Raw genomic sequence first — 110339 nt, forward strand, 5'->3', positions numbered from 1 at the left:
CGTCGTCGATCACCATCATCTTGCGCGCGCGTTGCACGATGAAGGCGTCGATCAGGTTCTGATCTCGCCGGTCGCCGATTTACGCGCGCTCGACAAGGATGAGTTCTGGACCTTCATGGACAATCGGGGCTGGATCCATCCGTTTGACAGTGACGGGCGCCGGCAGCCGCGCTCGTCTTTGCCTAAAAGCATTGCTGATCTGGAAGACGATCCGTACCGCAGCTTAGCGGGCGAGCTGCGCTTCGCGGGCGGCTACGCCAAGGACACGATGCCGTTCGCTGAGTTCCTCTGGGCCGACGCATTGCGCCGCCGGGTCGACGCCAAGACAGCGAAAAACGATTTCGACACGGCGCTGAAGACAGCGCTCGATTTCGCCAAGAGCGCCGGTGCCGGTCATTTGCCCGGTTGGTGCGGCGCTCACGCCCGAAAGGGGGCCCCCGCATGAGAACGAATAAGGCTGAACATGTCATGCCTCGGACCGAAGACCATGTCGTCGAGAAATTGGGTTGGCTGCGTGCGGCCGTGCTCGGCGCCAACGACGGCATCGTCTCAACCGCGAGCTTGATTGCGGGTGTCGCATCTTCGCACGCGTCGCAGAAATCCATTCTCATTGCAGGCATCGCCGGCCTCGTCGCGGGGGCGCTCTCGATGGCCGCGGGAGAGTACGTGTCGGTCAGCTCGCAGGCGGACGCCGAAAAAGCCGACCTGGCACGCGAGCGCCGGGAACTCGCCGAGCAGCCGGAATTCGAACTGCAGGAGTTGACGGACGTCTACACCAAACGCGGCGTCGAGCCGGGCCTAGCCCGCGAAGTGGCCAAGCAGCTGACGGCCCACGATGCGCTCGGCACCCACGCGCGAGAGGAGCTTGGCATTACCGAAATGACGACTGCGCAGCCCATTGTTGCCGCGATCGCTTCTGCCATGTCATTTGCCGTGGGCGCGGCCGTGCCGCTGATAGCCGCCATTATCTCCCCAGAAAGCCGGGTGACGCTCGTCGTGACCGCCGCGTCTCTCGTCTGCTTGGCGGTGCTGGGCGCCATTGGCGCGCGCATTGGCAAGGCAGATGTTTGGTGGGCGACCCTGCGGGTCACGTTTTGGGGCGCGCTGGCGATGGCGTTGACCGCATTGATCGGCCATTTTTCCGACGCTGTCATCTAGTCCGTCGAGGATGCCGCTCTTCCTACCTGAAGCTAACGGGGCTATACGGACCCTTGTCTGCATTGGGATTCCGCATGAGATTACTGCTTATTGCTTCGGCGGGCGGTGCTATTGGCACCGGCTTCCGTTTTTTGATTAATCGGGTCTTCGCTCATGCGGGTCTGATCGAATTCCCATGGGCGACGCTGACAATTAACATTTTGGGCTCTTTCCTCATGGGCGTACTGATCGAAACGCTTGCGCTGCGTTTCAATGCCTCCAATGAACTGCGCACTTTCTTCGCCACCGGCATCCTGGGCGGCTTCACGACCTTTTCCGCGTTTTCGCTCGAGTTCGCTACGCTCTTTGAGCGAGGCAACACCGCAGCCGCCTTCAGCTATGTAGCGGCGTCTGTGGTCTTCAGCCTGTTCGCGATCTTCGCCGGCCTGACGCTGGCGCGCTGGGTGTTCGCATGACAACAGCATCAACAGCCAAGGTGGAAACGCTCCGCGTCTCCGACAGCGAAGACGATATGCGTCTCGATCGCTGGTTCCGCGTCCACTTCCCGGAAGTCGGCTACACGTATTTGCAGAAGCTTCTGCGCTCAGGGCAAATCCGCGTCGATTCCAAACGTGCCCAGGCCAATGACCGCTTGCGCGCCAAGTCCGAGATCCGCGTTCCCGCCATCGTCCGTCAGCCAAAGAAGACGAAGCCTGGACTGCAGGCGCCTCCCGGCGTTTCCAAGGGCGACCGCGACGCCATCGAGAAAATGATCCTGTTCGAGGACGAGCATGTGCTCGTGCTCAACAAGCCGTTCGGACTGGCGGTGCAAGGCGGCACAGGCACGAAGAAGCACATCGACGGCATGCTGGAAGGCATGGCGGACCGCTTCGGCGGCGAACGCCCGCGCCTCGTCCATCGCCTCGACCGCGACACGACGGGCGTGCTGCTCGTTGCCAAATCGCGCGACATGGCGGCCAAGCTCGGGCGCACGTTCCAGACGCGTTCGGCAGCCAAGACATATTGGGCGCTCGTAAAGGGCGTGCCGAAGCCCCCGCAGGGGAAGATCGAGGCGGCGCTGGTGAAGGCGTCAGGCCCCGATGGCGACAAGGTCCGTAAGGCCCGCCCGGGCGAGCAGGACGTCGCCATGCATGCAACGACGCACTATTCGGTCATCGACCGCGCCGCGCAGAAGGCCGCCTGGGTGTCATTGAAGCCCGTGACGGGCCGCCAGCATCAGCTGCGCGCGCATATGCATCTCATCGGTCATCCGATCGTCGGCGACAACAAGTACGAAGGCGACATCAATATGCCGGCCGAGAACATGGACAAGAAGCTGCATCTGCACGCGCGCCGGCTCGTCATTCCGCACCCCAAGGGCGGAACGATCGACGTCACGGCGCCCTTGCCGCAGCACATGCAGGCGACTTGGGACCTGCTGGGCTTCGATCCGCAGAAGTTCGAATAGGACAAGGGCGCGGAACACGCCTCAAAATCGATAAAATCCGCAGCGGTTCAATAACCCGCATGATCGCCAAATCCGGCATATCGAACCCTCCGTGGTGCCGGTTTTGCATCGCCCGGCCCGCATGCTAGATAGCCCGCATGAAGCTCGTTGTTTTCGATTGCGACGGCACGATCGTCGATAGTCAGGCAGGCATCGTCCTATCCATGGATCATGCCTTCTCAGCAATGAATCTGGTGCCTCCGGCGCGTGCGGCGACGCTCTCCGTCGTCGGCCTGTCGTTGCCCGAAGCGATTTCAGTGCTGGCACCGGATCTTGACCGGGCGTCGCGCGCTGAACTCGCCGAGATCTATAAATCCGCCTTTCGCGAGTTGAAACACGATCCTGCAGAGTCAGAGATACTGTTCCCGAACGCGAAAGAGACGATCGCCCAGCTCGCGCTCCGCGACGATCATCTTCTTGGTGTCGCGACCGGCAAATCGCGCCGCGGCGTAGACCGGCTGTTCCAGCGCGAAGGCTGGCACGAAAGCTTCGCAACCATCCAGACTGCGGACGATCATCCGTCAAAACCGCATCCGTCGATGCTCCTTCGCGCCATGCTCGAGACCGATACGACGCCGGATCTGGCCGTCATGATCGGTGATACGACCTATGACATGGAGATGGCACGCGCAGCTGGCGTCGCCGCGATAGGTGTGGCCTGGGGCTATCACGAAGTCGCAGCGCTGAAAGATGCCGGCGCGCATTTGATCATTGAACGGTTCGAAGATCTTCCAGACGCAATCGAGCGCGCGCTGGGCATGGAAAGATGTGAAGCATGACGGCAGGAAACGGCAATGGTGAAGCAGGTCCGGCTTCGGGAGCGGACCGCCCAACGGGCGGCCCCCGCAGCCAGATCAGTGATAGCCTCGCGAAGCCGCTCCCAAAACGTTTCTACAAGGAAGTGAGCGTAGGCGACGGCGCGCCGTTCCAGGTCCTGCTCGACGGACGCCAAATCAAAACACCGAAGAAGCGCCCGCTTGCGCTTCCAACCCATGCGCTGGCCGAGGCGATCGCCGAGGAGTGGCAGGCGCAGGTCGACGTGATCGATCCCTCCAAGATGCCGATCACGCGCTTTGCCAACACGGCGATCGACGCGGTAGCGGATACGATCGATGCCGTCGCCGCCGACATCACGGCCTTTGCGGGGAGCGATCTCGTTTGCTATCGCGCCGAGGCGCCGCAGCAACTCGTGGAAAGCCAAGCTGAGCATTGGGATCCCATTGTCGCCTGGGCGAATGAAACGCTCGATGCGCAATTTCGCGTCGTGCCGGGTGTCATGCATGTCGCCCAGCCCGAGGAAGCTCTCGCCCTGTTCGCGAATGCCTTGCCGCGCGACGCCTTCAGCCTCTCAGCGCTTCACGTCATCACGACGCTGACGGGATCCGCGCTCATCGCGCTGGCGCTCTTCCGCCAATGGCTGAGCCCCGATGCTGCGTGGAAAGCCGCGCATGTCGATGAGGATTACCAGATCTCGGTCTGGGGCGAGGACGCGGAAGCTAATGCCAGACGGCGCGGCCGCCGCACCGAATTCGACGCCGCCAACCGCTTTCTTACTCTGCTGGGTCCGGCAGCCTAAGCGACGACTCGCCGTAACGCCGTCGAGCGGGTTGCCAGCACCTTGTCGATCCGCCTGCGGTCGAGGTCGACCACCTCGAAGCGCCAGCCGCTGATATCGATGTGTTCGCCCGTCTTCGGTATGTGCTGCAACTGGGCAAGCACGAACCCGGCGACGGTCTCATAGGAGCGGTTCTCCGGCAGCGCGATGCCGATCTTGTCGGCCATTTCGTCGACAGGCATCGCGCCAGACAGCAACCAAGAACCATCGTCGCGTTCGACCGCGTAGGGCTCCAAGCCCCCGGCATCCGATTTGAAGACCCCCGCAATCGCCTCGAGAATATCGGCCGGCGTCACCAGCCCTTCGAAATCGCCGTATTCGCCGTGGATGAGGGCCATCGGAACTTCGGCATTGCGCAGGACCGACAGAACGTCGAGCGCGGCACTCGTCTCCGGGATCATCGGCGCCTTGCGCACGTAGGCGGCGACCTCAAAAGGCTTGCCGGCCAAAAGCCCCGCTAGAATTTCGCGAGTCTGGACGACGCCGATCATCTTGTCGGTCGATCCTTCGCCGGCGGGTAGGCGCGAGTGCGGAGTCGATATCAGCCGTTCCTTGATGGCCTCCTCCGACGCTGTGACGTCGATCCAGTCGACGTCGGTGCGCGGTGTCATGAGGCCGACGACGGCGCGGTCCGCAAGACGCATGACCCCGGAAATGAGTTCGCCTTCGCCGCTTTCGAGAACGCCTGCGGTTTCGGCTTCCGCGATGAGCGTCTTGATCTCTTCATCCGTGACCTTGTTTTCGCTCTCAGGCGAGAGACCGAGAAGGCGAAACGCGAACCGCGTCGAAGTATCGAGCAGCCAGACAACCGGCCCTGCCGCTTTGGCGAACCACGTCATGATCGGAGCGACGGCGCATGCGATGCCCTCGGCGTTACGCAGGGCCAACGTCTTCGGCACTAGCTCGCCGACGATGACGGACAAGTACGTGATAACGGCGATCACGGTGCCGAAGCCCAGTGGATTGGCTACCGTTTCGCTCAACCCGAGGCTCTGCAGGTGAGCCGCGGCGTAAACCCCAAAGGCTTCGCCCGAGTAGGCGCCGTTGATGATGCCGATAAGCGTGATGCCGATCTGAACGGCCGATAGGAAGCGCCCGGGATCGGCCGAGAGGGCCATGGCGCTGACGGCGCCTGGGCGGCCGGCCGTGGCCATCGATTTCAAACGGGGCCGGCGAGCGGAGACAATAGCGAGTTCGGAAAGCGCAAAAAGGCCGTTAAGAAGAATAAGGGCCAGGACGATGAGTAATTCGGTCACAATGTTGTCGGCCGACGGATCGCGTCCAAGCCACTCCAGATTAAGGAAAGCGGAACCTATGGCTTAGCGGTGGCTAAATCAAGAGAGGGCCGGTGAGGCCATTCGTGCGCCTTCTGCCCCCCTGAACGCCTGCCGAGGCTTGCTCTTAGTTCGCCTTTCGAGAAAACTTGGCGGGTGATTCGGTTGAGGGTCGACGCCCCATGCTCAATGCGCCTCGCATTCCAGAGCTCGCGCAACGCGACCGGTTCGTACGCCGGGCCGTCGCGGAAGGGCGCGTGCTGACGCTCGCCGACGAAGAAAACGCCTCCGTACCTTCACAGAAGGTCTCGGGGCGGACTGTGCAACTCTTCTGGTCAAGTCCCCTTGAGGCCGAGCGCTGGGCGGAAGCCTTAGCGGGCAACACCGATCTCCAGGATATTTCGCTCGAAGTCTTCGCCACCGACATTTTGCCGGGTATTGCCACCGCAAAGGGGCTCGTCGGAACAGATTGGGTGTCCGATCCCATCGAGGCTGAGATTGATCCGCGTGACCTGCTGATCCGCCTCAAAACCGAAGCCATCCCCGCGTACGCTGCTGCTATTCGCGCTAAAGGCGAGGTCTATCTCGTCGGTGGAAGCGGTGGCCCTATGTTGACCCCAGGCACGCAGAAGCCCCGCTCGGCTGACCGCCTTCACGTTTTTTCCAGCCGTTCCGATGCCGAAGCCCACATGAAGAAGCTTTCTGGCAAGCTCATCATCACAGATCCGATCGCTGCATTTGTGGGCTCGAGACTGCCCTGGGCCGCAGAACACGGCCATGCGGTCATGATCGAACCCATCCGCGGCGCCGGGTTTGTCGAGGTCAAGACGGCCAATCTCGCCGCGCACCTCAGCAAAGAGGTGGCGGACGCCCCCTGAAAGGCCCCAATCTGGGGTTAACGCAGCCCGCCGGCGCGCATCGCGCACGTCGCGACAACTCAGCGTTTGCGCTCCATGGGAGCCATGCTAGAGAGCCGTTCCGGCACATTTCTCCGAGCCAGGCAAGGGGTTCCATGAAAGACATCATCGACGAGCTTGAGAAGCGTCGCGACAACGCCCGTCTCGGCGGCGGGCGCGCCCGTATCGATGCTCAGCACGCCAAAGGTAAACTGACGGCACGCGAGCGTATCGAGCTTCTGATGGACGAAGGCTCGTTCGAAGAGTTCGACATGTACGTCGAGCACCGCTGCACCGATTTCGGCATGGAGAAGGTCAAGATCCCCGGCGATGGTGTGGTCACCGGCTGGGGCACGATCAACGGCCGCGTGGTCTATGTGTTCGCCAAGGACTTCACGGTCATGGGCGGCTCGCTGTCCGAGACGCACGCCAAGAAGATCATGAAGATCCAGGACATGGCGCTGCGCAACCGTGCGCCGATCATTGGCGTCTTCGACGCTGGCGGCGCCCGCATTCAGGAGGGCGTCGATGCTCTCGGCGGCTACGGCGAAGTCTTCCAGCGCAACGTGCTCGCATCGGGCGTCATCCCGCAGATCTCCGTGATCATGGGACCGTGCGCGGGCGGCGACGTCTATTCGCCGGCCATGACGGACTTCATCTTCATGGTGAAGGATACGAGCTACATGTTCGTCACCGGTCCGGACGTCGTGAAAACGGTCACGAACGAGACCGTTACGGCTGAGGAACTGGGCGGCGCCAAGGTGCATACCACCAAGTCGTCGATCGCAGATAAGGCGTACGAGAACGATCTCGAAGCCCTGCTTCAGATGCGCCGCCTGATGGATTTCCTGCCTTCGAGCAACCAGGCGGGCGTGCCCTCCATCCCGAGCCAGGATAGCCCCGACCGCATCGACCACTCGCTCGATACGCTCATTCCGGACAATCCGAACAAGCCCTACGACATCAAGGAACTGATCCTCAAGGTCGTCGACGAAGCCGACTTCTTCGAAATCCAGGAAGCGTTCGCCAAGAACATCGTCACCGGCTTTGCGCGCATGGAAGGCTCGACGGTGGGTATCGTCGCTAACCAGCCGATGGTTCTGGCCGGCGTCCTCGACAGCGACGCATCGCGCAAGGCGGCACGTTTCGTTCGCTTCTGCGATTGCTTCGATATTCCGATCGTCACGTTCGTGGACGTACCGGGCTTCCTTCCGGGAACAGCGCAGGAATACGGCGGCCTCATCAAGCACGGCGCCAAATTGCTGTTCGCCTACGCCGAAGCGACCGTGCCGAAAGTCACGGTCATCACCCGCAAGGCCTATGGCGGCGCCTACGACGTTATGAGTTCGAAGCACATTCGCGGCGACGTGAACTATGCGTGGCCGACCGCCGAGATCGCCGTTATGGGCGCGAAGGGCGCGGCCGAAATTCTCTATCGCTCCGAACTGTCGGATCCGGTGAAGATCCAAACGCGCATCGATGAGTATAAAAAGCGCTTCGCCAATCCGTTCGTGGCCGCTGAGCGTGGCTACATCGACGAGGTCATCACGCCGTCAGCAACGAGAAAGCGCCTCTGCCGCGCGCTCAACATGCTGCGCAACAAGACGCTCGAAAATCCCTGGAAGAAGCACGATAACATTCCGCTCTAGGCTGATTATCACAATGCCATCCTCGAAACCCGAGGATGGCATTTTCATATGAGCGCTTGGCGGTGTGTAAGCAGATATTCTTAGAAATCGATCCAAACGCCGCTACGCCAGTAGCCGCGGCCAGGGTGTTCGCGCCAACGGTAGTGCGTCTCAGACTCGCGCCATTTCCAGTCGTCGGGATAAACGCGAAGTTTCACGTCCGCCGGGTATTTGTGGCGCTCTTTGACGTGCCAGCAGTCGCCATCATCATTGCAAACGATTTCGGCAGATGCCGTCGTCGCAGTAAGTGCGAGCATGCCAGCGCCTAAAAGAGCGGCAGTCGTCATAAGCTTCATGGGTATCTCCTTTCCTGTCTGCTTCAACCTCAAGGCAAACCTGCTCGCCGCGCGTTGGTTTCAGCGCTTGAACTAAGTTTCGTGCGGTGTACGGAAGAACCTGAAAACATTGAAGGAAGCACCTCTCTCAAAGAGAGGTCACAAATTAGGTCCGTCGCGGCGCGTAACAAATCCAGCGGATTTCGCGGCTGCGATACCTGTGTTTAGCCGCTTTTCGAATGCGGAACTCAACGACTCCGGCGTGCGTTGCTTCTCCGAACAAATTCGAAATGGAGGACCACATGGGTGGTAATCTGATCTATTACGCGATCGTCTTTCTGATTGTCGCGATCGTGGCGGCCGCTCTCGGCTTCGGCGGCGTCGCAGGCACTGCGATCTCGGGTGCCCACCTTCTGCTGATGGTCGCCGTTGTCTTCATCGTCGTCGGACTGCTCGCAGGCGTTCTGCGCCGGGGCGGTCGCGGGATCTGATATCCTCGGCGATAAGCTGAGGATGCGTCTCCCTAGTGGAGCCGCCAAAGCCCTGGTGCTGCAAGCGCCGGGGCTTTCGTTTATGCAAGTATCAACGCAGTGGACGGCGATCACACGTAGATCATCTTCACCGTCATACCGCCATCGATCGTGATGTTTTGTCCGGTCATGAAGTCGGCGCTTTCCGCCAAAAACAGACACGCCTTCGCGATGTCGTCCGGCACGCCGACGCGCCCGACAGGGTGTTGCGCGTTGTCGGCCTTCGAATGATGCGGAGCCTTCGCCCGCCCTGAGAATTGCCAGTCGCTCGTCTCGATCCACCCGGGGCTGATCGAATTCACCCGAATGCCGTAAGAGCCGAGGCTGATCGCCATGCCGTGCGTCAGCGCTGAAATCGCGCCTTTGGAAGCGGTATAGGCTTCCGTATTGGCTTCAGACATGACGGCGCGGGTCGACGAGATATTGATGATCGCGCCGCCGATGTTTTGCTTCACCATCTCGCGCGCGACAGCCTGCGAGCACATAACCGTGCCGCGCACGTTGACGGCCTGCACGCGGTCAAAGTCGTCCATCGAGAGCTCAAGGAATGGCTTATTGGCCATGATGCCTGCGTTGTTGACGAGCACGTGCGGGCATCCGAGCTCTTTCGTTGTGCGCGCGATCCAGCGCGTTACGTCCTCTTCCCGCGAAGTGTCCGCGCGTTCGTAAAGGCACGACACGCCAAGTTCGCGAATGTGCGCGGCTGCTTCTTCGCCGGCGTCCTCGACGGGATCGGCCAGTGAGACGGCGTAGCCCGCTTCGGCGAACGCATAGCTGATGGCGCGGCCGATGCCCTGCGCACCACCCGTTATTGCAACGACCTTTGCACCCATGATGAACACCCGAATTGTTGAGAACGCGACACGCAGCCTATCGACGCTGCCTTAGCTGCAAAAGTTGCGTGACGCGATCAACGAAGTTCGAGAATGGCTGGCATGCCGTATTTCGGCGGGAGCGTGATTTGCGGCTTGATGTCGATCTCGGCATCAGGGGAGAGCGTGAACTTGTATTTCTGCCCGACAGTAGCGAGCGCAATGGCCGCCTCCATGGTCGCAAAATGGCTGCCGATGCAAAGCCGCTGTCCGCCGCCGAACGGGTAATAGGCGAACTTTGGCAGCCGCGCCGCCAATCCATCGAGCCAGCGCTCCGGCAGAAACCGCTCAGGCTCGGGAAAGTATTTCGGATCGCGGTGGCTGACCCATTGGCTCATCAGGATCGTGTACCCACGTTTGACGCGGTATCCGCCGAGTTCCAGATCGCGCGTCGCTTCCCGGCCGATGGCGTAGACTGGCGGATAAAGTCGCATCGCCTCGTTGATAACGGCCGCGGTGTAGGGCAGGGCCGTGAGTTCATCCGCATTTGGAGTTCTGCCGCCGAGGACGCGAGCCCACTCCTCAACGAGCTTTTGTTCGGCCTGCGGATGCTGCGAGAGCAAATACCAACTCCACGTCAGCGTCAGCGCCGTCGTCTCATAGCCGGCGAGATAAAGCGTCATGGCCTCATCGCGCAGCTGCTGATCGGTCATGCGCGTTCCGTCCTCGCGCTGAGCCATGATCAATGTCGAGAGCAGATCGTTCGCAAGCGGCCGCGATCGCTTTTGCGCGATGAAGCCATCGACGAGCTTTTTCACTTTTGCAATCGCACGGCTGATACGCAAATTCGCGGGTGTCGGCATCCACAGTGGCAGTTTGAAAATGGCGTCGAGCCGCTCTGTCAGAGAGTCGAAAACTTCCAGCAGGCTTTCATCGACCGCTTCGCGCTCGCCGTGGTCGTCAAGGCCGAAAAGCGTCTTGAGAGCGATGGCGCTCGTGAGGCCGCTGAATTCGAACTCGAGATCCACGGCCTTTCCGGGCGCCCATTTCGAAAGCATGGCGTTCGTGAGATCGCCCATGATCGGCGCGTAAGACAGCACCTGCGCTTTGAGGAACGATGGCTGCATCATGCGGCGCTGGCTGAGCCAGAAATCGCCCTCGCTCGTCACCAGCCCGTTCCCAAGGATGGGCTTGAAGGCGCGCGCTCCGAAATGTTTGATGTAGTGGCGCGCATCCGTGACAAGAACCTGCTGGATCAGCTCCGGGTCGCTGACAAGGAACACGCGCCAGCGGCCGGCGCGAAAGCTTGCGATCGGCCCATACGTCTGCGCGAGATCGAGAAAAAAGTCGACGCGCCGAGTTCCGATCTGAGAGGCATTACCGCCGATCAGCGTACCTTGGGGCCCTGGCGGCAGCCCAGCTTTCGCAATTGTGATCGTTCTGCTCATGGCAATCGCAACATAGAGAAATCAGAGCGTCGGAATATTATGCAGACGCCTTCCAATGCGCCGGAGGCAAAAGAACTAGGACAATCGTATGAGCCGGGGACCTCAAGCGGTCCCATCGGAACCTCCCGGCTGCAGGCATAGTCTCAAAAAATTACGTTTACGCTTCTCCGGCGTCTTTCGCAGCAAGTGATCCGACGGCTGACCAATCCTGGTTTTCGCCGCCGTTGGCGAGCAGCGTCAAGAAGCGGTCGCGCAGCAGGCTCGCGAGCGGCAGAGGCACGCGCAGATCATGCCCTGCCTCGAGCGCCAGGCCGATATCTTTCAAGCCAAGCGGAGCAGCAAAACCCGCAGGCTCGAACTTGCCGCCGGCGATCAGTGTTCCATAGGTCTTGTAGACGGGCGCGCCAAAAAGCGTCGATGTCACAACTTCGAGATACTGGTGCTTGTCGACGCCCGCTTTGCCCACAAGTGCCATCGCTTCGCCGAGCGATTCAATCACGGTCGCGATGAGGAAATTGCCGCTGAGCTTGACGACGTTTGCGGCTTCCGCCTGGTCGGAAATCTTGAATGTTCGCTGCCCGATCGCATCAAGCAGCGGGGAGATCTTGTTGACGGCTTCGCTTTGTCCTGCCGCAACGACGAAGAGCTTCTTGGCCGCAGCGGCATCCGGGCGGCCGAACACGGGGGCGGCAACGTAGCGTTGACCAGCTTTGCCGTGGTCCTGAGCGAGCCTCCTCGAAAGGTCGACGCTGATCGTGCTCGACGAGATATGGGCCGCTCCCTTTTTCAATGAGGCGAGTATTCCGCCATCGCCGTAAACCGTGTCTGAGACGGCGTTGTCGTCCGCCAGCATGGTGAAGACGGCATCGCCCCCACAGGCGTCGCCTGGCGTTTCGGCGATCTTTGCGCCCTGCGACGCGAGCGCTTCGGCCTTGGAACGGGTCCGATTATAAACGGTGACATCGTGTCCGGCCTTGATGAGGTTGGCTGCGATGCCCGAGCCCATATGCCCCAGCCCGATAAAACCGACTTGCATGCATCCTCACAGCTTGGCTGTTGTCTGTCTGAATCGTGCGAAAAGCGCCATTTGTCGGCCACTTCAGGGCCGGAACGGGTATCTGGAGAGGCGGCATTGGCCCAAAAACTCTCGTGCCCGCCTAAACGTTATAATGCGCTCGCAAGACGCTGGCACGGAACGCTTTTCGAGGTTCCAGGTAAAAAGTTGATCGGCGGTGAAAAACTAGCGGTATCTATCTGGCTCCATGCGTGCTATCGATCTTTTATCGAACTTTGGCCGGATATTGCGAGGCACTCCGCCTCTGGCGCAGCCAAGCGCACAGACGTCTTTCCAAAATCGAACTACTGAGGTCAGCCCGTGCGCTCGCATGGACGCTAGGGCTGCACTCATACATCAGAGCCTAAAAAGGAACATTCTATGATCACGGGTACCGTGAAATTCTATAACGATCAGAAGGGCTTCGGCTTCATCGCGCCTGACCAGGGCGGCAATGATGTCTTCGTGCACGCGACCGCGCTTGAGCGCGCCGGCATGCGCGGCCTTTCCCAGGGCCAGAAGGTCGCTTTCGAAACCGAAACCGATCGTCGCTCTGGCAAGATCGCCGTTAGCGTCATCCAGAACGCTTAAGTGATTATTGCGCCGTAGGGCCGATGGCCCGCCGCGGCGGCTTTTTCGCTTTTTTGAACTGAATAAGGCCGCGGTTACGCTTTGCGTGACCGCGGCTTTTTTGCGCTCAGGCCATACCGCGCCGCAGATCTGGCGCCGCGGTGAGTTTGGCAATGGTCTCGCGCAGCGCCTCGTTCTCGGCACGGGCGTACGAGTCGGCCGCATGCCGGCCAAGCTTCTCCAATGTCTCCCGCTCGTTAGCATCGATCGCAGTGCCGGCCTCATGGGGGCCGTAAAGCGTCACCGCATACGCATGCACCCGGTTCGCCGCAGGAATGGCAAGGAGGGGCAGATCGAGCCCCGCCGGGAGACCACCTTTGGCGACGGCCGCTTTATCGAGAGTGCACGCGTCGCCCTTGAGCAGACGGCTGATCGTCGCCTCATCAAGCGCAAGATTCCGCGCGGCATCCTCACCCCAGCCGGCGCTCACCCCGAAGCGATGAAATCCGCTCTCCGTCGCACGGAAGGTTGCAGCCGATGACAGCTTCAAAACTCGGGCTACTCCGTCGGACAGGAGGCGGTCGATCTCGTGCGTCGTGCTCGCGCGCGACATGTGCTCCGCAATTTCCTCTTCGGCCCGGTCGAGGCCGCGATTAAAGAATTTATCCGCCAGTTCGACCGACCATTCGTGCAGCCTGCCGATCGCGAATAGCACCAGCGCACCGATGATGAGCCACGACCATCCCGGAAGCTCGAGCAGTTCGTGCAGATGCTCTCCCTGCTGATGAAGAAGCAGGGCCGGCAGGCTGGTCAGCAGCGCGAGGATCGTGACGCGCCTCAGAGGGATAGCTACGCTGACCACGCGCTGGCGGCGTATGGCTTCGACGACGAACAGGCACAGGATGCCGTTCACCAGATAGAACAGCCCCGCAACATCCTCGGGCATCACGAACCCGCTCCATTCAGGGAACAGCGTCGTGTATTCGTTGAGGTCGGCGATAACGAACGCCGGCAAACCGATCAACGCGCCCCACATCACCCATCTGAGACGCTGATTGTCCTTGGGCCTCAGCGACCGGCGCCGCTTCAGCAGGATGGCGACTGCGGCGGCGCTCACGATAATTCCGAAGAGGATCGTCGCGCGCGTCAGCAATTCGGTGTGGAAGCCGAACGCGTTGCCGTAAGCCGCCATCAGAACAACGGCAACGACCGCCGTGAGCGGCGGCAAGGCGCGCTCCAAACGGTCCCAAGGCGGTTGTATCGCGCCGGTCGGAGCCCGCATGACGAAGACCAGGAGGCCAGCGTATCCCACCGCCTGGGCAATGCTGCCGAGAGCATTCTGAGCCAAAAGCAGCAGAGGCCAGCGCTGCAAGTGCGCATAGAACTCGTAGGCTTGGCCCGGATTGAACCAGATTACATAGAGGAAGAATCCCCATGTCATGCGGTTTGGCCGCGTCCACACCAGCCAGCCGGCCGCGAGTATGACGGCGACGCTCGCAATCTGATCTAGGATCAATACGATGCGGGCAAACCAATTCGTCGGACGCGGTTCAGCGACGATCGTTACGTCTCGCGCGTCCTGGGCTCCGCCCGGCAAAAGACTGATTGTCGTCTGCCGCCCCGGCAAAACATATTCATTCCCTCCGACAGCTGCGATCGTGCTCGCGCAGACATAGGCATCGTAAGGAATGCAGCGCATTCGCGAAAAATCGAGGCGATCACCCGCGCGCACGCCGGCCTTCCATGCAGGCGATTGCAACTCGCTTCCGAACGGTCCGGAGACGTCGTAAATCAAACCGTTGCTGTCGGCATAAAAACCAAATGAGCCGAGCGGACGAACCACGCGCACGAAATCGGGAACGACCATCGCGAGGGCCCAGATCAGCAATGCGAGGAGCACCAGGCGCTGGCGTGTCATGACGCTACCAAGCGAAAGGTCTGCCGTTGCATGGATACCCGCCCAACGATCCGATCGGCCCCGATGGTAGGATGCACTCCGCGAGCTAGGCAAGCGGGGCGGCGTTTGCCGTCCAGACGGAGTTAACGGTTTCTCATTGGCGCCATGGCGCATTCAGAGACGGAGAACCTCAGCGATGGACATGTATTTGCATCCAAGCGTGCTCGATTTGGCGCTGCGTCTCCTTCTGACGCTGCTGGCGTGCATCCTTGTCGGCGTGAACAGGGAGGCCGCGGGCCACGGAGCTGGGCTGCGCACGATCGTCCTCGTCGGCTTGGCAGCGTGTATCGCAACCAGTCAGGCGAACATCTTGCTCGCCGTCACCGGCAAAACCGAAGGCATGTTCGCGACCATGGACGTGATGCGCCTTCCACTCGGCATTCTCACCGGCATCGGCTTCATTGGCGGCGGCGTTATCCTCAAGCGTGGTCACATCGTTTCTGGCATCACGACGGCGGCCACGATCTGGGCGGTGACAGTCATCGGCATCTGCTTCGGCGGCGGCCAATTGCTTCTCGGCGGGGCGGGCACATCCCTGATCGTTCTGACGCTGTTGGTCCTCCGATGGATCGATGTCCGCGTTCCGCGCGATCATCGGGGCGAACTCGTCGTCGCGTCGTATTTGAGCCAGCCTCCCTTTCCGGATCTGGCAGCGCATCTAAGCGGTACGGGTTACATCGCGCAATTCAGGTCGCTGAGCCGGGATGAGGATCCTGGCAAGACGCTGCTGACATTCGAGCTGCGCTGGACGCAGACGGAAGTTGAGAATCCGCCGCTCGAACTCCTGAATAGGCTCCAGCCGGATTACGAGGTGCGGTCCTTCGAGGTAATCAAAGAGTCGGATCACTGAAGCTGACTGCACACCTAACTGATATTGGCGTTCCGCAGGCGGAGCGCGTTCGCAATCACGCTGACTGACGATAGCGCCATCGCAGCCGCAGCAATGATGGGCGAGAGAAGCAGTCCGAAAACCGGGTACAGAATGCCCGCCGCAATCGGCACGCCCGCCGCGTTATAGATAAACGCGAAGAACAGGTTCTGCCGGATATTCGACATTGTCGCTTCGGAAAGTTTCCGCGTCCGCGCGATACCTTCGAGATCGCCTTTGACGAGGGTGACGCCCGCGCTTTCGATCGCAACATCCGTTCCTGTACCCATTGCGATACCGACATCGGCGGCGGCAAGCGCTGGCGCATCGTTGACGCCGTCGCCAGCCATCGCCACGGCGCGCCCCTTGTTCCGCAGATCAGAGACAAAGCTGGCCTTGTCTTCAGGCAGAACATCGGCCTGGACGTCATCGATGCCGAGCTTGGCGGCAACGGCCTTGGCGGTCGTCGCGTTATCGCCCGTCAGCATGACAATATGGACGCCGTCCTTCTGAAGCGTGCGCACGGCATTCGCGGTCGTGGCCTTGATTGGATCGGCGACTGCGATAATCCCGGCGGCTTGGCCGTCGATGGCAACAAACACCGCCGTCGCGCCATCGCTGCGAAGCTTCTCGGCATCCTGAGCAAAAGCTGTCGTATCGATCCTCATCTCCTCGAAGATCGTTCGATTGCCGATAACGACGCTGCGGTTGTCGACGACGCCAGACACGCCTTTGCCCGACGGAGATGAGAAGTCGCGAACGCCGGACAGCGCGAGATTGCGTTCGCGCGCCGCCGCGACAATGGCCGCGCCGAGCGGATGCTCGCTGGCGACTTCGAGACTGGCCGCGAGCCTGAGAAGATCGGCTTCTGATATGGACGGCGCTGCCTGGATCGCCGTCACAGTCGGCTTTCCCTCCGTCAGCGTTCCGGTCTTGTCGACGACGAGCGTATCGATCTTCTCCATGCGTTCGAGCGCCTCGGCGTTCTTGATCAGCACGCCCGAATGCGCGCCACGGCCGACGCCCACCATGATTGACATCGGCGTCGCAAGGCCGAGCGCGCACGGGCAGGCGATGATGAGCACGGAAACGGCAGCGATGAGCGCGTACGAGAACCGCGGCTCCGGGCCGAACGTCATCCAGGCGATGAACGCGAGCACCGCGATTGCAATGACGAGCGGCACGAACCATCCGGCGACTTGATCTGCGAGCCGCTGAATGGGGGCGCGGCTGCGCTGGGCTTCGGCCACCATCTGCACGATGCGCGCGAGCATCGTGTCCCGGCCGACCTTATCGGCTCGCATGATGAGCGCGCCCGATCCGTTGATCGTGCCGCCGATCACTTTCGCGCCGTTAGACTTCGAAACGGGGAGGGGCTCGCCCATCACCATAGATTCATCGACGTTGCTTTTGCCGTCGGTCACCGTGCCGTCGACGGCGATGCGCTCGCCGGGGCGCACACGCAGTTTCTCGCCAACGGCAATCGTTTCGATCGCCACCTCTTCGTCCGAGCCGTCGGCGTTGAGACGCCGCGCCGTCTTGGGAGCGAGATTGAGAAGCGCGCGAATGGCGCCACTCGTCTGCTCGCGCGCCCGCAGCTCCAACACCTGTCCCACGAGAACGAGCACCGTGATTACCGCCGCAGCCTCGAAGTATACCGGCACCGATCCGTCGGCTCCGCGCAGCGATGCGGGAAAGGCGCCGGGAAACAGCGTCGCCACGACGCTGTAGAGCCACGCTACGCCCGTTCCGAGCGCGATCAGCGTGAACATGTTGAGATTGCGCGTCTCGAGCGACTTCCAGGCGCGCTCGAAGAATGGATAGCCCGCCCACAGCACGACGGGTGTCGCCAGCACGAGCTGTAGCCAGTTGGAGGCCGTGGGACTGATGATGTGATGCAACGAAAAGAGATGGCTTCCCATCTCGAGGATGAAGACGGGAAGGGTGAGCGCCGCGCCGATCCACAGCCGGCGCGTCATATCTTCGAGTTCGGGGTTGGGTTCGGCCTCGGCAGTGATGAGTTCCGGCTCGAGCGCCATGCCGCAGATCGGGCAGGAGCCGGGGCCCTCTTGCCGGATCTCCGGATGCATCGGGCACGTGTAAATGGTGCCTGCGGGGACGGGCTCAGCCTTGGCGGTTTCCGGCTTCAGATATTTGAGCGGATCGGCGATGAACCGCTTCCGGCAACCCGCGCTGCAGAAGTAATAGGTCTGGCTTTCGTAATCCGCTTGATACTTCGCCGTGGCGATCTTGACGGTCATCCCGCACACCGGATCCTTCGCCGTGCCTTCAAGGCCGGGCGCTCCGTGTTGATCGGCGGCATGATTGTGCGCGCAGCAACTGTTGGCAGGAGTGCCGGGCTCATGCCCTGATCTCGGCGCGTCGGCGGTCATGATGACGTTCCTTGCTGAACTCGCGTGCTTGACGATAATACCCCCATAGGGTATCTCGTCAAGGCATGGAAAAACAATCGAAAGCCGCCTGCCTGAAGCGCCTGAGTCGTATCGAGGGCCAAGTCCGCGGCCTGTCGAAGATGGTGGAGGAGGGGCGCTACTGCATTGACGTGGTGACCCAGATCTCAGCGGTTCGGGCAGCACTCCGGCGCGTTGAAGAAGAAGTGTTGCGGGATCACGTCGCCCACTGTGTCGAACATGCAATCGCGAGCGGTGACACGGCCGATCAGCGCCGCAAGCTAGCCGAGCTGATGGACGTATTCGCGCGAAGCTCTCGATGACGCTGCAAATATGGCGATCATGAATGCGCTTCCTTTTGCGCAGCAGCCTGCAGCCCAATCAATCAACCCGCTGTCAATCCAAAAAGTTCGTAACGCGAGTTGAATTCGCGCGCCTGCTGGGCTGCCTTTAGTTTGCCACGCCTTCGGCCATTTCCCGCGCGAAGCTCCACCATGGAACCGGACCGGCTTCGTTCGTGTTGGGCGGTGCAAGTAAGCGACGGGTATGCGGGGATCATGAAAGCCATTCTCTTTGTCATCATCGCAGCGTCGGCCACCGCGGGCGCGTCGAGCCATGTATTCGCGCAGCAATGGAGTCCATGGGACGGCCCGAGACGCGCGCCGGTAGAAGTCCTACCCGACGAGGAAGATGATCTCTACGCTGGGCCTCGGTTCGAACGTGAGGACGACAGCTTCGAGGGCCCGCGCGCCGGCAATCAGCGCCGCTACCGCGACGACGACCCGCGCAGATACGATCCGCGCTACAACGGCGGTCCTGCTTACGGCGAATATGAACGAGAAGACCCGCGCGATGGCCGGCCCGTCGCGCGTGGGTATGTCAGCACGCCTCGCGGGGACTATTATCAGCGCCCTGACGCCGGCGATGATTACGGTGCCTGGGACGCTGCGCCGTCTGCGGATGAGGAGGCTCGTCTCAGCAAGTCTCCCGCGTGGAACGGAGGGCCAAAGCCCTACATCAAACCCGTCGCGCCTCCGCAAGTCGCCTTCAGCGGCCCGTATGCACCGGGCTCGGTCGTCATCGATACCAGCGCCCGCAAGCTCTACTACGTGCTGAGCGCGACGTCGGCCTATGCCTATCCGATCGGTGTCGGCCGCCAGGGGTTCACGTGGACGGGCAAGGAGAAGGTCTCACGCATCGCCGACTGGCCCGATTGGTATCCGCCGGCCGAGATGCGCCGCAGACGGCCCGAGCTGCCGCAGCGCATGCTGGGAGGCATCAAAAACCCGTTGGGTGCGAAGGCCATTTACCTCGGCAATACGCTGTACCGGATCCACGGCACTGACGATCCGAAATCCATCGGCAAGGCTGAATCGTCAGGATGCTTCCGCATGCTGAACGAGAACGTTCTGCATCTGGCGTCTCTCGTGCGCGTCGGGACCGAGGTGACTGTCGTGCGCTCGCTCGGGAACAAGATTGCCTCCAGCGCCAAGACGCCAGGATCAGAGTCAGCGCAGCGAGCCAGGACGACGCAAAGGACGACGCCCGCGCCGCGGACAATTCCACGCGGCGCGGTTCGTCCGGACGTCGGGGATGATGATTTTTATGATCCCTACAACGGCTGGCATTAAGCGCTTTGCGCGGCGTGGAGGGCCTTGAACTCCTCCATGCCGAGCATCCCGACGGGATTGAGATTATCGTCGAGGATTTCGTAGATGACGTCGCCGACGTTGCGATTGCTGAAGAAGGCAATCACGTCCTCATCGCCACCGCCTTCACGGTGGGGCTCGCCGTCGGCCTTGCCAACAACGTAGGCGCCCGTCGGACGGATTTCCTTCAGTTCTCCGTTCGCATTGTAAATGCGCAACTCGCCGCTGAGCGTCAGCGTGATGTAATCCGCTTTGTGCCGATGCAGCACGATCTGCGAATTGGCGTCGAACTTGAACAGGATGTCGACGATCCGCGCGGCCTCATCGACGGCGCAGATGTGGTAGGCAATGTGCGGAAACCCGTCGAGCGTGTACCACTTGATGTGCTCGTGGAAGGGGACGGAGATCTTGGGCGTTGCGTGCAGGATGTTCATCGTCATCGTTACTCCCGGCTGCAATTTTATCTGCGGACGCACCGGTGCTGGGCGCCCGTATAACGCCAACGTGACTTGAAGGCCTTGCTCCCGCTTGCCATTTTGCGCCAGCTTTGCGTGAATCTCCACCCTGGCGGCAGCAGAAATGGCACCACGTCTTTCCGGAGTTACCCGGGCCAGCTCACTCGGCCCCATCGGCGCGTTCATGAAAGACCGGGGCGGCTCGATCGAGCGCGTTCTTCGAAATTGCGATCTCCCATATGCAATTCTGGAGCAGCCCGAATTGATCGTGCCGCTGCGTGAGCAATTTCGCCTGCTCGAAAGGGCGGCTCGCGATACGGGTGATCCTTATTTTGGGGCTCGCCTCGGCCAAGCCGTAAAAAGCAAAGAGCTGAGCGCGTTCGGCGCCTGGGTCTGCAAGGCAGAGACGCTGGGTGACGCAATGACCCGCGCGCACGCCGGATTGAACGCGATGCTTCAGACATCCACCGTGCTGACGGTATCCCTGCATGGATCGCGGGCACGCTGGTCGATCGAATTCATTGAACCGGAAACAGAAGGGCGCCATCACAACGAATTTCTGGCGCTCGGCTACGCGATGGATATCGTCCGCGTCTACGCCGGACCGCATTGGCGTCCCGATCTTGTCATGACGGCGCTTCCCTCGGGCTCGCCGCGCTCTCCCCTGGAAGATATCTTTCAGAGCGAGATCTCGCATGGGCACGCGGTCCCAGCCATCGAGTTCCAGGCTTCGCTACTCGCGCATACCGTGCACACAGCGCAACTGATGCCTGGCCATATCGACGAGACCCGCGAACCTCCAATTCCCCGTCAGTCGGATGTTTTGGCGACGACGGCGGCCGTAACGGAACTTGCCCTGCAGGAGGGATATCCGCGTATCGATTGGGTCGCCGCCAAGCTCGGCACGACGTCGCGATCGCTGCAGCGCCGGTTGAGCGAATGCGGAACGTCATTCGCCGATCTTGTCGATGGGGTACTGAGCCGGCACGCGAAATCGCTGCTCCGGGACAGCGGGGCGAGCATCACCGACATTGCGCTGAAGCTTGGATATTCCGACCCTGCGCATTTCACTCGCGCGTTCCGCAGGTGGACGGGAACTTCACCCAGTGCCTACCGGCAGGCCGCGTCGGCTATTTGATTTACCCGCCAGAAGGCGGCTTCGGCCATGTCGTGAACGGCGCGCGGGCAAGGCTCGAATTCTCATAGCGCGGATCGTTTGTCACTTCGTCGCCAACCCAGTCCGGAAGCGTAATCGCCTGATCGGAGCTTTCCAATTCGATCTCGGCCATGACCAATCCGGCGTTCGCCCCTTCGAAAACATCCACCGTCCAGATGTCGCCCGCGAAGGGGACATCGTAGCGAACTTTTCGGATCGGTGCCTCGATACTGAACTGCCGGATCATCTCCGCGGCGTCAGCGGCCGGGATTTTGTATTCGTATTCATGGCGCGACAGGGTATCCTTTCCGCCCGCGCTCTTTAACGTGATGTAGCCGTTCTCGCCGTAAATGCGGACGCGCGCGTTGACGTGGGGCGTGCGGGCGAAATAACCCTGCTCGATAGGCGCGGAACCGATTTCTAATTGCCGCCATTCGTCATTGCGTACGATAAACTTTCTTTCGATTTCGAGTGGCATTGCGTGCCTCTAAGAGTTTGGTCGCTGCAATGCTCCGGCGCTTGAGGATAGGCGCTTAAGCACTCGTTTGAGCCAGACCAAAGCCTATCAGGATTGATCTCATGAAAGTAGACCTCACCAACAAGACAGCGGTTGTGACCGGCTCAACGGCAGGCATCGGATTGGCAATAGCAAAAGGCTTGGCGCAGGCGGGCTCGAAAGTTGTCATCAACGGCCGCAAGCAAGAAACCGTCGATAAAGGCGTGGCCGCCGTCCACGCCAGCGTGAAAGCGGCAGCGGTGTCGGGTGTCGCCGCAGACGTCTCGACAGCGGAAGGCTGTGCGGCTCTCATCAAAGCGGTGCCGTCAGCCGACATCCTGATCAATAACGCCGGTATCTTCGAGCCGATGCCGTTTTTCGAAATCACCGATGCCGACTGGACGCGGTACTTCGAGACGAACGTCATGTCGGGCATCCGCCTCTCGCGCGCGTACATGCCAGACATGCTCGAGCGGAACTGGGGGCGCGTCATTTTCATCTCGTCGGAATCGGGGGTGAACATTCCCGTGGAGATGATCCAGTACGGCCTCACCAAAACGGCGCAGCTGTCGCTGACGCAAGGGCTCGCGCAGCTGACGGCCGGAACGAACGTCACAGTGAATTCGGTGCTGCCGGGCCCGACGCGATCGGAGGGTGTCGAGGAATTCCTGAACGCTATGGCGAGAGCGGAAGGAAAGACAACGGAAGAGATGGCTGAATCCTTCGTTGCAGCACATCGGCCGGCATCGCTCCTCCGCCGTTTCGCGACCGTGGAAGAGGTGGCGAATATGGTCGTGTACGCAGCATCGAACGAAGCCTCGGCGACAAATGGCGCGGCTTTACGCGTTGAGGGCGGCATTCTGAGAACGATCGGATAAAACAAAAAAGAAAGCCGCCCGCAGCTGCGAGTGGGCGGCTCTCTTGGTGCGCAATTGAGCTGATTAGTTCGAGGGCGTATCGACCCTGACGCCCGGCGCTTCAACACGCGTTCCTTGGCCGTCCTTTTCAACGTGCGCAAACGGCGCGTCCACAGTGGTCTCGCCTGTGGCCTTGTTCCTCTCGACGCGTACGCCCGGTGCATCCACAAGCACCTCGGTCTGGGAACGCTGATACGCGGCGACGCCGCCGACGACGGCGACGACGGCCACAGCGCTCAACCCGATGTAGATCATGAGCTGGCGTGCTTCCATGGTGTCTCCGATTCCGTTTCGTAACAGTGACGGAAAACGCCCAAAAGCCGGAGAACGTTCCAGAGCGCACAGTTGGTTAAGGGGCGCGCGCAGTGGCAGAAACCTCGACGGTCGCGCTTCCGGCCGCCGTCGATTTCACCGTATAAACCTTGTTGTTTTCGGGGCTTACCCGCGCGATTTCCGTGGAGGTTAAAAAGAATCCACCACCTTTGGAGAAGACGATTTGTCCGGGCGAGCATGAGGTGAGAGCTGCCGACATCCCCGGTTTCAGCTCGCGGCTCTGGCCTCCGAACGAATAGCTGATCGCGTCCTTCGATTGGTTGATCACTTTGAACGCGTATCGTTCCGTCGCAGGGCGGCCGAAGAGTTCGACGGAAATGTATTTCGGCTTCGGTCCGGGTGCGCGCGCAACGCCAACGCCGACCTCGGTGGCGGAAGCCCGCAGGATATTCGCGCGATGCGGTGGAGAATTCATCCAGCCGGCGATGGCCTGAAGCGCAAGTGCGCCCGTGTCGAAGCCCTGTGCGCTCGCGTCCATCGCGAGATTTTCGGCGACCTCGCAATGCTTGTAGCCGGCGCCTTCTGCCCGTTGCGAAGGCGTTCGTCCATCCGCCGTATGGGAAAAGACGCCGCTCTGCGCAACCCGTTCAGCATAGGCCCGTGCCGCCCGCGCCAGTATGGCGTTGACCTTCAAGGGCGCGAGCTTCTGTTCCTGCCGCGCCTTGTTCGTGATTTCGACGATGTGCTGTTCGACCTGCGGCAGGTCGGGCACGAGAGCTGCCATGAGCTGGAAAGATCCCGATGAGCTTGAAAGCACTGCTGATCTAGCCTCGGGCGGGCCTCTACGCTACCGGGACCGGCCTGCGGCGAACCCTCTTTGTGGAGGCGTGGCCCGAGCGCATCGGGCGGCAAGCCAGATTGCGCGGAAATGGCGCGCCCGAACGATCCTCATAGGACGCAAGGTCGCTCAGGCTTGAGGGTACCCCAGAGGCGCTGTAGGGATGCGCCATGACCACAAAACCGATTCTGCCGGGCGAGGGCCCGATCGAGCCCGTCGAACTCCGGACCGCTCTCGAAGAGCGCTATCTGGCATATGCTCTGTCGACGATCATGCATCGCGCGCTCCCCGACGTGCGCGACGGTCTGAAGCCCGTCCATCGCCGCATTCTCTATGCGATGCGCGAGCTGCGCCTCAATCCGGAAGGCGGCTTCATCAAGTGCGCCAAGATCGTTGGCGAGGTCATGGGTGATTACCATCCCCACGGCAACCACGCGATCTATGATGCGCTCGCGCGTCTCGCGCAGGATTTCGCCGTGCGCTATCCGCTCGTCGATGGACAGGGCAACTTCGGCAACATCGACGGCGATAACCCGGCGGCCGAGCGCTACACCGAAGCGCGCATGACCGAGACGGCGGCCTTCATCCTCGAAGGCATCGACCAGGAGACGGTCGACTTCCGCCCGAACTACGACGGCCGCGTCGAAGAACCCGTCGTGCTGCCGGCGGCGTTTCCAAACCTGCTCGCGAACGGCTCGACCGGCATCGCGGTCGGCATGGCGACCAGCATTCCGCCCCACAACGCCGATGAGCTGTGCCAGGCGCTTCTGCACCTGATCAAGCATCCCAACGCGACGATCGACAAACTCGTCGAGATGATTCCGGGGCCTGATTTCCCAACCGGCGGCGTCATCGTCGAACCGCGCGAGCAGATCCTCGAAGCCTATAAGACCGGCCGCGGTGGTTTCCGCGTCCGCGCCAGGTGGCACAAGGAAGAGACCACGCGCGGCGGCTATCAGATCGTCGTGACCGAGGTTCCCTACGGCGTTCAGAAGGCGAAGCTCGTCGAGAAAATCGCCGATCTGATGAGCGAGAAGAAGCTGCCGCTTCTCGGCGATGTTCGCGACGAGAGCGCGGAAGAAATCCGCCTCGTGCTCGAGCCGAAAAGCCGTACGGTCGATCCTGTTCTGCTGATGGAAAGCATGTTCCGGCTGACGGAACTCGATGTTCGCATCAGCCTCAACATGAACGTGCTTTCGGCCGGCCAGATCCCGAACGTCCTCAATCTTCGGGATGTGCTCTGGCAATGGCTTGAGCACCGCATCGAAGTTCTCGTTCGCCGTTCGCGCCACCGGTTGAGCAAGATCGAGCATCGCCTCGAAGTTCTCGACGGCTATCTGATCGCCTACCTCAACATCGATGAGGTGATCCGGATCATCCGTCGCGAGGATGATCCCAAGGCCAAGCTGATTTCGAAGTTCGGCCTCAGCGAAGTCCAGGCAGAAGCCATTCTGAACCTGCGGCTGCGTTCGCTGTCGAAGCTCGAGGAAGTCGAGATCCGCGCCGAGCACGACAAGCTCTCCAAGGAGCGCCGCGACCTCAAGCAGCTTCTGAAATCGGAAGAGCTGCAGTGGGAGCGCGTGGCCTCAGAGGTCAAGTCGACGCGCGAGACCTATTCGAAGAAGACTGCGCTTGGTAAGCGCCGCTCCACGTTTGAGGATGCGCCGGCCGTCGATCTCGACCTCGCGGCAGCGCTCGTTGAGAAGGAGCCGGTCACCGTCATCCTGTCGGAGAAGGGCTGGGTCCGCGCCTTGAAGGGCCACCAGGATGACCTGTCCAAGCTCGACTTCAAACAGGGCGACGAACTCAAACGGGCGATCAAGGCCTTCACGACCGACAAGCTCGTCCTGTTCGCGACGAATGGCCGGTTCTTCACGCTCGAGACGGGTTCGCTTCCCGGTGGCCGCGGCCACGGCGAACCGTTGCGGCTCATGATCGATCTTGAAGAAAATCACGATGTCGCGGAAGTGTTCGTCCACGATCCGTCGCGAAAGCTGCTCGTCGCGTCAACCGGCGGCTATGGCTTCATGGTGCCGGAGGCCGAGGTCATCGCTGCAACGCGCAAGGGCAAGCAGATTCTCAACGTTTCCGAGCCCGAGGAGGCGCGCGTCTGCGTTCCGGTCGAGGGTGATCACGTCGCCACGATTGGCGAAAACCGCAAGCTGCTGATCTTCAAGCTCGATGAGGTCAACGAGATGACGCGCGGTAAGGGTGTCATTCTCCAGCGCTTCAAGGATGGCGCGCTGTCCGACATCCGCGTCTTCAAGAAGTCGGCCGGCTTGAGCTGGCTCGACAGCGCGGGCCGCGAATTTACCTTGTCCTGGAGCGACCTGAAGGAGTGGGTGGGCGAGCGTGCGCAAGCCGGGCGGGTAGCGCCCAAGGGTTTCCCACGATCCAATTCCTTCGGGCCGCGCTTTTAGTTTGCGATGTTGATCGCCCGCGCTTGTCGCGGTGCTTGAGCGAAGCTAGGACTGCCTGCCATGGGCGGGTTCATAGCACGGGCGGTCATCGCCGCAGGATTAGGTCTTGCAATCGCCTCGTCGTGTCCGGAAGTGCGGGCAGGCGAGGCGACGCAGTCATGCACGAAGGAAGACTTCGAGGCCGTCGTCGAGGCAGCCTCAGGCAGCCTGCGGGACCTCAACATTCAAAACCGTCCTATCTTTCAGGAAAAGCTGCGTGAGCTGAAAGCCAAACGCCACTGGACGAACGACGAGTTCATCGTGCAGGCCCGGCCGTTCGTAAAAGACGAGAAGATGGACGTCTACGACAAGACGGCCAGCGAATTGCTGGCGGCCATTGCCTCCATGGGCCAGGAGGGGGCCTCGGCGGCCTCCCCAAATTGCGACCAGCTCGTCGGGCTTCGCCAGCGCATGAAGCTGCTGGTCGATACACAGTCGGCCAAGTGGTTTTATATGTTCGAGAAGCTCGATGCCGAACTCGCGAAATAAGGACGTCCGGCGTCAGCCCTCGTCGGCCCCTGGAACGCGTTCCCACCTGTCGGGCCCCAACCGCTCCTGCGGTTTGAAGCGCGTCTTGTAGGCCATCTTCCGCGAGCCATCGATCCAGTAGCCGAGATAGACGTGCGGAAGTCCGATGCGCCGCGCGAACGCGATGTGCTCCAGGATCATGTACGTGCCGAGGCCCGCCTCCGCATCTGCAGGATCATAGAAGCTGTAGACCATCGAAATACCGTCGCTCAGCCGGTCGCACAACGCCACGGCCTTGAGCGGCCAGGAGTCGAAGTCGAGGTCGGTCGCGTCAGCTGGCTTCTGCCGGTACTCGGTGAGAAACGTCTCGATGACGGTATCTTCAACCATCATGCGATAGTCGAGGATCGTCATGTCGGCCATGCCGCCATCGCTGTGGCGCGCATCGATGTAGGAGCGGAAGAGCTTAAACTGCTCCATCGTCGGCGTGGCCGCCGTACGCTGCGCGACGAGCGAGGAGTTACGATTCCAGCTGCGCCGCATGGAGCGATCGGGCTTGAACTCGTCGACCAGTACACGCACGGAGACGCAGGCTTGGCAGCCCTCGCAGTAGGGCACATAGGCGATATTTTGACTACGGCGAAATCCGGTAGTCAGAAGCCGGTCGACCAGTTCCGGCGGCTTGTCATGGGTCAGATGCGTGAAGAGTTTACGCTCAAGCCGGCCTGCTAGGTAAGGGCAGGGCTGGGGAGCGGTCACGTAGAACTCTGGAAACTTCTTTTGCTGCTCCGTCATTCAGACGCGTCCCTCGGGCTCGAACCGATCAATGATGATTGGAGTATGGACAGACCAAATTCAAGCTATCGGAGATAACAACGCCGCACCAAGCAGAAACCGTCGGCAAATTTATCCAATTGCTTCAGAAATCGTCAGTTGTTTCAAAAACCGATGAACCGGGGCGAGCAAAACCCCCTGGTATTTTAAGAGCAAAACGAGCGGGCTGCCTGAAAGGACTTCCGAGCACCTGCGCCTCCTGACCACCGGACCAGCCGAGAAAGTCGTTCAGCGGAAAAATCGTTCCGCGGCGCAAACAAAATGCCTGTGGCAAAACCACGAGGGTCTCGCCAGGCTAAAAACTCAGTGGGCTGATATTTGTAAACGCCTCAAACCTTGAGCGCCGGCTGCTCAGGCTGGGGCATCCGGGTATCATCCGCGCCGACTTGGCTCGCGAGCGCATAGAGCGTGCAGGCGAAGACGACAGCTACCGTGAGAATGCTGATCCAGAGCGCCGAGCGCCGAACGAACCAACCGACCGTCGGGGTAGATGCACGCACGTCATCGAATGCCGCGTTTTGGGCTGCCTCAGCCCCTTGAGTAATCATATTTCGATCTGCCGCCTTACAAAGCTCGCCCCTGCGACTCACCCGGTCACATCGCTCCGACACCCCGCCTTGCACAAGTTCGGCGAGCGTCGGTTCAGCAAAAATCGAATCAATGTTGCCGGCGCGCTGCTTATCTACCGGCAGTACATATCCTGACAAGGCCTAAGTGTGGCGTAATCGGTACAACTCGGAGGTCAGCCGCGTTCTATGGGTTACATCACGGAGAGAAAATTTCCCATGACTGCAATTTGGGCAGGGGCTGCGACAGCCGTGTTCTTGTGCAATGCATTATTTCCTTCATACTTTGCCCATTCTCCCTGCGAATGAACAAAAAGCAGACTTGAGGAAACCGCCCAGGGCTTACCGGACCGCTTTAACGAGTGGTCAGCCGACCGACACCTGGAGGTCCTATGATTGAGCTTGTCCTAGCCGTTTGCATGGTTGATCAGCCGACGCGTTGCAGGAATATCACGCTGACCTTCGAAGGCGATCGAGTCAGCGCGCAGCAGTGCATGTCGAATGGCCAGATCGAAATGGCCCGGTGGGCCGGTGAGCATCCGAACTGGGTCATCCAGAAGTGGCACTGCGGAATTGCTGGGCAGTTCGCAAAGCTTTAACCTCTTAGAGGCTGCCGGCCGAGACTTTGCCAAGCGTCGTCACGGCGCGCCGGCGGCCTAGAACCGCTTGATCGAGGCATCCGTGGCGGGCCGGTGCTTTAGGCCTGCCGATGCCGCACCTTTTTCGGTGATCCGGCAACCCGATCGGCCTGCTGCGGCCGTGTGAGGGGAGGGCCAAGTTCCCCTAAAGCTCCAACCGCTCAAAAGATTGTCCAAAAGAGTTCGCCCGGTCTTCACGTCTGGCCACAAGGACAGATATGAAGCGGCACGACCCTCGTTATGGGGTTGAAGCCGTCAGGCCTTCTCGCCAACATCTGGCGGCCCGTAAAGTGCGGGAGGGCTTCCGCCCATGACGATCAACGAAGCATCTAGAAAGTGGCAATCTAGCAAGCAGCTGGCTTCTGCCCTGTTTGGAATTACGGCCGGGAAGGGATCATGAACCATCAGCTTGTCCTCCAATTTCAGGGTGACGACGACGACACTCTCGAGAGGGTCATCGCGCTTGAGGATCGCCTGATTGAAGTCCTGGGCAGCTCCACCGCGGCCGAAGTCGATGGTCATGAGCCCGGCGACGGCGTCATCAATCTCATCCTGCTCGCCAAGAACGCCGCCAAGGTCTGGGAAAAGATCGAGCCGGTCGTTGAGGATGCCTCCGACGAACTGGACATCAACGCCGTGGCTTTTCGCAATCTCGATTCCGAAGAGTTCACGGTGCTCTGGCCGGTCGACTACGAGGGCGAGTTCGAACTCGCCTGAAGCCGGCCAGCCGTCCCGCTAGCGGGCTTTCACGTAGGAGCCAGGCGCGTCCTCGATCGCGCCGAGCTTCGCCCCAGGAACGCGGGCAGGAACCCAGCCACCCGACTGCTGCGACAACCAATCGATCCAGTAGGGCCACCATGAGCCCGGATGCTCAGTCGCGGATGCTTCCCACTCCGCGACGCTCGTCATCGCCGTGCCGCCGGTCCAGTACTGATATTTGACCTTCTCCGGCGGATTGACGACGCCCGCGATATGGCCCGATCCGGCGAGCACGAACTCGACCGGCCCTCCGAACATCTGGATCCCGCGGAAGACAGACGGCGCCGGCGCAATGTGATCCTCGCGCGTTGCCACTGAGAAGATCGGCAGCGTCACCTTCTTGAGGTCGAGCTTGATGCCGCCGATCGTCATCTCGCCCTTTGCGAGCCGGTTCTCGTTGTAGAATTCGCGCAGGTAATATTTGTGGTTGGCCGCCGCCATCCGCGTCGAATCCTGGTTCCAGTACAACAGATCGAACGGAAACGGCTTTTTGCCCAGCAGGTAGTTGTTGACGACGTACGGCCAGATGAGGTCGCGCGGCCGCATCATGTTGAACACGTTTGCCATGCGCGAACCGTCGAGAAAACCGCGCTCGGTCATGAGCACCTCGAGGCTCGCCAGCTGCATGTCGTCGGTGAAGAGCAAGAGATCGCCGGCCAGCGAGAAATCGACCTGCGTCGTCAGCAGCGAGCAGCATTGAAACGGCTCTTCGCCGCGCTGGGCGAGATAGGCTAACCCGGTGGCGAGCGCGGTGCCGCCGACGCAATAGCCGAGCGCGTTGATCTTCTCGACGCCGGTTTCCTCCTGCACGGCGCGGACCGCTTCGAGAATGCCTTCGAGCACGTAGTCTTCAAAGGTCTTCTCAGCGAGCCGCTCGTCCGGATTGACCCAAGACACGACGAAGACCGTGAAGCCCTGGTCCACGACGTACTTGATGAGGCTCTTCGACGAGGTGAGATCGAGAATGTAATATTTATTGATCCACGGCGGCACCATGATCAAAGGCCGTGTGCGCACCTTCTCGGTCGTCGGTGTGTACTGAATGAGCTGCAGCAGCTCGTTCTGGAACACGACTTTGCCAGGCGTCGTAGCTAAGTTGCGGCCGAGTTCGAAGGCGTTTGCGTCCGTCTGGCTAATCTTCATGAGATCGCCGGACCGTTCCAGGTCCGCCGCCAACAGATCCGCGCCATCGAGCAGGTTCTGCGCGTTGGTCGCAATCGTCTGCCGCAGTACTTCCGGATTGGTTACGGGAAAGTTCGACGGCGAATAGGCGCTCGTCAGCTGCCGCAGATAGAACTCGGCGCGATGGCGCTCATAGGGCGCAAGATCAGGCGTCGCAGCCAACTGGTCCTCCGCCCACTTGCAGGCGAGCAGATAGGCCTGCTTGCAGAAGTCGAAGAACGGGTTCTTGTCCCAGTCCGGGTCCTTGAACCGGTTGTCGCCGGGGGCGGGTGCGATGAGCGGGGGTATAGGAGCGCCCATCATCCGGATGAACACGTTGTTCCAGAGCGCGGCGAATTGCCTGACGAACTCGGCCTGGGCCTCCGAAAGCTTGACCGGGTCGGATAGCCATTTCCTCACCAGCGCCGAAACCGTCTCCGTCGCCGCGGAAAACTCGCTCGCCGGCGTGTAGGGCCCGAGCTTTGCGTCTGGACGCTCGGCAAGCTGAGCAAAAGCGGCGCTACCCCGTTCGAAGGCTTTGAGCAGGTTCGAGGCAAACGCCTCCGGGTCCGAAATGTAGTAGGCAGAAAAGAACGGCGGCAACTCGTGGCTGTCTTGCGGCATGGCGACTTTAGAAGCTTTCTGTTCTTCCCGTTGACGCACGGCTGGGGCCCGTTGTGCCGAGTGGTCCCTGACTCTGCCGTCAAGGCAAAGGTTGAATCAAGGGCGAATCGGACCAGCCGGAACGACCACTAGGTAAGCGCACGTGGCGTCATCATGACCGCGTCATGTTTACTCCCGCGCTGCAAAAAGCGGACGGCAAAAGGGGACCATTTCCGGGTATTGCGCGTTGCGGCGCCCTGCAGACTGGACGCGGCGTACAGGGCGAGCGTAAAGAGGCAACGCCGGGCCTGACAGCCACCAGTGCCCGGTCCGCGTTTGCCTCCAAAGCAGCACTTTGGAGGCATGCGGAGCCGGTACGAACGGCCGTTTTGCTGCGGCGCCGAGGGGTAAAGATCTTTGAACGAAGAGTTCCACCGCATTAAGCGCCTGCCTCCCTACGTCTTTGCGGAAGTGAACCGCCTGAAGGCGGCGGCGCGCGCCCGCGGTGCCGACATCATTGATCTTGGTATGGGCAACCCGGATATGCCCACGCCCAAGCATATCGTCGACAAGCTTGTCGAAACGATCAGCAAGCCGCGCACGCATCGCTATTCGGCATCCAAGGGCATCCCTGGATTGCGTAAGGCCCAGGCCGCCTATTACGACCGCCGGTTCGGCGTGAAGCTCGACCCCGAAACCGAGATCGTGGCGACGCTGGGCTCGAAGGAAGGTTTTGCAAATATCGCGCAGGCGATTGCAGCGCCCGGCGACGTGGTGCTGGTGCCGAACCCGACCTATCCGATCCACACCTTCGGCTTCCTGATTGCCGGCGCGTCTGTGCGCCATCTGCCGGCGAGCAACGGCGATGATTTCCTTCGCGCCATCGAGCATGCGGTGAAGCATACGATCCCCAAGCCCTTGGCGGTCGTGATGTCGTTCCCGTCCAATCCGACGGCCATGGTGGTCGGCCTCGACTTCTACAAAGAGGCGGTCGCGCTCGCCAAGAAGCTCGACATCATCATCCTGTCCGACATCGCCTATGCCGAGCTCTATTACGACAATGAGCCCCCGCCCTCGATCTTTCAGGTGCCGGGCGCAAAAGACATCGCCGTCGAATTCACCTCGCTGTCGAAGACCTACAACATGCCCGGGTGGCGCATGGGCTTCGCGGTCGGCAACGAACGCCTGATCGGCGCGCTGGCGCGTGTGAAATCGTATCTCGACTACGGCGCGTTCACGCCGATCCAGGTCGCAGCGGCTGCCGCGCTCAACGGACCGCAGGAGTGCGTCGAGGAAATTCGCGCGATGTACAAGAACCGTCGCGACGTCCTTGTCGAAAGCTTCGGCAAGGCGGGCTTCCCCGTTCCGCCGCCGCCTGCAACCATGTTTGCCTGGGCGCCGGTACCGGAGCGTTATCGCGACATGGGCTCGGTTGAGTTCTCGAAAATGCTCATCGAAAAGGCCGATGTCGCCGTTTCACCCGGTGTCGGCTTCGGCGAATATGGCGAAGGCTTCATCCGCATCGCGCTCGTCGAGAACGAGCAGCGCATTCGCCAGGCTGCGCGGTCGATCAAGAAGCTCTTCTCGGAATCCGCCGAGCCCTCGCAAAACGTTTCCAATCCTAGAAAATCCGCTAGCCGATAATCATCACAATGGAACCTCTCACACTTGGTATAGCCGGACTGGGCACGGTTGGCGGTGGCCTGCTGGGACTGCTTCAGGCCAATGGTCCGCATCTCGCCAACATCATCGGCCGCGAAATTCGCATCACCGGGATCTCCGCGCGTAACCACGCCAAGGGACGCGGCATCGCCGTTGACGGCGTTCAATGGTTTCACGATCCCGTCGCACTCGCACGCGATCCGTCGAACCAGGTCTTCGTCGAGCTGATCGGCGGCGAAGACGGCGTGGCGAAAGATGCAGTCGAAGCCGCACTCAATGCCAAAAAACACGTCGTGACGGCGAATAAGGCGCTCCTTGCCAAGCACGGCATCGAGCTTGCGCGGCTCGCGGAGAAGAACGGGGTTGCCTTGAACTTCGAGGCGGCCGTCGCCGGCGGTATTCCCGTCATCAAGACGCTGCGCGAAGCGCTCGGCGCCAACCGCGTCAAGCGCGTCTACGGCATCTTGAATGGCACCTGCAACTATATCCTGACGCAGATGCAGAGCGAGAAGCGCACGTTCGACGATGTGCTGAAGGAAGCGCAAGCGCTGGGCTATGCCGAAGCCGATCCGACGTTCGACATCGGCGGCTTCGATGCCGCGCACAAGCTCGCGCTGTTGACGAGCCTTGCCTTCGGAACGCGCGTCGCCTTCGAGCAAATCCATGTCGAAGGCATTCAGTCGATCACGCAAGCCGATATCGAGGCAGCCGATAGCCTCGGCTATCGCATCAAGCTGCTCGGCGTTGCGATGGAGACCGAAAGCGGCATCGAGGCGCGTGTCTCGCCCGTCCTGATCAACAAGGACTCGGCAATCGCAGAAGTCTCCGGCGTGACCAACGCCGTCGCGATCGACGGCGATTTCTCCGGCAACATCCTGCTCGTGGGCCCAGGCGCCGGCGCCAAGCCGACGGCATCAGCGGTCGCCGGCGATATCCTCGACATCGCGCGCGGTCTCGTCGTGCCGCCGTTCGTAACGCCTGTTGCGCAGCTGAAGGCGCATCGCCGCGCCAAGCTCGATCAGCATTACGGCTCGTACTACGTCAGGCTCGCGCTCTACGATAAGCCCGGCGCCATGGCGCACGTCGCCAAGAGCATGGGCGACCAGGACATTTCGCTGGAAAGCATCGTGCAGCATCGTCCGCAGACGTTGCACGCGCCATCCGCGGGCGCACGCGCGCCGAAGAATGCCGATCAGCCGGTCATCATCATCACGCATGAAACGACCGAAGAAGCGATGCGCCGGGCGCTCGAAACCATCGAGAAGGATGGCAACGTCACGGAACGCCCGCAGATGATCCGCATCGAAGAGCTTTGATTTTCCCCTTAGGCCCCCGCTTTGGAAGGACACCATCATGAGCAGAGCTGAGCAATCGAACGGTACGCACGGGCCGGGTCTCGATCGGATTTTAGTGCTCGAGCTCGCGCGCGTCACCGAAGCCGCAGCAATCGCCGCGGCGCACCTGCGTGGGCGCGGCAACGAGAAAGCAGCCGACAAGGCTGCCGTCGATGCCATGCGCCGTGAGCTTGGCCGCGTCGAAATCAGAGGCACGGTCGTCATCGGCGAAGGCGAGATGGACGAAGCGCCGATGCTCTACATCGGCGAGAAGGTCGGCACCGGTGATGGTCCCGAAGTCGATATCGCGGTCGATCCGCTTGAAGGTACGACCATCTGCGCAAAGTCGATGCCGAACGCGCTTGCTGTGTTGGCAATCGCAGAGAAGGGCGGTCTGCTCCACGCGCCCGACATGTACATGAACAAGATCGCCGTTGGCCCGGGATATCCAGAAGGCGTCGTCGATCTCGATGCATCGCCCGCTGAGAACTTGAACGCGCTCGCCAAGGCGAAGGGCGTGCCGATCAACGAGATCATGGCTTGCATCCTCGATCGCCCCCGCCACGCCGAATTGATCCGCGCCGTCCGCGAAGCCGGTGCCGGTGTGTCTCTCATTCCTGACGGTGACATCGCCGGAGTAATCTGGACCACGGACCCGAAGGAAACGGGCATCGATATCTACATGGGCTCTGGCGGTGCACCGGAAGGCGTGCTGGCAGCCGCAGCACTGCGCTGCATCGGCGGCCAGATCCAGGGCCGTCTCATCCCGATGAAGGACGAAGAGCGCGAGCGCGCCGAGAAGATGGGCATTTCCGACATCAATCGAAAGTTCAAGCTCGAAGACATGGCGTCCGCCGACGTCGTCTTCTCCGCGACCGGCGTGACCGACGGCTCGCTCCTGAAGGGCGTCCGCATCAGCGGCGACTACGCCGAGACCGAAACGGTCGTGATGCGCGCCAAGACGGGCACCGTCCGCCGCATCAAGTCGAGGGTCCGCAACGTCGGAACGCGCTTCGTCTAAGCCGGGCAGGTGGCCCTGCGCTCGTATTGCAGTGGATACAACGCGAGCGCGGCCGCCGGATAGACCGAATCGACCTACAAGCTGATTCAAAATTCAAATGCGCACGGCGGTCTCGGACAGTGGGGCCGCCGTGCGCACACAATGAATCGGAGTAGTCGATTGCGCACCAATCTCGCGACCATTGAGCTGGATGTCGGCGCGGAGCGTGCCTTTCTCGGCGTCGAGAAAAGCGCTCGCGGGTACGCTTGGCGCGAGCGCCTGCCCCCGCACTTGAGGCCGCTCGGCACGGCCATCAGTCAGCGCCACGGATTGCCCGACCTGATGGGCCGTGTGCTCGCGGCTCGAGGCGTCCAACTCGATGATGTTCCGACCTTCCTCGATCCGACACTCAAAGCCCTGATGCCGGACCCAAGTTCGCTGCGCGATATGGAGAAGGCAGCAGCGCGCCTCTCCGATGCGATACAGGCGAAACAGAACGTCGCGATCTTCGGCGACTACGACGTCGATGGCGCGTGCTCATCCGCGCTCATGAAGCGCTTCCTCGAACATCATGACACGCCCGCGCGCATCTACATCCCGGATCGCATTTTCGAAGGCTACGGCCCGAACGCCGCCGCCATCGAAACGCTCGTCAACGAGGGCGCCCGGCTCATCGTCACCGTTGACTGCGGAACGACAAGCCACGAGCCGCTCGCAGTCGCGCGCAGGCTCGGCGCCGATGTCGTCATTATTGACCACCATCAGGCCGACGAGCGGTTGCCCGAGGTCCAGGCCGTCGTCAATCCGAACCGCCAGGACGACATCTCGGGGCAGGGGATGCTGTGCGCGGCTGGCGTCGTGTTCCTCGTGCTCGTCGCGACAGCCCGCGAACTGCGCCGGCGCGGATATTATGCGGCCACGCGCGAACCGGATCTGCTGGCTCTGCTCGATCTCGTGGCGCTGGCGACGGTCGCCGACGTCGTGCCGCTCGTCGGTCTCAACCGCGCTTACGTGAAAAAGGGCCTCACCGTCATGCGCGCGCGGGAGAACGTGGGTCTCACCGCATTGGCCGACGCAGCCGGCCTCACGGTGCCGCCGACGCCCTATCATCTGGGTTACATCTTGGGGCCGCGCATCAACGCTGGCGGCCGCATTGGCAACGCGGCGCTCGGCGCGACGCTGCTCTCGACATCCGATCCCGTCGAAGCCCAACGCATCGCCGAGCTGCTCAACCGCCTCAACAAGGAACGCAAGGACATCGAAACGCTGGTGCTGGAGGAAGCGCTCGCGCTCGCCGATCGCCAGGTCAGCGACGATCCCACGCGCGCGCTTCTCATCGTTGCCTCGGAGACGTGGCACAAGGGTGTCGTCGGTCTCGTGGCAAGCCGCCTTGTCGAACGGTTCCGTCGGCCCGCCTGCGTCATCGCATGGGAAGAAACGGCCTTCGGTACCGGCTCGCTACGGTCTGTTCCCGGCGTTGATCTTGGCGCTGCCATTCGCGCAGCGGTCACCGCAGGCCTGCTGGCGAAGGGCGGCGGACACGCCATGGCCGCGGGCCTCACCGTCGCCAGAGACGGCCTCGCGGCTCTCGAGCAGTTCATGCTCACGCACCTTGGGCAAGCAGCTCAAGGCGTAGGCGACACGGCCCATCTCGATATCGACGCCACGATCGTCGCCTCCGGCGCGACGCGCGAGCTGATGGACCTGATCGAACGCGTGAGCCCCTTTGGTCAGGGCAACTCGGAAGCCCGTTTCGCGTTGCCGGCGCACCGGGTCAAGTTCGGCAAGCTGATCGGTGAATCGCACATTCGCGTCATTCTCGAAGGCGGTGACGGCTGTCGCCTGGACGGTGTCGCATTTCGGGCCGCCGGGCAGCCGCTGGGCGATCTTTTGATGTCGGCGAGCGGGATGCCTCTCCATGTCGCCGGCCATTTGCGGCTCGACACATGGGGTGGCCGCGAGCGCATCGAACTGCAAATCGAGGACGCCGCCGACCCTCGTGCCCAGTAAAATTGGCCTGCGGCGTCAGGTGCCTATCCTGTCGCAGGAAATCATCGCGCACTCGGCTTGCCAAACGCGGTGAAAGCCGATTATAGGGAACCCTTGTCGCCGACGGCCGCTCCCTTCGTCTATCGGTTAGGACGTCAGATTTTCATTCTGAAAAGAGGGGTTCGATTCCCCTAGGGAGCGCCAGCGCGCGACGTGATTTCTCAAATCACTTTCGCGATCGTGCCTGCGATATATCGCGGAGCATTGCAGGAGCATTGCATTCGTGCGCTTCGGTGGATGACCAGCTGCTGGCGCCGCGCTCACCGGAACATTGCACATTCCAAATAGCGTCCCGCTACCGAACCATAGGGTCGCGTTAGGCTCATGCGGGTTTCGTGAGCGGCACAAGCCTTCCGAATTTCGTAACGCAGCCCGCCAGTCCGCGTAGATGAAAACGCGAACGTGATTGGCGCTCCTGTTCGCAGCTACCCAGATGCACCGTGTCGATGTGATCGCGGCACAGCCGGCGCTCGCGTGCCGATCATGGCGCCTTTCGCCGCCCCATAGCTTCGTTGGTACGCTGCCGGTCCGCCGCGACGCAGGATGCAAAGGAGATTCCAATGGCAACGTACATCGCATTTGGGAACTTCACGGATCATGGCATTCGCTACGCAAAGGATTCTCCCAAAAGGAAGGAAGAATTCAAGGAAATGGCGAAGAAGCTGGGAGTGACGGTCAAGGATGTGTACTGGACTCTCGGGCATTTCGACATCGTCCTGATCATGGAGGCACCGGATGATGCCGTGGCTGCCGAACTCGGCCTGAACCTTGGCAGGCTGGGGAATGTCCGCACTGAAACAATGCGGGCATTTGGACCTGGCGAAGTCACCAAGCTACTCGAAAAAATGACCTGACTTTGCAGCGGGCTGGGTTCGTGAAAGATGCGGCTCGGTCTGCTGAAGAATTCGCAAGAGCCAAAGCAATGATGGCGTTCTGCCGTCACGCACGCCTTGCACTCGCACGCTAATACGGGTATATACCCGCATTATGGACACCAAGTGCTACTGCATCTCGCTTCGTAAAGCTGAGCGAAAACTGACATCGGTATACGACGACGCCTTAAAGCCCGTCGGGGTCAACGTTGCGCAATTCAGCCTCCTCCGGACGATTGAAAGGGAAGGGCCGGTCTCGCTGAGTAAGATCGGCCGGCTGGTGGAGCTGGATCGTTCGACGGTCGGCCGAAATATCAAAGTCCTCGAGCGCATGGGTGTTGCGAAGACGATTCATGGCGATGATCAGCGCGAGGCGGTTGTCGAGCTTACAGTTCGCGGAAGACATATTCTTAACGAGGGGGCACCGCTGTGGACCCAAGCGCAGAGATTAGTGGAGAAGAAGCTGGGCGCTGCTGGCGCCAAGCAGCTGAGGACGCTCCTTCAGACACTCTAAAGACGCCCCAATCGTAACTACGATTACCCCCAGAATTGAACGGTCAGGAGTCGCGATGCTCTCCACCCGCCTAGCTGCATGGCTGGACTCGCGGAACATCCACTACGGGTGGGTCGTCGCCGCGACGACGTTTCTGACTATGCTGGCGACCGCTGGAGCGATGGGATCGCCCGGCGTGATGCTGGAGCCGCTTCAACGCGACTTCGGCTGGCAGAACGCCGATATTTCATTCGCGCTCGCCATTCGCCTGGTGCTGTACGGTTTGATGGGCCCGTTTGCCGCCGCGCTGATGAACCGTTTCGGTGTGCGGAACGTGGTCTGCACGGCGCTGTCGCTGATCGCTGCGGGGCTGCTCGGATCCTTGGCGATGGTGTCGGTATGGCAACTCGTCGTCTTCTGGGGCATTCTGGTTGGCCTCGGCACAGGTATGACGGCGATCGTTCTCGGCGCGACAGTTGCGACCCGCTGGTTCTCGCGGCGCCGCGGATTGGTTGTCGGCATGATGACCGCGAGCACCGCGACGGGTCAGCTCGTCTTCTTGCCGCTCCTGGCCCATCTCACTCAGGGCATGGGTTGGCGCGCAGCTCTCCTTTTCGTTGTTGCGATTGTGCTTCTGGCGCTCCTCGCCGTCTTGCTCTTGATGCGCGACTATCCCTCAGACGTCCGCTTGGCTCCGTTCGGCGAAAAGAAAGTCACCGAGCCACCTGTTCGTGGCGGCCGACTTTCGTCGGTCTTGTCATCGCCGGTTATCGCGCTGCGCGAAGCATCGCGATCATCGATGTTTTGGGTGCTGTTTCTGACCTTCTTCGTGTGCGGCCTCAGCACCAACGGGCTGATCCAAACGCATTGGATCTCGCTGTGCGGGGATTTCGGCATCGCCCCAGTCGGCGCGGCCGGCATGCTCGCCATGATCGGCGTCTTGGACTTCATCGGCACGATCTTCGCGGGCTGGCTATCAGACCGGTATGACAACAGCTGGCTGCTGTTCTGGTTCTACGGACTGCGCGGGCTGTCGCTGCTGTTCCTGCCATTCAGTGAGTTCACGCTGGTTGGCTTGACGATCTTCGGCCTTTTCTACGGCCTTGATTGGGTGGCGACGGTGCCGCCGACCGTCAAGCTAACGGTCGAACGCTTCGGAACTGAGCGCGCCACCTTGATCTTCGGCTGGATTTTCGCAGGCCACCAGCTGGGTGCCGCAACGGCAGCATTCGGCGCGGGAGCGACGCGGACGATCTTCGGCACCTACCTGCCCGCGCTCTATGTCGCCGGAGCCATGTGCATCGTTGCGGCGCTGCTCGTCATATCCGTGCGACCGAGGGCAAAGCGCGAGCCGGGCTTCGGATGGCCTAAGGCCAGCACCTAGCAAAGACTGCATCCGGGGCTCGCTGATGATCGGCGAACCACATTCCCATTTCGGTGCGGAATTCTTCCCAAGCCACGCGGCCTAACCGCGTGATCGCGCGCCTGTCCGTCAGTGCGCGCGTTTTCCCATGATCATTTCGGGTTTCGAACGGCCGTGTGGCTGCAACGCAATTGAGGTTTGCCGAGTTTTCCTTCAGGCTAGGGAAAAATGAGAAGTCAGAACCGGGAGGCATGTTCGGGGTTCGGTTTTCGCGCAGTCATAAATCAATGCTTTGGAGATACCCGATGCAGTGGACGAACGTTCGGCGCACGTCATGCCTCCTCGCAGTAACGATATCATGCGCCTTCGGGGCGGCACGTGCGGACGATCCCGTTCGGGTCTCCGGATATTTTTGCGGTGCAAAGAAGGACCAGATCTCCTTTCTTCAGCATGCAGCTGCAGGCGAAACCGGAGAGATTGCCGCGAACATCGTCAATAAGGCTGCAGGCAAGCAGACCTGCGCATTCTTCCTTCCGGCCAAGGCGATCGCCGGTAACGATCAGACCGTTATCAGCGACGGGATCGTCTACAAGGTCCAGAGCTTTGTGTTCCTGCCCGAGAAGGTCGAGCGCTGGACTGGAACGTACTTCGGGTCATTGCAACCGGCGAAATCCGTCCAAGAGCTCTGACAAGAGCTGACTTGATCAGGGCTTCACTGGGCTGGCGAGAACCATCCGCGGCCCTTCTGGACATTTGATGCGCTTGATCTCGGTCCGGGTCTTGAGATCCAGCACGGAGACGCTTCCTGAAAACCAGTTGGCAACGTAGGCCTTGTCGCCGTTCTTGAGGACAGCAACGCCCTCAGGGTAGCGGCCGACTTTGATTTCGGCGCGGGAGGCGTGGGTCTTCGCGTCGATGACCGAGATGCTGCCGCTCTGCTGGTTCGAGACGAGGAACTCGGCATCGCCCGGGGTGACGGCAACGCCGTACGGCATCGCGCGCGTTTCGGCAGACGATAAAACTTCGAGCTTGGCGGTGTCGACGACCGACAACGTCGCCGACTGCGCGTTGGCGACGGCGAGCTGCTTCTCGTCGGAGCTCAAGGCCAACGCAAACGGCGCACGCCCGACGGGTATCTCTTTCGTCAGCTCAAGACGTTCAGCATCGATCGCAGCAACGCTGTCTGCCTCGCGATCGGCGACATAGAGGCGGGTTCCATCTCGCGTCAGGACGACATGAGCTGGCGATCGTCCAACCGCGATCGTTTTGACCACATCACCCGATGTTGGCTCGAGGACGGAGACGCGGTTCGCGCTCCAATCGCCGACGAACAAGCGGCCGTCCGCACGCGCAGCGACGCCGAACGGCTGGCCGCCGATCTTGAGCATGCGCGTAAGCTTCAGAGTTCTGAGATCGATAACGGCAATCTCGCCGCTGTCGGGAAGCGTGGCGAAAGCTTCACCCGAAGCGGCGTTGATTGTGAATGCCGCAGGCTTCCCTGGAAGCTTGATCTGTCCGGCGATGTCGTCGAGCTTCGTGTCGATGACGGAAAGGACGCCGTCGTCTTGGCTGAGGACGTAGACCTTCTCTTGGCCATCATCTCGCGCAACTGCCGTACCCGCAGGTACGGCAGCAGAGAGCGCAAGCAGCGTTATGAGGCCAGCGAGGGCTCTCATTTCTTGCCTTCGGCTTTTGCCTTGATGCCTTCAAGGCCGGCCTTGATGAAATCTTCCGTCGCCTTCACGGCTGCGGCATCGCTCTTGTCTTCCGGCGGCTCGTTCGTCGTGTCCGCGCGGTAGAACCGCGAGCTCCACACGACCTCGCTGCCGTCACCCGCCGCTACAACCTGGATGCTGTCGGAATAGAAGCTCGCCGGGAAAGCCTCGTGGTTTTCCGTCGACAGCCGGTAGCTGTAGGACATGTCCTTATCTTGATAATCGTCGAGGCCCTCGACGAGATCGCCACCGCCGCTCTTGAGCGTCAGCGTGCGCGATGCGCCGCTCTCATTGCCGCCCTCGCTCTTCACGCTCGCAACAAAGGGATGCCAGTCGCCGATGCTTCCGAAATCCTTGATGAGTTTCCAGACGGCGGCCGGAGGAGCCGAAATCGCAATTTTCTCTTCGACCTTCTGTGGCGTGGGCCCATGGGCCAAGGCAACCTGCGCTCCCATCGACATGAGTGCGAGCGCAAGAAGAGAACGAAACTTAATCGGCATTCAGGAAGGCTCCTTCTAGTGTAAAAGTTAAAGAGTGCTGGAGACGCGAGGGCCGCGCCTCATCGGTGCGCGCTCGAAGAGCTGCAGCGCGTAGAGCGCCAAAAGCGATAGAAGCGCCAGCAGTGCGGGCATCCAGGACATGTCCGTACGGGTTGGGACGACGCGCGGCTCTGATGCCGCCAAAAGCTGCGATGCGATCGAACCCGTGTTTTGCAACTCGGCGTAAGAAAGACCGGTGCGCGACGCCAGATCTTTCAAATGCGCCGTCTTCACTGAAGACAGCTGCTCTTCTCCGGTCGCCGGCATAGCACCCCACGGAGCGTTTCGTGGATTGTAGCCTTCGCGGGCCTCAGCATCCTTCGGCGGGGCGCCGATGCGGTTCTCCTGCGGCACGTCGCTTTGGTTGTAAACGCCGATCTGGCGGCCATCGTCGTCGTACTTGGGGATCGGCGTCTTTTCGCTGCCACCGACACCGGCAATCAGCCCTTTCACCGCGCCGGGTTTGCCTTCGAACTCGGGAACGCCCGTGAACGGAAGCGGCGGCGCCTCATGACCGTCCGTGAAGAACATCAAATCGGATTTCAAACTCGCCGCGATATCGATCGCAGAATAAAGGCCTTTCGCGACATAGCTGTCGCCCTGCCATGCCATGCGCCAGTCGAGCCCCGAGATGGCGCCTTCCAGAGCGTCATAGTTGCTGCAGACTTCGACGGGATTGAGCAGCAGGAACGAACGACGCTCGGTAAAGACGCCAAGCCCGAGGCGCGACTGACAAGGAATGTCCTGCATCATGCCGACGAGCGACTGCCGTACCGCTTCCAGGCGGTCGAGCGAACCGCGCCGAGCGCCCATGTCGCGCGTGTTCATGCTGCCGGTGATATCGACGATGGCCACAACGTCGGCGATACGCTGATTGCGAACGATATGGATCCCGACGATCGCCACGACGGTTGCGGCCAGCGACGCCAGCAGCAACAGCAATCGCCGGTCGAAGATGACGCCCATGCGAGTCATGGCAGGCCCCGGGGGATGCCAGGCAGGTCGGTCCAGAGCTTCTTGGCCGCTTCGGGAGACGTCGTTTCCTCGGTTTCCGCCTGCGGGAGATCTCGAACGATGCGCATCGCGACGTCGAGATTGTACCGCGTATCCCAGCTTTGCGGCTCGAGCTTCAGCGCCATACGGTATTCCGACTTCGCCAGGTTGATCATGGCGGTTGCGCTGTCGATCTGGCCTTTGCGGACGGCCTCGGCCGCCATGCGCGTTCTGGCGTTGGCGATGTTATAGAGCGCCGACGCGCGAGCGGATGGCGGCAGCGTCGTGCCCGCGAGGCTGAGCATCGCTTGCGCATCCTCGATGTGATCCCGCCGCACGGACTCGGTGATGCGCGCCAAGATTTCCTGCGGGTGCGCGCGCTTGACGTCGATCGGAACATCCTTCCGGTCGACGAGCTGGCGGATGTTGCTGTTTGCGCCGCGCGCGCTGATGAGATCGTAGGCCGCATAACCGAAGCAAGCGATGCTCGCAGTGGCCAAGAGCCAGATGGCCGGGCCGAGCCGCCAATGGCGCCGGGTCGAGATTGAACTACGCTGCATGCATCACCCCCGCACGCTTGATCGTACGCTCGCAAAGCTTGCCCGCGAGCAGGAGACCGAGAGCGAGCGCTGCTACGGCATAAGCCCATCGGGACAAGTCGTACTGCGGGATGCGCTCCGTATAGACGAGTGGGGTCTGCTCGAGCTTGCCGATGTCGGCGATGGCACCTTTGATGGCCTCCGCACTTTCAGCTTCATAGGCGCGATAGGGGATGCGGAGGCTCTGAAAGAACTTGTTGAGGTGCCGCTCCGGCAGAGCTTGCGGCGTATCCTCAGTGCCGGGAGGCGGCTCCGCGAACATGCTGTTGGCGCCTTCCGTCCTGAGATAGAGGAAGTAGAGATTGACGGGCCTGCGCGCGAATTCCGCTCGCAGCGCTTCCTGCACTCTGCGCCCGATAACCGCGACGCCGTCTGAAACAAGGATGATGGCTCGCGAGCCCTGCAGCACGTCTTCCTGGATCATGCTGAGTCCCATGCCGAGGCCCCGGCCCACGTCGGTGAAGGCGAGGCCCGGCCGGTCGATGGCGTCGATCGCCTCCAGCACGATGTCTTTATGATCGGTGATCGGCACGACGTGCATCGGCGCCGTGGAAAAAGCCGCAACGCCGAACCTGTCGTGCTCGCGCTCGACAATGAAATCCTTGATCAGTCTCTTGGCAGCAGACGACTTGGATTCTTCCTCGCCGCTCGGCTGCCGGCCAGCGAACGTGTCGTTCATGCTTGCTGAGCGATCGATCAGCAGCACGATGTGAGCGCCTTGCCCAAACCGCTCAACGGACCGCTCGCGCACGCCGATGCCGGCAATGCCGAGGATCAATCCCAAAATCGCAGCCATGCCGGCAAGGCGCAGCGCCCAGGCGAGTGCGAGCGATAGTCCATCAGGTTCGAAGCCGGCGAGCGAAGGATAGGCTTCCTGCCGCTGAGTACCGAGCACCAGCGGCAGAAGCGCAAGCGGCAGAAGAAGGAGCGCGATGGGATTGGTGAAGATCATGCCGCTGCCCGCTCCTGGCGCGCAAGGTCTGATGCGAGCCGGGTGAGTTCGCTCAATGGGAAGCGGTCTTCCGCAAGGCGCCGGTCGTCCGAGAAGAAGTAGAGCTGCGAGCTTTCGAAGAACGAGGCAAGCTTGGGCAGTAGACCTGCAAAGCGCTCATGCGTGGCGATGAATTCGGGAACGTCCGCCGCAAACACGCGCCGCCCGGCGGATTGGTCGAACGCGCGATGCAGAATGAGAAGCAACTCGCCATAGGACGCTTGACCCTGCGCCACGAGCTGCCGTCTCCGGATCTGCCGCTCCGCCTGCGTGAACGGCCGCTGTGCGCGCCGCGCGAATGGCCACACCGCGTAATGCCAAAGCAACAGGAGGCCCGAAAGCGCGAGCGCCGCTCCCGAAGCAGCGAGCAGTCGCACCTTCGGCGCCATGCTGATCTCTCTCGCCTGCGCGTCCGGCCGCATGATGTCGGATATCTCGTTCGATTTTTCCGACATCAGATCGCTCACGACAATTTCGCGAAGGGGAGAAATCACCACTCCAAGCGCCGGCACGGAAGCGGTGTAGCGGCCAGCCTCCGTATCGGTGGGCTCGCTGGGCAAGTCTGCATCCGCAACGGAGCCGTTCGGATTTCTGAATCTCAGCGGAATGGCCGGGATGTCGAGCTTCTTGGCTTCGAGCGCCGAATAGAAAATTTGATACTTGAGCGTGATGTCGTAGATGCGCTGCCCGTTGGCCTTGCGCTCCTTGTGCTCAATCGCGACGAGATCCAGCCAGTAGGTCAAAGGACCGGGCCGGGGCAGCGCCGCCGTGAAAAGCTCGGTATCGCCACTCGTGATGACTTCCACCTGGCGCTCCAGTGTGTCGCCGAGGAAGTAGCCGAACGTCCGCGGCTCGTAGATGTTCACGGCATCGATAGCCGCTGAACTTGGCCCCGCGCTCACAAGGAGTAGGGCGATAGCGAGCCAGCCGCGCATCAGGCCGCTCCGTGTAGCAGAAAGGACGTGAGCCGCATCCAGTCGATGTTATCGCTGATGGTGAATGTCTCGCGAGAGGACGTCTCGAGCGCGAGTGCAACGCGCTCGCGCTGCGACTTTCGCTGCTCGCGCCAGCGGGCCTTCAGCTTCGGCCTCATGGCGACAAGCCGATGGCGCCCGCTTTCGAGATCACGAAGATTGAGGAGACCCCAATCCGGAAGGCCGTCGAGTTCGAGGCTGTCGCGGAGTTCGATGGGGACGACGTCATGGAAGGCGAGGGCCTCCGCCGCCTCGCGGGCGGCTTCCTCCGGCCACAAGAAATCGGAAATGAGGAAGACGAGCTTTTTCGAACCGGCGATCGCCGCACCTGCTTCACCGATCCCGTCCGTGCCAGGGCGTTCGGGCGTGAAGTTCCGCAGACGCTCGATGGCTTCCGCGTGCGCGCCGCGGGATAACGTCTTGCGCAGAAGCAGGTCCTGCCGAACCTCTCGATCGAATGGATAAAGCGAGAAGGTGTCACCTGTGCGCTGCGTACAAATCGCCAGCGCCTCCGCCAGATCCGCCGCGAGGCCGATCTTATCGCATCGGCCTTCGAACGCCATTGATGCGGAGACGTCGACAAGCACGGCCAGATCGATGGCGCTCGGTTGCTCTGCGCGCCGTACAAGCAACCTTTCGAACGGATCGCTGAGTGACGCACGAACGGCGATGCGCCGCGGATCGGGAAACGCGGCCAGTGGAACGATGTCGCGCGTGAGGCCGCCGCTTCCCGTCAAGTGGCTCCGGTGCGCGCCCATGCGGACGCCGCTGGTGCGCCATGGGATTCTGTAGGCGAGATCTCGCGCCTCATCGTTCATGGGGCGGGAACCTTGGCGAAGACGTCGGCAATGAGCGACCGCACGATGTCATCGCGCCTCAACTCGTAGACGGGCGAAAGAAAGATCCGGTGCGCCATGCACGGGTGGAAAATATCGCGAATGTCCTCAGGGACGACCATGTCGCGTCCTGAGAGCCACGCGCTGACGCGGGCAGCACGGATGAGATAGCTCATGCCGCGCGGGCTGGCGCCACCTGCGATCAGCCGCGTGACATCCACGTTTGCAATCTGAACGCCGGCCGACGCAGGCTCGCGGATGGCGGACCAAAGATCGAGAGCGTAGCGCTCGAGCGCCGGGCTGACGACAATCGTGTTCTGGATGGCTCTTGCGAGCGCATTGAGCCGGCGATAATCGACGACGCCTTCGGCAAGCGAGGCAATGAGCGCGTCGACGTCGTGGAAGCGCGTCGCGAAGAGAAGTTCGCGCCGGGAATTCTCATCTTGCGGCGTCGCAATCGCAACTTCCATCAGGAAGCGGTCGCGCGCGGCTGCAGGCAATTCAAATGTTTCTTCACGCTCGATGCGGTTTCGGTCCGCAAAGACGAGCAGGTGAGGGAACACATGCTCCTTGTTGAAGGCCGTGATGCTGCGCTCGGCCATCAATCGCAATAAGAGCGAATGCACCTGCGGGCGCGCGCGATTGATCTCATTGAAGAAGAAGACGGATAGATCGCGCCCATGGCGCAGCGCCGGGCCGGGCTCGACGCGCGGCTTACCCTCTTCATTGAGAAACGTGTAATAGATCATATCCGAAGGCATCAAATCGATCGTGCCTTCGATGCGCTCGTAAGCTCCGCCGAGTGCGCGCGCCACGGCTCTGAGTAGGGTCGTCTTGCCGACACCCACGTCGCCTTCCAGCAGAACGTGGCCGCGTGCGAAAACCGCGATCGTCAACAGCCTGATGGCGCGGTCTTGCCCGACCACCGCCTTTGCGACTTCCTTCTCGAAATCCAGAGCAGAGTTGCGCCAGGTTTGCAGATCCAAAGGCGGCTCGCTCGTGTCGTCCAAATGCCGCCGGTCAAGTGTTGGGCTCTTCATTATTCTTGTTCCCAAACGTGACGTGTTCCGTCCGGCGGTAACACCGGCTGGATGAATTCATAAGAAAAAGAGGGGTGCTGTAGAAACAGCACCCCAGTTACCTCGGAGAGGAATCGAGTCCTGCAAGCGTAGCAAGATCCGAGGAGTACATTTGGCTTGGGTCTATTGGATCTTGGAAACGTCGTAGACCCACTTACCGGTTTTCTTGAAGTTGTCGGCACGCTGCTTGTTACGTTCTTCCATCGCCTTCAGCGAGGCAGTCTGCTTGCCGAGCTCTTTAGGATCGTGCTTGGGATCGTACTTCGTGCCGGCGATCTTCGCGGGGTAGCCAGGCTTCGGCTCCCAGCAGTTTCCGGGCTCCTTGCACTTGGTGCCGTCGTAGGCGAGGGCAGCGGGAGCCATCATTCCAAGGCTTGCGAAGCCGAGGACGGTGCCGGCGATCAATGGGAGTGCAATCTTCTTCATAGGCTTTCCTCCATTTTTCATTTTCGTCTTGAGGTGGTTTCACGCCACCCATTGTTCCCGTACCAGCGAACCCCGAGACAGCTGAGCCCGGCGTTGCGCTAGTTTCCGGAAATCGCGCATTGCTCCTTCTGCGCCGCAGCGCGGCCCGTTTTCTCCCATTCTTCGCTTTTGAATGGTTTGAAGGCCTTCTTCTGTTCGTCCGTCAGCCACTCGGCCTCCTTGACGTCATCAACCTGGAAATGCCGGATCCATGCGAGGAGCTTCAAGTGATCGTCGAGTTCCAGATGACCGCCGTGCGGGCCCATCATGCCTTGCGCACCGCCGAAAATGGTCTCGAAGAGGCCCTTGTCGGTCGTGTTGGCGGGGTAGGTCCAGTAGGAGTCGTTGAGCCCCGGACCGACCTTGCCTTCGCCGACATGGCCATGGCAGCCCGAGCAGGATTCGAGATAAACCTGCTCACCCTTCGGCAGGCAGCCCTTAACCTCGGTGTAGGGATTGATGCCGGTCTCCAAGAACTTCTTCACGGCAGGTGTGTCGCGGCCCTCCTGGGGAGCCTCACCCTGGATGTCGAGCGCCTCACCCGTCACTGTGTTCCTGAAGTCCATTTGTGCAACAGCTACGTTTGCGCTCGTCATCATTACACAGGCAGCGAGTCCTGCTGCCATGACCGTGAATTTCATGTGTGCTTTCTCTTCTACTTCCTTTGAACGACCGGCGACCATCGCCGAAACCATTATGTCCGAGGCGCCGGCGCCACGTAGGGGATGCCTTCTTCCTTCAGGATTGCTTCGATCTTCTCTTTAGCCTTCGGCAAAGCTGCGTCGATCGCGCTGAGCAGTGTCTTGTCGTCCTTGCGAACGGCAAACGACTGATCGAAATGATGCGGCACAGGCTCGCCGTCCGAGCGGACGTTGTCGTCTGGAATGACGGTCATCTTCAGATCGGGATTGCCTTTGACGTAGCGGGCGACTTCAGGCGCAAACGCAGCGGCGGCGCCTGCTGTTTTGTCTGCAACTTCAGCAACCATCCGATCGGGCGGAATGCGCGTGTAGCTGTTCCGCTTGTCCTTGAAGTTCGTCAGAGACGAGACGTAATTGATGCTGTCGTTATAGAGATCGTGCTTCGTGATCATGACCTCTGCCGGGCTTCCGCGAACGAAGCCGATCGGGGCGGCCTTGGCGAGATCGGGGCTGTCCCAGGTCTTGATATCCAGGGGTGAGTCTTTGCGCTGAACGAAGACGTAAGGGGCGCGATAATAGGCGCGCGAGGTCAGCACACGCTCGTCGCCCGTGTCGACTCCGACGACCACGTCGCACAGCTTTTTATCCAATTGATCCCGCACGGCGTAGATCGCCGGCTTTTCCGACCAGACGAATACGGGCTTCCGGCCCATTGCGTCGGCAAGGGCTTCTGCGATCTTGTTCTCGAAACCAGATTTGTCGCTTGCCGAGTAGGGCAGCTCCTTCTCCGCCGCGCAGACGCGCAGAGTTGATGCATCGCCCGCGGCCGGCGCGGCCGCCTCATCGGCGTGCGAAGGACCGGCGACGAAAACGGCAAATGCAGTGGCACCAATTGCAGTCGTGAAAAGACGGCTGGCGCGAAGAGTGTTCTGTAGCCGGGAAGTCATACTGACCGTCACCTTTCAACGCGCCGTCGCAACTCACGCGATCGGGCGTTCTGAGCTATTTGACTGCAGGGGAGATCTTGGGAGGCGGCGGTCGTACTTGGTGATGGACCTCTACGACGCCGCGCAGCCCAGAATGTTCTCGTTCGTTGCGATCAGAGCAAAAGCGCAAGTTGCGGCACCCGATTGTTCATCCGATGCCGCAACTGAGCTTGAGTTAGCCCTTCGTGAACTCGCCGACGGTCACGTCGTCGTAGGGGTTCTTGCCATCAAGCGAGAACACTTCGACGCTGCCGCCCATCTGCGTGTAGTTCGCCAGGTTCTTGAAGGCGCCGACAGCACCGAGACCCGCGGTCGGATCCTGAAGGTCGAACACCAGACCAACGCCCGGCCAGCCACCAACGCCCGACATGATGGCGATGTACTGCACGCCCTTGTGCTGGTACGTCATCGGGTGACCGATCACGCCGGAAGGCAGCTTGTGCTTCCAGAGCAGTTCGCCCGTGTCGGAGTTACGCGCCTTGATGAAGCCATCGAGCGTTCCGTAGAACACCAGGTTGCCAGCGGTCGAGAGCGTGCCGCCCCAAACCGAGAAGCGCTCCATGTGCTCCCACTTATACTCGCCGGTGATGGCGTTGTAGGCCTTGATCTGGCCGAGACCCAAAGCGTTCTGACGATCGCCCTTCGGACCCGGATACATCCACAACGTCGCGCCGACGAAGAACTGACCTGCGCGGTAGGGAAGCATGAAGGGCTCCCAGTCCATGCAGATGTGGTTGATGCCCATGAAGAACAGCTGCTTCGTAGGATCGTAGGAGTCGTGGCCCTGGTTGTGATAGCCCATGGCCGACGGGCAGACTTCGGTCGCCTTGTGGTCCATACGCGTGCTGAACTCAGGATCGCGAACGGGCAGACCGGACTTCAGGTCGACCGTCTTGAACACGTTGACCGTATCGTCGAGCTTGTTGGCCGAGATCAGGTCGCCGTTTTCACGATCGAGCGTGTAGACGATGCCGTTGCGGTCGGGATGGGTCAGAAGCTTGCGCTCCTTGCCGTCCTTGTCCTTCTGCTGCGAGAGCATCATGACGTTGATGCCGGCGAAGTCCCACTCGTCGTGCGGCGTCTTCTGGTAGCCGAACTTCAGCATGCCGGTGTCGGCGTCGCGGGCCATGATCGTCATGGTCCACTTGTTGTCGCCCGGACGCATGGTCTCGTTCCAAGGCGCAGGGTTGCCGGTTCCGTAGTAGATGAGGTTCACAGCCGGATCGTAAGCATACCAGCCCCAGTTGGTGCCGCCGCCGATCTTCCAGGCGTCGCCTTCCCAGGTTGCCGTGCCGAGGCCCTTCTGGCCGTAGTGCGGGTTGTCCTTGTTGAAGTCGTCACCGATGCCTACTTCTGCGTCGGGACCCGTGGCGTAGCGGCGCCAGACCATCTCGCCGGTCTTGATGTTGTAGGCCGTCGTGTAGCCTCTGACGCCGAGCTCAGCACCCGACGAACCGACGATGGCGAGATCCTTGACGACGTAGGGAGCCTGCGTCTCGGTCTGACCAACCTTGATGTCGGCGTTTTCGACCTTCCAGTACTCTTCGCCGGTCTTGGCGTTCAGAGCCACCAAGTGACCGTCAAGCTGAGTCTTGATGATCATCGGCGGGATCTTGCCGTCACCCGGCCAGTAGGCGAGACCGCGGTTCACGAGATCGCAGCAGGCGACCGAGCGAGCAGCAGGATTCTGCTTCGGGCTGTGCTGCCAGAGAATGTGGCCCGGATCGTTGAGGTCGAGAGCGAAAGTCTTGTTGGGGAAGGACGTGTGAACGTACATCACGCCGTCAATGACGAGGGGCGTGCCTTCATGACCGTGAAGCTGGCCCGTCGAGAAGGACCAAGCACGCTTCAGCTGCTTGACGTTTCCGACGTTGATCTGGTCGTCTTCGCTGTAGTTGTTCGAGTCGTAGTTACGACCCGGCATAATCCAGTTTTCTTTGCTCTTTGAGAGCTCGATCAGCTTTTCATTTGCCTGAGCGCTGGATGCAACGCCCATCTGCAGTGCGACTGCCATCGCCATGCAGGACGCCGACATCAGCATCGAAGTGCCAATGACTTTCTTCATGCCCATATAACCTCGCGTTTCCAAAGCCAGCTTTTTCTTCTTGGATAGCGCCGGTTGACCGAGGTTGGCCGAGTACCGGTGCTTCCCCCTTGAGGCTCGAGCGGATCACGGGCGATGAAACCCCTTGTCCACCCTTCGACGCGTACCGTGCGTCCGGATCGCTGGTTGTCCGGCAGTTTCGCAAGCGGCACGGTGGCGGACCCTACCGGCCTATGGACGGCCGGTCTTTAGATGGAGCGGCAAATTGAGCCGGGAAGATTCGGCAAAGAACCCTACTGACGTTGACCTGGAAGTGGCGGGCAGCCTCTGCCATAAGTTGCCGCGTCAAACGCAATCTGGTTTGAGAGACCGGCATCGTGAACGCGCCATCATCCTTCCTGAAAATTCTATGTCTCGTCATTCCGGCACTGCTGTCGGCATGCAGCGAGGAGCAGCCGCGTCAGGAAAGGGGCGAAAAGCGGTCCGGCATCACGAAGACCGAGGAAACCGGTTGGCTCGCCAGGCAGGATGAAACGGCACCCGAAGATTGGTTGATGGCGCGTCAGGAAAAATCGGGTGTGAAACCGGCCCCCGAGGGAACAGATGAGGTGCGCACCTCGCTCGCCGAAGCCTCCAGGACGTTCAAGGATTCCCCGCGCATGATCGCCAACCGCGCCGTGCAGCTCGAGGAAATGCTGAAAGAGCAGGGCGGCGATGAAAATGCCGTTTTACTTATCGGCGAGCTGACGCGCGTCATCGCCCCAGGGCACATGGAAAGCTTCGGAGCGGCGGCACACCAGTATTACAATATGCGAAAAGCGGGCATGAGCAGCGAGCGCGCCTTCGACGAACTCTCCAAGCGTTACGGGGAGGGGGGCTGAGACCATGCCCTCGCTCAGCGAACTAGCCGGCCGGGTGTCGGACGCGGTGTGGCGCGGCCGGTCTATTCGCATCCAGGTCCTGCTGGCAATGTCGGCTCTGCTCCTTATGGCGTCAGTCGTCGCGGGAACTGTCGCCGCTTTCAACGGGCGCAAAGCCGTCAACATCGAGATCGACGCATCGCTGGATTTTGCCGAAGGCTATATCCGTGAGCTGGTCCGGCGCGCCGCCGTACAGGACAAGTTGGATGAGCTCGATTATCTGATCTCCCGCGAAGTTCAGCACCTGAGGCACGCCCGGGTTTATGTGCAGGAACCCGGCGGTCCTGCCCGGCTGTTGAAGCCGGAGCTGACCTTAAACGACGAGGAAGACTCGCTCGACCAGACGCCTGATTGGTTCGAAAGACTGATGAAGCCGGAAGGCGGCAGCGATCACTCACGCGTCATCTACGTGCCCAATGGCGAGAGAAAACTTCTTCTCATGGGCGATCCTGATGATGAGATCGCTGAGAAATGGCGAGAGCTCTCCGCTTTGGCGGTCGTCGCGATCGCCTCGATCACCCTGCTTGTTGGAGCATTCTATTTCGTCCTCGGCTGGATTCTCGATCCGTTGGTCGCGCTCGCGCGCGGACTGGTCGCTCTTGAAGCCGGAGAGCGATCACAGCGCCTCAGCATCCCAAGTGTTGGAGAAGTTGCCGACATAGCCCGAAAGTTCAACTCGCTTGCAGCTTCCCTTGATCAGGCCCGCGCCGAAAACGGGGAGCTCTATCGGCAGATCCAATCCGTGCAAGAAGAGGAGAGGCGAGAGATCGCTGGCGAATTGCACGACGAGGCAGGACCGTGCCTCTTCGGAATCACGGCAAATGCGGAATCGGTGGTTAGCCTCGCAAAGAAATTGAAGGGCGAAGACGCGGCGAAGATTGCCAAGCGGGCCGAGGAAATTCTCGATATCACCGACCGGATGAAGGTGATGAACCGGGCGCTGCTCAAGCGTCTTCATCCGGTTTCAATCGGCAAAGTGTCGTTGACGGCATTGATCGAGGAGTTGATACGCGATTTCCAGCGCCGTCATCCGGAGGTCCGCATCAGGTCGTCAGTGGGACCCTTTAAGCGCGCCTATAACGATAAAATCGACTTGATCGTCTATCGCGCGACCCAGGAGGCACTGACGAATGCCATGCGCCACGGCCAAGCAGAGAATATCGTCGTCGAGCTCAAGGAGGAGCGGGCACATAGCAACACCACTAGGCTGGCGGAGCCGATCCTGATCAGCTTGCGCATCAGCGATGACGGCAAAGGCTTGAAGCCTGGCGTGCAGGCCGGCTTCGGGTTATCGGCCATGCGCGAGCGCGTACTATCGGCAGGAGGCAGTCTCGTCGTAGAGGGCCATGAGCCGAATGGAACCACACTATCCATAAAAATTCCGGCTCTACCCAGTGAGGGCGAAAAACACGCCATGGGTAAAGCCAACAGGGCATCAGCATGACAAAAATTCTCGTAATCGATGACCATCCAATCGTGCTGCAGGGCTGCCGCCGGGTGCTCGAGGACGCGGGCATCGAAGATATTACGCTCGCCTCAAATCTGATCGAAGGCTTCCGCGCTTACAGAAATGACAAGCCCGATGTGATCATCATCGATCTTGCGATCAAGAAGGGGGTGCTTGTCGGGCTGACGTTCATCAGGCGCCTTCGCGTGCACGACAAGCACACACCCATCCTCGTGCTGACGATGCACGAAGATCCTATGATCGCCAGCCAGTCGCTGCGTCTCGGCGCGAATGGCTACATTCTGAAGGACACGTCGTCCGTCGACATCATCAAAGCCCTGCAGGCCGTCCGCCAGGGCAAGCCGTTCCTCAGTCACGCCATCGCCTCAGCGATCGCGGTGATGGAAACGAAGGGCCGCTCCAATCCTTTGAGCGCGATGACGCTGCGCGAGCTTCAGACGCTCGAACTAATAGCCCAGGGCAAGCAATACACGGCCATCGCCGAGGAACTGCACGTCAGCTACAAGACGATCGCGAACACCTGTTCTCAGATCAAGTCGAAGCTCGGCGTTAAATCTCTTCCAGAGCTTATGCGTATTGCCATCGACTATCTGCCGGAGATGTCGGGGCACAGAATGGCAGATCGCACACCCTCTTCGCCGAAAGACGGGAAGTATTGGTAGTAGAAATTGCCGTGACTTGGCATTCGCTTTCGCGCGATTCCTTCGCCCGCCTTTTCGATCAATCAAACCGGATGTGTCATGCGCTCGTTTTTGACCGGCCTACTCATGTTGGCATCGGCTGCTCCTGCCCTCGCTGACAAAAGCTGCAAGGAGCAAGTCGACGCCGCATTTTCGAAGTTGCGCGAGGCCAAGTCTTTTCGGCTCGAAACGACGATCACCAATTCCGAGGGCACTCTCAAGATGAGTGCCGATTACGTATTGCCGGACCGCATGCATCAGAAGGTGGTGCTGGGCAAAGATGGTTTGCCGATGGAGATGATCGTAATCGGCAAGCAGGCCTGGTCCAATCAGGGCTCGGGCTGGGTGGCGCTTTCCGAAGCGTTCGCAAACACGGTCGCCAATCAGATCAAGGAGACGGTCGCTGAAGCTCCCAAGGCTGCGACCGACTACAAGTGCGTGGGCGACAAGGAATTCGAAGGCAAAACATACGCGCTTTACGAGGGTGTGCTGCCAACGCCTCTGCCCGCTGACGGAAAGACCAAGGGGCCGCGCGTCTCCGCAGTCACGGTTCCCAACCAGCAGAGCGTCTACGTCGATAAAACGACCGGGCTTCCCGTACGCAACATCGTCGCCCCGGTGACGGAGCCCGATAAGCGGCTCTTCGACGGCACCTTTGTCGTCGGTGAAAATATCGCGATTGAAGCGCCAAAGGTTTCTTCGAACTGACATGAAATCAATGATGCCAAGGCTTAGGCGCGCCATCCCGCTTGCGCTTGCTGGCGCTGCCATAATAGCCGGCGGGGTGGCAAGTTCGGTTTGCGCCGACGAGTTGCCCGTCCGCCGGCCGGGACTCTGGCAGCTGACGACAGTCGCCGACACCATCGGCATGAAGACCTTCGAGACGTGCATCACAGCGGCGGACAGCATCTTGACCGGTGTCGGCCAGCCAAACTGCACGACCTCAAAAGTCCTGCGTCTCGGCGAAGAACTTTATGTCGACGTCGAATGCAAAACCGAAACGGGAAAGCAGAAGACGAGCACGGTTCTCACCGGCGACTTCGCAACTTGGTATCGCGCCATGTCGAAAATGACGTTCGATCCGCCCGAGGGCGGCATTCCCAACATGGGCGTAACCGTGGACGGCAAATACTTAGGGCCTCAGTGTAAGTCCTAAAACGCCAGCCAGCTGGATTGCGTGCTGGCCCGGCAACGCGCTCACGGCTCAGGCCTCGGTGTCTGCGCCTCGCTTGGCGGCAGGATCGGATATGCGACCTTCGGCTGATCGCCCGTCAAAGAGCGCAAGAACGACGTAATCTTCGTGACTTCGCCGTCCGTCAGTTTGTCGCCGAGCTGACTGTTTCCCATGACCGCCACGGCTTGCCGGAGATCCCAGGATTTTCCGGTATGAAAGTAGGGCGGTGTCAGCTCTGAATTCCGCAGAGGCGGCACGCGGAAGACGTACTCGTCGCTTGCTGTCTTCGTGACATCGAAGCGGCCCTTGTCGCTCGGCGGCAGAAAGTCGGCGCCCGGCTTCTCGACCACGCCGAACGGAGCGTACATCTGCCCGCCGACATTGATACCCGAATGGCAAGTCGAGCAGCCTTTGCTCATGAACAGCTGCAGCCCCTCCTTCTGCTCGGGGGTTAGAGCATTCGCGTCGCCGCGGAGAAATTTGTCGAACGGCGCATTGGGTGTGATGAGCGTCGCTTCGAATGCCGCAATCGCATCTTCGACATTCCCGATCGTGATGGGGTCTTTTTCCGTGGGAAAAGCAGCTTTGAAGAGCGCCTCATAACCGGGGATGCGCTTCAGGGTTTCTATGGCGTGCTCGTGGCTGATGCCCATCTCGACCGGATTCTGGATCGGGCCGCCGGCCTGCGCCGCGAGATCCGCCGCGCGCCCATCCCAGAATTGCGCAATGTTGAATATGGAGTTCAAAACTGTCGGGGCATTACGGGAGCCGTGTTGCCACTTGTGCCCAATTGAGGTCGGCAGCATGTCGACGCCGCCGAGGCCGATCTGATGGCATGTATTGCAGCTGATGTTGTGGCTCTGGGATAGCCGCGGATCGAAGTAGAGCGCCTTACCCAATTCCACCAGCGCCGGAGTGGGCGTTACGCCCTTCACTGGAGGGGGCGTGAGAGGAATCGGCGCGAAGGTCGTTTGGGCTTCCTTCATCACCGGGTCTTCTTCGGCGATGAGCATGCCGGCCGTAAAGGTCAAGAACACGACAGCCAGAATACCAGGTACCCGCATGGAGGCCTCCGGCGAGGAGATCATGCCTTGGGCTTATAGGAGGACTTCGCTAAGCGAGCGCGAACGTGCCGCATACGAATTGACCTAAGTACCGTGCACTTCGGGCCGTCGCTTGGCCATCCAGTCGGGGGCGCCGTGCGATCGGCCAGCATATGCTGGCCGATCATCCTTGCATCCGGCATTGCGACGCAGGATTGGCTGCGTCGCTCGGGTAGTCGTCAGTGAGTTCTCAAACCATCTCCGGCGCAGGTTTCGGCACGACGCCGCCGGAAGCGGAAGAGCGCTGCTCAACAAGTGCAAAGAGCTCCTCGACGCGCTGCCGCTCCTCGCGCGACTGCGGCAGCAGGTAGGCGGCCGCAACGTAGATTGCGAGGTTTACGGCGAGAGCAACGGCTCCCGAGGTCAGGCCATAGGCCCATGGCAGATATCCCGGATAAACAAGCTCAAGCGCCACCGCCACCGCGAAGCCCGCCGCCATGCCGGCAATGGCGCCGTATTTGTTGCCGCGCTTCCAGAAGATGCCGAGGAATTGCGGCACGGCGAGCTGAATGATGCCCTGATAGGCGAGCACAGCCAGCTGGAACAGCGCCGGCAGTTCCAGGCACGCAAGCCAGGAGGACAGGATCGTCAGCCCCAGCATGCCAAGCTTGGCGATGATGATGAGCTGCGCCTGATCGAGCTTCTTGTAGTTGCCGACGAGGTCGTTGGCGATCTGCGCGCCCGTGGCTTGGATGTTGCCGTCTGTATGGCCCATTGAAGCCGCAAGCACCACGACGCCAGCAAGGCCAAGCAACCAAAGCCCGCCGGCTTCGCGGCTGACGATGAACCAGACGTCGTTGGGTGCTCCGCTGACGCCGCTGACCTGCGAGCCCAGCATCCCGAAAACGAGCAGCGCCACGCCGAAAACCAACGATAGCGGCACGGCGACGGCCGCGGACTTCTTGAGGCTGTGCACGCCATCAGCCGTGAACAGCCGCACGAAGATATATGGCCAGCACCAGCCGCCGATCGCGCCGGTCAAGATGAGGCTGAAGACGTAGAGCGGCCCCTCCGTCGAGCCGATGCTCGGAATGGCGAACTTGGCAGGCTCCAGCGAGGCAAACGTGATGCCTTGCGACATGATCATCCAGAGGATGAGCCCAATGAGGATCGCGCTGCCGCCGATGTAGGCGACGATACCCTGCGCCATGTCGGAAATGACGACGCCGCGCATACCCATGCGCACAGTCCAGATCTGGCGCAGCGCGATGACGGCGACGCCGGCGATCACCGCCTCCGAAAACGTCAGAGCGCCAAGCGACATGTGTTGGAAAAGCGTTCCGAGCGCCTGCATGCCGAGCACCAGCCACGGAATGCCCGAGATAATCCCGATGACGGCCGCGATGGTCTTGATGTGACGCGACTTGAAGCGAAGCGCCAGAAGGTCAGGCTGCGTGCGCAGGTCGAAAGTCTTGCCCCACACCCATACCGGCCGGGCCATCAAATACATCAACACGACCGTGAGCAGGCTGTAGGAGAGCACGTAGAAGGAAATGACGCCCGCGCTCACCGCCATCCCGCCGAACGCCGTGAACATGGCGCCGGGATACCATGTGTTGAGGAACGACATCGCTTGATAGTTGGCGCCGAACGACCGGCCGCCGACAGCATATTCCGTGAAGTTGCGGTCTCGGATCCCGCTGAACTGCAGAATGAGGACGATGAGTACGAAGAAGATCGCAATGCAGCCGAATGTAATGAGCATCAGCCCGTCTCCCCATCACGAGCTTCGGCGAGATAGGCGGCGACGATGCTCGCCGTGATGAAAGTCGAAACGCTGACGAAATAGAAGACCGCTGCGGGGAGGCCGAGAACGGGCTCTCTAACGCCGTCGAATGCCCAATAGAGCGGAGGCGCCAAAGCTACAATGGCATCCAGGACAAACCAGACCATGACCCACCGCGGGAGCGCGGCACGGCGGTATTCTCGGACAGCAGACATCTCGGCATTCCCCCATGATTTTCGTTGTTGTTATGAGTTTTTCATCGCTCCGAACGACCGCTCCAGCTTTTCGAAGCAGGTGGGCCAACCGTCACGATAGGCCTCGAGCGCATCCTGTGTGGCAATCTGCGTTTGCACCAAGGTCAGCGCAGTCCTCCCACCTGGAGCCGATACGAAATCGATCTCCAGCAGCGTTTCCATCCGGCATAGAAGCTCGACGGGGCCCGAATAGCTCCATGTCATCACGATGCGCCTTCCGGCGGCGAGTTCGCGATATTGGCCGTCTATCGTGTGAAGGGTGCGGTCCGGCGCAATCGAACGTATCTGGAAACGGCCACCGACGCGCACATCAGTGTGCGCTTCCACAACTTCGTTCTCGCCCGGGGCAAGCCACTGCCGCATCAATGGCGGCTGCGTCCATGCCTCGAAGACCTCTTCAGGCGAGCCCGAGATTATACGTTTGACGACGAGATTGGCCGGCGCATTCATTTTTTATGTTTCTTCTTGGCGCGAAACAGGTCCTCTAAAGCATCGAAACGCTCATTCCAAAACATTTCGTAGAAGCTCAGCCATCGTTGCGCCTCTGCGAGCGGCTTCGCATTCAGGCTGCAGACGTGCGTGCGCCACTGCACTGAGCGGTGGATGAGGCCGGATTGCTCGAGAACCTGAATGTGCTTGGAGACTGCCGCGAGAGAAATGGGCAACGGTTCAGCGAGTTCGCTCACTGAGCGCTCACCCGTCGCCAGCTGACCGAGGATGGCGCGCCGCGAGGGATCGGCAAGCGCGTGAAAGACCCGATCGAGCGTATTCCCTTCTCGTTCAACCATATCGTTGAACTATACGAACCTCCAAAAGCGGTCAAGCCGTAGTCGAACGATTGTGCAAAGCTCGGACCGCGCCGATCATTGATGCGCCGCGAAGTTGGAACGCTTCAGCCTGCGCATCGTTGGCTAGGTGATTGCTGGCGGTTCGCGTTGTTTCATCCAACGCAGCAGAGGCTAGTTGTGGCATATTTCGTCACGTTTGGTGCAGTTCCGGCGCCGATAGGCAGCGAGCATCCGAACCTGGCTGCAGCTTTGGAAGAAGCTTGCCGGCTGATCGCGGGTGGACAATCAAACGTCGCAATAGAGTTTGGCGACGGCAGATCGATTTTTGGAGACGATCTCGTCGCGTGCTGCGCCGGTAAAAAGACTATTGGCGATCATTTGTTCAAGAAGCGAACATGAGCCCTCAATGCGGCAGCCGAGGGCACAATGCACCGTTGCGATTGTAATGAAACTGGGAGCCCCACACACGCCTCCAGACGCATGCGAACTCCCGTGTGTCATTGGTGCTTGCCAGCAGCGATTTCTCCTCTAAAGCGAAGGTCTCGCCTCAGGGCTGGCGCGCGCCGCTTCGAAGAGCGGTGCGCCGCAGAAGGAACCAGTGCATGAATGGTGCGCAATCACTCGTCGCGACGGCGCTGAGAGAGGGCATTGAAGTCTGTTTCGCCAATCCCGGGACAACGGAGCTGCCCTTGGTGCTCGCGCTGGACGCCGTGCCGGGGATTCGCGGCATCCTCTGTCTCCATGAGAACGTTGCGACCGGCGCCTCGGATGGCTACGCACGCATGCTGTCGAAACCCGCAATGTGCCTGCTTCATTTGGGGCCGGGTCTCGCCAACGGCCTGACCAACCTGCACAACGCCCGGCGTGCTGGAACGCCGCTCCTCAACGTCGTCGGCGAGCACGCGTCATGGCACATAGAAGCGGATCCGCCGCTCAATTCGAACATCGAAGCGCTCGCCCATACGGTCAGCGCTTTCACTAAGAGAAGCACCGACGCCAAGAGCATCGCGGTCAATCTGGCCGACGCGATCCATGCGACAGGATTGAGCGGCGGCAGCATCGCGACGTTGATCGTGCCGCACGATCTGCAGATGGCAGAGGCTGGCGATGATATCCCCGCACGGCGACCCGTTCCGAAGAGCAGCTATTCGGCTGCCAATGTCGATCAGTCGGCGAAAGCTTTGCGCGAAGGAAAGTCTGCCGTCCTCCTGGGTGGCAAAGGTCTGTCGGAGGCCGGCCTGAAACTCGCTGGGAGTATTGCGGCTGCGACCGGGGCCGATGTCCTCTGTGACACGTTTTTCGCGCGCATGGAGCGCGGTGGCTATTTGCCGGCGGCGACGCGGCTTCCCTACTTCCCCGATCAAGCCCAAGCGCTGACGCGCCGCTACGAAAGAGTTGTGCTCGCAGGCACGCGCCGTCCCGTCGCCTTCTTCGGCTATCCGGGTCTGCCCGGCTATTTGACGACGGAGGAGCAGACCGTGAGTCTCGCAAGTGCCGGCGAGGATGTTCTCGGCGCTCTCGAAGCATTGGCCGCAGCGCTCAATGCGCCGAACGATGTCCCGCAGAAGCCGCGAAGGCCGCTTCCTGCGATGCCAAGCGGCGGCCTCGACGCGCAATCCGTTGCGGCCGTCATCGCGCGCCTTCAGCCGGAAAACGCCATCATCATGGACGAGGCGCTGACTGTCGGCATGCCGTACTTCGACGCTTCGCAAAGCGCGCCGCGCTTCAGCCACCTGATGCTAACCGGCGGCGCCATCGGCCAAGGCCCGGGTGCTGCAACCGGAGCAGCGGTTGCGTGCCCGGACCGTAAGGTGATCAACTTCGAATCCGATGGATGCGGTGCTTATTCCGTCCAGGCCCTGTGGACGCAGGCGCGCGAAAACTTGGATGTGGTCACGATAATCGGCTCCAATCGCAGCTACAACATCTTGAATGTTGAATTTGCGCGGGCAGGCGTCGACGCGCCGGGCCCGGTTGCGCGTTCGATGACGGGACTCGATCGCCCCTATCTCGATTGGGTCAGGATCGGCGAAGGCTTCGGCGTGCCATCAGTGGCGGTTGATAATGCGCAGTCACTGACGCGCGAATTGGAGAAGGCGCTGGCGCACAAGGGGCCGCGCCTCATCGAAGCCATCATGTCCTAGCGCCGAACCGAATTCGGCATCAATGCTTCTCCGGCTCCGCCGTGAGCAAGCGATAGAATATCTCGGGATCCTGCAGTGAGCGAAGCTTCTGCGTGACCTCGCGGCTGCGCATCCGTCGCGACACGGCCGCAAGCAGATTGAGGTGATCGCCTTCAACGGCAGACGGCACCAGCAGAACGAAGACGAGGTCGACCGGAAGATTGTCGATCGCGTCGAAATCGATTGCAGGCTTGAGACGTGCCACAAGTCCGAAGGGCTTCTTAAGTCCGGCATAGCGAGCATGTGGAATGGCAACGCCGCCACCCATGCCGGTCGATCCGAGTTGCTCGCGCTTCATGAGTTCGGCAACGATGACATCGACGGCCAAGCCGGTGGACAGCGACGCGCGCGTGGCGAGCTCACGCAGCAATGTTGTTTTATCCCGCGCGCGGAAATCAAGAAGCACGTCATTCGGCACAAGGAAACTCGAAATTTTTACGGTCATTTCGCCTGCTCGACTTCGTCGGGGCTGCGCAGGCGGTATCCCACGCCGGTTTCGGTCTGAATGTATTCCGGGCTTTCCGGATGCGCTTCGATTTTCTGTCGCAATTGGCGAACGTACACCCGAACGTACTGCGAATCTGCCGAAGGCTCCCACAGTTCGCGCAACAGGAAGTTATGGGTAAGGACCTTGCCAGCGTGTTGAACGAACAGCCGCAGCAGATCGTATTCCTTGGGCGATAGCTTGACTTCGCGGTCGCCGATTTTGACGATCCGCCGGACGAGATCGACGCTCAGCGCTCCACTACGGAAGATCGGACGCTCGCCCTGACTTTGCAATTGGTGACGCAGCGCTGCGCGGATACGCGCGAGAAGCTCGTTGATGCTGAAAGGCTTGGTGACATAGTCGTCCGCACCGAGATCGAGAGCATGAACCTTCGCGCCTTCATCCGCCCGGCTTGAAAGCACCACAATGGGAACGGAGTCGTCCCTGGCCCTGAGAGCGCGCAGCAGATCGAGCCCGTGCATGTCGGGCAGTCCGAGGTCCAGGATGATGAGATCGGGCTTCGCTGACATCAGCTCCAACGCGGCCTTGCCGTTAGGGGCATCAGTCACGTGATAGCCCTGAGTGGCCAGCCCCATGCGCAGCAGTTTGCGAATAGGCGGCTCGTCGTCGATCACAAGGACATTGAGAGGGGCACTCATGCGGCGTGATCCAACGTTTCGCTCTCGTAGCCGGCGGGCAAGGAAATCGTAAACACAGCGCCTTGGCCGTCGCTACGGTTGGCAGCCGTTAAAGTGCCGCCCATGATTTCAACGAAGCCGCGCGCGATGGGAAGTCCAAGTCCTGTTCCAGCACGAACCTGATCGCCCTTGTGGGCGCGGTAAAACTTATCAAAAATGTGTTCGAGATCGGCGGATGGAATTCCCGGTCCCTCATCGGCAATCTGCAATGTCAGATGATCGTGATCCTGTCGCGCGCTGATCTGTATGAGAGTGCCTTCGGGAGCGTATTTGGCCGCGTTATCGAGAATATTGAAAAGGACCTGCTCCAGCAGCACCGGATCGGCGCTGACCTGCGGGTTGCCGGAAACAGAACTGTATTGCACGCGATGAAGTGCAAGGATCTTTCTTGCTCTCTTCAGTGAAGCGTCGACGATCTCGCTGACATCGTGCACGTCAGGCTTCGGCGCGACAGCGCCGGCTTCTAGCTTGGTCATATCCAACAGGTTCGCAATGAAGCGGTTGAGGCGTTCGGATTCGTCGATGACCGTGGACAGCAGCTCGGCACGCGATTCATCGTCGAGCTTGTCTGAAACGTCGCGCATGGTGCTTGCGGCACCAAGAATAGCCGCAAGTGGCGTCTTCAAATCGTGCGATAAGGACGTTAGCAGCGCAGCGCGAAGGCGCTCTGTCTCCATCGTGCGTTTGGTCTGCTCGATGTCCTGCACCAACCGCACCCGCTCGATGGCGAGCGCGCCCTGGTTGATCAAAGCATCGAACAAGCGCCGCTGATCGGGCGTCAGCAAGGGGCCTGGCTTGTCGCTGTCGATCCCCACCACGCCGACGACGCCGCGGTCTGTGTGCAGCGGCATGAAGAGGCGCTGCGAGCCGGGCAAGGTGTCGGCGCCCCGTCCCGCCGGACGATCGTTCATCCACGCCCACGTGGCCGCCGCGAGATCCGAAGCGTCGAGCGTATCCTCAGGCGGATAGCCAGCTTTCACGGCGATCGAACCATTCTCCGGAAGAAGCAGAACAACGCGCACCTGCAACATGGAAGCAATCTGGAATGCGGTCGCCCACAGCACATCATCGAGCGTTCCGGTTCCTGCGAGCTTGCGGCTGAACCCGTAGAGCGATTCCGTCGTGCTGGCGCGGTTGACGGCAATGACGGCCTGGCTGCGCATGCGGGCCGCGATGTTCGAAACGATGATTGCGACGACCGCGAAGGAAATGAACGATGCGACGTTTTTCGGATCCGAGATCGTGAAGGTGTAGACGGGCGGCAGAAAGAAGAAATTATAGGTCAGCGATCCGAGCACGCTCGCAAAGAGCGAAGGCCAAAGCCCCGCGCGAACCGCCACCGCGATGATACCTGTGAGGAAGATGAGGTCGACACTCTCGACGCCGATCCACGGGCTTAGCACCCAGGCGGCGCCGAGCGCCACAGCCACGGCCAGTACGGCGAACGTGTAAGCGACGAAATCATTCGCCGGTGCGGCTGGCGCTGTCGTCACCGGCGGCGGCGCAGGCTCCCGAACGGCAGGCAACTGCTCGCCCGAGATGACATGCACGCTGATGCTGCCGGACTGGCGGACGAGATCGTGCACGACTGAGCCGTTGAGGACTTCGAACCAGCGCGGCCGTTCGGATTTTCCGACGATGATCTGCGTGACATTATGATCGCGCGCATAGGCCATGATGTCGTCGGCAATCGAACGCGAGCCGCCGGGGATTGTGAACGTCTCAGCACCGAGCTGTTCGGCGAGACGCAACGCTTCGGCGATGCGGTTGCGCTCTTCGTCGGAAAGGCGAAGGCTACGGCGCGTCTCGATCGTCAAGGCCGTCCATGGCGCATGCAAGCGATCGGCGGCGCGCTTAGCGTAACGCACGAGGCCCGCAGACCGCGGATCGTCACTGATGCAAACGAGCACGCGCTCGCAAGCCGCCCATGGGCCGGACATCGCTTTCGCACGCAGCTGCGTGACGAGCTGTTCGTCGACGCGTTCGGCCGTCCGCCGCAACGCCAATTCGCGCAGCGCCGTCAAATTGACGGGCGAAAAGAAATTCTCGAGCGCGAGGCGTGCCTGCTCGGGAATATAGACCTTGCCCTCCTTGAGCCTTTGGATGAGGTCCTCAGGCGTAATGTCGACAAGCTCGATATCGTCGGCGCGGGCAAGAATTGAATCGGGGACTGTTTCACGCACGCGAACGCCGGTGATTTGCGCAACGACCTCGTTGAGACTTTCAATGTGCTGGATGTTGATCGTCGTGTAGACGTCAATGCCCTGATCTAAAAGCTCCTCGACATCGAGGTAGCGCTTGGGGTGCCGGCTCGACGGCGCGTTGGTGTGTGCGAGTTCATCGACCACCGCGATTTGCGGCCGCCGCGCGAGGAGCGCGTCGAGATCGAGTTCGTCGAGAAGCTTCCCTTTATATTCGACCTTGCGTGGGGGGATCGCCTCAATGCCGCGAAGCAGAGCCTTCGTCTCTTTCCGGCCGTGCGTCTCGACGACGCCCGCGACGACGTCGAAGCCTTCCTTGATCTTGGCGCGAGCCGTGCGCAGCATCTCATAGGTCTTGCCGACGCCGGGGGCGGCGCCGAGGAAAATCTTCAAGCGGCCGCTACGCCGTGCCTCTCGCCGCGAAATTTCGAGAAGAGCATCCGGTGACGGCCGCTTGTGCTCAGCGTGGGTGTCGTCCGCCATTGGGTTTCCCAGGTACGGCGCCGTGTCATGTTCAGTGTGCCGCGCTGCGGTCCAGAGCGAGGTTGAGCGCGAGCACGTTGATATGCGGTTCACCGATTAAACCAAAAACACGGGCTTCGATATGGCTATCGACGAGTTGCTTAACTTCTGCTTCCGGCAAGTTGCGGGCCTTGGCGACGCGAGGCACCTGGAAATAGGCGGCCTCCGGCGATATGTCCGGGTCGAGCCCGCTGGCGGTCGTCGTCACGAGATCGAGCGGCACGGGTGCCGACGGATTCTCACCCCTGAGCTTTTCGACGTCGCCCTTGACGCGATCGATGAGCGCTTTGTTTGTCGGGCCGAGGTTCGAGCCCATCGAGTTCGCGGCGTTATAGGGCTGCGGCACCGTCTTGCTCGGATCGGAAGGGTCGGGGCCAGTCGTTGCCGAAGGGCGGCCGTGGAAATATCGGTCGCTTGTGAAATTCTGCCCGATCAGTTCCGAGCCGATGACTTTCCCGCCGCGGACAATCAAGCTTCCTTGCGCCTGTTTGGGAAAGAGAGCGCCGGCAAGCCCCGTCATCGCCAGAGGATAGATGACGCCCGTCAAAACCGTCAGCGAGACGAGCAATACGAGTGCGGGACGCAAGAGTTTGAGCATCGGGGTTCCCCTTAGACGAGGTGCAAAGCGTTGACGGCAATGTCGATTGCCTTGATGCCGATGAACGGGATCAAGACGCCGCCGAGGCCGTAGATCAGAAGATTTCTGCGTAGCAGCGGGCCGGCGCCGATGGGCCGGTAGGTAACGCCTTTCAGGGCCAGCGGAATGAGGGCGATAATAATGAGCGCGTTGAAGATGATCGCCGACAGAATTGCGCTTTCTGGGCTGCCGAGATCCATGATGTTGAGAACCTGCAGCTGCGGATAGAAGGCAAGGAACATCGCCGGAATGATCGCGAAATATTTGGCGACGTCGTTCGCGATGGAAAACGTCGTCAAGGCGCCGCGCGTCATCAGAAGCTGTTTGCCGATTTCGACGATCTCGATCAGCTTCGTCGGATTGCTGTCGAGATCGACCATGTTGCCGGCTTCGCGCGCAGCAACCGTGCCGGTGTTCATCGCAACGCCGACGTCCGCTTGAGCGAGCGCAGGGGCGTCATTGGTGCCATCGCCGCACATCGCAACGAGCTTGCCCTTGGCCTGTTCGTCGCGGATGAGGCGCAGCTTATCCTCCGGTGTCGCCTGCGCGAGGAAATCATCGACGCCGGCTTCCGCCGCGATCGCTGCAGCCGTCATGGGATTGTCGCCGGTGATCATCACGGTGCGAATACCCATGCGGCGCAGCTCCGCAAAGCGTTCGCGAATGCCGCCCTTGACGATGTCTTTGAGATGAACGGCTCCAAGCAACCTGCCGTTTTTGGCAACGGCAAGCGGAGTACCGCCCAATTTGGAGATGCGGTCCGTTATGAGCTTAAGGTCGCGCACGGTTTCCGCATTGACCGCCGGGCGCAAGGCCTGCGCCGCTGATCCCATCGCCAACGGCGCCGCAGCGATAGAGGAAACGTATTTGATAACGGCATCAACTGCGCCTTTGCGAATGGACGAGTCATCGGTTTCCACGCCGCTCATCCGGCTCTGCGCCGTGAAGGGGATGAAGCGCGCCTTGACGTCTGCGATCTCACGCCCGCGCAGCCCATACAATTCCTTCGCGAGCACGACGATGGAGCGGCCCTCCGGCGTCTCATCCGCCAATGAGGAAAGCTGAGCCGCATTGGCGAGTTCGGTTTCGCTGACGCCAGGAAGCGGCAGAAACTCGGTGGCTTGGCGGTTGCCGAGGGTGATGGTGCCGGTCTTGTCGAGAAGAAGCGTATCGACATCGCCCGCGGCTTCGACCGCACGGCCCGACATCGCAAGCACGTTGAAGCGCACGAGCCGGTCCATGCCGGCGATGCCGATGGCTGAGAGTAGAGCGCCGATCGTCGTCGGAATGAGGGTGACGAAAAGTGCAACGAGCACAACGACCGAGATCGTGCCGCCCGCATAGGCCGCGTAACTCGGGATGGTCGCGGTTGCGAAGACGAAGACGATCGTCAATCCTGCGAGCAGAATATTGAGCGCGATTTCGTTGGGCGTCTTCTGCCGCTCGGCACCCTCTACCAGCCGGATCATGCGATCGAGAAATGTCGAACCTTGCGCCGCACTGATGCGCACGACGATCCAATCGGATAGGACCTGTGTGCCGCCCGTCACGGCGGAGCGATCGCCGCCGGATTCGCGAATGACAGGCGCCGACTCGCCGGTGATCGCCGATTCATTGACCGACGCGATACCCTCGATGACCTCGCCGTCTGACGGGATTGTATCGCCGGCTTCGACGAGAACGACATCGCCGACGCTAAGCGACGTACCCGGCACGAGCTTGAAGGTCTTACCCACGCCCGTCATCAGCTTGGCCTGCGTTTCGGTGCGTTGCTGGCGGAGCGCATCAGCTTGCGCCTTGCCGCGCCCCTCGGCGATAGCCTCGGCGAAATTGGCAAAGAGCACGGTAAACCAGAGCCAGAGGATGATCTGAAACGTGAAGCCTAGATGCTGGCCGCCCTGAATGACATCGCGGACGAAAATGATTGTCGTCAGTACCGACACGACCTCGAGCACGAACATGATCGGGTTCTTGATCAGTGTCCTGGGATCGAGCTTGACGAATGCCGAACCGATGGCTGGAAGGACGATCTGAGGGTCGAGCATCGTTGCCGCCGAGCTCTTCTTGCGCACGAGTGTTTCCATTTCGCGTATCTCCGAGGAAATCAGAAGAGCATGTTTCTGGTCATCGAGATCTGCTCGACGATGGGACCGAGGGCGAGGGCAGGGAAGAACGTCAGGCCGCCGACGATGAGGACGACGCCGACGACCATGCCGACAAAGAGGCCGCCGGTGGTTGGAAGCGTCCCCGCTGAGGGCGGCACTGTTTTCTTCTCGGCCATCGATCCGGCGATCGCGAGCGCCGGAATGATCATGAAGAAACGGCCGACGAACATCGCAATGGCGCCGGTGACGTTATAAAACGGCGTGTTTCCGGTAATGCCGCCGAAGGCCGAGCCATTGTTCGCTGTTGACGACGTGAAGAGATAGAGCATTTCCGAGAAGCCGTGCGGGCCGGGGTTTGCAATTGATGCAAGCGCAGCGGGAAGCACAGAAGCGACTGCCGTGAAGCCTAAGTACATGAGCGGAAGCACGAGGATCGCGAGCATCGCCATCTTCACTTCCCTGGCTTCGATTTTCTTGCCCACGTATTCTGGTGTGCGGCCAACCATCAGACCGGCGACGAAAATGGCGATCACGATGAAGATCAGCATGCCGTAGAAGCCTGCGCCGACACCGCCCACGATGATCTCGCCGAGCTGCATATTGATCAGCGGGATCATGCCGCCAAGAGCCGTGAAGCTGTCGTGCATGGCGTTGACGGCGCCGCACGAGGCTGCCGTGGTAATGACCGCGAAGAGCGCAGACGCCACAATGCCGAAGCGAACTTCCTTGCCTTCCATATTGCCGCCGGAGAGGCCAAGCGCATTGATGCCGGAAACACCCGCCGCTTCTGCCCAGTAGCAGACTGCGACGCCTGCGATGAAGAGAATGCCCATCACGGCCAGGATCGCCCAGCCTTGCTTTTGATTGCCGACCATACGGCCGAAGACGTTGGTGAGAGCCGCGCCTAAGGCGAAGATCGCCACCATCTGAACGAAGTTGCAGAATGCCGTCGGATTTTCGAACGGATGAGCGGCGTTTGCATTGAAGAAGCCGCCGCCGTTCGTTCCGAGCATCTTGATCGCGACCTGCGACGCGACCGGGCCCACCGCGATCGTCTGCTTGCCGCCTTCGAGCGTCGTTGCGTCAACGTAAGCGCCAAGCGTCTGCGGAATGCCGTCCCAAACGAGAAAGAGCGTCAAGGGAATGCAGATCGGCAGTAGAACGTAGAGGGTGCAGCGTGTGATATCGACCCAGAAATTGCCGATGTTGCGCGTCGAAGAACGCGCAAAACCGCGAATGAGCGCAACGGCGATGACGATACCTGTGGCGGCCGACAGGAAGTTCTGATGCGTGAGGCCCAGCATCTGCGTGAGATACGACAGCGTCGTTTCTCCGCCATAGTTCTGCCAGTTCGTATTCGTGATGAAGCTGACGGCAGTATTGAACGACAGATCGGGTGCGACCGCAGTCATGCCCTGCGGATTGAACGGCAACCAGCCTTGCGTTCGAAGCAAGGCATAAAGGATCAGGAACCCGCCAACATGAAAGAGTAGCATAGAGATGGTATAGGCTAGCCAATCCTGCTCGGATCGCTCGTTCACGCCTGAAATTTTATAAAGGGATGCCTCGAGTGGCCCGATGACCGGCGAAAGAAATGTCCGTTCTCCGGAAAACACTTTGGTCATGTACCCGCCGAGCGGTTTGACGAGCGCAATGACGACTGCGCAGAACAGGGCGATCTGCGCCCAACCGACGAGAGTCATTTGAGATGCCTTTCAGAAAGCTTCAGGCCGCACGAGCGCATAGACGAGATAGATCAAGAGCCCGGCCGTCACGACGCCTGCCAATGCATAATCGAATGTCATGAGCGATCCCTCACAACCGGTCGCAGGCGAAGGCGTAGCCTATCGAGAGCGCGACGAGTGCTAATCCACCTGCCACAAAGACGATGTCATACATCTGATGATCCGATCCTTTGAGAGCGCGCCCAGAGGAGAGGGCGAGCGGCGGATACGTGCCACGCGCGGCGTATGAATTCGAGCTGTGCGGATCGGGAGACTTATAAGAATCTCATAAAGATCGCGGGGCTTGCGCGATGCTTCGAGCAGCCAATTCTCAAGATGGGCGGTGAGAAATCAGATGAAGAAATGCGAATACAAAAGCGGCGCCGGCTCATGAGAGTTGATCCCTCGGAGAGCCGGCGCCGTTGACTTAGTAGATCTTTGAAGGCGGTTTTCTTACGGCGTCGTCGTTGCGCCGGATGAGGGACTGGTCGTCATGGAGCCCGTGCCGCTCGTGCTCGAGCCTGCGCCAGGCGTCGTTCCACTTCCGGTGCTCGTGCTGCTGCCTGTGCTCGTACCGGATGAGCCCATGTTGGATCCCGTGCCTGTGCTGGTGCCGGTACCTGTGCTCGTCCCTGATGAGCCGGTGTTAGAGCCCGCGCCCGGCGTTGCAGCGCCGCCTCCTGTGATCCGTGGTGTCGGCGTTAGCGGCGTCGTTGATCCAGGATTGTAATTGGATCCGCGACCCGCAGTCGAACCGGCGCCCGTGCTCGAACCAACGCCGCCGGTCGTGCCGGAGCCAATGCCTGCACCGGTGCCGGCGCCACCTGCGCCACCGCCAGCGCCGCCACCCGAAGAGCCGCCTCCGCCGCCCGAACCCGCAGCAAACACTGTGCCTGCGCTCAGCAGAACAGCAGCAGTAGCGACGAACATCTTCTTCATTGATCGTATTCTCCTCTGAAGTTGAGTTCGCTGAGTCAACGGATGCGAATGGAAGCTGTTCCGCAATGAGAATGCATCAACGGTTCTCGCGTTAATTGGAGCGTGTGCGATACCAATTGTTCCCGGAAAATGCATGTGCGCTGCACGTACAAAGTGCGATGCAGCGACGAATGTTCGTTCAATTGGAGAACTTCTACTTGCTCGTGCACATCGCAAATGCATAGCTGTGCTGACCGGGCCAAGTATCATATTGTCAGCACGTCACCCGGTGCGTTGCTGTCATCCTGGGACTGCTTGCCAGTGGGCAAGCTCCAAGCGGAAAGCGCGACCGTATCGCGCCGCAAGGTACCCACTATGACGACTCTCAAAAATATATCCGTGCTTATTGTCGATCCCAATGGCGAAGCAGCATTCGAATTGCGCCAGTCCTTCATCGCCGCAGGCGCGATTACGCACGTCGTCGCCAACCTGACGTCAGCCGAAACGATGATCGACGCAAAGTCGATCGATGCAGTCATTCTTCCTTATTCGCAAACGCCGGAGACCGTCGCGTTCTGCCGCGCCCTGGCGGCGCGAAACATTCCGGCAGTCTTCACTTCCGAGCCGCCCGCGCGCTACCCCGTCAAGCGCCGGATGTCGAACGCGATCATCGCAGTCAAAGCACTGATTGCAGAACAGGGCACGCCCGCTCATCGCGCGGTCCATTAGCGCGAGCGCCAATTGATCTGCCGGACGGCTAAGCCGTCCGGCAAATCTGCCCGTCACCGAGAGTCATCCGCTTCTTCATCGTCGGTATCATCGATCTGCTCGCTGAGGCGGTCGCGCCGGGCGTCGTGGTTTTCTATCTCGACATCCACGGCGATAGAGTCGGGTTCAGTTCCCTCGTCAGGAACGGCCTCGTTCTCATTCTCTGTTTCGTCATCGGCATCATCGTTGTCGCCGGGGTAGGACGGTGCCTCCTCGGGTGTGCCTGGCAGCGGTCCGGATACAGGTGAGGGCGCGTCCGGATCGAACGACTCTGGCTCGACGATTTGCGCTTTGCGTTTACCCATAATGGCTCCTCGATCTTCGAAATATTCCGGTCGATCGAGATAACGTCTGGGAGCAAGCTAAGGTCCCGTCCTGAGCACGGCTTAGCGGCTGCAAAACGCGTTTTCGGTGGCGCGGAACAGGCGATCAGCGGCTATTTCGGGGAGATACATCGGAACTCAAAGCTGCCGGGAACCATTTTCGGGGTGGCTGGCGCTCGCGGCTTGCAGGCGCGGCCGACGGAATGCAGGCCAAGCTGCGCGGACGAAAGATGCAACTGGCCTTTGAGGAAACGGATGAACAATTGAGGAGTAGAGCCGTGGACGTTCGTGTTTCGCAATTAGAAAGAGCATTTCAGCTTGCTCAATCGGGTCGATGCACGACAGTAGCCGATATCAAACGCAAGCTGCGTGAAGAGGGTTACCAAGACGATCAGGTCGAAGGCCCCTTGCTCTTTGGGCAGCTGAATTCGCTTATGAAAAAATCAGCCTCGCAGTCGGGCACTGGATCCGCGCAGCGCGCTTGAGTTGCCGCTTCGGCCGTGGAGCTGGAGGCACCCCGATCCCCTGCCAAACCGGGGTGCTCCGCTTACACCACGGCATTGGGGGCAGCCGCACTGAGGGGTAGTGCGTGCCGTGGCGCTTGCTTTACCAATTGCCGGTCGAACAGTTCCTCAGACCACGAAGAACTTACTTCTCACGATGGGTGCGGCTGGAACCCCAAAAGGGCGAGGGCCGTTGCCCAGTCAGCTAAGTTAATTATCGATGCGGAAGGGCAGAATAATGCGCGCAAAACACGCTTTTGTATGGGCGATCTGTGCCGCCGCCGTGGCGATCTCTGGTACCAACCAATCGCATGCTGGAGCCTCGAGTCAGCCGCCGTCCGCAGGCGCAGGAGAAAGCAACTCAAAGCCCGATGAGTCGCTGAGCAAAAAGCTTAACAGGAACGACGGCGTGCTGAAGCCGCAACAGGGCGTGGATCCGGGAATTCACCAGCCCGCGCCGGGCCACACCGGCGATGATATGCCCGTGATCATTCCGCCCGGCGAGCCCGGCGGCGATCAGAGCGTGCAACCAAAGTAGCCGAATAATGGCTCCTTTGAATGCCGATGCATCTTAGCAAGCATGCTGTCCGCCAATCGGAACAATGTCTTCAAGCTTGCGTTGGTTTTGAACCTTCGAATTCGGAAGCAGAGCGAACATGCAACCAGAAAACAGATTTCTCGAAACCAGCCAGGTCGCCGGCACCGCCGTCTACGACGGAGCCCACTCTGAAATCGGCGCCGTTGACGATCTGATCGTCGACACGATCACCGGCAAGGTTCGTTATGCCGTCCTGAGCTTCGGTGGCTTCCTTGGCCTTGGCAAAAGCCAATACGTCGTTCCATGGACGGCGCTTCGCTGGGATAGCGAACTTGAAGGGTATGTCACCGGCATCACGGAAGCGCAGCTTCAGGCGTCGCCCGATCTCGATCCACTTTCGTTGCGCAATCGCGACTCGGAAGGCCGTCTGCATGAAGCTTACGGAGCACCGACCTATTGGGAGATCGAGGCGCGCTGAGGAGCATCGGTGAGATGGAGCACGCGTCGGTGAAATATGCGAAGGGCTTTCACGTCCTTGCAGGTAACGGACGCTCGCAGGCGGCGTCTATGGTTGTGGAGCCGGGTGAAAGCGAAGGCGGGCAGAACAACTTTCATAAGGGCGCCGACCAGTGGCTTTACGTCGAAAGCGGAAGCGGCGAGGCGATCGTCGACGGTCACGCGCATCGCCTCGTGCCCGGCTCTCTTATTTTGATCGGCCATGGCGAAAAGCATGAGATCCGCAATACCGGCGATGTCGTCATGAAGACTTTGAATTTTTACGTGCCACCTGCCTATACGCGGGATGCCGAGGAGCTGCCGCCAGCGAAAGCGGAATGATGTCGCGGGCATTTGAGCGAAACTCAAGCATGCCGCGTGCGTTTTAATTCAGCTTCCTTTGGAGGACGTCTTGCACCCGGCAATGGCACTCTGGATCTGGTCGGTCTCTATGTCTCGCGTTTGGCAAGCGTCGCTAAGCGGAGCTAGCCTGCAACCGGTAGAACCCCAAACTCCCAAAAAGGCGGATCCCGTATTTGTCCGCGCCGATGCTTATTTGCACTCGGACGTCGCGAAAAATCCGCTTCCCGATATTATCCTCGACCGTCTTGCGGACCTCTATTGGGCCGAGCGGGATTCCGAGCTCGCCATCTAATTCATCGAACATCTCATCAGAAATTGAAACCGGGAGTGCCGCTAACTCCCGGAGCGCGGCTTACCGGGCTGTTTTGCGGAGTCGTCGCCAGGGGCTTCGGTGTTTTTCAGCCTTTGAAGGCGGGTCGCCAATGAGGACGGCAGTTTTTCCATGTTCAACTCAAACAGCGACTTGAGTCTCGGTCCGACCTGCCGTTCAAAATGAAACATCCAATCATCTATATCGCGTGCCACTGCATACGCTCGCTTATCAGTTTCTGCTCTATGTCAACTGGCCAACGTGTGCGTCCTATCATCGTTCCTGCGCACTTTTGGCCTAGCTGTTTTGCAGGTCGGTCGGCGCGGATCGACGGCTAAGGTCCCGATCGAGAGATGAATGACTTAGCCGGGGCGAGGCGCGAGCTTCGCCACAAAAACGTTCGCCCGCGTCAGTTCGCCAAAGGCTGTAACGACACGTGAAGGCGCCTTGCCAACGACTTGCCGCAATCTGCGGAGAATGAGTCCGGACACAGAACGGGGTGTGTCATGGGCATCGAGCAAAGAGAGAACATCAGAAACGACGTCAAACACAGCGCGGCCGACCGGATTGCTCAAGGCTTGAATCTTATCCGCGGTGAAGCCTCGCGCCTGGACAGCGCGCGGGCGGAAGGGAAGTCCTTCGAGGCCCATTTGGCGCTGAAGACGATCAAGGACGAATGCTTTCACCTGAGGCAAGTTCTGCAAGAGCTGCGCGAAGCTGGCCGCCTCGACTGAACGGCCTAGGCTAGGCTGGAACTTCTCTGGCTAGGTCTTGTTAACCACCGTAGAGCCGAGTGGAGATCCCAGCATGCGCAATACGAAGGCCGTCAATCAGGTCTATGATGTACTGAAGGCGGTATATGACCTCGAGAAGGAAATGAAAGCCGCGCCAGTCCATCTTGCGGGGGCCAATCGGGAGGAGTGCGCCAAGCACTTGGCCGAGGCGCGCCATCAGCTGCAGCGGGTTCTTGACGAGGTTTACGCCGCCGATTTCCGCGAGCGTTCAGCCGCTGCCTGACGGCGGCCCGGGTTGTGCTCAGTGCTGACCAAAGTCTAGGCCAGCCGGCATAGCGAACAAAATACCTTTCTCCTGCGTTGTCTGCTCGTGGTCATCGTGGGGAAAGGTGCCGGAAATGCCAAAGCAGAAATTCGCCCTGGCGTTGGGCGGAGGGGCCGCTCGAGGCTGGGCGCATATCGGTATTCTCCAGGCGCTCGCGGAAGCGGGACTTGAGCCGGAAATCGTTGTCGGCACGTCCATCGGTGCGATCGTCGGCGGCCACTATGCGTCGGGCCGCCTCGATGACCTCGCAGGCTTCGCTCGCGAGCTGACGCGCCGCCGGGTCTTCAGCTTCTTGGATTTGAGCGTCTCGGGATCCGGGCTGATCGCCGGACAGCGCCTTTTTGATCGTTTCGACGATCACCTGCGGGGATTGTCCATCGAAAAACTGCCGGTGCGTTTCGCAGCCATCGCGACGGACCTCGCCAATGGCCATGAAGTCTGGCTGCGGCGCGGCTGTGTCACCGATGCTGTACGCGCGTCTTCCGCCATTCCCGGCATCGTCAGGCCCGTGCACCTCAACGGCCGCTGGCTCGTTGATGGCTGCCTCGTCAATCCCGTGCCGGTCTCCGTCTGCCGGGCGCTCGGCGCCCGCGTCGTCGTCGGCGTCAACTTGACGAGCGAATTCGGGCGCGGAGGCATTTTTATCGGCGACGAAGAAGATGAAGCTGAGGAGGAGATTACCGGCGACATTGTCGTGCAGGAGGCGCCGATCACGCGTTGGAACGGCAGCGGCGCGCTGCAGCTCCTCCATCGCCAGATCTTCGGTCAACGACAGGACGGAGCCCCCGGCATTACATCCGTTATCCTGAACTCGTTCAGCATCTTCCACGACCGCATTGCTCGGGCTCGGCTCATGGGCGATCCTCCCGATCTGCTCGTCACGCCTGATCTGGCCGACATCGGAGTGCTGGACTTTCATCGCGCTGACGAAATGATCGCAAGCGGCAAGGCCTCGATCGAGCCGCACCTGCCGATGATCGAGCGCTTTCTCAAGTCACCGCCGCCGGCGTTGCTCAACACCCGTCTATTCGCCGGATAACGCAGGCGCCGGAGAGCCCTCGATATTCCGCACTGCAGCACATCGGAAGCCCGAAGTGTTTTGACTTGAGCTTTCATCCGAAATGATTGGGTGACGCACTTCCGGCTTTTCCGTGAAGGCGGGCTCGCGCGAGCGGACCATGGCACATTGCCACCCATCCGAAACTGCATCCGCATGATGAGCGTCTAACTTGCGCGTCGCGCTGAGCGACCCTTGGTTTTGAGCTGAGACTGACTTTCGATGCTGGTATCCGCGACGATCAACGAGGCGAGAGACTTCGCCGTTGAAAAGCACGGCGGGCAGGTGCGCAAGCACGATGGCCGCCCCTACATCGTGCATCTCGATGGTGTGGCCGGCGTTCTCAATGAACACGGATATCGAAGCGACGAAATTCTCTCGGCGGCTTTTCTTCACGACACGATCGAAAAGAGCGACACGACCTACGACGAGCTGAGCGATAGATTCGGCGAAACCGTTGCGGAGCTTGTCTATTGGCTGACGGACTCTGAAAAGGGGAGCGCCAAATCGCGGGCCATCCAGTCAGCATGGAGACTGTCTCGCGCGCCATGGGATGCGAAGCTCATCAAGCTTGCAGACATCATCGATAACGGAATCGCGATCGTCTCTCACAATCCAGAATTTGGCCCCACGTTCCTCGATGAGAAGCGTCTCTGCTTGAAGAAAATGGCAGAGGTTGAAACCAGCAAATTGCTGCGGCTGCCCCTCTTCCAGAAGGCAGCGACGGTCACGGAGTCCGCCTCGCTCTGAGCGATGCGCAACGCGGCGGCAGCTTGTAAAAAGATCGGAGGCTACGATGAAAAGCACCGCTATCGCCGTTGCACTTTTAGCCTTGCCGCTGAGTTCCGGCGTTCTTGCAGAAGACGTCAACCGGACAGGCCAGCCGCAGACGCAGCAGGGCGGTTCGAGCGGAACGGGGTCAAAAACCGGAGACGCCGACACGATGGGTGGCGGGACGACCGGACGGACCGAGCCTTCAGATACACCGCAACGCGCGCCTCAAAATCAAACGCACCCTGACAAGGGCCCGAAAACGAACGCTGAACCAGACTCATCCAACCAGCAGCGCAACTGACGCTCCAACTTTCTGAAGCCGCGCATTTAGCCGCTCGTGAGCAGGATCCTTCCAACCCCGCGTCCCGGGATTTTCGAATCGCACACATGTCGCAGGGAACATGTCAAGGCGGGGTGAGTACTTCCTATATCCGCGGCAGCACCTCCCCCCGGTGTGCTCCTTCTAGCCGCGGCCCCAAGCACCCTGGTCCCCCCGCCAGGGTGCTTTCATTTTGTGCTGCCGAGCTCCGCTCGCACCGAGTAACCAGCCGCTGTCCGGCCTCGAAGCAATTTGCTGAAGTCTCGCTTACGCCGCAGCACTCTCTGACCAAGAACGCAAAGCGGACCGAACTTTTTGATTGCTTCACCATTGCTCAGCGTAATTAGAACGCATACGGACGAGTGTGCTAGGCCGCGCGAACAACTTCTCTCGAACCAATGAAAAAGGGAGAGACGCGGATGAGGACACATCACATAGCATTGCCGCTCGCCTTGATGGCTACGCTGTGCATGCCGCTCGGCGCCATGGGAGGACCGGGCGGCGGTGGAGGCGGCGGTGGTCATGGCGGGGGAGGCGCCGGCGCAGCTGCGGGCGGCGGAGGCGGTCCAGGCGGAGGCGGGGGAGCTGGCTACGGTGGAGGTGGTGGCGGCCCTGGCGGCGGCGGCGGTGGTCCCGGCTACAGCGGCGGCGGAGGAGGGGGTGGCCCCGGCTACGGTGGTGGCGGCGGCCGCGGTGGTGGAGGCGGTGGCCCGAGTTACGGCGGTGGAGGCGGCCGTGGCGGAGCCGGAGGCGGTGAATCAGGATACGGAGGCGGCGGCCGCGGCGGTGGGGGTGGCGGCGGGCCCCGCGGAGGCGGCGGTGGCCGGGAGTTTGGTGGTCGCGGTGGCGGCGAACGCGGCTATCGCGGTGGAGGCGGAGGCGGTGGCTATCGCGGGGACCGTGGCGGCGGGGGAGAACGTTTCCGCGGTGGAGGACGCTTCGAAGGCCGGGGCGGACCTCGCTTCGATGGTCGCGGACCTCGCTTCGGTGGCCCAGGCCATGGTCATGGCCGCAGATTCTGGCGCGGCCGGTGGTACGCGTATGGAATTGGTCCTTGCTGGCGCTGGTCGAACTACTGGGGCGAGTTCGTTTGGGTTTGCTACTGACCCATGATCCCTTGACGATAGCTTGGCCGTTCGGACCTGACTCCGAACGGCCGCTGGAGGACGATGAATGCCAACGATGTCGGATAATCGCCGCCGGCGCATCGTGATCCGTCAGCGCAAACGTGAAAATTTGCGCAAGCGATTGGCCAAGGCCGCAAAGCGACAGCGCAACGCTAGCTAAGGTAAGTTAGCGGCCGAAGCGCCGACGACAAATCTCACGGCTGCCAGATGAGCTTCTCGTTTCTTTCGAGAATGCCGGCCAGCCGCGTCACAGCGGCGGCGTGCTGACTGAGCCGGTCTTCGAGAGCGATGGTCATGCTGGCCTTCACTGTTTCGGGCCAGCGCATCGTCTGCACAGTGTGAAGCTCAATGGAAAGCTCGGTGATGATCTCGTTGTGCCAATAGATCGCTTCTTCGACCGTGTAGGCATCGAGCGCCTTCTCGCGGCAGATCTCGAGATATTCGCTGGCTTTGATGGTAGCCGCGTGCTTTTCATCCTTTGCCACGACGCGCGATACCGTCCGTTTCGCAGCGAGCGTGTGTATAAATAGGCGGAAGTTGACGCGGTCGCTGAGCCAGTGGATCAATGAACTCGGGCGAGATCCGGCAGCTTTGGGGCCTGATTGATTTCCATCAGCTGCCATGGCGACGCTCCTAGTGAGCTTGCTGCTTCGAGCGCTGCCTCGGGATGGCTCCCCGGCCGAGGCTCAATGAACTTATGACGCGCGACGAACTGCGTTAGTTCCGCTTCTTCTGGAAAATCATCACAAAGGCACGCTCGGCGATAAAGTAATTTTCCGCCGTGAAACCATCGCGCAGCTGTTGGGTAATGCCTGCATGCTGCGTGTCTCGCACGCAGGCTCAGAGATCTGGAGAGTACCGTCTTCACAAACACGCTTCGGCGGAAAGGTATTCGTGAGTTCTCTGGTTGCCGGCAGCAAGTGCTGGCGCATGGCTCCTAGACGTGGGGTCATGGAAGGCCTCGGGACCCGCTGCGAAAGCGGGAACCGGGGCTTTTTTCTTCAGTCTTCCGGCAGCGGTGCGCCGGGAGACATATCGTCATAGTCGTAATCGTCAATCCCGCTCTCGCCGGCACTGGCACCGCTGATATCTAGACCGTAAGGATCGGGTGACTGTGCAATCTCCTCGACATCATCCTCATACGGCTGAGCATTGTCCTCATCCATATAATACGGGGCTTCGTCCGGCGGTGGCGGGCTCTGCGCCAAAGCTGCGGGACCGGCGAGACCTGTCATGAGCGCCGCTGAAATAACTAAAATTTTCATTTGGAAAACCTCGTTCGCGAGGAACTCGAAGGAACCCACTGATTACCTCAGCGGTCCGCGTTCGTTCCGCCTGTTCCATCGGTGACGTCGGGGCTTCCGATTAAGCGCAATAGCCTTCTTTTCCGGAACCCAACCTTCAGCATGCACGTTGTCAGGCCACAACAGAGGAGGACTTCCATGGATTGGGATCGCGTTGAAGGTAACTGGAAGCAGTTCACCGGCAAGGTGAAGGAAAAGTGGGGTCAGCTCACCGACGACGACATCGCTCGTGTGAACGGCAACCGCGAACAGCTCGAAGGCATCCTTCAGGAGCGCTACGGCTACGCGAAGGACCAGGCCCGTAAGGAAATCGACACCTGGTCGGGCTCGCTCTGATCGCGCTCTGATAAGGTTATAAGCACTTCAAACGAGGAAGGCCCAATCTTTGGGCCTTTCTTTTTGCCTTGGCAGATTAGAATGGCGTATGAGGTCGCGCGATTCTAGTGCTGGGGAAGACGACATGTCCAAGACGTTTTGTGCGGAGATGCTGACGCGCTCCGAGTTCGACCGCGCAAATAAGCGGTTGGAGATTTCGCTCTGCAACGCAATGGGAGAGCGCCAGACAATCTCCATCAGCGCCGCCGTCGCAGCAACGCTCTCATCGATCTTGGACGATCATTTCCGCTCTCAAAATGCTTTCGGCGACCTGACAAAAATCCCCGAGAATTATGCGGTGGGTCATGGCCGCCATGAGCCCGTCGTCATGCTGCGGTTCGAGGATGATCCGGCCTATGGTCTCACCGCCGATCAGGCGCTCGACTTAGGCGAGGCGTTGATCGACGAAGCAGAAGCGCTGGCCAAGGTAAAATATCCCGCACGCCAGTGATGGAAATACGCGCTCCATAAGCGAGGCCGGCGATTGCCGAGCTGCCACTCAGGCGAGCTGCTCCTTGATGTCGTGACACAAGAGCGTCATTGCGGCTTGCGTCACCGGTTTCGCGAGGAAGCGGGCGCCGGCAGGTAACGCCGCAATTGTCGGCAATTGCTTGCCGGAGCTGATGATGATGACCATGTGCGGCCAGTGCTGACGGACATAGTGGGCGAGCGTCAGTCCGTCCATGTCGCCTGGCATGTTGATATCCGTAAAGACGACCTTGATGCCTTCGACGGTGCGGAGAATGTGCAGAGCGTCATAGGCCGTGCCCGTCTGCACCGGATCATATCCAGCGTCTTCGAAGTCGGCAGCAATGCCCATCCGAATGAGCATTTCGTCTTCCACGATAAGAACCTTCGCGATCGTCAAGGCACCTTCTCATATCTCATCGAGCCCTGCGGGACGGCTCATTGAACTCGGGGCTACGGCGGCGCCCGCCGCCAAGAAATCAGTGGGCCAACTTCCGTGCGGTCTTCAGATCCTTGATGAAATCGTTGAATGCATGTTCGCGTTCATCGTGATCACGCATGCGGAGTATCGCCGAGGGATGCACAGTGACGTAGCCCGGAATATCGCCGAACTGGTATTTCCCACGTGATTTTCCAATGGCAACTGGAGCGCCCGCCAGCGCAGCCGCCGCCGTGCCGCCTAAGGCCACGACGAGACGCGGGTGAACGAAGTCGAGTTCCCTGAGAAGCCACCATCGATAATGCTTTATCTCGCCCATCGTCGGCTTCTGATGGATGCGCCGCTTACCGCGTTCTTCGTACTTGAAGTGCTTGACGGCGTTTGTGACGTAGGTGTCTTCGCGGGGAATTCCGGCCTCAGTCAGCGCCTTGTCTAAAAGGCGGCCCGCTGGACCGACGAATGGCCGACCTTGTAGATCTTCCTGGTCGCCCGGCTGCTCGCCAACGAACGCCAACTCGGCCCCAATGGGACCCTCGCCAAGCACCGCTCTTTTGCCGCCGCGAACCATGGGCTTGGAGTGAGCGATAATCGCGTTGAGCGCTTCGAGGCTCGCCGGCTCTTCGGCGTGGAAGAGCTCGTCTGGTGGCAAGCTTCGGGCGGAAGCCCGTGTGGAGGTTTTTGGCATTTGGAAGCGGTGCGCGTCGGTAGAAGTTCGGTCAAGGACCGACGCGCAGTCGCAACTTTTGGTTCCGCCGGAGGCCGGCGGCTATCAGCAATAATTATGAAAGGTCGTAATGAATGTCTCAGAGATGGGCGCCGGAACTTGGGGTTCCGGCGCCCGCGTCTGAGGTAAGTCAGGGAGCACTGCCAACCTCAGCCGTGCCCATTAATCGTGGAAGGTCTCGCCGTGGAGGACGAGGTCGAGGCCCTCGGCTTCTTCAGCTTCGCTGACCCGCAGACCGATCGTGAACTTGATCAGCATCAGGGCAATGAGGCTGACGACGGCCGACCAGACGATCGTGACGCCGATGCTCTCGATCTGAATCCAGACCTGACCGATGTTACCTTCGATCCAGCCGGACTTGCCTTCACCGCCGACGGACGAGACAGCGAAGACGCCCGTGAGGACGGCACCCAGGATGCCGCCGATGCCGTGAACGCCGAACACGTCCAGCGCGTCGTCATAGCCAAGCGCACGCTTCAGACCGGTGACGCCCCAGTAGCAGACGACGCCTGCAGCAAGACCGATGATCAGTGCGCCGTCGACTGCGACGAAGCCGCAAGCCGGCGTGATCGCAACGAGGCCAGCGATGGCGCCGGAGGCGGCACCGAGAAGGCTCGGCTTGCCCTTGACGATCCACTCGACGAGCGTCCACGAGACGATCGCAGCAGCGGTTGCTAGCTGCGTGTTGAGCATCAGGATGCCCGTGCTTGCGCCGGCGCCGAGAGCCGAACCGACGTTGAAGCCGAACCAGCCGCACCACAGCAGCGAGGCGCCGATCATGGTGAGTGCGAGATTGTAGGGAGCCATCTGCTCGGTGCCGTAGCCCGTACGCTTGCCCAGAACGATGGCAGCGACGAGGCCTGCGATTGCCGAGTTGATGTGAACGACCGTGCCGCCGGCGAAGTCGAGAACGCCTTCTCCGCCGAGATAGCCACCCGGACCCCATACCATGTGGGCGATCGGTGCGTAGGCGAAGAGGGCCCACAGCGCGACGAAGACCATCGATGCCGAGAACTTCATGCGGTCAGCCGGTCCGCCAAGGGCAATGATCGGCGTGATGATGAAGAACGTCATCTGGAACATGACGAAAAGGAACTCGGGAATTCCCGAAGCGGCAGGCGCTGGCGTTTCCGGCGTGATGCCGGCGAGCATCATCTTGGAGAGGCCGCCGAAGAACGGGCTGCCCTCGGTGAAGGCGATCGAGTAGCCGGCGACGACCCAGAGGATCGACAGCAGGCCGGCGCCGAACATGCACTGCATGAGAACGGCGAGAGCGTTCTTCTTGCGCACCATGCCGGCGTAGAAAAGTCCGAGGCCCGGAACGAGCATCATGAGAACGAGCACGGATGAGGTCAGCATCCATGCGATGTCGCCATTGTTGAATGCCGGTGCCGCAGGCTCAGCGGCGGCAGGAGCGGCATCCTGGGCAAATGCGATTGCTGATGTCGCAAGTAGCGTCACGGCGCTGAGAGCCGCGGCTCCAAGCGAGGGTCGAAGTCTTGAATTCATTCCTGGTCCCCCAATGTTGGTCCCGATGGTTCCATGCCGTCCGACCACAGCTTGTGCGGGTTTATGCTGTTTTCTCATCAGGCAGGAGTAATGATCGCAAGGAGTGTGCCAAGCCGCAGAACATGAATTTCCCTGCAACAATTGCCGGGTTCAGATGCGGAAGTCAGATGATTCTCTAGGCAGGTTGATGAAACGTCGGGCAGTTCGGGTGAACAGCTTATGCGCTGCTCCGGCGAATCTCATTCAGGCGGCGTAAGCGGCCAGCCGGCTTCGACGTACTTCTTGAACCAGGCGCTGAAGCAGTCGGGATCGGTGGCGATGAGGCCCTGAATGACGTCCAGGCTTTCCCAGCTGTAGCCGTCGCACTCGAGCGGATCGGGAGCGATCACGCCGTCGTAGCGGCCGCGGAAGACATGCACGAACTCGTGCTCGGTCAAGCCGGCGTCGAGTTCGGCCCGATAGGTGAAGGTGCCGATCTCTTCCAACGGGCAGACGACCCGCATCTCTTCATTGAGCCGTCGTGCGGCGGCAGCGAGCGAAGCCTCTCCCGGCCGGGGGTGCCCGCAGCATGAATTCGTCCAAAGCCCGCCGGAGTGATATTTATCGACCTGCCGGCGCTGCAACAGCAGCCGGCCCTTGCTGTCCCACACCATCACCGAAAAGGCGCGGTGAAGCACCCCCTGGCGGTGGGCCTCGAGCTTTTCGGCAACGCCTGTCTCTTTGTCCTCATGATCGACGAGGACGACTTCTTCTCGCATAATTTTCGTGCTTCCCCGGAATATCGAGGCCGTAATGTTGGCCTGGGTTCAGCATAGCGCCTCGCCGGCTTCCGGATAAGCCCCCGCTTGCCCTGGGACGGCAGTCAGGTGTGGTCAGCGCTTGTAAAAACCCATCATGCGCGTGAAGCTCTGCGCGATCTCCTCGGGAGGCCGGTCGAAGGCATCGAGTGGGATCCGGATGACGCTTCCCTTCAGCGACCACGGAAGGCGCATGAGGAACCTGTAAAACGGCCGGCGGCGCCAATCGACGAGCAAGGCCCTTTCGAGCGGATCTTCGAGCATTATGAGCAACTCGTGATCGATCGACCCGCGCACGTCGAGCTGCTTCAGTTCGATCGCCTTGATCGACCTCCACGAGATGATGCCGAGGCCCTCGGCAAAGACGCCGTATTGCCCGCAGCCAATCCGCTGCTTGCCCGTCTCGAGCAATGGGTAATTGTAGTACGCAAATCCGAGCGCCAGAAGTGCGAGCGCGATCAGGAAGACATTATCGAGCGCGAGGCCCACGGTGGCGAGGCAGGCACCGGTGAAGGCGACGACATAAACGGGAAACTGCAGTTCCTCTCGCTCATAGGCCACCGTGTAGCCATGCATGTCGTCCTGGCTCACGGCTGGCGCTCTGCACGTTGAGTTCGATGTCGCTGGCTCACTCAAGTTATGTGCCAGTGCAGTGAAAGGCAATTAACCCTTTGACGGCCTTCGAGCAATTTCCCGAATTCGCAAACCTTTCGTTGCTGCGCGTGCGCAAGTTGCTCAAGTCGTAAGCCTGCAGCGGAGCCGTTGCCGGTATTTGAGGCAGCAGCCCTGGGCACCCGGCATCAGACGGTCATACGGCCTAAGCCGAAAGATGCATGATGTTCACCATTTAAAACAATTGACGCTTGCGCGCCCCGAGGTCCATCAATGGCCAGATCAAACGTAGGCTGATGAATGGGGCAGGTAGCATGCCATTGGGAATGGACACTTTCACGTTCGTGCACGTTGCGCTGAGCCTTATCGCCATTGCGGCCGGGACCATCGTCTTCCTTGGCTTCATCGCCAACGCCGCATTGCCGGGTACGACCGCGCTCTTTCTGGCGACGACGGTGCTGACGAGCGTCACCGGCTTCGGGTTTGCGTTTTCCAAGCTCATGCCGTCCCACATCGTCGGCCTGACATCGCTCGTCGCGTTGGCAATCGCGATCTACGCGCTCTACGGCGCGCACCTGAAGGGTGCTTGGCGCTGGGTCTACGTGGTCACTGCATCGCTCGCGCTCTACTTCAACGTCTTCGTCCTCGTCGTGCAGCTCTTTTTGAAAGTGCCCGCCCTTCACACCCTGGCGCCGACGATGGGCGATCCGGCATTCATCATTGCCCAAACCGTGGTGATGGTTCTGTTCATCGTGCTCGGATGGCTGGGCGTCCGCCGCTTCCACGGCGGTATCGAAGCGCCCTTGACCACGGCGGCCCCCGTGTGATTTTTGCGCCGCGGGTATGAGGTTCCACGGGCTTTCGTCTGGAGATCCATTGCCTTATACGGGCGGGCAACGCATAAATGCGCTGCGAGGCTAACGCTCGCAGTACGCGCCCGGCAACGGACAGCCTTTGATGCACCGCTACGCCAATTTTCTGATCCTCATTGCGTTCGCGGTGCGCAGCCTTTTGCCTATGGGCCTGATGCTCGCGGCCGTGCCCGATCACGCTGGCGCCGTCGAGATCGTCATTTGTACCAATCACGGCCCGCAAAGCCTCACCGTCGATGACGAAGGCCGGCCACTACCCGCCAAAGCGCCCGCGGCCGACAAGAGCACCTGCCCCTACGCTCCCGTCGGCGCTGTTGCCGCCAACGATGAAACACCGGTTCTCGCGCAGACTGTCCGCTACGCGGCGCTGACATACGCGATTACGGCCGAGATCTTCCGCGCCACGCCCAAGCCCGGAGCCCAATCCGCGCGCGGTCCCCCATCCTTGCTGACCTGAGCCCTCGGCATTGCGCCCGGCGCCCCCAAGGCGAGCCTTGCGCAATGCTTCCCAATTCAGAGCAGCAGGAAATTTGCCAATGCAACTATTCGCGGGCCGCATCTTTGCGGCGCCTCGACCTCGACCAAGGCGAGTTACAGTCCTGGCGTCAGCCGCAGCGATCATCGTTGCGGGAAGTCCGCATATCCGCGCGGACGACGCCGCCGCACCGGGCGAGATCAAGCTGCCCGACGTCACCGTGCAGCAGACGGCCCCTGTGCCAGCGCCAGCAGTTCCGAAGAAGGTCGAGACGATTGCAGCTGCCAAACCCGCAGCCGCAAAGGCGACACCAAAGCCAGTCAAAGTCGCACAGCCAGCGTCCGCTCCAACGGTTGCATCCGCCGTCGTCGCGCAGCCGCAGCCACCCGCGGGCCCGCCTCCGGCTCTGATGCCGGCGGCTGGAAATCCCGGCACGCCGTCCGGCGCAGTGGCCAGTGTGCCCGGCGCGTCAGGAGCTGGGGCGCAGGCGGCCGCCGCCGTGGACATGACGCGCTTCGAGGACGCTCCAGTCTTTTCCGTGAGCGACATCCTCCGCGAAGTGCCGGGCGTCTCCCTGAAGCAAGGCAATGGCCCGCGCGACATGGGCATCTCGATACGCGGTTCGAACGCGCGCAACGGCTTCGGCATCCGCAACATCGTCGTCCTCGATGACGGCTTTCCCGTGACCCAGCCCGACGGTCTTTCGCGCAGCGATCTGATCGACCCGCACGCTTATGCGGGTGTCGATGTCTGGCGCGGACCATCCTCAGCGCTCTTCGGCAACTACGCGACAGGCGGCGCCATCAACTTCCGAACGTTCCCTGGAGGGGCGATCGACGGGGTCGAGTACGGCATCGACGTTGGCAGTTTCAACTATCTCAACAACTACGCGATCGGTGGCAAGCGCGGAGAGAACTGGGAAGCATCGATCTTCACAAGTGACGTGCGCGGCGATGGCCACTTCGGCTACAGCGCGTTCGACACGCAGACCGTGAACGCGCTCATGACTTGGAAGCCGTCCGCGTCGGACACATTCACCTTCAAGTTCATCAACAACACGATCGAGACGGAACTGCCGTTTCGGATGTCGCTCAATCAGTTCAAGCAGAACCCGTTCCAGAAAGGCTGCGCGACGGCCGCCACCGCGGCTGCCGGCTGCGCAACGATCAACTTCTCCGCAACCGGCAATGCGAGTGATGCCGTCAAGCAGACAGCTGAGGAGGCAGGAGCGGGCCGCGATGATCGCCGAACCATCGGCGGCTTCCGTTGGGAGCACGCATTCGACGCCGACACGACAGGCCAAGTGCAATTCGTCATCGATGATCGCAACATCAATCAGCCGACCGGCGCGACGAGCGCGATTGGCGATTATCTCTCCTACAACGTCAGCACGGGCCTGACGAAGCGATCGCACTTCGCCGGTCTGCCATCGCTCTCGCACATCGGCCTGTATTGGAACTACCTGCCGGTCGACGCAAAAACCTACAACGTCGCGCCGGGCGGCAATTCGAGGTTGGGCTTGCTCCAGTCGGAGACGACAGGATCGACGATGAACTTCGGCGTGCGGGCGCGCGAGGAAGTGCGCATTGCCAACGATGTCGCGGTCATTGCTGGTGCCGCCGTCGAACGGACTGCTCTCGAGGGCTTGCAGAGAAGCTACAAATACTCGACGAGCGGCGCTCCGACGTCGGCTGCCATAACCTCGGCTGACCGCGATATGACGAACATCGCGCCCGAGCTGGGCCTGCTCTATACGCCATCGCGCGAATGGCAATGGCGTGCGCGCGTGGCGAGCGGTTATGGCACGCCTCAGTTCTCTAATCTGTTCGTGAATTCGCAAGGCGAGCCCGGCAACAATACCGACCTCAAATCGCAAACGAACGTCGGCTTCGACATCGGCGGAGATTGGACTCCCGCACCCGGCGTGACCTTGAGCGTGACGGGCTTCTACGAGTTCTTCAGAAACGAACTCGTCTCGCAGGCGCCGCTCGATCCCGCGAGATCATCGTTCACGTTTAACGCTCCCGCTTCCGAGCACCGCGGTGTCGAAGTCGCGGCTGACGTCACGCTGGCCGAAGGCATGAGGCTGACAGCGTCCTACATCCGCAACGATCAGTACTATACCGATTATGCGGAAGTCATTGCAGGCGCGGGCGCTGCGACGAGCCGCGATGGCAACAAAATTCCGGGCGTGTCCCGGAACGAATTCACCACGCGTCTGAGTTACGACTTCGCACACGGATCGTTGAAGGGCGTTGGCGCGTTTGTCGAGTACGAATGGCACGATGGCTTCTTCATGGAGAACGCCAATCTCCTGAAAGCGCCGGGATACGAGCTGGTGAACCTCAATCTTCACTACCAGAAGGAGTTCAACAGCGGTCCGGTGCGGTCGCTGATGACGTACTTTGAAATCAAGAACGTGTTCGATGAGACGTACATCTCATCGGCAAACAACATCGTCGACCGCCTCAGCGGCAACCTGGCGGACGCCACGGGTTCGATTTATGCCGGCGCCCCGCGTACGTACTTCGGCGGCATGAAGGTGAGGTTCTGAGTGATGCGTAAACACCGTCAAGCAGCCGTTGCATTCGTCGCCGCGTTCATAAGCGCAACGCCTAGCGCGTTCGCGCACGGCGACACGAAACATGCACCGGCTGCCGCCGCCTGCAACACGACCGCGCTCGCCTGCGCCAGCATCGCCACCGGAACCTTCGATCCAGACGGCAAGCTATGGGTCACGTGGAATGCAGGCGGGCGCATCTCGGTCGCTAGCTCAACCGACCTTGGCAAAACCTTTTCCGACCCAGTCACGCTGCCGAAGACGGAACTCCCGCTCGACGAAGGTCCTGACGCCCGCCCGAAAATCGCAGTCGGGCAGGGCGGGCGGGTCATTGTCACCTACGCATCGCGCGACGAGAAGTACAATGGCCACGCATTTATCGCCCGCTCCAGCGATGGCGGAAAAACCTTCAGCGCCCCGCAGCCGATCACGTCCGCCTCGCCGAGCCAGCGCTTCGAGACGGCGGCACTCGATCCCGATGGCCGCGCATTCGTCGCCTGGATCGACAAACGGAACGCGGCGTCGGCCAAGAAATCCGGCAAACCCTATGCGGGTGCCGCGCTCGCCTTCGCCTGGGATGACAAGCCTGGCGGCACGCTTCAGCCTGCAACGATCGCAAAGGATAATACCTGCGAATGCTGCCGCATTGCCCTTGCGTTTGCTGGATCAGGGAGGCCGGCAATTCTCTTTCGCAACATTTTCGACGGCGGCATTCGCGACCATGCCGTGATCACTTTCGAAGATGACAAGACGCCGGGATCCGTCTACCGCCTCAGCGACGACGACGCCAAGATCGACGCATGCCCGCATCATGGTCCAAGCCTCGCGATCGGCCGCGATGGCGTCTATCATGCAACCTGGTTCGCGATCGGCCGCAAGCTCAAAGGGCTCTACTATGCCCACTCCGAGGACGGCGGGAAAACGTTCTCCTCGCCGATGCGGCTCGGCAGTCCCAACACACAAACCTCTCGGCCCTACGTTCTTGCGGCGCACGGCCTCGTCTATCTCGCTTACAAGTCTTTCGACGGCTCGATGACGACGGTCGATCTCATGACGTCGCGGGACCAGGGAAAGACTTGGAGCGCGCCGCGTTCCATCGCCATGACACACGATGCGTCCGACCATCCGCTGCTGATCGCAAGCCCGGCGGGCGCCTATCTCTCGTGGCAGACATTGCAGGAAGGCTATCGCGTCGTGCCCCTGGAGCCGCAATCATGAGACTTGCTTCCCTGACCCTCGCGCTCATCGTGATCGCTTCGCCGGTAGTCACTTCAGCCGCTAGCGCGGAAGCCGCGCGCCCCTTTGAAGTTTCGACCTTGAATGAAATCCGCCAGGCGCACAAAGGACGTCCACTGATCGTCCACTTCTGGGGACTGACCTGCAGCATTTGCATGAGCGAGCTTAAGGATTGGGGCGCCTTCACGCGGGCGCACCCGGAGGCAACAATCGTTTTCATCAATTGGGATCAGCGCGGCGCACGGCCCGAGCAAATCGGACCGACGCTACAGAAGGCGGGGCTCGCCGCAGTGCCGAGCTTTGCGCTGGGAAGTGGCTTTGAGGAAAAGCTGAGGTTCTCCGTCAGCCCGGAATGGATGGGTGAGCTGCCCTATACGCACCTGATCACCGATGACGGCACGGCGAGCGCATTCTCCGGCCCTGCCAACTTCGAAGACATGTCCTCATGGCTCGCGAAAACGGGCCCAGCCTGGAAGTGATTCAGCGCCCAAATATCCTGTGGGCCGGTGGCTCCCGCGAGCCACAGTCCGCAGCATCAATTCACGCGTCGTAAATTTCAATTTACGCGAAAAATCACGCAGTTCCGCAAGTGCCGAACCACATCTGAGCCGAGCGGCGCTGCCGCTGCGTCCGCACGAGGAGCAACTTGCCAGCGGACGTTTTGACGCAGATGATCATAGACGTTTCACGATTCGTGAGCGTGCTGACAGGGAGAAATAAAAATGGATCCCCAAGCATTGATCGTCTGGTTGATCATCGGCGCCATCGCTGGCTGGTTGGCCGGACTTATAATGAGTGGTGGTGGCTTCGGGTTGGTCGGAGATATCATCGTCGGTATCATCGGAGCGTTCATCGCCGGTTGGTTGTTTCCCTTTCTGGGTCTTCGCTTGGGTGGCGGCATCGTCGGCGAGGTCATTGCCGCAGCCATCGGAGCGATAATATTGCTGTTTATCGCGCGCTTGGTTCGTCGCGCTTAGCGTCGTTGTTCATACAGGTCTGGACGGGCTGTCGGAGCAAACCCGATGGCCCGTTTCCATCATCGAACCTGTCACAGCGGCGCTGCCGAAACTGCTACGTTTTGCTCAGGGGAAAACCTGTGGAGGGGCTGTTGCGTCCTGCAGCAAATCTGCGTAGGCCTTGATTCACGTCGTGGTATTTTTTTGAGCGGTGGTGAATGCCTAAGGTACCGGTATCATGCTTCATCGTCTCGAAGAATGAGGGCGACCGTATCGCGCGCACGATCCGTTCTGTTCGCCCATGGGTGGACGAGGTCGTCGTCATCGACTCCGAAAGTTCCGACGATACCGTCAGCATCGCGGTTGCAGAAGGCTGCAGGGTCATTACCCAGCCTTGGCTCGGCTTCGGACCCCAGAAGCGCTTCGGAGAAGACCAGTGCCGGAACGACTGGGTGTTGAATCTCGACGCCGATGAAGTCGTCACGCCTGAACTCGCCAACGAGATCATCGCGATGTTTGCCAAAGGCGAACCTGAGTACGTCGCCTACGGCATGGCGATTGAGATGGTGTATCCCGGCGATGCAGCGCCGCGTCCGCTGGCGCGGGATCATTGGTACATTCGGCTATACAACCGGCGCTTTGCGAGGTTTAGGGCTTCGCCGATTCACGACACCGTTGAGACGGGCAGCCATCCGGCCGGCGGCTTCCAGGCGCCCGTCTTTCATTACTCGATGCGCTCCTTCGCCGACATGAAGCGCAAGCTCGACGAGCGGACCTGGCTTTTGGTCCAGAATTCCAGACTGGACTCTAAGTTTGAGCTGACCTCACGCCTGTTCATCGAGCTGCCGATGAATTTCTTCAAGTATTATGTCGTGAGGCGTCACTGCTTGGGTGGGCTCAGAGGCCTGCGCTACGCGTCGATCCAGGCAAGCTACCGGTTTCTGAAAATCTATCGCATTTGGCGTTCTGCCAAGAGCAGGGCGGCCGGTACGAGAGACCAGATGGCCTGAGCCCGGCGGGCAAGGCCGAACAGAGGCCCAAGTGCGCTAAACGGCGCTGATGGACGACTGATCGCAGGTCCGCCGCTCCTGCGTTGAAGAGAGACCTTTCACAGTAGCCGTAATTACGAGTATAGACTGCGGCAACGATCCCGTAGCTCAGTTGGATAGAGCATCTGCCTTCTAAGCAGAGGGTCGCAGGTTCGAATCCTGCCGGGATCGCCAATTAAATCAACGACTGAAGCGTCTGCTGGGGTGGACCGAGCCTGGCGTGCTGGGTCTCAATGATCGACCGCCCGCTCCTTGAAGCGGAGAGCATTCGGCAGGTCGCAGACAGCCCTCCCAAAAGAACGTCAGGCATCCTGACGATTGCCGCCAGGCATACCCAGAGCCGGTACGAGTTGCCGAAGTTCATCTCGCAGTTCCCGTATGGGTTCCCGGATGTCGGGCTCATGCTGCTTCAGGCCATCCCTTCGAGATTCCGACGCTGCAGCTGAGTGGGCAGACGGACATTTTGATTTGCAACCGATATGGCTTGCCGACATTTCGGATCTCCTCACATTCCCGTTCTATTCCTGGGCCCATGATGTCATCGTGCCGGCCGGACATCCGCTGCTCAAGCCCGAGAAGGCAACGCATCCGGATGTCGCCGAGTACCCGCTCGTGACTGAGACAGGGGCCTCGCGGGCCGCAGGCAAATCGAACCCGCTTTCGAGAAGCTGAAGCTCTCGCCACGCTTCGCCCTGGTGGCTATCGAATCCGACGTGATCAAAACGTACGTTGGGCTGGGCCTCGGCGTCGGGATCATCGCGACGAAGGCTTACGACCCGGACGCGGATGTCGGGCTGCATCGGGTAAAGCTGAAGACCCGCTTCGATCCTGTCCCGCAAATCGCCGTGCGTCGCGGACGATTCATCAAGGACTATGTGTACCGGTTCATCGAGATGTCGCGCGCCGACGGTGACGAAGGATGTCGTCTGTGTCGCAGATTCGGCCGCGAGCGAGCAGGACGAAATGGCAAAACCTCGCGGCACCAAGCCCGACCCGAGCAGAGACGATTGGTTACATATCGGCTTTACGGCGCTTTAAAAGCCGCCCTCATGGGCTCTGCTTTGGCCTCCGGCATCGTGTCATCGCCTGCGCGAATATCTATAGCGCAAACAAATATTTCACTCCCTAGCGAGACTCCCCGAAGGCAGCACGGGTGAACACGGAATTCTGGTCCCTCAGTGGGGCGTAGCCCTGGAGGCTGAGACAAGGGCCGGGAATCCGAGCGTGTAATTCGACATGGCCGAGCAATGCCCGGCTTTCGCATGGGGAATGGAATGAAGTGGTACGGACCGGGAGTAGCACTCTCGGTAACACTCGGAGTTACGGCGGCCGGTATGGCGCCCGTTGCAGGAGCAGATCTCGGCGGCAATTGCTGCTCCGATCTCGAAGAGCGCATCGCAGAGCTTGAAAGCACGACGGCGCGCAAGGGCAACCGTAAGGTCTCCCTGGTGGTCTCAGGCTGGATCGTCGAGCAGATCGTCCATTGGGATGATGGCGTAGAATCCAACACCTACTTCACAGGCCTCGGCACCGCGTTCGCAAGCAATGTGAACTTCACGGGCACGGCTCAGATCAACAAGGACTGGTCCGCAGGTTACGTGCTGCACATAGAGGCGATCGGAAGCGACGTCTACACGACGAACGCGAACACGCCGAGCGGCGGCGCTGCGGAGGCGGGCTCAACTCGCTGCAGGTCCTGCATTCGCATTGGTCCGTCAAGAATGAGCAGTTGGGCCGCGTCGCCCTGGGCGTAACCTCTCCGGCTGATGACAGCGCGGTCGTTGCGATCGATAGCTCAGGAACGTTGGCTGCTGCCTACTGGGTCGCCTACGATGTATCCGGCTTCAGCGTGAGGGGCAATTTCGCAGCCGGCGAATCTCTCACCTGGGGCAACGCAGGCTCGTGCCGTGGCTACGGCGGCGGCCCGGGCGACTGCAACGGCGTGCCGCACAACGTGGTTCGCTACGACACGCCTGTGATCGGAGGCTTCTCCGGCACCGCATCGTGGGGCGAAGACGATAACTGGGCTCTTGCTGCGCGTTACATCAATACCACGGAGATTGGACGCTGAAGGGTGTTGTCACCTATTCGGAAAACGTCGGATTCGGCGCAAGGCGCACCCGTCGGCGGAAACCTCGAATACATGCAGGCGAGCATCTATCTGCAGCACAATCCCTCGGGTTGGTTTGCGCACGGCGCGTATGGTCATCTCGACCAGGACGTCAACCCGCTGAACAATCCGGCGACCGACACGTACTATATCAAGAGCGGTGTTCGCCTCGGCCTGACGCCGCTCGGCAAGACCATCCCATTCGGCGAATTCCTGCGCTCGACCGACAGCGCGCTCGTTGTGAACGACAACGGTACGGCTGCAACAAACGACGACATCGCTCGCGTCGTTGCCGGTTCGGAAGTAACTTTCTGGGGCCTCGGCGTTGTGCAGGAAATAGATGCAGCAGCATTGTCAGTTTGGCTGCGCTATCGCGAGCATGAGGTTGACGTGCCGGGCGTGAACACGAAGGACATGTCGACCATCGTGTTCGGCGGAATGATCGGCTTCTAATTTAAAAGTTCAGCAGATCGAAATAGCGCGGAGCATTGCTCCGCGCATCTTCGGCGGGAACGGCGCGGGCAAGATGACAACCCACAAAGCAATTTCGAATATTCTGTCAGCCGAGCGTGGTAGATCACCGCGGGAAAAATCACGTTCGGCGGGCTGGGACGGGCGCAGACCCGTCCTTCGCGTGTAATTACGAGCGCGTCGGCTCGTTGAGGAGCTTCACGAAGGTGTCCGAAGAGATCACCGGCGCGAAGAAGCTGTTGATGCGTTCGAACGCGGCAGCTTCCTGCTCGGGCTTCTGCGCGGCAGTTGCGTCGCCGATGACGATCGGCAGGTAGCCGTTGTCGCGAGCTGCGCGTGCATTGCCCTCGATGCACCAGTCGAGATGGATGCCGGTGATGACGATTGTCTTGATGCCCTTGCGAGCCAGATCGAGCGGCAGCCGCGTGCCGACGAAGGCGGTCTGCAGCGCCTGCTCGTTGAACTCGAGATCGCCCGGCTGAACGAGGGCGCGCAGCTCAGCGACGAGATCGTTGTCGGCCTTCTTCTTCTCAGGCGACCAATCTTCCTTGCCCTTGATCCACGATGCGTACTGAGCCGCGTCGAATTCGCTCTGCGGATAGGCCTCGCGGAACACTTCATAACCGATCCAGGCGAACGTCTTGAAGTTGCCGGCAGCGCGCGCCGCCTGTGCAACCTTCACGGTTGCAGGAAGGCTGCCGCGTTCCCACTGGCGTTCTGCGGCCTGCGCACCGGTCGGCAGATAGAGGCTGTTGTTCTGGCTGACCGACAGGAATGCTGCAGGGTACTTGAGGATCTTCGCGAGATCCAACGACTGCCACTGCGTCGCCAGTTCAGGAATGGCATGAACGCCGCCGAGCTTCTTCTTGTCGTCGGCACGCGCGGGAGCGGCAACGGATGCGACGGTGGCTGCAGCCGTCACGGCGCCGGCGACACCGCTCACAAACTGCCGTCTTGTTGCGATGTTGTTATCGGTAGTGCTCATTGTTGCCTCTCGGTACTGCCATCACGGCGCGTTTGTGAATGGAGGCTGAGCACTGGCACTGGGATCTGCGCTTCAGACGCGGCGGCATCTCAGCCTTCCAAAGCAGCGGTTAGCATGCGCCCGACGCTCATCTAACGATGAAAAAACGATGTCGATTGCAGGGTATGATTTGTAAGTGAACCACGGTTTTTAAAAAGGACTTATGCCGTCCGACCGCTGTGTAAAACGCCATGCATCCACGAGCGCGACTTAAGCGAGCCTAACTCCATCGCATCCTCAACCTCGATGCCGAGATAGTGAACCGTGCTTTCGATCTTAGAGTATCCGGGGAAACGGTCCTCTAGAGCTTCAACCGAGGTTAGGTTAGCCGCTCCCGGCCAAATACAAACTTCGAAAAAGAAAAGCAGAATGTCTTATTTGCGCTCTTCGGAGTGAGCCTTCACATGCGGACCTTCCAATATAGTTCGCAGAGAAGATCTACATGACGAGCAAGTCCGCCGATCGCGGCAACGAGAATGAGACCTTTCACCTCTGGGTATTTTCAGATGCACATGTGGCCACCGATCGGGCGGTGTCCGCAGCTATCCGCAATGGCATGGGCTTCATCCCACCCGCGGGATATCCGGAGAGCTTAGCCAACGCATTGCGCCAGTCGGAGGACGGCGGCGATCTTGGCGGGCCTGCATTCCGATGGGATATCGCGTTAGATCTCGGCGACAATGCCGGTCTTTGGGATCTTCCCGATGACGAGCAGGGCAAAGAAGTCGTGCGGCAGATCGGGGTGCTCAAGCACCATCGCCGAGAGCAGGTCTACCCTGTGGCGGGCAACCACGACGCCTCACCCGGTGATGCCCCATCCAGCAAAGGCAAGCCCGATAATTGGTGGTTCCGCAAATGGATCGATCCGGTCGGCGAGAGCCAGAAGACGTCCGGTGTCGATGCGAGCCGCCGGCCCTATCCCGTTGAAGGCACGTGGGAGCGCTATTCCTTCAAGGTCGGCAATCTCAATTTCCTGATGATGAGCGATCGCAACGATCTGCCCTATCCGGTTGGACGGCAGGAATTCGGGGGCGGCTCGCCCGCGGGTGCTGTTACGAGCGAGACGTGGGACTGGTGGAAACAGAAGTCGAAGCCGCTAAGGACGAGATCGTAATCAGCTGTCACCATCACATGCTGCGCGAGACGACCGTTGCATCTGGGGACTTCGAAGGCGTTTCACGTTATCCCGACGGCCGTTTCCGGCACGGCCGCTATCACGGTGTCGATGGCGTTCCGGAAGGCGCGTCCTACCTCTATTTCGTCGACGAAGAGCCAAAGGCGCAAAAATTCGAGCGCTATTTGGCAGAGCATCCTGGTTCGGTCGACGTTTGGCTCGGCGGCCACACGCATACTCATCCTGATGATATCGTCAGTGGGCGGAGCCACATCGAGCAGCGGTGGGGGACGAACTTCGTCAATTGCGCACAGCTGTCGAAGTACCATTCCTTCGTAACCTGCCCGCCAATGAGCAGGCATTTCACCTTCACGGCCGGTTCGCGGCTCGTGCGTGTGCGCTGCTATTTGCACGACGACAGTCATGCGCCGCAGGGATGGTATGGTCCGGCCGAGCGCGTGATTGAACTCAGCAAACCGTTCATTCCAGCGTAAGCGATCTGGAAGCTTCCAACATCACGGCCGTTGCGGCGGAAATCGCAGCCGCAACGGCTGCCAAATGCAGAGCGGCTGCTAAGCATCAAAGGAATTCTTCGTTCCGACTTTCGCCGGTGAAACGTAGTGATCCATTCGAACACATAAACTTCACTAACGACCAATTCGGGTGACGCTTGGGCGCGCATCGACATTCACTCCAAGCCGCACCACACGCAGCTCCATCGGGGACACCGCCGTCGCCGATGCTGCACGTGGTCGAGGGCCGTCAGCAGCCTGACCCCACCGAAAGCCAAGACGTCACTCCTCGTCTTCGCGTTGAAGGAGTCACTGTTAGCTTCGACGGGCGGCAGCAGGCGGCAGTCGATGATGTTTCACTCTCCATCGCACCGGGTGAGTTCGTCGCTTTGCTCGGACCCAGCGGCTGCGGGAAATCTACGCTTCTGAATGTCTTCGCCGGCTTCCGGGCGCCCTCCAGCGGCAAAGCTTTTCTCGATGGGCAGCCACTGACTGGCCCTTCAGCCAAGTGCGGCGTCGTCTTTCAAAAACATTCGCTATTCCCCTGGATGACGGTTCTTGAGAACGTGGCCTTCGGCCCGCGACGCCTTGGATTGCAAGATCCGCGCGGCATAGCCCGTGAATTGTTGGACACTGTGGGACTGAGCGATGTCGCGAACGCGTGGCCGTCGAGCCTGTCGGGTGGCATGCAGCAGCGTGTCGGCATTGCCCGCGCGCTGGCAACACGGCCTCCGGTTCTGCTGATGGACGAGCCGTTTGGCGCGCTTGACGCGCAAACACGCGCGCTGATGCAGGAAGAGCTTCTGTCCATCTGGGACAAGTTGCGTCCCACTGTCGTGTTCGTGACGCATGACATAGAGGAGGCGATCTTCCTTGCGGATCGCGTCGTCGTCATGCAGGCGCTTCCCGGCCGCATCGCCCGCGAGTTCCAGATCCCATTCGACCGGCCGCGATCTCCCGAGGTCATGGACGAGCCCGCGTTCATCGAGCACCGCCGCGAGATCGCAGACATCATTCGCGTTGAAGCGCGGAAATCGTTCCTATGACACCGACACGCAAACTCATTGCAAAGATTGGGTCCGTTGGAACAGCGCTCGCGCTTGGCACAGCCGGACTCGCTATCTTTCTCATCATTTGGACCCTGGCCTCTGCGAGGCTCGGCAACGCCGTTCTGCTCCCATCTCCGCTTTCGGTGTTCGAAACCTATGGCGAACTGATTTCAGACGGCTCTCTGGCTGGCGACGTGCGAGCGAGCCTCGTGCGGGTCATCGCCGGCTTTCTGATGGCTGCAAGCGTGGCCGTACCGCTCGCGCTCATCCTCGCCTATTCGCGCATCCTGCGCGGCCTCGTGATGCCGCTCATCGCTCTCATTCGCCCGATACCGCCCATCGCATGGATTCCTCTGGCGATCCTCTGGATGGGACTTGGTGATCCGCCAAGCTATTTCATCACCTCGGTAGCGGCCTTCTTCCCGATCTTCCTCAACGCCTTTGCCGGCGGCACCTCGCTGCAGCAGGAGCACGTCAATGCCGCCCGATCGCTCGGCGCAGGGCCCGGCGCGCTGCTCGTCAAGGTCATGCTGCCATCGGCGCTGCCGATGATTGTCACGGGGTCGAGGATCGGTCTCGGCCAAGCCTGGATGGCTGTGGTGACGGCGGAGCTGATCGCGGCGCAATCCGGCCTCGGCTACATGATCCAGGTTAGCCGCCTCTCACTCGAAACCTCACGCGTCCTCGTCGGCATGACTGTGATCGGCCTGCTTGGTGCACTGATGATCGGCACCCTCAGCATCATCGAGCGACGCGTGATCGTTCCGTGGAATTACCCTCGCTAGAAAGGACTCTCGAATGCCACTATCATTGCGCGGCGTCGCGCGAACGCTTGCTACCGGCCTTATCGCCGCGGTCGCGATCCACGGAACCGCGCTCGCCGAAAACGCAAAGATCCGTATCGGCTATCCTTCAGGCATGAACGGCCAGGTGCCGGTGGTGCTGGACAAGGCCGGAATTGCCGCTAAACATCACCTCGCCGCCGAATTCACCGGATTTCAGTACGGTCCTCCGATGATGGAAGGGCTCGCCTCCGGGCAGCTCGACGCCGTTGTCACGAGCTTCCTTCCGCCATTCAATCTGTCGGCCAAGCTTCCAGGTTCCGTCAAGTTTGTCGCCACGCTAGGTCAGTCGAGCCATTCGATCCTGGTGCCGAAGGACAGCACGGCAAAATCACTCGCCGATCTCAAGGGTCGCAAAATCGGCCTCTCCTTCAATTCGGAGTCGCATCTCGACTTGATCGTCTCGATCAAAGAACTCGGCCTCGACGATAAATCCGAATTTCAGCTCGTCAATCTGCAGCCGAACGAACTTCCAGCCGCTCTGGAGAAGGGGCTCGTAGATGCGGCCCTCATCCGCCAGCCGCAGACATTGCGCCTTGTGGAGAGCCTCGGGGCCAGGGAAATTCAGAAGTGGCCGTTCCGCTTCACCTCCATCGTCCGCACCGAGTATCTTACCGCCAATCCGGAAGCCGTGAAGAACTACGTCGAGGCCTTGAAGGATGCAGTTCTCTTCATTGCCACCAATCCCGATCAGGCAGCCACATGGTTCGCAGAATCGCAGCGGCTCGATCCGTCCGTCGTGAAGAAGCTGTCGGGCGAAAATCCGCTTTTCGCCGCGACGAAGCGCGAGGACATCAAGATCGAAGTGGACGACGCGTTCAAAAAACTCATCGCTGAGCGACTGGAGGCGGCAACCAAATACGGCTTGATCAAGGGAACGATCGACTCGTCTGTTCTCACGCAGTAAAGGCGGGACGTTGGCCGCTGCCTTCAGCTGGCGGCCAAGGTCCAACTTCAGTCTTTGAAGCGGATGAAGAGTGGCGACGTCCAGACTTTCTCGTCGTCGATCTGTCGCGCCGAGATGTAAACGGGCCGGAAGCCGTGCGGGCCGTTTCTCGCTTCCACCTCGATCTCACCTGAAAGCTCTAGCGGCAGTGGCGCGTCAGTCAGGCGCTCGAGCGCCAGGAACAGGCCCTCACCGCCGAGATCCCGCCGTAGCTCTCCCTTCTCGAACAGCTCGGCCCCGGTGACATCCCACTTGAACGTCGGGCGATGAACAAATGCGGCGTGCGCCCGCGGATCGCCGATCTTCTGGTATTCGCCAATGGTGCCTTCGATGGCGATCGACGCGCCCTCCAATCCGCTGGCGTCGATCTCGATAATATCGGCGTCGCCATACGTTTCGGAGTTGAAGAAAATCTCCGTCGCGCCATTGCGCCAAGCCGCTTCCTCAGGGTGCTCGAAGCCATACGATTTTACCGAGTGAATGACGGCGTTGGAGATCGTGAGAACACCCGACCATTTCGAACGAGCGCGTTGAGTTGCCGGCTCGGTCGAAGGGAAACTCAGGCTTGTTGCCGTGCAGGAAGATAACGTTGTGGTCGCCACCCGCGCAGGAATTTCCGCACCATTCAGTGCCAGGAAAGCAAACAAATTCGCCGTCGGTATGCAGGCAGTGAATCAAATCGACAGCGGCGTTCCAATTCTTTTCCGTGATGTTGAAGTCGTTGGCGGTGTAGCCCAGCACGTCGAGCCCGGCGACGTCGCGTCCATAAGTCAGGTTGTATTCGGTATTATTGATGCCGACCGTATCCTCAGAGTGGACGTGAAGGTCGGCGAACCATAAGCGCGGTGTCGCGGGCGTGTGATCGATGCGCAGCGTTGCGCGCGCCTCGGTCATGTTGGGAAGAGCTGGAATACGCGCCGTGATCTGGAGTTCTCCCTCACGGCCAGAAGTCTCGACGTCGAACTTGACAACAGCCCACGCCGCTTTTGGAAACTGATACGTTTGCGTTTCCTCTGCTTCTCCACCGGAATTGGTCAAGCTGACTTCGAGATCTTCATTCAAGCCGAGACAAACGTTGCCCCAGCGATCGAAAGCACGGATGCGAACCGGAGCTATTTCTACGGCTCCAGCAAGGCGGCGTGTCACGATAGAGAGAGCCGCGGGCGGGCCTGAGACAATATCGATTCTGACGTCACCCGGCACGGGAGCGAATTTTGAGGTGCCGAGCGGATCGACGAACGCGCGGAATGCAAAGCCCTTCTCCTCGAACGTCTGCACACGCGTTCCCGATCCGCCACCGCGCCGGTCGCCGAGGCGGATCGTGATCCGGTCTCCCGGATTGAGGTATCCATCAACGATGTCGATCAAGAGCGCTTTTTGGAACGGACGCTCATGCCCCTTCTGGTCAAAACTGACCTTCAGAGCCTGGACAGTCGCCGGGCCTTGTCCTGGAACGAGTGAGCCTGCCGAATATTCCGCCGAGACGTAATTCGCGGCCGTCGGGTCGCTGGTCTGAAACAGGGCCCAGTCCGTGTAGAATTTGAAGGCAATCTTGAGCCTGGCGCCGTCGGCAATGCCGCTCTCGCCAACTGTATAGTCGAGCACGATCTCGTCCCAGACGCCGGCCACAAGCCTGTCGTGAGAGGAACGAAGTACCCCGAGAAATGGATAGGCCCTGTTTTTATCTCTGAGCCCCTGAGGAACGGTGCGGACTTGAGAAGAAGATGAAGCTGCGTCTCTCTGATCGTGTTCGTCTCGCAAGCGCGTTTCCTCGGATGTCGTCGCGGCCGGACATCAGAGGCGTACAGAAGGCCGCGGGAGTGTTGGGTAAGTTCTGGCGCAAGCTGCCTATAGGCCGGGGTGACCGGCGAACTAATCATCAAATTCAGAAATGCATATTCCAAACGAGAGAAAGCCACTGTCGCTGAACGTGGCGAAGACAGGGTTGATCGCGTCAAAGCAATTCACCTCATATCAAACAGCTCCTGATGGAACTGAGAGGGAGGCAAGCCCTGGGCTACCATCGGATCGCGCATTGCGCGACCGAACTCGAGCGGACCGCAGAACAGGATGTCCGCATCTTTCCAATAAGGCGCCAAAGCTTCGAGGCGATCCAAAGTCAATCTGCCGTGCGCGGATTCCACGAGCACATGAAACCGGACACCGGCTTTCTCGGCAAGTTCGCGGAGATACTTGATGAAGTCCTCTTCTTGCGTGGAGGTGGCATAAAAGAGGTCGACCTGCCGCCGGATGCTGCCCTGCTGCGCCAGAGCTTTCAAGCGCGCGATAAAGGGTGTGATGCCAACGCCACCGCCGATCCAGATTTGGCGGCGATGGTCATCAGGGAAATTGAAGCGGCCGTAAGGTCCTTCGACGACGACGCCCTGGCCCACGTAAAGAGTGCTGGCCAACGTTCGTGTGTAATCTCCAAGCCCCTTGATCGTGAATGTCAGAAGCCCGTCATCGCGCCAAGGAGATGAAATAGTGAAAGGATGCGCATCCTCCGGATCGTCGAAGTTCACGAATGCAAACTGTCCAGCTTCATGCCCTCGCCAAGCTGTTTCAAGCTTCACCGTGACTTCCAGCAAGTTATTTTCATAAAGGCGCACGTTCATGACCCGCCCCGAGGCTTTGCGCAAATAGCCAATCTTCTGAGAAAGAGAAACGAGTGCCGCCACAGAGCCGGCGCTCAAGAGTACCGCTAGCGCTGGACCAATCGGCTTCGTCCAGTATGAAAGGTCCATCAGAATGAAGGTATGGAACACAAGTACGAGATACACAGCTGGCATGAGCTTGTGCGTCTTGAAAAAGTACTTGTAAGGAAAGCGTTTCCACAATGCGAGCAGCACGAGGATAGCCAGCAGGTAGAAAGTCCATTCTCCGACATGCGCCGCAGGCTCACGAAGATCGCGAAAGACGTCGAATCCTGGAGGGGCTTGAACGGGTGGGGCTCCGCGGGCTGGCCGTGGAGGCAATTCGAACAAGCTTAGCTTCGTAATCCAGGACGGCCCCATCCTGATGAGCCAATGAGCGATCGCGAAAGCGAAAGCCCCAATTCCCAGCCACTTATGCAAGCGATAGAACTTATCCAGCCCCCCGAGCGGAGTCTCGAACCAGACGGGACGGGCCGCCAGGATCACTCCGACGGACATTAGGCCGATCGCTAGTACGCCCGAGCCGTACACCAGCGTCCTGCGTGTAAGCCAAAACCCTCCCGTGAAGGCACCGGGCGCCAAGCTGAGCAACCACAGCACGGCGAGTGCTACGACACACGCCATGAACACAGTCCACAGCCTGGCTAGCTGCATTGCCGCCTCCGCATGTGGTGATCGGCCCCACGGCCGATGGCTCCCGCCATTGGCGCGGGTTCCTGATCACATAAGATGGGGAGTGCCGAAATAAAGGTGATCGTCAGCTCCGCGAGCTGACTGTGCGCGCCCTATTTCCCTGACGGCCGAGCAGACTTTGGTCAAGTTTCTAACCCTGCCTGCAAACAACGCGGAAAACCGAAGTCAGTGCCATGAGCCAGCGATGAGCGTCGGGCCGGCAAGCGCAGCTGAGCGCATGTGTCAGAGCAGCAATCTCGGCAAATGCGGACAAGATTGGTTTCGACTTCTTGAATCGAACTTCAAAAAATCTGACTGAGCTTCTGCGTGCGTGTTGCCATTGAGAGGGCAGCGCCTGCCCAGGTGCTTCACCAGCGCTTTGCCTGTGAACCAGTCACGCCCGCAGTCGTGTTGCAACCGGCGCAAAAACTTCGGGCCCAAGCTGGAGGTCCAGCGTTGAGCCCGAAATCAGAGGAGGTGGGTTCTTATAGGATCAGCCGTCGAACTTCAGAGTGAAGCCGCCCATGATGGTCCGTCCGAGGCCCGGCTTGATGCCGTCCGAGCGATCCGTGATGTAGAGCTCGTCCGTCAAGTTCTGGCCGGAGACGAACAGCGTGAGCTGGTCGGTAACCTTGAGGTTGGAGCGGGCCGACAGCAGCCACACATCCGGGATCTCGCCTCCGTCTTCAAAGGACATGTTCATCGCGTCGGTATGGAAGGCGCCGCGATAGGTCCAGGTCAGGCTAGCGTCCCATCCGATGCGATGCTCTACGCCGACAGTCAGGTTGGCGAAGTGCCGGATCGATTCCGGTACGCTGTTTCCGGAGACGTTCTGCAGGTTATCGTCGTCGTCCGGCGCTAGGCCCTTTTTGATTTCTGCGTCGGCGAAGGTATAGGCAGCCTCACCGAACACATTCCACGGACCGCCCGTGAACGCCTTGCTGTCGAGCCTGGAGTAGAGTTCGAAGCCCTGGATCGCAACCCTGTCGAGCGCCGTGAACACGCGGTCCCCGAACTCGTCCTGGAACGCTTCACCGAACTGGTAATTCGAGATTCGGTTGTAGAAGTAAGCGGCATCGAAGGTCAAACCGCGGATCGCCGTCGAGCGAACACCGAGTTCGAAGTTGTCGCCGATCTCTTCCTTAGGAGCGAGGAAGGACTCGAGATCGTCATTCGCGTCGCGGATGATGTGCGGGGTCAGACCACGGTGGTAGCCGCCGTAGACCGTTGTCCGCGGTAATGCTTCCCATGCGAAGCCGAGCATCGGCAGCACCTGGTCGTAGCTTTTGCTTCCCGAGATGCCTTCGTCGAGATCGTTGAACTTGATATCGTAGTTTTCCAGGCGGACGCCGGGCGTAACCGTGAACGTCGGCGTTACGTGGATTGCTGACTGAACAAAGGCTGCAAACGCACGCGCTTCGAGCTTTGTTGGATCGCCGTCCCGTTCGCCTCTATTGTTGAAGTTGAGGGCCTCGCCAACCGAACCGATGCGGTTCTGGTTGTTGAAGTACTGCTGCTCGTAGCGGATACCGGCTTGCACGTCGTGCCGCATGCCGCCGAACAGTGGCAGATTGGCGAACTCGACGCGCGTGTCGCCGCCATAGTTCTGATATCGGCGGTCACGGCCTTCCATCAGAATGTCGTCCCGCGTGTCGCCCGGAGCATCTTCGCTGTTGAAGAAGCGCGCGCGCTCGTGATCGTGCAGGAAGAAGCGTGACGAAGCGGTCGTGTTCTTGTCGACGTAGTAGTTGTGCGCCACCTGAAGGCGGTAGAAATCAGCATTGTAGTTGCTGAGATCGTGGCAGCACGGGGCTTCGTAGTTGCCACCTGCTGCTGCGCCCCTGGTCTTGTTGTGACCGAACCTGAAGAAGTCCGCGTAGGAACCGCCGAAGTTGTCCTCGTCGTAGGTATCGCGCTGACGGAAGTAGCCGCCCGAGATCGTCAGATCCTGGTTCGTGCCTCTGAAACCGATCGCACCGTAGAAGTCGTTGTAGCCGAGATCTTCGACATTCCACGAGCCGCCGGCGTCAGCACCGGAGTACGAGGCGACGACGCCGACGTTCCCGAGATTCTGCCGCGTATGAGTGTGGCGGAAGTTGTTGATGTCGCGATCGCTGCCTTCCGTCGTGCCGATTGCACCCTTAATCACGGTCTCATTGGCGCCGAACGGAGAGAGATTGCGGAAGTTGATCACGCCGTGGTTGTTGAGCGGGCCGTAATTGACGATGGGTCCGCGCATGACCTCGATGCTGTCGATACGCTCGAGCGGCGGCGTGTAGTGGGTGGATGAGTCGAGATAGGTCGAGAAGTTGATCGGCACGCCGTCCTCCATGACGAGGACCTTGCGCGAGCGGCGGAAAGGCGAGCCGCGAACGCCGATGCCGCTATGGCGCGACATGCCGTCGTCCGTGACGGTTACAACGCCGGGCACGCGGGCCAGGGCTTCATGGGTTGTCAGCGGCCGCTGTTCTTCGATGTCGGCAGCAGTCACTTGGCTGGCTGAGCCTGCGAAATCCGCCAGGTTCTCCGGAAGCATCGCCTTGGCGTTGATTGGCGAAATCGCTCCGCTCTCGGCACGTGCCGCGGCACCGCCGCTTGCCACAGCCCCATATGGCGAATTTTCGAGGATGGGCGCATCAGGCGCCGCTGCTGTCGTAGCGGGTGGCGGTTGCGTCGCTGCCTGCGCTGGCGCAGGCTTCTTCTTCTTCGGTGTCGGAGGCTGAGTTTTCTTTTGCTGAACAACCTCAACATGAGGCAGTTCGGACTGATCGGAAGCCTCTGTAGTCGTCTGCGCGCTGGCGGGCGACGCCATGATGCCGAGCGTGCCGGCCATGACGGTGAGTTTTAGTTTTCTACGTCGCAAAATTTGGTTCCCCCAAATAAACCCTTGTTGGATCCCAGGAAATCCGGCCCCCCACGGACAAGCCCCCGAGATATGTTCCGATATAGCGTAACCTGATCACTAATTAACGCCGTTCACTAGCTGTTGATTATAATTTGATAAGATTCCGGGACCTCCGGTCGAGCAAGCGCGCATCGCGATCTGCCGTCCAGATCAACCCAAGCCGCCGCGGGCAGCGGCGTCTCCAACAACTCAGATTGCCGTGACACGCCGGACCGTTTTGACCGCCCGTGTTGCGCCGTCCTCGATGCCAAGTCGCTCCACGTCGCAGCTTGAACTCGGCTTGCTGTCGCAATGAGGGGAGGGGGGACTGCCCATGACGGTCGATGCGGCGACTTCATTGCCAAGGTCGAACGCGCCTACCTACGGCGAGGCGCTTTACAACGGCATCCCGGAGGTGGTGGAAGATCCCGGCCGGGCAGAGAAGTGGCGCATCTTGACCGAGCTTGAAGTTGTCACGAAGGCATTCTGCGACCCGAACTGGCTGGAAAGTTCGACGTGTCGATCAACCCGCTACGCGAACTGATCGCCAAGTCGCAAAGCTTAGTCCGGGCGATTGACCAGTCATCTGATCGTCCAGTCCTCTGCCGGCCGGCTGGCCCGGTGACGCATTGGTCCCATCGTGTCGCAATTGGAAAAGTTTGCGTCTTCTGCGGCTTCGCGGACAAGCCGAAGCCGGCCTAACACACGGAATGCGCCAGCATATCGCTTGTGTGGCCCGCGGATGCGAGGTGGGGAGCTTTGATGAGGAAAGACTACTCTTCCTGGTCGCTTTTCACCAAAGGCCTCAGGCACAACGAAGGCTGGGAGCCGGCGTGGCGCAGCGCCGAGCCGAAGCCGTCGTACGACGTCGTCATCGTCGGCGCAGGCGGCCACGGGCTCGCGACCGCCTACTACCTCGCGAAGGAGCACGGCGTCCGCAACATCGCGATCCTCGAGAAGGGCTATCTCGGTGGCGGCAACACCGCGCGCAACACCACGATCGTGCGCTCCAATTATCTCTGGGACGAAGCGGCCCTGCTTTATGAGCACGCGCTGAAACTTTGGGAGAGCTTGACGCAAGAGCTGAACTTCAACGTCATGTTCAGCCAGCGCGGCGTCTTCAATCTCGGCCACACCCTGCAGGACATGCGCGATATCGAGCGCCGCGTGAATGCGAACAACTTGAACGGTATCGATGCGCTCGTGCTCGACGCTGCGGAGGTCAAGCAGCGTATCCCCATTCTCAACACGGCGAAGACGGCGCGCTACCCGGTACTCGGCGCGAGCTTCCAGCCCCGCGGCGGTGTTGCGCGCCATGATGCCGTGGCATGGGGCTTCGCGCGCGCGGCTAGCGCCTGGGGCGTCGACATCATCGAGAATTGCGAAGTCACGGGAATGGACATCGCGAATGGCCGCATCGTGGGACTGGAGACAACGCGCGGCACGATCAAATCAGAGCGCGTCGGCTGCGTTGCCGCCGGTCACTCGTCCGTTCTCGCTAAGATGGCCGGCATTCGCATGCCGATCGAAAGCCACCCGCTGCAAGCCTTCGTGTCCGAATCCATGAAGCCGGTTCTCGATACGGTCGTCATGTCGAATGCGGTGCACGGCTATGTCAGCCAATCCGACAAAGGCGAACTCGTTATCGGCGCGGGCATCGACCACTACACGAGCTACACGCAGCGGGGCAGCCCGCACATCATCGAGCACACCGCTGCCGCCATCATCGAACTCTTCCCGATGTTCTCGCGCGTGCGCATGAACCGCCAATGGGGCGGCATCGTCGATACCACGCCGGACGCGTGCCCGATCATCAGTAAGACCAAGGTCAAGGGCCTCTACTTCAACTGCGGCTGGGGAACGGGCGGCTTCAAGGCGACGCCGGGCTCCGGCAATGTCTTCGCCTATACGATCGCGAATGATGAGCCGCATCCGCTCAATCGCGCTTTCGATTTGCGCCGCTTCGCAACCGGACATCTCATCGATGAGCACGGCGCAGCTGGCGTCGCTCACTAGTTCAGGATCGCGCGATGTTTGTGTTGTTCTGCCCCCATTGCCGGGAAAAACGCGAAGAAGAGGAATTCGGCTACGGCGGCGAAGCGTTTACCGCGCGTCCAGCCGAGCCCGAAGCGATCGATGACGACGCCTGGGGCGACTATCTCTTCATGCGCAAAAATCCCAAGGGCTGGCATTGGGAAGTGTGGTCGCACAACACGGGCTGCCGCAAGTTCTTCGTCGTGAAGCGCAACACTGCGACCAACGCCATCGCCGGGACCTGGACGCTTGCCGACGGCCGGAAGGCCTATGACGCGGAGGGCTGCGCGCCGTGACCAGCTTCCGCATCCGGCGTCCTGGCGTGCGGATCAATTTCGATAAGCAGCTGTCGTTTTCCTTTGATGACCAACTCTATGCTGGCTTCGAGGGAGACACGCTGGCATCGGCGCTGCTGGCGAACGGTGTGCGCATGCTCGCCCGCAGCTTCAAGTACGGCCGTCCGCGCGGCATCGTTAGCGCGGGGCCGGAAGAGCCGAACGCGCTGATGCAAGTCGAAGCTGGCGCGCACACGATCCCCAACCTGAAGGCCACTCAGGTCGAACTCTACGATGGGTTGATCGCGCGCCGGACGAGTGGCTATCCGACGCTGGAATTCGATTTGAAGAGCTTTGGCGGCTTGTTCGCGCGCTTCATGCCCGCGGGCTTCTATTACAAGACGTTCCAGAACAGGAAGCTCTGGCCGAAGTTCGAGCATATCATCCGCCAAGCGGCGGGATACGGCAGGGCGCCGGCCGAAGCCGACCCCGAAACCTACGATCACAGCCACAGGCATGTGCAGGTTCTCGTCGTTGGCGGCGGCGCCAGCGGATTGCTCGCAGCGCTCGCGGCAGGACGCGCGGGATTGAAAACCGTTCTGCTCGACGAGCAGAACGAACCGGGCGGCTGGCTGTTGTCATCGCCGCAAAGCATGATCGGCGCAAGTCAAGCGAACGATTGGCTGCAAACGACGATTGCTGAAATGCAAAGCCTGCCAAATGTCGAGGTGCTGACACGCACGAGCGCGTTCGCGCTGCACGACATGAACCTCATCTTGGCAGTCGAACAGCTTCAGGATCATCTGGCGCTCGCGGAACGTGTTTCCAATCGGCCGCGCCAAAGACTGCATCGCATTCGCGCAGATAACGTGGTGCTTGCAACGGGAGCCATCGAGCGCCCGCTGGTGTTCGGCAACAACGACATCCCCGGCATCATGACGGCGTCGGCGCTCACCACGTATCTCAATCGGTACGGCGTGGCGGCGGGCAAACGCGTGCTGCTGCAGACGAACAACGATCACGTCTATCAAGGCGCCTGCGATCTCGCCCGCGCTGGATGCGAAGTCGTGTTGGCGGATGTACGCACCCGCATCAATCCCACTTGGGAAAAGCGCGTCCGCGCGGCGGGAGTCGATCTGCGAACCGGCCACGGCATCGCCTACGCGAAAGGTGGCCGCGCGCTGAGCGGCGCGCAGCTGGTCA

117 protein-coding genes, 2 tRNA genes and 2 pseudogenes (2 of these 121 only partly in view) are annotated in these 110339 nt (G+C 60.5%); 68 read left to right on the plus strand and 53 right to left on the minus strand.

Annotated elements, in window-relative coordinates:
• The 6 genes from VFG26_RS14740 to VFG26_RS14765 form a co-directional block, all read left to right on the plus strand.
• Positions 1-445: the 3' portion of a ParB-like protein gene (locus tag VFG26_RS14740; protein ID WP_325026638.1), read on the plus strand. The gene continues 221 nt to the left of window position 1, outside the view; only the last 445 of its 666 coding nucleotides appear in the window; the start codon falls outside the window, past its left edge; the stop codon is at positions 443-445.
• Positions 446-468: 23 nt separating this feature from the next.
• Entirely contained in the window at positions 469-1158 is a 690-nt protein-coding gene (locus tag VFG26_RS14745) for a VIT family protein (RefSeq protein WP_325026640.1), read from the plus strand.
• Positions 1159-1232: 74 nt separating this feature from the next.
• A complete protein-coding gene (gene crcB, locus VFG26_RS14750) occupies positions 1233-1613 on the plus strand; it encodes a fluoride efflux transporter CrcB (protein ID WP_325026642.1) in 381 nt (126 codons plus the stop codon).
• The gene (locus tag VFG26_RS14755; RefSeq protein ID WP_325026643.1) at positions 1610-2605 is read left to right on the plus strand and encodes an RluA family pseudouridine synthase; all 996 of its coding nucleotides are present in this window, start codon (positions 1610-1612) and stop codon (positions 2603-2605) included. Before crcB ends, VFG26_RS14755 begins: the two co-directional genes overlap by 4 nt.
• Positions 2606-2742: 137 nt before the next feature.
• Complete coding sequence (locus tag VFG26_RS14760) at positions 2743-3423, plus strand: HAD-IA family hydrolase (RefSeq protein WP_325026645.1); 681 nt, start codon at positions 2743-2745, stop codon at positions 3421-3423.
• Positions 3420-4220 carry an ATP12 family chaperone protein gene (locus VFG26_RS14765; RefSeq protein WP_325026646.1) on the plus strand — a complete coding sequence of 267 codons (801 nt, stop codon included), beginning with the start codon at positions 3420-3422 and terminating at the stop codon, positions 4218-4220. Before VFG26_RS14760 ends, VFG26_RS14765 begins: the two co-directional genes overlap by 4 nt.
• On the opposite strand, the gene VFG26_RS14770 is transcribed toward VFG26_RS14765, so the two are convergent.
• Positions 4217-5515, minus strand: coding sequence for a hemolysin family protein (locus VFG26_RS14770; RefSeq protein WP_325026647.1), 1299 nt, complete (start codon positions 5513-5515; stop codon positions 4217-4219). The genes VFG26_RS14765 and VFG26_RS14770 overlap by 4 nt on opposite strands.
• Positions 5516-5715: 200 nt before the next feature.
• Here VFG26_RS14770 and VFG26_RS14775 point away from each other — a divergent pair, with 200 nt between their 5' ends.
• Both VFG26_RS14775 and VFG26_RS14780 read left to right on the plus strand, forming a co-directional pair.
• Positions 5716-6411: a DUF2750 domain-containing protein gene (locus VFG26_RS14775; protein ID WP_325026648.1), complete on the plus strand. Its 696-nt coding sequence runs from the start codon at positions 5716-5718 to the stop codon at positions 6409-6411.
• A gap of 134 nt (positions 6412-6545) precedes the next feature.
• Complete coding sequence (locus VFG26_RS14780) at positions 6546-8078, plus strand: acyl-CoA carboxylase subunit beta (RefSeq protein WP_325026650.1); 1533 nt, start codon at positions 6546-6548, stop codon at positions 8076-8078.
• A gap of 80 nt (positions 8079-8158) precedes the next feature.
• Here the strand turns inward: VFG26_RS14780 and VFG26_RS14785 are convergent, their stop codons facing one another.
• Positions 8159-8413, minus strand: a complete 255-nt coding sequence (locus VFG26_RS14785; protein ID WP_325026652.1) for a hypothetical protein — start codon at positions 8411-8413, stop codon at positions 8159-8161.
• Between the two features lie 281 nt (positions 8414-8694).
• Between VFG26_RS14785 and VFG26_RS14790 the strand changes: the two genes are divergently transcribed.
• Entirely contained in the window at positions 8695-8883 is a 189-nt protein-coding gene (locus tag VFG26_RS14790) for a DUF1328 domain-containing protein (RefSeq protein WP_325026654.1), read from the plus strand.
• Between the two features lie 110 nt (positions 8884-8993).
• Here the strand turns inward: VFG26_RS14790 and VFG26_RS14795 are convergent, their stop codons facing one another.
• The 3 genes from VFG26_RS14795 to VFG26_RS14805 all read right to left on the minus strand — a co-directional run bounded on the left by VFG26_RS14795 (position 8994) and on the right by VFG26_RS14805 (position 12218).
• Positions 8994-9755, minus strand: coding sequence for a glucose 1-dehydrogenase (locus tag VFG26_RS14795; RefSeq protein WP_325026656.1), 762 nt, complete (start codon positions 9753-9755; stop codon positions 8994-8996).
• Between the two features lie 77 nt (positions 9756-9832).
• On the minus strand, positions 9833-11182 hold the full coding sequence (locus tag VFG26_RS14800; RefSeq protein WP_325026657.1) for a cytochrome P450: 1350 nt from the start codon (positions 11180-11182) through the stop codon (positions 9833-9835).
• A gap of 157 nt (positions 11183-11339) precedes the next feature.
• Positions 11340-12218 (minus strand): NAD(P)-dependent oxidoreductase, encoded by an 879-nt coding sequence (locus VFG26_RS14805; RefSeq protein ID WP_325026659.1) that lies wholly within the window; start codon positions 12216-12218, stop codon positions 11340-11342.
• Between the two features lie 399 nt (positions 12219-12617).
• On the opposite strand from VFG26_RS14805, the gene VFG26_RS14810 reads away from it, so the two are divergent.
• The gene (locus VFG26_RS14810; protein WP_045835921.1) at positions 12618-12827 is read left to right on the plus strand and encodes a cold-shock protein; all 210 of its coding nucleotides are present in this window, start codon (positions 12618-12620) and stop codon (positions 12825-12827) included.
• Between the two features lie 106 nt (positions 12828-12933).
• Here the strand turns inward: VFG26_RS14810 and VFG26_RS14815 are convergent, their stop codons facing one another.
• Positions 12934-14724: a hypothetical protein gene (locus VFG26_RS14815; protein ID WP_325026663.1), complete on the minus strand. Its 1791-nt coding sequence runs from the start codon at positions 14722-14724 to the stop codon at positions 12934-12936.
• 175 nt (positions 14725-14899) lie between these two features.
• Between VFG26_RS14815 and VFG26_RS14820 the strand changes: the two genes are divergently transcribed.
• Entirely contained in the window at positions 14900-15613 is a 714-nt protein-coding gene (locus VFG26_RS14820; protein WP_325026666.1) for an MgtC/SapB family protein, read from the plus strand.
• A 14-nt stretch (positions 15614-15627) separates the two neighbouring features.
• Here the strand turns inward: VFG26_RS14820 and VFG26_RS14825 are convergent, their stop codons facing one another.
• Complete coding sequence (locus tag VFG26_RS14825; protein WP_325026668.1) at positions 15628-18024, minus strand: heavy metal translocating P-type ATPase; 2397 nt, start codon at positions 18022-18024, stop codon at positions 15628-15630.
• 65 nt (positions 18025-18089) lie between these two features.
• Here VFG26_RS14825 and VFG26_RS14830 point away from each other — a divergent pair, with 65 nt between their 5' ends.
• Together VFG26_RS14830 and VFG26_RS14835 are read left to right on the plus strand one after the other, a co-directional pair.
• Positions 18090-18365: a metal-sensitive transcriptional regulator gene (locus VFG26_RS14830; protein WP_325026670.1), complete on the plus strand. Its 276-nt coding sequence runs from the start codon at positions 18090-18092 to the stop codon at positions 18363-18365.
• Between the two features lie 234 nt (positions 18366-18599).
• Positions 18600-19673, plus strand: coding sequence for a L,D-transpeptidase (locus VFG26_RS14835; RefSeq protein WP_325026672.1), 1074 nt, complete (start codon positions 18600-18602; stop codon positions 19671-19673).
• Here VFG26_RS14835 and VFG26_RS14840 read toward each other — a convergent pair.
• Complete coding sequence (locus VFG26_RS14840) at positions 19670-20131, minus strand: regulator (protein ID WP_325026674.1); 462 nt, start codon at positions 20129-20131, stop codon at positions 19670-19672. The two genes, VFG26_RS14835 and VFG26_RS14840, sit on opposite strands and share 4 nt — an antisense overlap.
• A 139-nt stretch (positions 20132-20270) precedes the next feature.
• Between VFG26_RS14840 and VFG26_RS14845 the strand changes: the two genes are divergently transcribed.
• Positions 20271-21284 (plus strand): AraC family transcriptional regulator, encoded by a 1014-nt coding sequence (locus VFG26_RS14845; protein ID WP_325026676.1) that lies wholly within the window; start codon positions 20271-20273, stop codon positions 21282-21284.
• 1 nt (position 21285) lies between these two features.
• On the opposite strand, the gene VFG26_RS14850 is transcribed toward VFG26_RS14845, so the two are convergent.
• Positions 21286-21780 (minus strand): CYTH domain-containing protein, encoded by a 495-nt coding sequence (locus VFG26_RS14850; protein ID WP_325026678.1) that lies wholly within the window; start codon positions 21778-21780, stop codon positions 21286-21288.
• 101 nt (positions 21781-21881) lie between these two features.
• Here VFG26_RS14850 and VFG26_RS14855 point away from each other — a divergent pair, with 101 nt between their 5' ends.
• Complete coding sequence (locus VFG26_RS14855) at positions 21882-22676, plus strand: SDR family oxidoreductase (RefSeq protein WP_325026680.1); 795 nt, start codon at positions 21882-21884, stop codon at positions 22674-22676.
• A 63-nt stretch (positions 22677-22739) separates the two neighbouring features.
• Here VFG26_RS14855 and VFG26_RS14860 read toward each other — a convergent pair whose 3' ends face one another.
• Positions 22740-22988: a hypothetical protein gene (locus VFG26_RS14860; protein WP_325026682.1), complete on the minus strand. Its 249-nt coding sequence runs from the start codon at positions 22986-22988 to the stop codon at positions 22740-22742.
• Between the two features lie 76 nt (positions 22989-23064).
• Positions 23065-23772, minus strand: a complete 708-nt coding sequence (locus tag VFG26_RS14865) for a CAP domain-containing protein (RefSeq protein WP_325026684.1) — start codon at positions 23770-23772, stop codon at positions 23065-23067.
• 224 nt (positions 23773-23996) lie between these two features.
• On the opposite strand from VFG26_RS14865, the gene parC reads away from it, so the two are divergent.
• Both parC and VFG26_RS14875 read left to right on the plus strand, forming a co-directional pair.
• Positions 23997-26246 (plus strand): DNA topoisomerase IV subunit A, encoded by a 2250-nt coding sequence (gene parC / locus VFG26_RS14870; RefSeq protein WP_325026686.1) that lies wholly within the window; start codon positions 23997-23999, stop codon positions 26244-26246.
• Positions 26247-26306: 60 nt separating this feature from the next.
• Complete coding sequence (locus tag VFG26_RS14875) at positions 26307-26774, plus strand: hypothetical protein (RefSeq protein WP_325026688.1); 468 nt, start codon at positions 26307-26309, stop codon at positions 26772-26774.
• Between the two features lie 12 nt (positions 26775-26786).
• Here the strand turns inward: VFG26_RS14875 and VFG26_RS14880 are convergent, their stop codons facing one another.
• Positions 26787-27548: an arginyltransferase gene (locus VFG26_RS14880; RefSeq protein WP_325026690.1), complete on the minus strand. Its 762-nt coding sequence runs from the start codon at positions 27546-27548 to the stop codon at positions 26787-26789.
• A 368-nt stretch (positions 27549-27916) separates the two neighbouring features.
• The gene (locus VFG26_RS14885; protein WP_325026692.1) at positions 27917-28135 is read right to left on the minus strand and encodes a hypothetical protein; all 219 of its coding nucleotides are present in this window, start codon (positions 28133-28135) and stop codon (positions 27917-27919) included.
• Positions 28136-28545: 410 nt separating this feature from the next.
• On the opposite strand from VFG26_RS14885, the gene VFG26_RS14890 reads away from it, so the two are divergent.
• Together VFG26_RS14890 and VFG26_RS14895 are read left to right on the plus strand one after the other, a co-directional pair.
• Positions 28546-28752, plus strand: a complete 207-nt coding sequence (locus VFG26_RS14890) for a hypothetical protein (RefSeq protein WP_325026694.1) — start codon at positions 28546-28548, stop codon at positions 28750-28752.
• Between the two features lie 435 nt (positions 28753-29187).
• Positions 29188-29508, plus strand: coding sequence for a hypothetical protein (locus VFG26_RS14895; RefSeq protein WP_325026696.1), 321 nt, complete (start codon positions 29188-29190; stop codon positions 29506-29508).
• 18 nt (positions 29509-29526) lie between these two features.
• On the opposite strand, the gene VFG26_RS14900 is transcribed toward VFG26_RS14895, so the two are convergent.
• Positions 29527-31335 (minus strand): class I poly(R)-hydroxyalkanoic acid synthase, encoded by a 1809-nt coding sequence (locus VFG26_RS14900; protein WP_325027034.1) that lies wholly within the window; start codon positions 31333-31335, stop codon positions 29527-29529.
• Positions 31336-31731: 396 nt separating this feature from the next.
• Between VFG26_RS14900 and VFG26_RS14905 the strand changes: the two genes are divergently transcribed.
• The 9 genes from VFG26_RS14905 (at position 31732) to VFG26_RS14945 (ending at position 40776) form a co-directional block, all read left to right on the plus strand.
• Positions 31732-32958 (plus strand): LL-diaminopimelate aminotransferase, encoded by a 1227-nt coding sequence (locus VFG26_RS14905; RefSeq protein ID WP_325026698.1) that lies wholly within the window; start codon positions 31732-31734, stop codon positions 32956-32958.
• 8 nt (positions 32959-32966) lie between these two features.
• Positions 32967-34292, plus strand: a complete 1326-nt coding sequence (locus VFG26_RS14910; RefSeq protein ID WP_325026700.1) for a homoserine dehydrogenase — start codon at positions 32967-32969, stop codon at positions 34290-34292.
• Positions 34293-34329: 37 nt separating this feature from the next.
• Positions 34330-35331: a class II fructose-bisphosphatase gene (gene glpX, locus VFG26_RS14915; protein WP_325026702.1), complete on the plus strand. Its 1002-nt coding sequence runs from the start codon at positions 34330-34332 to the stop codon at positions 35329-35331.
• A 141-nt stretch (positions 35332-35472) separates the two neighbouring features.
• Positions 35473-37320: a single-stranded-DNA-specific exonuclease RecJ gene (gene recJ / locus VFG26_RS14920; protein ID WP_325026704.1), complete on the plus strand. Its 1848-nt coding sequence runs from the start codon at positions 35473-35475 to the stop codon at positions 37318-37320.
• Positions 37321-37428: 108 nt separating this feature from the next.
• Positions 37429-37503, plus strand: a tRNA-Glu gene (locus tag VFG26_RS14925).
• A gap of 416 nt (positions 37504-37919) precedes the next feature.
• A complete protein-coding gene (locus VFG26_RS14930; protein ID WP_325026706.1) occupies positions 37920-38213 on the plus strand; it encodes a GYD domain-containing protein in 294 nt (97 codons plus the stop codon).
• 133 nt (positions 38214-38346) lie between these two features.
• Positions 38347-38745, plus strand: a complete 399-nt coding sequence (locus tag VFG26_RS14935; RefSeq protein ID WP_325026708.1) for a MarR family winged helix-turn-helix transcriptional regulator — start codon at positions 38347-38349, stop codon at positions 38743-38745.
• A gap of 55 nt (positions 38746-38800) precedes the next feature.
• Positions 38801-40108 carry an MFS transporter gene (locus VFG26_RS14940; RefSeq protein ID WP_325026710.1) on the plus strand — a complete coding sequence of 436 codons (1308 nt, stop codon included), beginning with the start codon at positions 38801-38803 and terminating at the stop codon, positions 40106-40108.
• A gap of 284 nt (positions 40109-40392) precedes the next feature.
• Positions 40393-40776, plus strand: coding sequence for a hypothetical protein (locus VFG26_RS14945; protein ID WP_325026711.1), 384 nt, complete (start codon positions 40393-40395; stop codon positions 40774-40776).
• Positions 40777-40791: 15 nt separating this feature from the next.
• Here the strand turns inward: VFG26_RS14945 and VFG26_RS14950 are convergent, their stop codons facing one another.
• The 12 genes from VFG26_RS14950 to VFG26_RS15005 form a co-directional block, all read right to left on the minus strand.
• On the minus strand, positions 40792-41763 hold the full coding sequence (locus VFG26_RS14950) for a YncE family protein (RefSeq protein ID WP_325026714.1): 972 nt from the start codon (positions 41761-41763) through the stop codon (positions 40792-40794).
• Complete coding sequence (locus VFG26_RS14955; protein WP_325026716.1) at positions 41760-42302, minus strand: SRPBCC family protein; 543 nt, start codon at positions 42300-42302, stop codon at positions 41760-41762. Before VFG26_RS14955 ends, VFG26_RS14950 begins: the two co-directional genes overlap by 4 nt.
• A 27-nt stretch (positions 42303-42329) precedes the next feature.
• Complete coding sequence (locus VFG26_RS14960) at positions 42330-43316, minus strand: vWA domain-containing protein (RefSeq protein WP_325026718.1); 987 nt, start codon at positions 43314-43316, stop codon at positions 42330-42332.
• Positions 43313-43894 carry a hypothetical protein gene (locus VFG26_RS14965; RefSeq protein ID WP_325026720.1) on the minus strand — a complete coding sequence of 194 codons (582 nt, stop codon included), beginning with the start codon at positions 43892-43894 and terminating at the stop codon, positions 43313-43315. Before VFG26_RS14965 ends, VFG26_RS14960 begins: the two co-directional genes overlap by 4 nt.
• On the minus strand, positions 43884-44885 hold the full coding sequence (locus tag VFG26_RS14970; RefSeq protein WP_325026722.1) for a vWA domain-containing protein: 1002 nt from the start codon (positions 44883-44885) through the stop codon (positions 43884-43886). Before VFG26_RS14970 ends, VFG26_RS14965 begins: the two co-directional genes overlap by 11 nt.
• A complete protein-coding gene (locus VFG26_RS14975) occupies positions 44882-45859 on the minus strand; it encodes a nonribosomal peptide synthetase MxaA (protein ID WP_325026725.1) in 978 nt (325 codons plus the stop codon). The genes VFG26_RS14970 and VFG26_RS14975 overlap by 4 nt, the downstream gene beginning before the upstream one ends.
• Entirely contained in the window at positions 45859-46716 is an 858-nt protein-coding gene (locus VFG26_RS14980) for a VWA domain-containing protein (protein WP_325026727.1), read from the minus strand. The genes VFG26_RS14975 and VFG26_RS14980 overlap by 1 nt, the downstream gene beginning before the upstream one ends.
• Positions 46713-47774: a MoxR family ATPase gene (locus VFG26_RS14985; protein WP_325026729.1), complete on the minus strand. Its 1062-nt coding sequence runs from the start codon at positions 47772-47774 to the stop codon at positions 46713-46715. The genes VFG26_RS14980 and VFG26_RS14985 overlap by 4 nt, the downstream gene beginning before the upstream one ends.
• A gap of 162 nt (positions 47775-47936) precedes the next feature.
• Positions 47937-48179, minus strand: a complete 243-nt coding sequence (locus tag VFG26_RS14990) for a methanol dehydrogenase (protein ID WP_325027035.1) — start codon at positions 48177-48179, stop codon at positions 47937-47939.
• Between the two features lie 158 nt (positions 48180-48337).
• Complete coding sequence (gene moxG / locus VFG26_RS14995) at positions 48338-48919, minus strand: cytochrome c(L), periplasmic (RefSeq protein ID WP_325026730.1); 582 nt, start codon at positions 48917-48919, stop codon at positions 48338-48340.
• Between the two features lie 53 nt (positions 48920-48972).
• A complete protein-coding gene (gene moxJ, locus VFG26_RS15000; RefSeq protein WP_325026732.1) occupies positions 48973-49866 on the minus strand; it encodes a methanol oxidation system protein MoxJ in 894 nt (297 codons plus the stop codon).
• 214 nt (positions 49867-50080) lie between these two features.
• A complete protein-coding gene (locus VFG26_RS15005) occupies positions 50081-51940 on the minus strand; it encodes a methanol/ethanol family PQQ-dependent dehydrogenase (protein WP_325027036.1) in 1860 nt (619 codons plus the stop codon).
• Positions 51941-52326: 386 nt separating this feature from the next.
• Here VFG26_RS15005 and VFG26_RS15010 point away from each other — a divergent pair, with 386 nt between their 5' ends.
• The 5 genes from VFG26_RS15010 to VFG26_RS15030 all read left to right on the plus strand — a co-directional run bounded on the left by VFG26_RS15010 (position 52327) and on the right by VFG26_RS15030 (position 56173).
• Positions 52327-52830 (plus strand): hypothetical protein, encoded by a 504-nt coding sequence (locus VFG26_RS15010; RefSeq protein ID WP_325026735.1) that lies wholly within the window; start codon positions 52327-52329, stop codon positions 52828-52830.
• Between the two features lie 4 nt (positions 52831-52834).
• On the plus strand, positions 52835-54313 hold the full coding sequence (locus VFG26_RS15015) for an ATP-binding protein (RefSeq protein ID WP_325026737.1): 1479 nt from the start codon (positions 52835-52837) through the stop codon (positions 54311-54313).
• The gene (locus VFG26_RS15020) at positions 54310-54999 is read left to right on the plus strand and encodes a response regulator transcription factor (RefSeq protein ID WP_325026739.1); all 690 of its coding nucleotides are present in this window, start codon (positions 54310-54312) and stop codon (positions 54997-54999) included. Before VFG26_RS15015 ends, VFG26_RS15020 begins: the two co-directional genes overlap by 4 nt.
• A gap of 78 nt (positions 55000-55077) precedes the next feature.
• Positions 55078-55725: a hypothetical protein gene (locus tag VFG26_RS15025; RefSeq protein WP_325026741.1), complete on the plus strand. Its 648-nt coding sequence runs from the start codon at positions 55078-55080 to the stop codon at positions 55723-55725.
• A gap of 13 nt (positions 55726-55738) precedes the next feature.
• Complete coding sequence (locus VFG26_RS15030) at positions 55739-56173, plus strand: DUF3617 domain-containing protein (RefSeq protein WP_325026743.1); 435 nt, start codon at positions 55739-55741, stop codon at positions 56171-56173.
• Between the two features lie 41 nt (positions 56174-56214).
• Here VFG26_RS15030 and VFG26_RS15035 read toward each other — a convergent pair whose 3' ends face one another.
• The 5 genes from VFG26_RS15035 to VFG26_RS15055 all read right to left on the minus strand — a co-directional run bounded on the left by VFG26_RS15035 (position 56215) and on the right by VFG26_RS15055 (position 60062).
• Positions 56215-57255 (minus strand): cytochrome-c peroxidase, encoded by a 1041-nt coding sequence (locus tag VFG26_RS15035; RefSeq protein ID WP_325026745.1) that lies wholly within the window; start codon positions 57253-57255, stop codon positions 56215-56217.
• Positions 57256-57484: 229 nt separating this feature from the next.
• Positions 57485-58999 (minus strand): sodium:solute symporter family protein, encoded by a 1515-nt coding sequence (locus tag VFG26_RS15040; protein WP_325026747.1) that lies wholly within the window; start codon positions 58997-58999, stop codon positions 57485-57487.
• Positions 58999-59235 carry a hypothetical protein gene (locus VFG26_RS15045; protein WP_325026749.1) on the minus strand — a complete coding sequence of 79 codons (237 nt, stop codon included), beginning with the start codon at positions 59233-59235 and terminating at the stop codon, positions 58999-59001. Before VFG26_RS15045 ends, VFG26_RS15040 begins: the two co-directional genes overlap by 1 nt.
• Positions 59236-59265: 30 nt before the next feature.
• On the minus strand, positions 59266-59724 hold the full coding sequence (locus VFG26_RS15050; protein WP_325026751.1) for an SRPBCC domain-containing protein: 459 nt from the start codon (positions 59722-59724) through the stop codon (positions 59266-59268).
• A complete protein-coding gene (locus tag VFG26_RS15055; RefSeq protein ID WP_325026753.1) occupies positions 59721-60062 on the minus strand; it encodes a metalloregulator ArsR/SmtB family transcription factor in 342 nt (113 codons plus the stop codon). Before VFG26_RS15055 ends, VFG26_RS15050 begins: the two co-directional genes overlap by 4 nt.
• A gap of 81 nt (positions 60063-60143) precedes the next feature.
• On the opposite strand from VFG26_RS15055, the gene VFG26_RS15060 reads away from it, so the two are divergent.
• On the plus strand, positions 60144-60461 hold the full coding sequence (locus VFG26_RS15060) for a hypothetical protein (protein ID WP_325026755.1): 318 nt from the start codon (positions 60144-60146) through the stop codon (positions 60459-60461).
• Positions 60462-60664: 203 nt separating this feature from the next.
• Entirely contained in the window at positions 60665-62206 is a 1542-nt protein-coding gene (locus tag VFG26_RS15065; protein ID WP_325026757.1) for an acetolactate synthase large subunit, read from the plus strand.
• Positions 62207-62225: 19 nt separating this feature from the next.
• Here the strand turns inward: VFG26_RS15065 and VFG26_RS15070 are convergent, their stop codons facing one another.
• The 8 genes from VFG26_RS15070 to VFG26_RS15105 form a co-directional block, all read right to left on the minus strand.
• Complete coding sequence (locus VFG26_RS15070) at positions 62226-62690, minus strand: PTS sugar transporter subunit IIA (protein ID WP_325026759.1); 465 nt, start codon at positions 62688-62690, stop codon at positions 62226-62228.
• A complete protein-coding gene (locus VFG26_RS15075; RefSeq protein WP_325026761.1) occupies positions 62687-63391 on the minus strand; it encodes a response regulator transcription factor in 705 nt (234 codons plus the stop codon). Before VFG26_RS15075 ends, VFG26_RS15070 begins: the two co-directional genes overlap by 4 nt.
• On the minus strand, positions 63388-66114 hold the full coding sequence (locus VFG26_RS15080) for a sensor histidine kinase KdpD (protein ID WP_325026763.1): 2727 nt from the start codon (positions 66112-66114) through the stop codon (positions 63388-63390). The genes VFG26_RS15075 and VFG26_RS15080 overlap by 4 nt, the downstream gene beginning before the upstream one ends.
• A 31-nt stretch (positions 66115-66145) precedes the next feature.
• Positions 66146-66751, minus strand: a complete 606-nt coding sequence (locus VFG26_RS15085) for a K(+)-transporting ATPase subunit C (protein WP_325026765.1) — start codon at positions 66749-66751, stop codon at positions 66146-66148.
• 11 nt (positions 66752-66762) lie between these two features.
• On the minus strand, positions 66763-68874 hold the full coding sequence (kdpB, locus tag VFG26_RS15090) for a potassium-transporting ATPase subunit KdpB (RefSeq protein WP_325026767.1): 2112 nt from the start codon (positions 68872-68874) through the stop codon (positions 66763-66765).
• A 20-nt stretch (positions 68875-68894) separates the two neighbouring features.
• A complete protein-coding gene (kdpA, locus tag VFG26_RS15095; protein ID WP_325026769.1) occupies positions 68895-70598 on the minus strand; it encodes a potassium-transporting ATPase subunit KdpA in 1704 nt (567 codons plus the stop codon).
• Between the two features lie 12 nt (positions 70599-70610).
• Positions 70611-70700 carry a K(+)-transporting ATPase subunit F gene (locus tag VFG26_RS15100; protein ID WP_325026771.1) on the minus strand — a complete coding sequence of 30 codons (90 nt, stop codon included), beginning with the start codon at positions 70698-70700 and terminating at the stop codon, positions 70611-70613.
• 372 nt (positions 70701-71072) lie between these two features.
• Positions 71073-71558 (minus strand): hypothetical protein, encoded by a 486-nt coding sequence (locus VFG26_RS15105; RefSeq protein ID WP_325026774.1) that lies wholly within the window; start codon positions 71556-71558, stop codon positions 71073-71075.
• Positions 71559-71912: 354 nt separating this feature from the next.
• On the opposite strand from VFG26_RS15105, the gene VFG26_RS15110 reads away from it, so the two are divergent.
• Positions 71913-72266: a hypothetical protein gene (locus tag VFG26_RS15110; protein WP_325026775.1), complete on the plus strand. Its 354-nt coding sequence runs from the start codon at positions 71913-71915 to the stop codon at positions 72264-72266.
• 53 nt (positions 72267-72319) lie between these two features.
• On the opposite strand, the gene VFG26_RS15115 is transcribed toward VFG26_RS15110, so the two are convergent.
• Positions 72320-72610 carry a hypothetical protein gene (locus VFG26_RS15115; RefSeq protein ID WP_325026777.1) on the minus strand — a complete coding sequence of 97 codons (291 nt, stop codon included), beginning with the start codon at positions 72608-72610 and terminating at the stop codon, positions 72320-72322.
• Between the two features lie 221 nt (positions 72611-72831).
• On the opposite strand from VFG26_RS15115, the gene VFG26_RS15120 reads away from it, so the two are divergent.
• The 10 genes from VFG26_RS15120 to VFG26_RS15165 all read left to right on the plus strand — a co-directional run bounded on the left by VFG26_RS15120 (position 72832) and on the right by VFG26_RS15165 (position 79159).
• The gene (locus VFG26_RS15120; protein WP_325026779.1) at positions 72832-73113 is read left to right on the plus strand and encodes a hypothetical protein; all 282 of its coding nucleotides are present in this window, start codon (positions 72832-72834) and stop codon (positions 73111-73113) included.
• Between the two features lie 256 nt (positions 73114-73369).
• Complete coding sequence (locus VFG26_RS15125) at positions 73370-73669, plus strand: hypothetical protein (protein ID WP_325026781.1); 300 nt, start codon at positions 73370-73372, stop codon at positions 73667-73669.
• 118 nt (positions 73670-73787) lie between these two features.
• Positions 73788-74147: a PRC-barrel domain-containing protein gene (locus VFG26_RS15130; protein WP_325026783.1), complete on the plus strand. Its 360-nt coding sequence runs from the start codon at positions 73788-73790 to the stop codon at positions 74145-74147.
• 14 nt (positions 74148-74161) lie between these two features.
• On the plus strand, positions 74162-74506 hold the full coding sequence (locus VFG26_RS15135; protein WP_325026785.1) for a cupin domain-containing protein: 345 nt from the start codon (positions 74162-74164) through the stop codon (positions 74504-74506).
• Between the two features lie 837 nt (positions 74507-75343).
• The gene (locus VFG26_RS15140; protein WP_325026786.1) at positions 75344-75571 is read left to right on the plus strand and encodes a hypothetical protein; all 228 of its coding nucleotides are present in this window, start codon (positions 75344-75346) and stop codon (positions 75569-75571) included.
• Positions 75572-75644: 73 nt separating this feature from the next.
• Positions 75645-75854: a hypothetical protein gene (locus VFG26_RS15145; RefSeq protein WP_325026788.1), complete on the plus strand. Its 210-nt coding sequence runs from the start codon at positions 75645-75647 to the stop codon at positions 75852-75854.
• A gap of 115 nt (positions 75855-75969) precedes the next feature.
• Positions 75970-76935, plus strand: a complete 966-nt coding sequence (locus tag VFG26_RS15150; protein WP_325026790.1) for a patatin-like phospholipase family protein — start codon at positions 75970-75972, stop codon at positions 76933-76935.
• Positions 76936-77175: 240 nt separating this feature from the next.
• Positions 77176-77703, plus strand: coding sequence for an HD domain-containing protein (locus VFG26_RS15155; RefSeq protein ID WP_325026792.1), 528 nt, complete (start codon positions 77176-77178; stop codon positions 77701-77703).
• Positions 77704-77749: 46 nt separating this feature from the next.
• Entirely contained in the window at positions 77750-78028 is a 279-nt protein-coding gene (locus VFG26_RS15160) for a hypothetical protein (RefSeq protein WP_325026794.1), read from the plus strand.
• A 522-nt stretch (positions 78029-78550) separates the two neighbouring features.
• Positions 78551-79159, plus strand: coding sequence for a hypothetical protein (locus VFG26_RS15165; protein WP_325026796.1), 609 nt, complete (start codon positions 78551-78553; stop codon positions 79157-79159).
• A 208-nt stretch (positions 79160-79367) separates the two neighbouring features.
• Here VFG26_RS15165 and VFG26_RS15170 read toward each other — a convergent pair whose 3' ends face one another.
• Both VFG26_RS15170 and VFG26_RS15175 read right to left on the minus strand, forming a co-directional pair.
• Positions 79368-79796, minus strand: a complete 429-nt coding sequence (locus tag VFG26_RS15170) for a hypothetical protein (RefSeq protein WP_325026797.1) — start codon at positions 79794-79796, stop codon at positions 79368-79370.
• 378 nt (positions 79797-80174) lie between these two features.
• Positions 80175-80438 carry a hypothetical protein gene (locus VFG26_RS15175; protein WP_325026799.1) on the minus strand — a complete coding sequence of 88 codons (264 nt, stop codon included), beginning with the start codon at positions 80436-80438 and terminating at the stop codon, positions 80175-80177.
• Between the two features lie 177 nt (positions 80439-80615).
• Here VFG26_RS15175 and VFG26_RS15180 point away from each other — a divergent pair, with 177 nt between their 5' ends.
• Together VFG26_RS15180 and VFG26_RS15185 are read left to right on the plus strand one after the other, a co-directional pair.
• On the plus strand, positions 80616-80813 hold the full coding sequence (locus VFG26_RS15180; RefSeq protein ID WP_325026801.1) for a CsbD family protein: 198 nt from the start codon (positions 80616-80618) through the stop codon (positions 80811-80813).
• Positions 80814-80937: 124 nt separating this feature from the next.
• Complete coding sequence (locus VFG26_RS15185; RefSeq protein ID WP_325026803.1) at positions 80938-81303, plus strand: hypothetical protein; 366 nt, start codon at positions 80938-80940, stop codon at positions 81301-81303.
• Positions 81304-81351: 48 nt separating this feature from the next.
• On the opposite strand, the gene VFG26_RS15190 is transcribed toward VFG26_RS15185, so the two are convergent.
• The 5 genes and pseudogenes from VFG26_RS15190 to VFG26_RS15210 all read right to left on the minus strand — a co-directional run bounded on the left by VFG26_RS15190 (position 81352) and on the right by VFG26_RS15210 (position 85380).
• Positions 81352-81720, minus strand: coding sequence for a response regulator (locus VFG26_RS15190; protein WP_325026804.1), 369 nt, complete (start codon positions 81718-81720; stop codon positions 81352-81354).
• A 79-nt stretch (positions 81721-81799) separates the two neighbouring features.
• Positions 81800-82447, minus strand: a pseudogene (locus tag VFG26_RS15195) (UdgX family uracil-DNA binding protein); the annotation flags it as partial.
• A 198-nt stretch (positions 82448-82645) separates the two neighbouring features.
• Positions 82646-83992 carry an ammonium transporter gene (locus VFG26_RS15200; RefSeq protein WP_325026807.1) on the minus strand — a complete coding sequence of 449 codons (1347 nt, stop codon included), beginning with the start codon at positions 83990-83992 and terminating at the stop codon, positions 82646-82648.
• A 239-nt stretch (positions 83993-84231) separates the two neighbouring features.
• Complete coding sequence (gene idi, locus VFG26_RS15205; protein ID WP_325026809.1) at positions 84232-84750, minus strand: isopentenyl-diphosphate Delta-isomerase; 519 nt, start codon at positions 84748-84750, stop codon at positions 84232-84234.
• Between the two features lie 114 nt (positions 84751-84864).
• Positions 84865-85380, minus strand: coding sequence for a hypothetical protein (locus tag VFG26_RS15210; protein WP_325026810.1), 516 nt, complete (start codon positions 85378-85380; stop codon positions 84865-84867).
• Positions 85381-85715: 335 nt separating this feature from the next.
• On the opposite strand from VFG26_RS15210, the gene VFG26_RS15215 reads away from it, so the two are divergent.
• The 8 genes from VFG26_RS15215 (at position 85716) to VFG26_RS15250 (ending at position 92723) form a co-directional block, all read left to right on the plus strand.
• The gene (locus VFG26_RS15215) at positions 85716-86228 is read left to right on the plus strand and encodes a hypothetical protein (RefSeq protein WP_325026812.1); all 513 of its coding nucleotides are present in this window, start codon (positions 85716-85718) and stop codon (positions 86226-86228) included.
• A 130-nt stretch (positions 86229-86358) separates the two neighbouring features.
• Positions 86359-86730 (plus strand): DUF2946 family protein, encoded by a 372-nt coding sequence (locus tag VFG26_RS15220; RefSeq protein ID WP_325026813.1) that lies wholly within the window; start codon positions 86359-86361, stop codon positions 86728-86730.
• A 79-nt stretch (positions 86731-86809) separates the two neighbouring features.
• Positions 86810-89302, plus strand: a complete 2493-nt coding sequence (locus VFG26_RS15225) for a TonB-dependent receptor (RefSeq protein ID WP_325026815.1) — start codon at positions 86810-86812, stop codon at positions 89300-89302.
• Positions 89303-89305: 3 nt separating this feature from the next.
• Positions 89306-90526: a sialidase family protein gene (locus tag VFG26_RS15230; protein WP_325026816.1), complete on the plus strand. Its 1221-nt coding sequence runs from the start codon at positions 89306-89308 to the stop codon at positions 90524-90526.
• Positions 90523-91023, plus strand: a complete 501-nt coding sequence (locus tag VFG26_RS15235) for a hypothetical protein (RefSeq protein ID WP_325026818.1) — start codon at positions 90523-90525, stop codon at positions 91021-91023. Before VFG26_RS15230 ends, VFG26_RS15235 begins: the two co-directional genes overlap by 4 nt.
• 243 nt (positions 91024-91266) lie before the next feature.
• Positions 91267-91521 (plus strand): GlsB/YeaQ/YmgE family stress response membrane protein, encoded by a 255-nt coding sequence (locus VFG26_RS15240; RefSeq protein WP_325026820.1) that lies wholly within the window; start codon positions 91267-91269, stop codon positions 91519-91521.
• A gap of 197 nt (positions 91522-91718) precedes the next feature.
• The gene (locus VFG26_RS15245) at positions 91719-92510 is read left to right on the plus strand and encodes a glycosyltransferase family 2 protein (RefSeq protein WP_325026822.1); all 792 of its coding nucleotides are present in this window, start codon (positions 91719-91721) and stop codon (positions 92508-92510) included.
• Between the two features lie 136 nt (positions 92511-92646).
• Positions 92647-92723: transfer RNA gene (locus VFG26_RS15250), tRNA-Arg, on the plus strand.
• 344 nt (positions 92724-93067) lie between these two features.
• Here the strand turns inward: VFG26_RS15250 and VFG26_RS15255 are convergent.
• Positions 93068-93532 (minus strand): hypothetical protein, encoded by a 465-nt coding sequence (locus VFG26_RS15255; protein ID WP_325026823.1) that lies wholly within the window; start codon positions 93530-93532, stop codon positions 93068-93070.
• A gap of 291 nt (positions 93533-93823) precedes the next feature.
• Between VFG26_RS15255 and VFG26_RS15260 the strand changes: the two genes are divergently transcribed.
• From VFG26_RS15260 to VFG26_RS15270, 3 genes are read left to right on the plus strand one after another with little or no spacing between them, the layout of a single operon-like run.
• Positions 93824-94303 carry a hypothetical protein gene (locus tag VFG26_RS15260; RefSeq protein WP_325026825.1) on the plus strand — a complete coding sequence of 160 codons (480 nt, stop codon included), beginning with the start codon at positions 93824-93826 and terminating at the stop codon, positions 94301-94303.
• Positions 94279-94620: a hypothetical protein gene (locus tag VFG26_RS15265; RefSeq protein ID WP_325026827.1), complete on the plus strand. Its 342-nt coding sequence runs from the start codon at positions 94279-94281 to the stop codon at positions 94618-94620. Before VFG26_RS15260 ends, VFG26_RS15265 begins: the two co-directional genes overlap by 25 nt.
• A 3-nt stretch (positions 94621-94623) precedes the next feature.
• Positions 94624-95112, plus strand: coding sequence for a hypothetical protein (locus VFG26_RS15270; protein ID WP_325026829.1), 489 nt, complete (start codon positions 94624-94626; stop codon positions 95110-95112).
• A 187-nt stretch (positions 95113-95299) separates the two neighbouring features.
• Here VFG26_RS15270 and VFG26_RS15275 read toward each other — a convergent pair whose 3' ends face one another.
• Positions 95300-96115, minus strand: a complete 816-nt coding sequence (locus tag VFG26_RS15275) for a cysteine hydrolase (protein ID WP_325026830.1) — start codon at positions 96113-96115, stop codon at positions 95300-95302.
• Between the two features lie 481 nt (positions 96116-96596).
• Here VFG26_RS15275 and VFG26_RS15280 point away from each other — a divergent pair, with 481 nt between their 5' ends.
• The 5 genes from VFG26_RS15280 to VFG26_RS15300 all read left to right on the plus strand — a co-directional run bounded on the left by VFG26_RS15280 (position 96597) and on the right by VFG26_RS15300 (position 100578).
• Positions 96597-97268, plus strand: coding sequence for a hypothetical protein (locus VFG26_RS15280; RefSeq protein WP_325026832.1), 672 nt, complete (start codon positions 96597-96599; stop codon positions 97266-97268).
• Complete coding sequence (locus VFG26_RS15285) at positions 97229-97762, plus strand: hypothetical protein (protein ID WP_325026834.1); 534 nt, start codon at positions 97229-97231, stop codon at positions 97760-97762. The genes VFG26_RS15280 and VFG26_RS15285 overlap by 40 nt, the downstream gene beginning before the upstream one ends.
• Positions 97763-98007: 245 nt before the next feature.
• Entirely contained in the window at positions 98008-98826 is an 819-nt protein-coding gene (locus VFG26_RS15290) for an ABC transporter ATP-binding protein (RefSeq protein WP_325026836.1), read from the plus strand.
• Complete coding sequence (locus VFG26_RS15295) at positions 98823-99614, plus strand: ABC transporter permease (RefSeq protein ID WP_325026838.1); 792 nt, start codon at positions 98823-98825, stop codon at positions 99612-99614. The genes VFG26_RS15290 and VFG26_RS15295 overlap by 4 nt, the downstream gene beginning before the upstream one ends.
• 13 nt (positions 99615-99627) lie before the next feature.
• Positions 99628-100578: an NrtA/SsuA/CpmA family ABC transporter substrate-binding protein gene (locus VFG26_RS15300; RefSeq protein WP_325026839.1), complete on the plus strand. Its 951-nt coding sequence runs from the start codon at positions 99628-99630 to the stop codon at positions 100576-100578.
• A 47-nt stretch (positions 100579-100625) separates the two neighbouring features.
• Here VFG26_RS15300 and VFG26_RS15305 read toward each other — a convergent pair whose 3' ends face one another.
• The 4 genes and pseudogenes from VFG26_RS15305 to VFG26_RS15320 form a co-directional block, all read right to left on the minus strand.
• Positions 100626-100970, minus strand: a complete 345-nt coding sequence (locus VFG26_RS15305) for a hypothetical protein (protein ID WP_325026841.1) — start codon at positions 100968-100970, stop codon at positions 100626-100628.
• 163 nt (positions 100971-101133) lie between these two features.
• Positions 101134-102378: pseudogene (locus VFG26_RS15310) on the minus strand (hypothetical protein); the annotation flags it as partial.
• 203 nt (positions 102379-102581) lie between these two features.
• Positions 102582-103925 (minus strand): ferredoxin reductase family protein, encoded by a 1344-nt coding sequence (locus VFG26_RS15315; protein WP_325026845.1) that lies wholly within the window; start codon positions 103923-103925, stop codon positions 102582-102584.
• A gap of 511 nt (positions 103926-104436) precedes the next feature.
• Positions 104437-106806: a TonB-dependent receptor gene (locus VFG26_RS15320; protein ID WP_325026847.1), complete on the minus strand. Its 2370-nt coding sequence runs from the start codon at positions 106804-106806 to the stop codon at positions 104437-104439.
• A 355-nt stretch (positions 106807-107161) separates the two neighbouring features.
• Between VFG26_RS15320 and VFG26_RS15325 the strand changes: the two genes are divergently transcribed.
• From VFG26_RS15325 to VFG26_RS15340, 4 genes are all read left to right on the plus strand, one after another.
• Positions 107162-107371, plus strand: coding sequence for a hypothetical protein (locus VFG26_RS15325; RefSeq protein WP_325026849.1), 210 nt, complete (start codon positions 107162-107164; stop codon positions 107369-107371).
• Positions 107372-107589: 218 nt separating this feature from the next.
• Positions 107590-108843 (plus strand): sarcosine oxidase subunit beta family protein, encoded by a 1254-nt coding sequence (locus VFG26_RS15330; protein WP_325026851.1) that lies wholly within the window; start codon positions 107590-107592, stop codon positions 108841-108843.
• 14 nt (positions 108844-108857) lie between these two features.
• The gene (locus VFG26_RS15335; RefSeq protein WP_325026853.1) at positions 108858-109157 is read left to right on the plus strand and encodes a sarcosine oxidase subunit delta; all 300 of its coding nucleotides are present in this window, start codon (positions 108858-108860) and stop codon (positions 109155-109157) included.
• Positions 109154-110339, plus strand: partial view of a sarcosine oxidase subunit alpha family protein gene (locus tag VFG26_RS15340; RefSeq protein WP_325026855.1) — the 5' end (the start) only. The gene runs 1850 nt beyond the window's last position; only the first 1186 of its 3036 coding nucleotides appear in the window; its start codon is at positions 109154-109156; its stop codon lies beyond the right edge, outside the window. Before VFG26_RS15335 ends, VFG26_RS15340 begins: the two co-directional genes overlap by 4 nt.

This window comes from Hyphomicrobium sp., assembly GCF_035687085.1.
Taxonomy (GTDB): domain Bacteria; phylum Pseudomonadota; class Alphaproteobacteria; order Rhizobiales; family Hyphomicrobiaceae; genus Hyphomicrobium_B.

Coding starts and splice junctions, on each gene's coding strand:
- VFG26_RS14745 (WP_325026640.1), top strand. CDS start 469: ATGCCTCGGACCGAAGACCATGTCGTCGAGAAATTGGGTTGGCTGCGT.
- crcB (WP_325026642.1), top strand. CDS start 1,233: ATGAGATTACTGCTTATTGCTTCGGCGGGCGGTGCTATTGGCACCGGC.
- VFG26_RS14755 (WP_325026643.1), top strand. CDS start 1,610: ATGACAACAGCATCAACAGCCAAGGTGGAAACGCTCCGCGTCTCCGAC.
- VFG26_RS14760 (WP_325026645.1), top strand. CDS start 2,743: ATGAAGCTCGTTGTTTTCGATTGCGACGGCACGATCGTCGATAGTCAG.
- VFG26_RS14765 (WP_325026646.1), top strand. CDS start 3,420: ATGACGGCAGGAAACGGCAATGGTGAAGCAGGTCCGGCTTCGGGAGCG.
- VFG26_RS14775 (WP_325026648.1), top strand. CDS start 5,716: ATGCTCAATGCGCCTCGCATTCCAGAGCTCGCGCAACGCGACCGGTTC.
- VFG26_RS14780 (WP_325026650.1), top strand. CDS start 6,546: ATGAAAGACATCATCGACGAGCTTGAGAAGCGTCGCGACAACGCCCGT.
- VFG26_RS14785 (WP_325026652.1), bottom strand. CDS start 8,413: ATGAAGCTTATGACGACTGCCGCTCTTTTAGGCGCTGGCATGCTCGCA.
- VFG26_RS14790 (WP_325026654.1), top strand. CDS start 8,695: ATGGGTGGTAATCTGATCTATTACGCGATCGTCTTTCTGATTGTCGCG.
- VFG26_RS14795 (WP_325026656.1), bottom strand. CDS start 9,755: ATGGGTGCAAAGGTCGTTGCAATAACGGGTGGTGCGCAGGGCATCGGC.
- VFG26_RS14800 (WP_325026657.1), bottom strand. CDS start 11,182: ATGAGCAGAACGATCACAATTGCGAAAGCTGGGCTGCCGCCAGGGCCC.
- VFG26_RS14805 (WP_325026659.1), bottom strand. CDS start 12,218: ATGCAAGTCGGTTTTATCGGGCTGGGGCATATGGGCTCGGGCATCGCA.
- VFG26_RS14810 (WP_045835921.1), top strand. CDS start 12,618: ATGATCACGGGTACCGTGAAATTCTATAACGATCAGAAGGGCTTCGGC.
- VFG26_RS14815 (WP_325026663.1), bottom strand. CDS start 14,724: ATGACACGCCAGCGCCTGGTGCTCCTCGCATTGCTGATCTGGGCCCTC.
- VFG26_RS14820 (WP_325026666.1), top strand. CDS start 14,900: ATGGACATGTATTTGCATCCAAGCGTGCTCGATTTGGCGCTGCGTCTC.
- VFG26_RS14825 (WP_325026668.1), bottom strand. CDS start 18,024: ATGACCGCCGACGCGCCGAGATCAGGGCATGAGCCCGGCACTCCTGCC.
- VFG26_RS14830 (WP_325026670.1), top strand. CDS start 18,090: ATGGAAAAACAATCGAAAGCCGCCTGCCTGAAGCGCCTGAGTCGTATC.
- VFG26_RS14835 (WP_325026672.1), top strand. CDS start 18,600: ATGAAAGCCATTCTCTTTGTCATCATCGCAGCGTCGGCCACCGCGGGC.
- VFG26_RS14840 (WP_325026674.1), bottom strand. CDS start 20,131: ATGACGATGAACATCCTGCACGCAACGCCCAAGATCTCCGTCCCCTTC.
- VFG26_RS14845 (WP_325026676.1), top strand. CDS start 20,271: ATGGCACCACGTCTTTCCGGAGTTACCCGGGCCAGCTCACTCGGCCCC.
- VFG26_RS14850 (WP_325026678.1), bottom strand. CDS start 21,780: ATGCCACTCGAAATCGAAAGAAAGTTTATCGTACGCAATGACGAATGG.
- VFG26_RS14855 (WP_325026680.1), top strand. CDS start 21,882: ATGAAAGTAGACCTCACCAACAAGACAGCGGTTGTGACCGGCTCAACG.
- VFG26_RS14860 (WP_325026682.1), bottom strand. CDS start 22,988: ATGGAAGCACGCCAGCTCATGATCTACATCGGGTTGAGCGCTGTGGCC.
- VFG26_RS14865 (WP_325026684.1), bottom strand. CDS start 23,772: ATGGCAGCTCTCGTGCCCGACCTGCCGCAGGTCGAACAGCACATCGTC.
- parC (WP_325026686.1), top strand. CDS start 23,997: ATGACCACAAAACCGATTCTGCCGGGCGAGGGCCCGATCGAGCCCGTC.
- VFG26_RS14875 (WP_325026688.1), top strand. CDS start 26,307: ATGGGCGGGTTCATAGCACGGGCGGTCATCGCCGCAGGATTAGGTCTT.
- VFG26_RS14880 (WP_325026690.1), bottom strand. CDS start 27,548: ATGACGGAGCAGCAAAAGAAGTTTCCAGAGTTCTACGTGACCGCTCCC.
- VFG26_RS14885 (WP_325026692.1), bottom strand. CDS start 28,135: ATGATTACTCAAGGGGCTGAGGCAGCCCAAAACGCGGCATTCGATGAC.
- VFG26_RS14890 (WP_325026694.1), top strand. CDS start 28,546: ATGATTGAGCTTGTCCTAGCCGTTTGCATGGTTGATCAGCCGACGCGT.
- VFG26_RS14895 (WP_325026696.1), top strand. CDS start 29,188: ATGAACCATCAGCTTGTCCTCCAATTTCAGGGTGACGACGACGACACT.
- VFG26_RS14900 (WP_325027034.1), bottom strand. CDS start 31,335: ATGCCGCAAGACAGCCACGAGTTGCCGCCGTTCTTTTCTGCCTACTAC.
- VFG26_RS14910 (WP_325026700.1), top strand. CDS start 32,967: ATGGAACCTCTCACACTTGGTATAGCCGGACTGGGCACGGTTGGCGGT.
- glpX (WP_325026702.1), top strand. CDS start 34,330: ATGAGCAGAGCTGAGCAATCGAACGGTACGCACGGGCCGGGTCTCGAT.
- recJ (WP_325026704.1), top strand. CDS start 35,473: ATGAATCGGAGTAGTCGATTGCGCACCAATCTCGCGACCATTGAGCTG.
- VFG26_RS14930 (WP_325026706.1), top strand. CDS start 37,920: ATGGCAACGTACATCGCATTTGGGAACTTCACGGATCATGGCATTCGC.
- VFG26_RS14935 (WP_325026708.1), top strand. CDS start 38,347: ATGGACACCAAGTGCTACTGCATCTCGCTTCGTAAAGCTGAGCGAAAA.
- VFG26_RS14940 (WP_325026710.1), top strand. CDS start 38,801: ATGCTCTCCACCCGCCTAGCTGCATGGCTGGACTCGCGGAACATCCAC.
- VFG26_RS14945 (WP_325026711.1), top strand. CDS start 40,393: ATGCAGTGGACGAACGTTCGGCGCACGTCATGCCTCCTCGCAGTAACG.
- VFG26_RS14950 (WP_325026714.1), bottom strand. CDS start 41,763: ATGAGAGCCCTCGCTGGCCTCATAACGCTGCTTGCGCTCTCTGCTGCC.
- VFG26_RS14955 (WP_325026716.1), bottom strand. CDS start 42,302: ATGCCGATTAAGTTTCGTTCTCTTCTTGCGCTCGCACTCATGTCGATG.
- VFG26_RS14960 (WP_325026718.1), bottom strand. CDS start 43,316: ATGACTCGCATGGGCGTCATCTTCGACCGGCGATTGCTGTTGCTGCTG.
- VFG26_RS14965 (WP_325026720.1), bottom strand. CDS start 43,894: ATGCAGCGTAGTTCAATCTCGACCCGGCGCCATTGGCGGCTCGGCCCG.
- VFG26_RS14970 (WP_325026722.1), bottom strand. CDS start 44,885: ATGATCTTCACCAATCCCATCGCGCTCCTTCTTCTGCCGCTTGCGCTT.
- VFG26_RS14975 (WP_325026725.1), bottom strand. CDS start 45,859: ATGCGCGGCTGGCTCGCTATCGCCCTACTCCTTGTGAGCGCGGGGCCA.
- VFG26_RS14980 (WP_325026727.1), bottom strand. CDS start 46,716: ATGAACGATGAGGCGCGAGATCTCGCCTACAGAATCCCATGGCGCACC.
- VFG26_RS14985 (WP_325026729.1), bottom strand. CDS start 47,774: ATGAAGAGCCCAACACTTGACCGGCGGCATTTGGACGACACGAGCGAG.
- VFG26_RS14990 (WP_325027035.1), bottom strand. CDS start 48,179: ATGATGGCTCCCGCTGCCCTCGCCTACGACGGCACCAAGTGCAAGGAG.
- moxG (WP_325026730.1), bottom strand. CDS start 48,919: ATGAAATTCACGGTCATGGCAGCAGGACTCGCTGCCTGTGTAATGATG.
- moxJ (WP_325026732.1), bottom strand. CDS start 49,866: ATGACTTCCCGGCTACAGAACACTCTTCGCGCCAGCCGTCTTTTCACG.
- VFG26_RS15005 (WP_325027036.1), bottom strand. CDS start 51,940: ATGTCGGCGTCCTGCATGGCGATGGCAGTCGCACTGCAGATGGGCGTT.
- VFG26_RS15015 (WP_325026737.1), top strand. CDS start 52,835: ATGCCCTCGCTCAGCGAACTAGCCGGCCGGGTGTCGGACGCGGTGTGG.
- VFG26_RS15020 (WP_325026739.1), top strand. CDS start 54,310: ATGACAAAAATTCTCGTAATCGATGACCATCCAATCGTGCTGCAGGGC.
- VFG26_RS15025 (WP_325026741.1), top strand. CDS start 55,078: ATGCGCTCGTTTTTGACCGGCCTACTCATGTTGGCATCGGCTGCTCCT.
- VFG26_RS15030 (WP_325026743.1), top strand. CDS start 55,739: ATGCCAAGGCTTAGGCGCGCCATCCCGCTTGCGCTTGCTGGCGCTGCC.
- VFG26_RS15035 (WP_325026745.1), bottom strand. CDS start 57,255: ATGCGGGTACCTGGTATTCTGGCTGTCGTGTTCTTGACCTTTACGGCC.
- VFG26_RS15040 (WP_325026747.1), bottom strand. CDS start 58,999: ATGCTCATTACATTCGGCTGCATTGCGATCTTCTTCGTACTCATCGTC.
- VFG26_RS15045 (WP_325026749.1), bottom strand. CDS start 59,235: ATGTCTGCTGTCCGAGAATACCGCCGTGCCGCGCTCCCGCGGTGGGTC.
- VFG26_RS15050 (WP_325026751.1), bottom strand. CDS start 59,724: ATGAATGCGCCGGCCAATCTCGTCGTCAAACGTATAATCTCGGGCTCG.
- VFG26_RS15055 (WP_325026753.1), bottom strand. CDS start 60,062: ATGGTTGAACGAGAAGGGAATACGCTCGATCGGGTCTTTCACGCGCTT.
- VFG26_RS15060 (WP_325026755.1), top strand. CDS start 60,144: ATGCGCCGCGAAGTTGGAACGCTTCAGCCTGCGCATCGTTGGCTAGGT.
- VFG26_RS15065 (WP_325026757.1), top strand. CDS start 60,665: ATGAATGGTGCGCAATCACTCGTCGCGACGGCGCTGAGAGAGGGCATT.
- VFG26_RS15070 (WP_325026759.1), bottom strand. CDS start 62,690: ATGACCGTAAAAATTTCGAGTTTCCTTGTGCCGAATGACGTGCTTCTT.
- VFG26_RS15075 (WP_325026761.1), bottom strand. CDS start 63,391: ATGAGTGCCCCTCTCAATGTCCTTGTGATCGACGACGAGCCGCCTATT.
- VFG26_RS15080 (WP_325026763.1), bottom strand. CDS start 66,114: ATGGCGGACGACACCCACGCTGAGCACAAGCGGCCGTCACCGGATGCT.
- VFG26_RS15085 (WP_325026765.1), bottom strand. CDS start 66,751: ATGCTCAAACTCTTGCGTCCCGCACTCGTATTGCTCGTCTCGCTGACG.
- kdpB (WP_325026767.1), bottom strand. CDS start 68,874: ATGGAAACACTCGTGCGCAAGAAGAGCTCGGCGGCAACGATGCTCGAC.
- kdpA (WP_325026769.1), bottom strand. CDS start 70,598: ATGACTCTCGTCGGTTGGGCGCAGATCGCCCTGTTCTGCGCAGTCGTC.
- VFG26_RS15100 (WP_325026771.1), bottom strand. CDS start 70,700: ATGACATTCGATTATGCATTGGCAGGCGTCGTGACGGCCGGGCTCTTG.
- VFG26_RS15105 (WP_325026774.1), bottom strand. CDS start 71,558: ATGAAGAAGATGTTCGTCGCTACTGCTGCTGTTCTGCTGAGCGCAGGC.
- VFG26_RS15110 (WP_325026775.1), top strand. CDS start 71,913: ATGACGACTCTCAAAAATATATCCGTGCTTATTGTCGATCCCAATGGC.
- VFG26_RS15115 (WP_325026777.1), bottom strand. CDS start 72,610: ATGGGTAAACGCAAAGCGCAAATCGTCGAGCCAGAGTCGTTCGATCCG.
- VFG26_RS15120 (WP_325026779.1), top strand. CDS start 72,832: ATGCAGGCCAAGCTGCGCGGACGAAAGATGCAACTGGCCTTTGAGGAA.
- VFG26_RS15125 (WP_325026781.1), top strand. CDS start 73,370: ATGCGCGCAAAACACGCTTTTGTATGGGCGATCTGTGCCGCCGCCGTG.
- VFG26_RS15130 (WP_325026783.1), top strand. CDS start 73,788: ATGCAACCAGAAAACAGATTTCTCGAAACCAGCCAGGTCGCCGGCACC.
- VFG26_RS15135 (WP_325026785.1), top strand. CDS start 74,162: ATGGAGCACGCGTCGGTGAAATATGCGAAGGGCTTTCACGTCCTTGCA.
- VFG26_RS15140 (WP_325026786.1), top strand. CDS start 75,344: ATGGGCATCGAGCAAAGAGAGAACATCAGAAACGACGTCAAACACAGC.
- VFG26_RS15145 (WP_325026788.1), top strand. CDS start 75,645: ATGCGCAATACGAAGGCCGTCAATCAGGTCTATGATGTACTGAAGGCG.
- VFG26_RS15150 (WP_325026790.1), top strand. CDS start 75,970: ATGCCAAAGCAGAAATTCGCCCTGGCGTTGGGCGGAGGGGCCGCTCGA.
- VFG26_RS15155 (WP_325026792.1), top strand. CDS start 77,176: ATGCTGGTATCCGCGACGATCAACGAGGCGAGAGACTTCGCCGTTGAA.
- VFG26_RS15160 (WP_325026794.1), top strand. CDS start 77,750: ATGAAAAGCACCGCTATCGCCGTTGCACTTTTAGCCTTGCCGCTGAGT.
- VFG26_RS15170 (WP_325026797.1), bottom strand. CDS start 79,796: ATGGCAGCTGATGGAAATCAATCAGGCCCCAAAGCTGCCGGATCTCGC.
- VFG26_RS15175 (WP_325026799.1), bottom strand. CDS start 80,438: ATGAAAATTTTAGTTATTTCAGCGGCGCTCATGACAGGTCTCGCCGGT.
- VFG26_RS15180 (WP_325026801.1), top strand. CDS start 80,616: ATGGATTGGGATCGCGTTGAAGGTAACTGGAAGCAGTTCACCGGCAAG.
- VFG26_RS15185 (WP_325026803.1), top strand. CDS start 80,938: ATGTCCAAGACGTTTTGTGCGGAGATGCTGACGCGCTCCGAGTTCGAC.
- VFG26_RS15200 (WP_325026807.1), bottom strand. CDS start 83,992: ATGAATTCAAGACTTCGACCCTCGCTTGGAGCCGCGGCTCTCAGCGCC.
- idi (WP_325026809.1), bottom strand. CDS start 84,750: ATGCGAGAAGAAGTCGTCCTCGTCGATCATGAGGACAAAGAGACAGGC.
- VFG26_RS15215 (WP_325026812.1), top strand. CDS start 85,716: ATGCCATTGGGAATGGACACTTTCACGTTCGTGCACGTTGCGCTGAGC.
- VFG26_RS15220 (WP_325026813.1), top strand. CDS start 86,359: ATGCACCGCTACGCCAATTTTCTGATCCTCATTGCGTTCGCGGTGCGC.
- VFG26_RS15225 (WP_325026815.1), top strand. CDS start 86,810: ATGCAACTATTCGCGGGCCGCATCTTTGCGGCGCCTCGACCTCGACCA.
- VFG26_RS15230 (WP_325026816.1), top strand. CDS start 89,306: ATGCGTAAACACCGTCAAGCAGCCGTTGCATTCGTCGCCGCGTTCATA.
- VFG26_RS15235 (WP_325026818.1), top strand. CDS start 90,523: ATGAGACTTGCTTCCCTGACCCTCGCGCTCATCGTGATCGCTTCGCCG.
- VFG26_RS15240 (WP_325026820.1), top strand. CDS start 91,267: ATGGATCCCCAAGCATTGATCGTCTGGTTGATCATCGGCGCCATCGCT.
- VFG26_RS15245 (WP_325026822.1), top strand. CDS start 91,719: ATGCCTAAGGTACCGGTATCATGCTTCATCGTCTCGAAGAATGAGGGC.
- VFG26_RS15260 (WP_325026825.1), top strand. CDS start 93,824: ATGAAGTGGTACGGACCGGGAGTAGCACTCTCGGTAACACTCGGAGTT.
- VFG26_RS15275 (WP_325026830.1), bottom strand. CDS start 96,115: ATGAGCACTACCGATAACAACATCGCAACAAGACGGCAGTTTGTGAGC.
- VFG26_RS15280 (WP_325026832.1), top strand. CDS start 96,597: ATGACGAGCAAGTCCGCCGATCGCGGCAACGAGAATGAGACCTTTCAC.
- VFG26_RS15290 (WP_325026836.1), top strand. CDS start 98,008: ATGCTGCACGTGGTCGAGGGCCGTCAGCAGCCTGACCCCACCGAAAGC.
- VFG26_RS15295 (WP_325026838.1), top strand. CDS start 98,823: ATGACACCGACACGCAAACTCATTGCAAAGATTGGGTCCGTTGGAACA.
- VFG26_RS15300 (WP_325026839.1), top strand. CDS start 99,628: ATGCCACTATCATTGCGCGGCGTCGCGCGAACGCTTGCTACCGGCCTT.
- VFG26_RS15315 (WP_325026845.1), bottom strand. CDS start 103,925: ATGCAGCTAGCCAGGCTGTGGACTGTGTTCATGGCGTGTGTCGTAGCA.
- VFG26_RS15325 (WP_325026849.1), top strand. CDS start 107,162: ATGACGGTCGATGCGGCGACTTCATTGCCAAGGTCGAACGCGCCTACC.
- VFG26_RS15330 (WP_325026851.1), top strand. CDS start 107,590: ATGAGGAAAGACTACTCTTCCTGGTCGCTTTTCACCAAAGGCCTCAGG.
- VFG26_RS15335 (WP_325026853.1), top strand. CDS start 108,858: ATGTTTGTGTTGTTCTGCCCCCATTGCCGGGAAAAACGCGAAGAAGAG.